This window comes from Streptomyces echinoruber (genome assembly GCF_014651135.1).
Taxonomy (GTDB): domain Bacteria; phylum Actinomycetota; class Actinomycetes; order Streptomycetales; family Streptomycetaceae; genus Streptomyces; species Streptomyces echinoruber.
In genome coordinates this window covers 1-115343 of sequence record NZ_BMWH01000004.1, presented here as the reverse complement: position 1 = coordinate 115343, position 115343 = coordinate 1, and the positions used below count along the sequence as shown (strand labels likewise).

Below are 115343 nucleotides of genomic sequence, written 5' to 3'. Positions count from 1 at the left end.
CAGCTCGCGGACGGCCTCGGCGCTGGTGTCCTTGACCGTGTCGGCCACCGCGAGCACCCCGCGCGCCACCCCGTCCCAGCCGGCCAGGACGGCCGTACGGCCGCTGCGCTCGGCCTCGTCGCGGGCCCGCGCCACCTCGGGCGGCACCGTGTCGAAGAGGCGCCCGGCGGCCACCTCACGGCCCTCCACGCGCCCGCGTGCGCCCCGCCCGGGCACGTTCGCGAAGTCCTCGACCGGCGGCAGCGCTCCGAGGCGCTCCTCGGCGCCCGCGGCGATCGCGCGGGCCACGGGGTGCTCGGAGGCGTGCTCCAGGGCGCCCGCGAGCCGCAGCAGCTCCTTGGCGTCGGTGCCCTCGGCGGCGTACACCTCCTGCAGGGTCATGCGGCCGGTGGTGACCGTGCCGGTCTTGTCCAGCACCACGGTGTCGACGCGGCGGGTGGACTCCAGCACCTCCGGGCCCTTGATGAGGATGCCGAGCTGCGCCCCGCGCCCGGTGCCGACCAGCAGCGCGGTCGGGGTGGCCAGGCCCAGCGCGCACGGGCAGGCGATGATCAGCACGGCGACGGCGGCCGTGAACGCGGCCGCCGTGTCCCCGGTGACGGCGAGCCAGGCGACGAACGTGCCGAGCGCGATGAGGAGGACGACCGGCACGAACACCGCCGAGATCCGGTCCGCGAGCCGCTGCACCCGCGCCTTGCCGCTCTGCGCCTCCTCCACCAGCTTCGCCATCCGCGCCAGTTGCGTGTCGGCGCCCACCCGGGTCGCCTCCACCACCAGCCGGCCGCCCGCGTTGACGGTCGCCCCGGTCACGGCGGACCCGGGGGAGACGTCCACCGGCACCGACTCGCCGGTCAGCAGGGACGCGTCGACGGCGGAGACGCCCTCGACGACCACACCGTCGGTGGCGATCTTCTCGCCGGGCCGTACGACGAACCGGTCGCCGACGGCGAGCCGCGCCACCGGCACCCGGATCTCCCGGCCGTCCCGCAGCACGGCCACGTCCTTGGCGCCCAGCTCCAGCAGCGCCCGCAGGGCCGCGCCCGCCCGGCGCTTGGAGCGGGCCTCCAGGTAGCGGCCCAGCAGGATCAGGGCGACGACGCCGGAGGCCACCTCCAGGTAGATCGTGGACGCGCCGTCCATGCGGGAGACGGTGAGGCGGAAGGAGTCCCGCATCCCCGGCCTGCCCGCGTCCCCGAAGAACAGCGCCCACAGCGACCAGCCGAACGCGGCCAGCGTGCCCACCGACACGAGGGTGTCCATGGTGGCCGCGCCGTGCCGGGCGTTGGTCAGCGCCGCCCGGTGGAAGGGCAGGCCGCCCCAGACGACGACGGGCGCGGCCAGCGTCAGCGACAGCCACTGCCAGTTGTCGAACTGCAGCGCCGGGACCATGGCGAGCAGCACGACGGGCGCGGCGAGCAGCGCCGAGACGGTGAACCGCTGCCGGAGCAGGGCCGGCTCGGCGTCCTGGGGCGCCTGCTCGGCGGCGGGTTGCCCGGCAGTGGGTTGTCCGGCGGCGGGTTCGGGCTGCGGCGGCGGGGGCTCCTCGGCGGTGTAGCCGAGCTTCTCCACGGTGGTGATCAGGTCGGCCACGCTTACCCCCTGGGGGTAGGTGACGCGGGCCTTTTCGGTGGCGAGGTTCACCGTCGCGGTGACGCCGTCGATGCGGTTCAGCCTGCGTTCGATGCGGGCCGCGCAGGAGGCGCAGGTCATCCCGCCGATGAGGAGCTCCGTCTGCGACGTCCCGGCGCCCGGTGCGGCGCCCGGCGCCTGGGTCTGTGCGGTGCTGGTCATGTCCGTACTCCAGAGAGCGGACCGGACCGTACGGAGCCAGTATGAGCTGGTCGGCACGGTCCGGTGCGGAGAAGGGGGGCGTCGGGTGCCGGCGCCGTCAGGCCCGGCCGGCGAGCTCGAAACCGGCCTCGTCGACGGCGGCCCGCACGGCCTCCTCGTCCAGCGGCGCCTCGGAGACGACGGTGACCTCGCCGGTGGCGGCGACGGCCCGCACCGACGTCACACCGGGGAGCCGGGTGAGTTCGGCGGAGACGGAGCCCTCGCAGTGTCCGCAGCTCATCCCGGTCACCTTGTAGACGGTGGTGACGGAACCCTGGGTGTCGGTCCGAGCGGTCATGTCGTTACTCCTCGTCGAGGCGTGTGGGGCCTGGGGGTCACGGGGGAATCCCCTCCACTTCAGACTATACCCCTAGGGGGTATGAGTTCAATGCCGGTCCGCCTCTCGTGGGCAAACCAGCCCCAAACCGGTGGAACTGGGGGGGGCGGCACGCCATAACTCCGGATGGTGCACCTCCGTTTTATGAGGTGCGGGTGAGTGCCCGCGAAGAAGTCAGGAAGGCAGGAAACCCATGAGACGGACTACCCGAAGCGGTGTGATCGCCATCGCCGCCGCGTCCGGCGCGATGGCCGTGGCGTTCCCGGTGTCCGCCGCCTTCGCGGCCGACGGGGCCGGCGCCGACGGTACGGCGACCGGCTCGCCCGGGGTGCTCTCCGGCAACTCCCTCCAGGTGCCGGTGAACGTGCCGGTGAACGTCTGCGGCAACACCGTCGACGTCGTGGGACTGCTCAACCCGGCCGTGGGCAACACCTGTGTGAACGGCGGCGCGGCCAAGGCCGGCGGCGCGAAGAAGAGCGGCGCGGCCAAGGCCGGCGGTGCGGAGAAGAGCGACGCGGCCAGGGCCGGGGACGCGGCCGGCGACGGCGGCGAGTCGAGTGCGTCCGGTGGTGCCTCGGCCCACGGTGTCACCGCCGACTCACCCGGGCTGCTGTCGGGAAACAACCTCCAGCTCCCGGTCGACCTGCCGGTGAACGTCTCCGGGAACAGCGCCAACGTGGTCGGCGCGGGCAACCCGGCCATCGGCAACGAGTCGGTCAACGGCTCCGGCGACCACGAGATCTCGCACACCTCGATCCCGAAGCCCCGGGCCTCCAAGCCCCCGACTTCCTCCGACCGGTCCCACGTCGCCCCGCACTCCCCGGAGGACCCGCAGTCCTCGGAGGACCCGCGCACGGTGGCGTCCTCGCTGGCCCACACCGGAGCGGACCTCACGGCCCCCGCGCTCGCGGGCAGCGTCGCGCTCATCCTCACGGGTGGGATCCTGTACCGCCGCTTCCATCCGGGCCGCGCCTGCTGACCGATCTCGAAGCCGCCGCGTGGACCGATCCGGCCGGATCGGTCCGGACGCGTCAAGGGCCCCAGAAGACGCCGCGATGTCTCCTGGGGCCCGATGTGTTGTCCGGGATGCGTTGTCCGGGGCCCGACGCGTTGTCTCCTCGTCCCCTCGGCTCGTCCCCTCGGCCCGGCGGCTGAGGGGAACGCCCCCTTGCCGGCTGCACGAAGGGAATCCCGACCGCACGAAGGGAAACGCGAAGGGCACGCACGGATCGAGGATGATCCGTGCGTGCCCTTCGGCCGAGGGCGGCGAGGCCGTCAGAACGCCCGGTTGCTGCAGCCCATTCCGGAACCGAGGTGGCTCTTCTGCGCACCCGGGTTGCCTTCACCGTTCAGCAGGTTGCCCGCCAGGCCGGTGAGGGCGCCGACGCTGCCGAGCACCTCGATGTTCATGTCGTGCGAACGGCACTCGACGCCCTGCGTGATGTCGACGTCATGGCCCGGCTCGCCGTGTGCGAAGGCGGTGTTGCCGCCGAGGGAGCCGACACTGCCGAGGATGGCGCCCACGAGGACAGCCTTGTGAAACGTGCGCATGGGTTCTCCGTTGGTTGAGTGGACTCGAGCCGCAACAGATCGAGTCGGGTGTGCGGAAATGCGGGAGGGGGAGGCTGTCAGCCGAGTCGGGGAAGTCCCAGCCGGCCGACAGGAGGCGCCGCGACCTGCCCGAGGCCGACCGGAGCCAGCTCCGGCACCCTCCCCGGGGTGACATGCGGGTTGAGAAGCGGGTTGACCTGCGGGTTCACCTGGGGGTTCACCTGCGGGGCGACGGACGCCGGGGGCTCCGGGGCGGGCGCCTGGGGCACGGCCACCTGCGGGGCGACCTGCGGCATGACCTGCGGCATGACCTGCGGCACCACCTGGGCCGGAGCGGCCTGCGCCGGAGCGGGCTGGGCAGGGGCGGCCTGCACGGGCTGTGCGGGGGCGGCCTGTACAGGCTGGGCGGAGGCGGCCTGTACAGGCTGGGCGGGCTGGATGGGGGCGGCCTGCTGCGGGTACGGCGAGGTGGAGGCCTGCGCCGTGCCCTGCGACGTGGCTGTGGCAGCGGCGTAGCCGGTCTGCTGCTGCGGTTGCGGGACTTGCTGGGGCTGCGGGGCTTGCAACGGCTGCGCGGGCTGCGCGGGCTGCGGGGCCGACTGAAGCTGCGGGGCTTGCTGGGGCTGCTGGGCCTGCAGCGGCTGCGCAGGCTGCGGGGCTTGCTGAGGCTGTGGGGCTTGCAACGGCTGGGGTGCCTGCTGCGGCTGCGGAACCTGTTGCGGCTGAACAGGCTGCGGGGCCTGCAGGGTCTGCTGAGGCTGTGCAGGCTGCGGGGCCGACTGAAGCTGTGCGGGCTGCGGGGCCGACTGAAGCTGTGCGGGCTGCGGGGCCGACTGGAACTGTGGGGCCTGTTGCGGCTGCGGGGCCGGCTGAGGAGCGGGCGCCGGGGGCGCGGCCTGGGGAGCCGGGTACTCGGGAGCCGGCGCCGGAGCTGGGCTGCCGGATCCGACGGGAGTGTCGGCATGGCTGACGCCGGCGCCCAGGGCGGACAGACCGCCGGCCGCCGCTACAAGGAGTGCGGCCTTGTGAAGCTTGCGCATGAAACCCTCGGCCCTTCGATACATGAAGTACTGCATTCAGTGCGGTCGCACGTGCGGCTGGTGCGTTAGTCGTACTGCACGGTCGGCAGCGGTAATCACCGAATTGCACGCGGACTCGTGTCGGAGGCGGCAGCGCATCCTTGTCCCGCTCCGGGTCAAAACGCCGCTGCCCTTTCCCCGTTGGAACGAGGAACCCCTCGCTCCAGTAACGGCCCTGAGGGGCCGTCACCCGTTTGCCGTCCGGCGCGGCGACTCCGCGCCTTCCCTGCCGTTGCGGCAAATGGGTGACCCCCGAACGGCGCCCGTATCTGCGCCCGCTTTCGTCTCGTTCTCCACGGAGCCGAGCGGCGATGCTCCATCGCCGCCGCATTTCCCCAGGTTCCGTCCACGGGTCAAGAAGGGCCGAGGATCCCATGCGCAAGCTCCAGCAAGTCGCGCTCGTCGTCGCAGCAGCCGGCGGTCTGTCCGCCGTCGGTGCCGGCCCCAGCTCCGCCGCCACACTCGCCGCTCCCAACGGGCCCGCGCCGGCTCCCGTTTCACAGCCGGACGCCCGGGCCGCCTCGGCCACCTCCTCTCAGGCGACCACGCAGACCTACGGCTCGATGGCTCCGCGGCAGGCAGCCCCGCAGCAGACGGCTCCGCAGCAGACGGCTCCGCAGCAGACGGCTCCGCAGCGGGGCACCCAGGTCGCCCCGCAGGTCAACCCGCAGCTGAACCCGCAGATCAGCCCTCAGATCACCCCTCAGGCCCCGCAGACGCAGCAGTCGCAGCAGGGCGGTTCGGTGTACCAGAACAACCTGTTCCGTCCGTACCAGGAGTGCAGCCCGCAGACCCTGCTCGACGCGAACGTCCCGATCGCGATCCTGGCCGCGTCCCAGACGCGAGGCGTCGAGTGCACCCAGGCCAACAGCCAGGCCAACTCCCTTGCCAGCGCGACCGGTTTGCACCAGTAGCGCTCCGCACGGCCGTCCCGCCGGCACCGCACACGGGCCCTCGGTCTCGCGACCGACGGGCCCGTGCGCATGTGGTGCGGCGTTCGGGTGGTTCCGCTTCGAGGCCACGGGACCGGCGTGCCGTCGTCCGTTTTGCGGCTCTTTTTACTAGTTTCCGTGACGGTAGATGTCGATCTGCCTCAGATCGCACCGACTCACTCCATCGGAGAAGAAATGCGTAAACTTCGCAACGTTGCCGTCCTCGTGGCCGCGCTCGGCACCATCGGCCTGGCGGGCGGCACGGCCCACGCGGACGGCGGCAAGCACGGGGGCGACACGTACAACGTCACGCAGACCTCTCAGTGCCGGTCGCACGACCTGAACCTGGACGTCCTCGGCCAGGTCAACCTCCTCGGCGGTGCGCTGGGCAACGCGGTGAACGGCGAGGGCAACCCGGGCGCTCAGTACACCCACATCGGCTCGACCCAGGGCTGCAACAACAGCGCCTTCTAAGAGCCTTTTCGGCACGCCGGCAGTAACAAAGCGAACGGTCTCGGCACCGGGCATTGGGCGGGTGCCGGGCCGTTCGCCTGCGCCGGCAGCGCGGTCTGCACGACTGCGTGAAGGGCGATCCTCGACAGATCGCATCCGCTCCACCTCACTTCACTGGAGAAGACATGCACAAGATCCGCAAGGCCGCCGTCCTCGTCGCCGCGCTCGGGACGGTCGGACTCCTGGGTGCCGGCACCGCCTACGCCGGCTCGGAGGGCGACACGTTCAACATCCAGCAGAGCAGCACCTGCCGGTCGCACGACGCCAACGTCGACATCCTCGGCCAGGTGGGCATCGCCAACGGTCTGGCCGGCAACCTGCTGAACGGCGAGGGCAACCCGGGCGCCCAGTACACCCACATCGGTTCGACCCAGGGCTGCAACAACAGCTTCCGGTAAGTCGAAACCCTTTCCCGGTGCCCGGCCGTCCGCCGGGTACCGGGATTTTGTTTTCTCCGACCGGCAGGGGTCCGCCTCGAGGGGAAAACAGCGATGCCGGGCCGGAATCGTTCCCGGCCCGGCATGTGCCGACAGCGCTCGGAAGCTCGGAAGCTCAGAAACCGATGCGCGGCTTCTTGAACCCCTTGGGCAGCTCCAGCGTGTTGGAGCAGTCCATCTTCTCCCCGGTGTTCGTGGACCCGCCTTCCGTCGGCCGGTCCTCCGGGAGCGTCACGTGCGGCTGGTCAGCCACCGTGCAGCTCTGCTCCTGCTTGATGGTGTGCGTGCCGTCCTTCTCGACGAACGTCTCGCTCTTGCGGACACAGACGGTGCCCCCTTGCGCGGTGGTCCGGCACTCGCCCTGGTTTCCGTCCGCGAACGCGTGGCCGGCGCCGACGCACATCACGGCGAGACTGCCGACGAGCCCCGAGACGGTGGCGATCTTCTGCAGAGTCAACATGTGCTGCTTCCTTTACGACGGAGGCCCGGGCGCCTGTGCCTTTGACCGGCGCGCGCCCGGGCCTGAGAAGGTCGGAACAGAGCATCCTGCGCCTGGCCCGCTGCGGGCGGAGGCGGGGACGGCGGCAGCCCGGACGCGCACGGGCCGATCGCCGCGCGTCCGGGCCGCCCTCGCGCCACGGGGCGTCGCGCGACACGCCTTCGGCGCCGAGGAACGAGCCCTCGGTGAGTCCTACGCGCCCTGCTGCTCGGCGTACCGCGGCTCCTCCGGCCGGGCGACCGGCTGGGCCTGCGAGTGGGCCTGCGAGTGGGCCTGCGAGTGGGCGTGCGAGTGGGCGTGGTAACCGCCGCCGACGGCAACGGCGACCGTCGCCGCTATGACCGCGGCGCGTTGGAACTTACGCATGTCTGAACCTTTCGCATCCAGGCTGACCGCCTGGTTCGACTGCCGAAAGTGAGCATACGCATGCGCTGAGTGGCCGCTTTGGGATCTGCGCCCCGGATGTCGCGACGGCCCCTCTTCTGCCGTACCGGCCGGTGCGGCGGGCCGGGCGGCTAGGGCGTGCCGCCGGCCGCCGCGGGTGCGCGCCCCGTCTCCGGGGAGCAGGTCACGCTGGGACCGAACTGCGTCGTGCCACTGCCCATGGCGGCGGGCTGTGTCGCGGGCTGTACCGGCCGGCAGGTCTCCTGGTGGGGAATGGCGCCACCTTCGGGGACCACGCCCGTGATCCGCTGGGTGCAGGTGATGTCGCCCAGGGCGTCGCGTGTGCAGGTTCCCGGGTCCTTGGCGTGCGCCTGGGTGATGCCGGTACAGGTCAGGACGAGGCCGCCGACGAGCCCCGAGATGGCGGCGGCCTTTCTCATGCTGAACATCTGATGCGTTCTCCCTCGGTGGGGGTGCCTGGGCCTTTGGGCACCGTGCGCCCGGTCGCCGGCCGCGCCGGGCTCTGTCGTGGGTGTGCGGCGACGGGCCGACGGAACGGGGCCCTTCGAGTCCGCCTCGAAGGGCCCCGTCGGGCCTCGCGCGACGACGCCGCGGTACTCAGCCGTTGAAGGCGTTGTTGTGCTGGCCGCAGGCGGTGTCCAGGGTGCCGGCGAGGCCGAGCACGCCGATCGGGAGGTTGTTCTCGGCCACCGTCTGCGGGCTGCACTCCTGGTAGGGGCGGAAGATGTTGGCCACCTGCAGCCCCTCGTCGGAGGTGGCGGCGGTGGCGGTGCCGGCGCCGATGGCCGACAGTCCGCCGGCGGCGGCCACTGCTGCGATCACGACCTGCTGAAGCTGCTTGCGCATGGAACCCTCGGTTCTTCACTCGTGAGACGAGGCTGATTGCCTAGCGTTACGCAACGAACACTAGCAGTGACAAACGGAGTTGTCTCAAGCCGGGCATCTGTGTCGCGAGAGGCGCAAGAGAGCGCAAACGCGTCAAGGAGCCGCCAATTGGCGCCGCACACGCGGAAGTCGCGGCCCGTGCCCGCCGCCGCGTGACATGGGGCGGCGCCGGATGCTCCGCGGCGCCGGCATCAACACGGAGGAAGCGGCGAACAGTTGTGCCGGTGCGTCAGGAGAAGACCGGCTCCGAGACCCGGAGGTGAGCACCGACCGGCGCGGAGGCGATCAGATCCCGCAGTCCCTCGACGTACCGCCGCACGTTCCGGTGGGCGACGTCGGTGTCCGGATAGCGGCAGGCCAGCCACAGGCCCTCGTGCAGCCGGTTGACCCAGACGCACACCTGGTCGCCGTACGACACCCGGATCAGCCCGTACGCCTTCTTCTCGGTCCAGCGGGCCGCGCCGGGGATGACGCGGGCGTCGACGTACGAGACGATCGAGTACAGGTCGGGTGAGGTCGGCCGGAAGTCCGAGCCGAGCAGGCGCAGTACGCGGGCCAGCGGGATGCGCGCCAGCGACCGGTTGGCCCGCAGCTCGGAGCGGACGGCGGTGAGCGCACTGCCGAAGTCCCGTGTCGCGGGCACCTCGATCGGCGCGCCGCCCACGTACCAGCCCACGGAGTCCGACCACGCGGACTTCAGCCGGGTGTGGAACGGCACGACCGTGCGGTAGCACGGCTGCCCGCCGAGCTCGTGGACGATCAGACTGGTCGCGGCCAGGATGCCCACCAGGCTGCCGCCGTAGGGCCGGCAGTGCTCCTCGAACGCGGCGGCCGCGTCCGCGTCGAGGAGCGGCTCGCACATCAGCTTCTGGGCGGGCAGTGCGCCGCCGGGTCGCAGACCGAGGTCGACGGGGAACGACGGAAGCCGCCCGTCGCACCGGCCGATGAACTCCCGCCAGCGCGCGACGATGGCGTGGGTGTCGTCGATCCTGTCCGCGTCCGCGCGTTCCCGGTCGCAGAAGTCGACGTAACTCCCCGCGGGCGGGCCGACGACGGGCCGTCCCGTGATACCCGCCGTGTAGAGGTCGTGGATCTCCTCCGGGATGCGCTGGAGGGAGTAGGCGTCGACGTTGCTGTGGTCGAAGACCATGTACACGCTGGTGGATTCGTCGCGGAGGACCGCCGTGTAGATGAGGTTCGGCCAGCCGAGCGCGTCCGCCGCGACGTCGAACCGATCCTGCAGGTACCGGATCAGCGTGTCCGCGTCGGTGAAGTCGCCGACCACCTCGCGCTGCAGGGCCACGTCCTTCTCGTCGAGCGTGAAGCGGTGCATGTCGTCGCCGGCCCACCGGAAGCCGCTGCGCAGCGTCTCGTGACGCAAGGTCCAGTCGCGCAGCGCCTGTTCCAGCGCGTCGAGGTCGGCGCGGCCCGGCAGGTCGAACGCCGTGCCCAGCCAGGTCGGTACGAACAGTCCGTCGTCACGCACCGATCGGGCCGTTCTGACGTGCGACTCCTGGATGTACGCGGGCGGCCGCGGGTCCGGTGGCAGTACCGCTGCCGCCGCGACGGTCGCCGGGCTGAACGTCCACTCGACGAGCCGTCCGGGCCGGACCTCGCAGCGCTGAATGTCAGAAATTCGCACAGTGGCGTCTCCTTCGCAGTAGGCACCAGCTTGATCAAGGGGGAGCCGTGCGCGATCGGTGGGCGCTGTGTCGCCGGTTTTTCAGCGGGACGTGTGACGCCTCGAACGACGAAGCGACCTGCCCCCGGCGGCGAATCGGGCGGCGTACGACCCGTGTTCGCCGCCGGGGTGTCGCACACGGCCGCAGGCGCGTCAACTGGTCCCGGGCGCCGCGGTGTTCGGCCGTCCGCCGGGCGCCTGCCGAAGGTCTCCGTCCCGGTGCCCCGGCGCGCCGGCGGCCCGTCGCGTCAACCCTCTCTGCGTCGCGTCAGCCGTCTCTGCGCCGCGTCAGCCGTCTCTGCGGCCGCGGTTGCCGGGCCGGGAGGCGACCCAGGCGAGGACGGTGTCGGCGTACCAGTAGGGCTTGCCCCTCTCCACGTGGTCCGGTGGGGGCAGCAGCCCGTGCTTGCGGTAGGACCGCACGGTGTCCGGCTGCACCCGGATGTGCGCCGCGATCTCCTTGTACGACCAGAGCCTTCGGTCGGTCATGACGTGCACCTCCTCGCGTGCGCCGCGGCGGCGGCCGGGGGTGGCCGTCGGGGGAGCCGGGCGCTGCGCTGGCGATCACCAAGCCTGTGCTTCGTGAACGATGCGAGGTGCGCACCGGCCAGGGGCTGTCGGCCGGGTGTGACCCAGGGTCCGCGGACATGCGACATGCGTGACACGCGGGTGGCGTTTGTGACACAGGTGCCGCACAGGCGCACGCCGGCTCACGGGCGTGGCGCGTTGACAGGCGGCGGCTTGGGTCCCCGTGCTCCGCCGTCCCGATCGGTCCGCGCCCCGCCGCGGGCGGTCGCCGTGGCCGCCGTGGCCGCCGTGGCCGAAAACCGCTGTCCCGGCGCGCCTCGGCCAAGATCTGGTCAGAATGTCCGGACAAAACATTGACAGGGCTTCCCGTGCGGGCTACAAACCGGGGAGAGCCCGAGGGAGGGAAGCCGATGGCGCACGACCTGATCGCCGCCGCGCCCCGCGCCGCCCGCCCGACGACATCGCCGGCGTCGCCGCCGCCGTGGCCCCGCTGTGAAGGCCGGGATGCCCCGTGACCGGCCGCCCGTCCCCCCTGAGCGCCTCCGGCGCGGGAGCCCACTTCGCCTTGGCAGGAGCGAAGTGCGAGCGTCGACTCCCCGCCCGCCGCGGCCCCGCGCCGGAGGTCCCCGCCGTCCATCCCGCGCGGCACGGGCGGCCGTGTCGAGACGGACGGCCCGCCGCAGCCGTATCCGAAGGAGGGATCTGCTTCCACCCGGGTCACCCGGACGAGACGGAGGGACACCGATGACCTCGACGGTGAGGTTGACGGTCGCGCAGGCGCTGGTGCGGTTCCTGGCCGCCCAGTACACCGAGCGGGACGGCGTGCGGCAGCGGCTCATCGGGGCCACCTGGGGCATCTTCGGCCACGGCAACGTCGCCGGGATCGGCCAGGCGCTGGTGGAGTACGCCGACGTGATGCCGTACCACCAGGGCCGCAACGAGCAGGCCATGGTGCACGCGGCCGTCGGCCACGCCCGGCACCGCAACCGGCTCTCCACGCACGCGGTGACCACCTCCATCGGGCCCGGCGCCACCAACCTGGTCACCGGTGCCGCCCTGGCCACCATCAACCACCTGCCGGTGCTGCTGCTGCCCGGCGACTGCTTCGCCACCCGCCCCGCCGACCCGGTGCTGCAGCAACTGGAGGTGCCCTACGCGGGCGACGTGTCCGTCAACGACTGCCTGCGCCCGGTCTCCCGGTACTTCGACCGGATCACCCGCCCGGAGGCGCTGATCCCGTCGGCGCTGCAGGCGATGCGGGTGCTCACCGACCCGGTCGAGACCGGCGCGGTCACCCTCGCCCTGCCGCAGGACGTGCAGGCCGAGGCGTACGACTGGCCGGAGGAGTTCCTCGCCGAGCGGACCTGGACGATACGGCGGCCCGAGCCCGACCCGGCCGAACTCGCCGCCGCCGTCCGCCTGGTCCGCGCCGCCCGCCGCCCCCCTGGTCGTCGCCGGCGGCGGCGTCCGCCACAGCCGCGCCGAGGCCGCCCTCGCCGAGTTCGCCGAGGCCACCGGCATCCCGGTGGCCTCCACCCAGGCCGGCAAGGGCTCCCTGCGTTTCGACCACCCGCAGGACGTGGGCGGCGTCGGCCACACCGGCACCGCCACCGCCGACGAACTCGCCCGCACCGCCGACCTGGTGATCGGCGTCGGCACCCGCTGCACCGACTTCACCACCGCCTCCGGCACCCTGTTCGAGCACCCGGAGGTGCGCTTCCTCAACCTCAACATCACCGCCTTCGACGCCCACAAGATGTCCGGCACCCCGCTCGTCGCCGACGCCCGCAGCGGCCTGCGCGCCCTGACCCGGAAGCTGCGGCGGACCGGCCACCGGGTCGCGGACTCCTACGTCACCGAGTACACCGAGGACAAGGAGCGCTGGGAGCAGCGCGTCGACGCCTGCTTCGCCGTGGACGAGCCCGACTTCCGGCCCACCCAGCCGCAGGTGCTGGGCGCCCTCGACGCGGTCGTCGACGACACGGACGTCGTCGTCAACGCGGCCGGCTCGCTCCCGGGCGACCTGCACAAGCTGTGGCGGACGCGGTCCCGCGACCAGTACCACGTGGAGTACGGCTACTCCTGCATGGGCTACGAGATCCCCGCGGCGATCGGCGTGAAGCTCGCGGCACCCGAGCGGCCGGTGTGGGCGCTGGTCGGCGACGGCACCTACCTGATGATGCCCACCGAGATCGTCACCGCCGTGCAGGAGGGCGTCGCGATCAAGGTCGTGGTCCTGCAGAACCACGGCTACGCCTCCATCGGCGGCCTGTCGGAGGCGACCGGCGGGGAGCGCTTCGGCACCGCCTACCGCCACCGGGCCGCCGACGGAACCTTCACCGGCGCCCCGCTGCCGGTCGACCTCGCCGCCAACGCGGCCGGCCTCGGGATGCGGGTGCTGCGCGTGCGGAGCGCCGGCCACCTGCGGGACGCGCTCGCCGAGGCCCGGGCCGCGGACACCCCCACATGTGTCTACGTCGAGACCGAAACCGCAGACACAGTGTCGGGCGCGCCCCCGGCGCAGGCCTGGTGGGATGTACCTGTGGCCGCCACCGCGACCCGGGCGGCCGCGGTCAAGGCGCGCGAGCTGTACGAACGGCACGTCTCCACCCGGCGCCGCCATCTGCGTAAGGAGTGACTGGAGCCATGACGAAGGTCGTCAACCACTGGATCGGCGGGAAGACCGTCGAGGGCACCTCGGGGACGTACGGGCCGGTCACCGACCCGGCGACCGGCGAGGTCACCGCCAAGGTCGCCTTCGCGTCGGTGGAGGAGGTGGACGCGGCGGTCGCGGCCGCCAAGGACGCCTTCGCCTCCTGGGGCCAGTCCTCGCTGGCCCAGCGCACGGCGATCCTGTTCAAGTTCCGGGCGCTGCTGGACGCGCACCGCGACGAGCTGGCCGAGCTGATCACCGCCGAGCACGGCAAGGTGCACTCCGACGCGCTCGGCGAGGTCGCCCGCGGCCTGGAGATCGTCGACCTGGCCTGCGGCATCCCCGTGCAGCTCAAGGGCGAGCTGTCCACGCAGGTCGCCAGCCGGGTCGACGTGGCCGCGATCCGCCAGCCGCTCGGCGTCGTCGCCGGCATCACGCCGTTCAACTTCCCGGCGATGGTGCCGATGTGGATGTTCCCCCTCGCCATCGCCTGCGGCAACACCTTCGTACTGAAGCCCAGCGAGAAGGACCCCTCGGCCTCCGTCCGCCTCGCCGAGCTGCTGGCCGAGGCCGGGCTGCCCGACGGCGTGTTCAACATCGTGCACGGCGACAAGGTGGCCGTCGACCGGCTCCTGGAGCACCCCGACGTCAAGGCCGTCTCCTTCGTCGGCTCCACCCCCATCGCGAAGTACATCCACGCCACCGCCGCCGCCCACGGCAAGCGCGTGCAGGCCCTGGGCGGCGCCAAGAACCACATGCTGGTGCTGCCCGACGCCGACCTCGACGCCGCCGCCGACGCCGCCGTGTCGGCCGCCTACGGCTCCGCGGGCGAGCGCTGCATGGCCATCTCCGCGGTGGTCGCCGTCGGCGCGATCGGCGACACGCTGGTGGAGAAGATCCGCGAACGCGCCGAGAAGATCAAGATCGGCCCCGGCAACGACCCGGCGAGCGAGATGGGCCCGCTGATCACCAAGGCGCACCGCGACAAGGTGGCCTCCTACGTGCGGGGCGCGGCGGCCGAGGGCTGCGAGGTCGTCCTGGACGGCACCGGCTACACCGTCGAGGGATACGAGAACGGCCACTGGATCGGCATCTCGCTGCTGGACAAGGTGCCGGTGACCGCGAAGGCCTACCGGGACGAGATCTTCGGCCCGGTGCTGTGCGTGCTGCGCGCCGAGACGTACGAGGAGGCCGTGGCGCTCATCAACGCCTCGCCCTTCGGCAACGGCACCGCGATCTTCACCCGGGACGGCGGCGCCGCCCGCCGCTTCCAGCTCGAGGTCGAGGCCGGCATGGTCGGCGTGAACGTGCCGATCCCGGTGCCGGTGGGCTACCACTCCTTCGGCGGCTGGAAGGACTCCCTCTTCGGCGACCACCACATCTACGGCAACGACGGCACCCACTTCTACACCCGCGGCAAGGTCATCACCTCCCGCTGGCCCGACCCGGCCGACGCCCCCGCGGGCGTGGACCTGGGCTTCCCGCGCAACCACTGAGGCCGCCCGCGGCCCCGAGGGGACCGTCGGGGGCCGAAGGGGCCGCCCGGGGATCCGAGGGCCCCGGGGCCCGAAGGGGCCGCCCGGGGCGCTGAGGGGCCGCCCGGAGCCGGCAGAGGCCGTCCGTCATGCGGACGGCCTCGTTTTTTTGCGGACGGGCGCTGCGGTTCCCGTACGGTGCGAACCAGGGCAACCGCTTGGACCTTGCTGCGATAAGCGGCAGCGAGAAGCCGGGTGACCCACTGAATCCGTAGGCAAGAACCCATTGACGCGCCGGTTTTCGTCGATGTTCCATGCTGCGCAATCCGCTGCACGAGTCGATCGGAACCGCCGCATGACCGATACGCTCCGCCCCGCCGACACCGGCGCCGCCCCGGCGCCGGACGGCACCGCCAGGCCCCAGACGCTCAAGCGCTCCATCGGCGTCGTGGGCGGCACCCTGCTGACGCTGTCCTGCGTGACCCCGGCCTCGACGCTGTTCGTGGTCGTGCCCGACCTGTTCGGCTCCCTGGGCACCGCCACCGCCCTGACCATCGCCCTCGGCTCCCTGCTGTGCGTCGCCGTGGCGTTCTGCTACGCGGAGCTGGGCACGCTCGTCCCGAGCGCGGGCGGCGAGTACGCCATGGTCTCCACACTGGCCGGGCGGCTGGCGGGCTGGCTGGTGTTCGTGCTGTCCCTGCTGGTCGTGATGATCGTCCCGCCGGTCATCGCCCTGGGCACGGCCGACTACCTCGCCCCCGTCGTCCACCTCGACGCGTCCTGGACCGGCGCCGGCGTGATGCTGCTCGCCACCCTGGCCGGCCTGCTCGACCTGCGCGCCAACGCCTGGATCACCGGCGTCTTCCTGGTCCTGGAGGTCGTCGCCGCGGCCGTGGTCGCCCTCCTCGGCTTCACCCACGGACACCGCGGCCTGGGCAGCCTGGTCTCGATGCGGGTCGCGGGCACGGACGGGCACCCGGACACCGTGACGGCCCTGCTGGTGGTCTCCGGGCTCGCCATCGCCCTCTTCGTCACCCAGGGCTTCTCCACCGCCGTCTACCTCTCCGAGGAGCTGGAGGACCCGCGCCGCAGCGTCGCCCGCACGGTCCTGGCCACCCTCGCCATCTCCACCGTGGTCATCCTCGTCCCGGTCGTCGCCATCACCCTGGGCGCCTCCGACCTGCAGCAGCTCACCGGCGGCGACATCGGCGGCATGGTCACCGCCTGGTCCGACTCCGCCGTCGGCACCTTCGTCAGCCTCTGCGTGGCCCTGGCCATCGTGAACGCGGGCATCGTCATGGTCATCCAGAACTCGCGCGTGCTGTTCGCCTCCGCCCGCGACAAGGCCTGGCCCCAGCCGGTGAACGATGTCTTCGCCAAGCTGGGCCGCTTCGGCTCCCCGTGGGTCTCCACGCTCGCGGTGGGCGTGCCCGGCGCGCTGCTGTGCTTCGTCAACCTGGACACCCTGTACGGCGTCACGGGCGTGTCCGTGACCGGCATGTACCTGCTCGTCGCCCTCGCCGCCCTGCTCGGCCGGCGCGGCGACCACCGCCACGCGCACGCGTGGCGGATGCCGCTGTGGCCCGTGGTGCCGGCGCTGCTCATCGCGGTCCTGGCGTACGTCCTCGTCCAGCAGGAGGCGGCTCACCTGCTGTGGACCGGCGGCATCACCGCCGCCGCCACCCTCTACTGGGTCCTCTACCTGCGCCCGCGCCGCGACACCCGCTGGCTGGTGACCCTCCCGGAGGACGCGCGCTCCTGACGCGCCTCACCCGGTGCGCTCCCGACGCGCCTCACCCGGTGAAATCCCACGTCACCACCGTGCACGTCCCCTCGCCCTCGCCGCCCGCACTCCGGTACGCGGCGAGGGCGACGTCGTTGCCGGTGTCCACCCCGACCCACATGCCGTAGCAGCCCCGCTCCCGCGCCAGCCGGGCCAGCCGCACCACCAGCGCCCGCCCGATGCCCCGGCGCCGGAACGGTTCGGCGACCCCCAGCTCGTACAGGAACATCTCGGTGCCCTTGTCGGGGTGGACCGTCTCCACGCCGCTGACGAACCCGACCGGCACGTCCCGGCCGTCGAGGCGGGCCAGGAGCAGGTGGTGGCCGGGCGCGGTGAGGAACCGTTCGGCCCACTCGGGGCGCACCGGATGGTCGAAGAGGTGCTCGGCGGCGGCGACCTCGGCGAGCGAGGCGGCCCGCCGGATCTCGATGCGTGCGTCCATGCGCCTTCGTACCACGCGGTACCACGGGTGTGCCTTCGTATGACGGGCGTACCGCGGGTGCGCCTTCGTATGGACGGCGTACCACGGGTGCACCGTCGTGTGACGGCGTACCACGGGCGCGGTACGCCGCGGCGGGTGCGGTACGCCCGGGAAGGTGCGCGGGCTTTGTCCACAGGCCGCCGCGGCTGTCGGCGGCGGCCCGTACCGTTGACGCATGGATCTTCGACTGCCCCGACCGCCGCGCGGGCCCCGGCGGCTGATCGCCGCCCTGGCCGCCGTGGTCGTGCTCGCCGTGGCCGGCGTGTGGACGACCGCCGCCTTCGGCGGCACACCCGCGGTGCGCCGCACCGACCGGGTCCTGTCCGCCGACGGGGTGCGCCTGGACACCTCCTACTTCGTCTCCACCGCCGCCGGCCGCCGCCCGGCCGTGCTGCTCGCCCACGGCTTCGGCGACAGCAAGGACGACGTGCGGCGGCAGGCCGAGGAGCTGGCGGGGGACGGGTACGCGGTCCTCACCTGGTCGGCGCGCGGTTTCGGCAGGTCGACCGGCAGGATCGGGCTGAACGACCCGCGGGGCGAGGTCGCCGACGTCTCGCAGCTGATCGACTGGCTGGCCCGGCAGCCGCAGGTCCGGCTCGACCGGCCCGGCGACCCGCGCGTCGGCGTCGCCGGCGCCTCCTACGGCGGCGCCCTCGCCCTGCTCGCCGCCGGGTACGACCACCGGGTGGACGCCGTCGCCCCGGCGGCCACCTACTGGAACCTGGCCGACGCCCTCTTCCCCGGCGGCGTCTTCAAGCGGCTGTGGACGAGCCTTTTCGTCACCTCCGGCGGCGGCTGCGCACGGTTCGAGCCCGAGCTGTGCCGCATGTACGAGCGGGTGGCCCGCTCCGGCGTCCCGGACGCCGCCGCCCGCCGGCTGCTCCGGGAGCGCTCGCCGTCCGCCGTCGCCGACCGCATCAAGGTGCCGGCCCTGCTGGTGCAGGGGCAGACCGACTCCCTCTTCCCCCTCGACCAGGCCGACCGCGCCGCCCGCGCGATCCGCGCGAACGGCGCCCCGGTCGACGTCGACTGGATCGCCGGCGGGCACGACGGCGGCGAGGTGGAGACCGGCCGCGTCCAGGCGCGCGTACGGGCCTGGTTCGACCGCTACCTCAAGGGCGAGACGGGCGCCGGCACCGGCCCCGCCTTCCGCGTCACCCGCACCGGAGGCGTCGACTCCACCGACGGGACCGCCCGGTTGCGCGGCGCGAGCGCGGACGCCTACCCCGGCCTGCGCAGCGGGCTCCGCACCGTCGCCCTCACCGGCGGCCCGCAGCACGTCGCCAACCCGGCCGGCGCCAGCCCGCCCGCCGTCTCCTCCCTGCCCGGCCTCGGCGGCGCCCAGGGCCTGGGAGAGCTGTCCGCCCTCGGCGTCGGCGTGTCGGTCGACTTCCCCGGCCAGTTCGCCGCCTTCGAGTCGGCACCCGTCCGCGGCGACCTGCAGATCACCGGCACCCCCACGGTCACCGTGCACGTCACGTCCACCGCCCCCGACGCCGTGCTCTTCGCCAAGCTCTACGACGTCGGCCCCGGCGACTCCCGCCCGGTGCTGCCCGCCCGGCTGGTCGCCCCGCTGCGTGTGCCGGGCGCCGCAGCCGGCCGGGACGTGACGGTCACCCTCCCGGCGATCGACCACGAGGTGCGCTCCGGTCACCGCCTCCGCCTGGTCCTCGCCTCCACCGACCTCGGCTACGCCTCCCCGACCGCCCCGGCCACCTACACCGTCTCCCTGAAAAGCGCCCTCACCGTGCCCACGGCCCCCGGCGTGAGAACCGCGGCCGCCCCGCTGCCGTCCTGGACGTGGTGGCTGCCCCTCGCCGGCGCCGCGACCGCGCTCGCCCTGCTGCTGACGGCGCGCCGGCGCACGGCGGCCCCCGCGCCCGACCCCGCCCTCGCCGACGTGCCGCTGCAGATCACCGGCCTGAGCAAGCGGTACGCCGGGGCCGCGGACCGGTACGCGGTCAGGAACCTGTCCTTCCGCGTCGACCAGGGCCAGGTGCTGGGCCTGCTCGGCCCCAACGGCGCGGGCAAGACCACCACCCTGCGCATGCTGATGGGCCTGATCACCCCGGACGACGGCGAGATCCGCGTCTTCGGCCACGCCGTCCGCCCGGGCGCGCCGGTGCTGTCCCGGGTCGGCGCCTTCGTCGAGGGCGCGGGCTTCCTGCCCCACCTGTCCGGCCGGGAGAACCTGGAGCTGTACTGGCGCGCCACCGGCCGCCCGCCCGAGGACGCCCACCTGGAGGAGGCCCTGGAGATCGCCGGGCTCGGCGGGGCTTCCCCGAGTTCCCGGCCGCGCTCGAACGGGGGAGACCCCATCGACCGCGCGGTGCGCACCTACTCGCAGGGCATGCGCCAGCGCCTGGCCCTCGCCCAGGCCATGCTGGGCCTGCCCGACCTGCTCATCCTCGACGAGCCCACCAACGGCCTGGACCCGCCGCAGATCCGCGAGATGCGCGAGGTGATGATCCGTTACGCGGCCGGCGGCCGCACGGTGATCGTCTCCAGCCACCTGCTGGCGGAGGTCGAGCAGACCTGCACCCACCTGGTGGTCATGGACCGCGGCCGCCTGGTCCGGGCCGGCCCGGTGCGCGAGATCATCGGCTCCGGCGACACGCTGCTGGTCGGCACCGCCGCACCCGTGGCGGAGCCGGTCGTGGAGAAGGTGGCCGCCCTGCCGGCCGTCGCCTCCGCCGTGCGCACCGACGACGGCCTGGTGGTCCGCCTGGCCCCCGGGGCGGGCGCCCACGACCTGGTCGCCGAACTGGTCCGGCTGGACGTGCCGGTGGCGTCGGTCGGCCCGCACCGCCGCCTCGAAGACGCCTTCCTCACCCTGATCGGAGGCTCCGCATGAGCACGCGCGCCGAGCACACCAGGCCCGCCGAGCACACCGGGCATGCCGAGCACACCGGGCGCACCGGGCCCGCCGGCGCCGCCCCCGGCTACCGGCCCGGCCGCACCCTGCCCCTGCGGGTGGAGCTGGTCCGGCAGGTGAAGCGGCGCCGCACCCTGGTCATGGGCGGCATCCTCGCCGCGCTGCCGTTCGTGCTCGTGGCCGCCTTCGCCCTCGGCGGCGACCCCGGCGCCCGCAACGGCCGGGTGACGCTGATGGACACCGCCACCGCGTCCGGCGCCAACTTCGCCGCGGTCACCCTGTTCGTCTCCGCGGGCTTTCTGCTGGTGATCCCGGTGGCGCTGTTCTGCGGCGACACCGTGGCCTCCGAGGCGAACTGGTCCTCCCTGCGCTACCTGCTCGCCGCCCCCGTGCCCCGCGCCCGCCTCCTCACCTCCAAGCTCGCCGTCGGCCTCGCCCTCGGCCTGGCCGCGATGGTCCTGCTCCCGCTCGTCGCCCTCGCCGTCGGCACCGCCGCCTACGGCTGGGGTCCGCTGCGGATACCCACCGGCGGCGAACTGGCGCCGGGCACGGCCGCCCAGCGCCTGGTGGTCGTCGTCGCCTACCTCTTCGTCTCCCAACTGGTCACCGCGGGGCTGGCGTTCTGGCTGTCGACGAAGACCGACGCGCCGCTGGGCGCGGTCGGCGGCGCGGTGGGCCTGACCATCGTCGGCAACGTCCTGGACGCGGTGACCGCCCTCGGCCACTGGCGCGACTTCCTGCCCGCGCACTGGCAGTTCGCCTGGGTGGACGCCGTCCAGCCCCGGCCCGAGTGGTCCGGGATGGTCCAGGGCGCCTCGGTGTCCGTCACCTACGCGCTGGTGCTGACGGCGCTGGCCTTCCGCGCCTTCGCCCGCAAGGACGTGGTGTCCTAGCGCCCGGACCGCCCGCCGGCGCCACCGTCGTACCGCCCCTCGTACCCCGCCCCGGCACGGTCGGCCGGCCCGTGCCCGGCACGGCGGTGCGCATCGCCGACGACGGCGAGGTGCTCGTCAGGGGCGGGGTGGTCTTCGCGTCGTACTGGAACGACCCGGCCGCGACCGAGGCGGTGCTGAGGGACGGCTGGTTCGCCACCGGCGACCTCGGCCGGCTCGACGAGGACGGCTACCTCACCCTCACCGGCCGCAAGAAGGACATCATCGTCACCTCCGGCGGCAAGAACGTCTCCCCCTCCGTCCTGGAGGACCGGCTGCGCAGCCGCCCGCCCGTGGGCCAGTGCGTGGCCGTCGGCGACAACCGCCCCTTCGTCGCCGCCCTCATCACCCTCGACCCCGACGCGGTCGCCCACTGGCTGGCCGTGCGCGGCCTGCCCGCCGACACCCCGGTGTCCGAGGTCGTGCGGGACCCGCGGATGCGCGACTACGTGCAAAAGGCCGTGGACCACGCCAACCAGGCCGTCTCCCGCGCCGAGTCCATCCGCGCCTTCCGGCTGGTCGAGGGCGAGTTCACCGAGGACAACGGCATGCTGACCCCGTCGCTGAAGGTGAAGCGGCACGCGGTGGCGCAGGCGTACGCCGCCGAGATCGAGGCCCTGTACGGCGGCTGACACGACGACGGTCCGCCGAGTTGCCGTACCACCGATCTTCCGGCGTCCGCGGACGCCGGCCGCCGACCGGGTGACCACCCGCAACCAAAACCCTCCCGCCGGGTTGATGAGGCCGTAGGAGCCGTGGGAAACGCCTCGCTGCGAGGAAAGGGCAGGGCTTTTCCGCAGAGCTTTCCGCAAGGCTTTTCCCGGCGGTGTCCTTGAGGGTGATCTTCGGGGGTGAACGTGTGGTGACACGGGGCAGCCGAGTGAATTGTCCTACGAGCCGCGTTCGTGACGTCCTCCTGCGTCTATCCCTCGTTCAGCGCGGCGGCTCGTTCGCGTCGTCGTGCTCACTCGGTTCCGGCCGTCCCAGAGGCATGACCCAGAGAAGGGAACACACATGAAGAAGAGCGCTGCTGTCGTTGCGGGCGCCATCCTGGTTCTCGGCGGTGCCGCCCCGGCGTTCGCGGACGCCGACGCCGACGCCGTCGCCGCCCATTCCCCCGGCGTCCTCTCCGGCAACGTGGTCCAGGTGCCGGTCAACCTCCAGGTCAACGCGTGCGGCAACACGGTCGACATCGTCGGCCTGCTGAACCCGGCGGCCGGCAACGTCTGCATCAACCGCTGACGAAATCAACCGCTGACGAACCGCACGGAACACAGCCCCCGGCTGTGCCCCGGCCGGCCTCGGAACGTGCCTGTTCCGTTCCCAGGCCGGCCCTTTCCCGCTTCCGCCCGCTTCCGGCGGGCTTTTCTCAGGAACAACTTCAGGAACAACCTCAGGAAGAACAACGAGAGTGCGACAGACCTTGAGCAGGGGAGTGTGCGCGGCCGCGGCCGCGACAAGCGTTCTGTCCCTGTACGGCAGCCCCGCCCTGGCCGACGCGCAGGCGGACGACTCCGCCCGGAACTCCGCCGGTGTCGCGGCCGGCAACGACGTACGGGTCCCCGTCGACCTGCGGGTCAACGCCTGCGGCAACACGGTCGACGTCGTCGGCCTGCTGAACCCGTCCTTCGGCGACTCCTGCGCCAACGCCCCCTTTGGCGGCCACGGTTCCCAGGACACGCCTCCCGCGCACGGCAGGCGCACGCCCCCGCCGAGGGACGGGCGGACGGTCCCGGCACCGCGCGGCGAGCAACCGGACCCGCGCCCCGCCTTCCTCGCCGACACCGGCAGCGGCGCCCTCCTCGGCGCCTCCGGCGGCAACGCCTTCCTCGGCGCCTCCGGCACCGGCGCAGCCCTCGTCGCGGCCGGGACGGTCCTGTACCGCCGTGCCCGGGCCGCGGCCCGCCGCTGACGCTTCCGCCGGCACCCCGCACCACCGCGGGAACGGGTGAGGCCGCCGGACGTCCGGCGGCCTCACCCGCATCCACGCCCCGCGCGACGGGCTCTCGCACGCGCGGGACTCTCTCCTACGGACGCGCTCCGGCCGGCGCCCCCGGCGTGACCGGCCGCACGTGACTTCCCGGCGCCGGGACCACCGTGCCGCCCGCCGTACCGCGCGGCAGCGCGCGCAGCCGGCGCCGTACGCCGCGCACCAGCGTCCCGGCCGTGAAGCCGGCGCCGTGGACGAAACGCATCGCGGGGCCGAAGCCGGAGGCGGTGACGAGGCCGGCCAGGAAGAGCCCGGGGTGGGAGGACTCGAAGGAGCGGCCCACGGCGGGGGCGCCGTCGGCGGCGGTGACCAGGCCGGCACGCAGGTCGGCGGAGAGCAGGCCGAGCCGGTCGGCGGTGGCGCGGAACCCGGTGGCCGCGATGACGTGACCGGTCTCCAGGGTGCGTGTCGCGCCGGAGGCGCCGGTGATCCGCAGGCGCAGACCGTCCCCGGCCGGATGCGCGGCCGTCACCTGGTGGCCGAGGAGCACCTCGACGTGCGGCTCGACCCGCTCCCGCACCCACCACGCGCCGGCCGGTCCGAGGGCCGTGGCGGCGATGCGCGCCCGGGTCGGTTCCGGCAGCCGGCGGAAGAGGCCGGGGCGCTCGGCGTAGAACCAGTTGCGCCAGCCGGGGCCGAGACCGCTGTGCGGGGAGCGCAGCGACTGCCACCAGGGGCGCTCCCAGGGCGGCGGCACGTCGTTCCAGTACAGCCGGTCGGCACGGGCCAGCACCCGCACCCGCGTGCCCTGCTCGGCCAGCAGCGCCGCCGTCTCCAGCGCCGCCTGGCCGCCGCCGATCACGGTGACGTCGCCGCCGCGGAAGCGGTCGAGGTCGCTGTGGTGGCTGCTGTGGGTGACGAGCGCCGGGTCCAGGTGGCGCAGCACGGCCGGGATCTCCACGAACGGCATGACACCGACGGCCAGGGCGACGGTGCGGGCGTGCAGCACCTCGCCGTCCTCGGTGACCACCTCGAAGCCCTCCGGCCGGGCCGACACCCGCGTCACCGTGCGTTCGTCGACCGCCGGCACGGCGTGGTGCGCGAACCACAGGCCGTAGGACGCGAACGTCTCCACCGGGATCGGCTTGGCGTGCCGGGCGGCCACGCCCTGGCCCGCGCAGTACGCTTCCAGGCTCCAACGGCCCTGGGGATCGGACAGGTTGGACGCCCACGGCTCCGACTTCAGGAACATGCCGCGCGGCATGTGGTCGCGCCAGGACGCCATGGGACGGCCGAAGACGCGCAGGTCGAGACCGGCGGCCGCGGCATGGGACGCGATGGACAGGCCGTACGGGCCGGCGCCCACCACCAACAGGTCGTACATCAGCAAGTGCTCGCTTTCTCATCGTCGGAGTCGTCGGAGACGTCGGAGACGTCGGACGCGGAGGAGACCGGGGGGACCGGTGAGCCCGCCGGCCCTGGGGAGGCCGACGGGACTGGAGAGACCGGCGGGGCTGGAGAGGCGGCGGAGACGCCGGTCGACGGGGCGGTGCCGGCCGGCGCGGTGCCGATCGGCGCGGTGCCGGTCGGCGCGGTGCCGGTCGGCGCGGTGCCGGCCGGGCCCGTGCCGCCGTCGGCGAGGCGGGCGAGCAGGCGGCGCGCGACATGGCCGCCCCACAAGGTCCACAGCGCGCGGCCGGGGGCGAGGTCGTCGCGGGCGTGCCAGGCCAGTTCCCGCCCGCCCGGCGCGGGCCGCAGCGCGGCCAGCGGCGCGTAGTTCTCCACCACGAACTCCCGCCCCGGCAGCGGCGCCCCGTCGGGCAGGGGACGGTCCGTCAGGTCCAGGTGCAGGGCCCGGACGACGTCGAGTCCGGCCGAGTCGGCGAACAGCCGGAACTGGGCGCCGGGGCGCGGGTTGAAGTCCAGCAGGTGGTAGCGGCCCGTGGCGGCGCAACGACGGAAGTCCAGGTCGAAGATGCCGCGGTAGCCGAGCGCGTCGGTGAGCCGCTCGGCGAGCGCCTGCACCTGCGGGTTGGGCGTCCAGCAGCCCACCGCGGTCAGACCGGCCCCGCGCGGCCAGGCCCGCCGCTTGCGGCCGGATCCGCCCGCCCGGACGGTGCCGGAGCGGTCGGCGTACCCGTGGACGAACCAGTCGCCGTTCGGCCCGGGCGGCAGGTGGGCCTGAAGCAGCAGCCGGCTGCCCGCCTCCGCGGACCGCAGGTACAGCTCGCGCGCCTCCCGCGCGGAGTGCAGCACCATCGTGCTGCGCAGCCCGCTGCCCGGCGGCAGCAGCCAGGGTCGGCTCCACTTGGCCACCAGCGGCAGCCCCAGCTCCCGGGCGGCGGCCGCCGCCCGAGCCGGGCTGTCGGGGACCAGGGTCACCGGGTGGGGCACGTCCGCCGCGGCGCACACCGCGGCGAGTTCGGCCTTGTCGGCGACGCGTTCGGGCAGCCCGGCCGGCACGTCCGGCAGCAGGTAGAGGGGGGAGAGGTCGTCGCGCATGCGGCCCACCGCGATGGCGCTCGCGTCGTCCATCGGGACCAGCACGGCGGGGCGCCGGACACGGCCGGCGACCCGGCGCAGCACGGCGGCGATGTCGTGGGCGGAGGCGCCGGGCGGTGGCGGCGGATGCATCCGGCGCACGAAACGCGAACCGCGCACGGGACTTCCCGCCGAATCGGCGACGAGGTGCACTTCCACGCCGGCGCGCCCGAGCGACCGTACGGCGCCCAGCGTTCCGTGGTGAAAGGGATTCCGGTCGATCCGCAGCAGCACGGCGGGGACCCGGATGTCGAACAGGGACACGTAATTCATTCCTTTGACGTCATTCACTCGTGTGGGCGAGCGGGGCACTCGAAAGCAGCAGGAATACGGCAGGGCCGGTGGCGTGGTGGCCCCTCATGTGACTGAGTGTCAAACAGGCCCCGGAAAGGCGGCCGGAAAGGCCGGGCGCGTCGGCCGGCGAGTACGCGGAAGGAGCAGGCAATGACCCCACAGCAGCGACGGGCCCCCACCCGGCGGCTGGCGGCCGTCGCGGCGGCCGCCGTCACGACGGCCGTCCTGGTCTCCGGACCGGGGTTCGCCGAGGGCGCGGAGCGGGTCGCCGTCCCTCCCGCTCCCGCCTCCGGCGGTCCGGCGCCCACCTACGCCCCGGGGCCCACCGAAGCTCCGCGGCTCACCGATGCTCCGGCGTCCGCCGTCCCTTCGGTCACCCCGTCGGTCACCCCTTTGGACACCCTGCCGGTCACCCCGTCGGCCGTCCCGCCGGTGCCGGACCTCCTGCTCCCGCCGTATCCGCCGGGCGTCACCCCGCCCGCGCCGCCGCAGCCGCCGGTCTCCCTGATGCCGCCCCAGCAGCTCCCGGCCTTCGGCGCCTTCCTCGACTCCGACGCCCGCGGCGTGGCCCGCCTCGCCGACCTCAGCAGCTGGCTGGGCGGCGCCGACCTGCGTGTCGGCCACACCTACCTGCCGGGCAACAGCTGGAGCGACATCGAGGGCTCCCCCGGCTTCCTCGAGGCGTGGGCGGCCTGGCGGCGCCGGCGGAACGACCGGATGCTCGTCCTCAACGTGCCCCTGCAGGAGCGCAACGAGGAGGGCGTCCCCGACGACGAGGTGCGCGCACTGCTGCGCCAGGGCGCGGCCGGCGCCTTCGATCACCACTTCCGGGCCCTCGCCCGGCGGCTGGTCGGCCTCGGGGTGCCGGACACGGTGCTCGTGCTGGGCTGGGAGATGAACGGCACCACGTACACCCATCGCTGCGGACCCGACCCGGAGGCCTGGAAGAAGTACTGGAACAGAATCGTCACCACCATGCGTTCGGTGTCGGGCCAGAAATTCCGGTTCGATTTCGCCCCGAGCCGGGGCCGGGACGCCGTTCCCTGGACGCAGTGCTATCCCGGGGACGACACGGTCGACATCATCGGCATGGACGCCTATGACCAACCGCGTGGACTGTCATTCGACGAGCAGGTGAAAGAGCCCTATGGGCTGCAGGCGCACGTGGACTTCGCCAAATCCCACGGCAAACCCATTTCCTATCCTGAATGGGGTCTTTTTCGCAATGGTGACAACGCCGAATACATGCGGCGCATGCTCGCCTGGATGGAGGAGCACAAACCCCTCTATCAGACGCTGACCGACTACTGCCCGCACGGCGTGTGGCAGTGCGGCGCGAACCCCAGGGCGGCCCAGGTCTACCGCTCCGTTCTCTTCGGCCGTACGACCGGAGTGGCCCTCCCGGTCCCGACCCCGACCCCCACCCCGACCCCGACCCCCACCCCCGGCGGGGCCGAGCCGTCGGCCGCCCGGCACCCGGCGCACTGCTCCCTGCCGGACCTCGGCGACTGGGTGGGGCACTGGGTCGGCGGCAGGCTGTGCCTGCGCTTCCACTGGTGAACCCGCGCCCGGCGACCGGGCCCTTGACGGCCGGGTACCTGACGGTCCGAAACCCGACAGCCGGGCACCCGACGACCGGGCCCTTGACGACCCCGCACGCGGCGGCCACGGACCCGGCGCCCGGTGCGCGGTGCCCCCGCACCCGCTAGCCATCGTCACGCTCCCGCATCCGGCGCAGCAGCGCCTTGCCCCGCCGCCGCACGGCCACGTCGCAGGCCACCGCCGACAGCAGCGGGGCGGTGCGGCGGCGGGCCAGCAGCAGCCGCTGGTTGACGACCCGCTCGGGACGCCAGTGGTGCTTGTAGGGCTCGTCGCCGCGCAGCAGGCTCAGCGTGCGGTGCCCGGTCGCGGCCGTGTGCTCCGCGCACGCGTCCAGCAGCATCACCGCCACGTCCGCCTTGTGCTCCCGCAGCCGCGGATGGGCGCCGTACAGGTAGCCGCCGGCCAGGCGGCCGCCCAGCAGGGTCAGGTTCACGGCCGCCACCTCGCCGTCCAGGCGGAACTCGGTGACCACCGCGTCCCCGGAGCGCGCCATGGCCACCGCGGAGCGCACCAGGTGCTCGCGGAACCGGGACCGCAGGTGCTCGGGGGTCACCCCGCGGCCCTGCCACTGCAGCCGGTGCAGCTCCAGCAGCCGGTGCAGGGCCGCGGCCACCGCCTCCGGGTCGCCGGCCGGCACGACGCGGTGCTGCACGCCGAGCGCGGCCAGCCGGCGCAGCTTGGCCCGCACCCGCTGGGCCGCCTTGGCCGACGGCAGCCGGGCGGCCAGCTCCGCCACCGGGACGGCGGGCAGCTCCAGGCACGGCGAGTCGGCCAGGCGGCGGCGCGGGCCGCGCCAGCAGGCGTACACTCGCTCCGCCGCGCCGCCCGGCCGCACCTCGCGCAGGTCGACCAGCGCGGTGCGGGCCGCGGGCCACAGGGCCGCGGCGAGCGCGGCGGCCGCCCCGTCCGCCCGCTCGTCGTCCAGCAGCACGTCGCCGTAGTCGGAGATCGCCCCGCCCAGCGGCACCAGCGCGGGCACCGGGCCGCGGCGCAGCATCAGCGGCGCCGCGGCGACCAGTGCGCCGTCCGCGCCGGCGTCGCGCACCAGCACCAGCCGCAGCCGGCCCGGCCGGCCGTACGACCGCCACCACGAGTGCAGCCAGGCGTGGCTCTGGAACGGGGTCGCCGTACCGCACCGCCGGTACAGCCGCTCCCACTCCGGGGCCAGGCCGGCGAAGACGGCCGGGTCGGTGACGACCTCGGTGGCGACCTCGGTGGCGCTCTTGGTGACACGGACCAGCCCCCGGGGACGGACGGGGGGCGGCGCCGGAGCGGCCCTCACGACCGGCCGTGCACGTCGGCGGCGTGGGCCGGGCCCGGCACCGCGGCGGAGCGTGCCGCCTCCTGCGGCGCGGACCGCCGGGGCCGTACCAGCAGGCCCAGGCCGCCGAGCAGCCCGCCCGCGCTCGCGCCGACCAGGCCGGTCACGGAGGCCGGCGCCGAGGACGGCTCGGTGGGCTTCACCGCGCGGGAGAACGGCACCAGGGTGACGTGGGTGTCCTTCTTGCTGTCGGCGGCGTGCCGGACCAGGGAGCGGGTGACGGCGTTGGCCATGTCGACGGCGAGGTCGGGGCGCGAGGAGGTGGCCGACACGGCGACCATCGGCGCGTCCGGCGAGGTCGCCGTGCGCACGCCGGCCTCCAGCGTGCGCAGCGGCACCCCGGCCCACACCTGGGCGTCCCCGAGCACCGCGAGCTGGGTGGCGACCCGGCCGTAGGCCTGTGCGAAGCCGGACGCCGCGGCCGGGTCGGACTTGTCCTCCGGCACGGCGATGACGTAGCCGGTGGCCGTGTAGGTGGGCGTCTTCAGCGCGCCGTAGGCGCCGCCGAGCAGTCCGCCGGTGACGGCGCCGGCCGCGAGCAGGGTCCACGACGGCAGGGCGGCCAGGCGGGCCAGCCGGCGGGGGAGGCGGGAGGGTGTGTCGGTCATGCGGAACGGGCTCCCAGGAGTGACGGGGACGGTGCGGACGGGCGGGGCGCGCCGGCCAGCGCGGCCGCGTACACCTCGCGCAGGCGGGCGGCGCTGCGGGTGACGGCGTAGTGCTCGGCGGCCGGCGGGACCGTGCGGGGCGCGGGGCCGGCCGCGCGCAGACCGGCGAGCGCGGCGGCGAACGCCTCGGGACCGCCGGTGACCCGGCGGGCGCCGGGCGCGCTGTGCGGCGGCAGGTCCTCCAGCGCCGGGCAGGCCGCGTACAGCACGGGCAGGCCGGCCGCGAGCCCCTCCACGACGGCCAGCCCGAAGGACTCCTCCGGGCTGGGCGAGGCCAGCACGTCCATCGCGGAGGCGAGGGCGGGCAGGTCGGGGCCGGGGGTGCCGTCGGGCACGCAGGGGCGCTCGCCGGCGAACAGCACGCGGTCGGCGACGCCCGCGCGGTGGGCGGCGCGGCGCAGCACGGTCTCCTGCGGGCCGCCGCCCACCAGCAGCAGCCGGCAGTCGGCGGGCAGGCGGGCCAGGGCGTGGATCAGGACGTCGAAGCGCTTGCCGGGGGCCAGGCGGCCGATGCCGCCGACGACGTACGCGTCGTCGGACAGGCCGAGGCGGCGTCGGGCGGTGCGGCGGCGCTCCGGATCGAAGCGGAAGCGGTCGATGTCAACGCCGTTGGGGACGACCACGATGCGCGGCGCGGGCACGCCCCAGCGGCGCAGGCGCTCGGCGACGGTGGGGGAGACGGCGACGGTGGTGCGGCCCAGGCGTTCGGTGGCCAGGTACAGGGCGCGCACGCCCGCGCCGAGGGGCCGGCCCTCCATCTGGGAGGCGCCCAGGGAGTGTTCGGTGGTGACGACGGCCCGCACCCCCGCCAGGCGCGCGGCGAGCCGGCCGTAGACGCAGGCGCGGTACAGGTGGGTGTGGACCAGGTCGTAGCCGCCCGCGCGGATGACGCGGACCAGGCGGGGCAGGGCCGTCAGGTCGCGGTTGCCGCCCATGCCGAGGTGCACCACGCGCACCCCGTCGGAGGCGAGCCCGTCGGCGACCGGGCCGGGGTTGGTGAGCGTCACGACGTCGGCGCGCACGTCCGGCAGGTGCCGCAGCAGCAGCCGCAGCTGCTGCTCGGCGCCGCCGACGCCGAGGCCGGTGATGACGTGCAGGACCCGCATCACACGCCCTCCACCGGGCGGCGGCGCAGCCGGTGCAGCCGGTACTTCAGGGCCAGGCGCCAGGCGGTGTCGCGCTGCCCGACGTGCAGCCGCGGCAGGGCGTGCACACCGGTGAGCGGGCCGGGGTCGATGGCGCAGGCGTAGGCGTACCCGGCGTCCCGCACGGCGGCGACGGCGCGCGCGTCGAGCGTGCCGTAGGGGTAGCAGAAGCCGTCCACGGGCGCGTCGAGGAGCTCGGCGAGGAGCTTGCGGCTGTGCGCGGTCTCGGCGGCCAGCGTGGTGTCGTCGGCCCGGGTGAGGTCGACGTGGGTCAGGCCGTGCGAGCCGATCTCGACGCCGGCCGCGGCGGCGCGCCGGACGCCGTCGGCGGTCAGCAGCGGCTTGCGCGGGCCGAGCGGGTCCCAGGCGTTGTCGCCGCCGAACCGGCCCGGCAGCACGAACAGGGTGGCGTTGCACTCCCAGCGGCGCAGCACCGGCAGCGCGTGGTCGAGGAAGTCGGCGTACCCGTCGTCGAAGGTCAGGCCCACCAGGCGGCGGCCCTCGCCGCGGGCGCGGGCGGCCAGCAGCTCGGCGACGGACACGCCGCGCAGACCGCGCCGGCGCAGCCGGCGCAGCTGCTCGTCGAGGCGGTCGGGGGTGACGGTGATGCGGTAGGGGTCGTCGGTGCAGTCGCCCACGGAGTGGTACATCGCCACCCACGGGACGGGGCCGGTGCCGGCCGGATCAGCGTGAACCATGCGGGAGCCTTCGGGTGAGGGAACGGAGGATGCTCAGGGCGCGCGGCGGGATCCGCGAGGAATTGAGGGAGGAACCGAGGGAGGAACCGAGGACGGAGACGAGGCCGTGGGCGCCCAGGACACGGCCGAGCGGCAGCAGGACGGCGGTGACGGTCAGCACGCCGGCGGCGAGGGACGGCAGGGGCGCCCGCACGAGGTGCGCGGCGTACGCCCCGGCCGCCGTCGCGCCCGCCGCCGCGGCCAGTTGCCGGGCCAGCTCGCCCGGCACGCGCCGGGCGCGCAGCGGCACGCCGCGCCGGCCGGTGCCGGCCAGCAGCAGGACCGCGGTGAAGGTGATGCCGGCGGCGTTGGCGGCGGCGATCCCCAGCACGCCCCAGGTGCCCACGGCCGCGGCGCCCAGAAGCGCGGTGGCGGCCAGGCCGGCGCCCATCGCGGCTGCCGGGTACCAGGTGGGCCGGCCCGCCGAGAAGTAGGAGCGCGCCAGCACGCCCACCAGCGTCTGGCCGAGCAGCCCGAGGGCGTACACGCGCATCACGCCCGCCGTCGCCGCCGTGTCCTGCGGCCCGAACGCGCCGCGCTGGAAGAGGACCTCGATGATCTGCGGGGCGCACGCGATCACCGCGGCCGCGCCGTACAGCACCAGGCTCGCCGCCAGCGCGAGGTCCCGCTCGACGCGGTCGCGGGCCCGCTGCAGGTCGCCGTCGGCCAGCGCCCGCGCCACCACCGGGAAGGTGACCGTGCACACCATCAGCGACAGCACCATCGGCATCTGCGCCACCTTCTGGGCGTAGTTGAGGTGCGAGATCGCCCCGGCGGGCAGACCGGAGGCGAGGAACCGCTCCACCAGCACCTGCGACTGGCGGCTCAGCGCGAACAGCAGCACGCTCCCCATCAGGGCCAGCCCCATCGGCCGCCCGTCGGCGCCCCCCGGCGCCGTGCCGGCGGTCGTACGACGCCGCAACTCCCTCAGCAGGGACGGCAGTTGTACGAGGACCATGAGGCACCCGCCGGCCGCGACCCCGGCCGCCGCCGCGCGCACCCCCCAACGGCCGCCGAGCAGCAGCATCCCGGCGACGATGCCGGTGTTGTACGCGACGTAGATCGCCGCGGGGGCGAGGAAGCGGCGGTGCGCCCGCAGCGCCGCGCTGCAGTACCCGGCCAGGCCGAAGGTGAGCACGCAGGTCGCCGTCAGCCGGGTGCAGTCCACGGCGAGCGCGGGGTCGGGCAGGCCCGGGGCGAGGACCGCCACGAGCTGCGGGGCCGCGCCGGCGGCCAGCGCGGCCACCGCGACGAACGCCAGCGTCAGCCGGGGCAGGGTGGTGGCGACCAGCGCGCGCACCGGGTCCCCGGCCGTGTCCCGCGCCCGCCGCGCCAGCGCCAGGCTGAACGCCGGGATCAGCGCGAACGCCAGCCCGTCCTCGATCAGCAGCGTGGCCGCGAACTCCGGCACCGTCCACGCGACCAGAAAGGCGTCGGTCGCGCTGTCGGCGCCGAACAGGCGTGCCAGCGCCTGGTCGCGCACCAGCCCGAGCAGTGCGCCGGCGAGCGACAGGACGGCGGTGACGAGGGCGGCCCGGGCGAGGAAGCGACGGGAGGGCCTGGGGTCTCCGGGGTGGTCGGGGGCGGTGCCGGAAGCAGCCGGGTGGCCGGGGGCGGTGCCGGAAGGGGTGGGGCGGTCCGGTGCCGGGGGGTCCGGGCGGGCGGCGCCCTGGGGGGCCGGCGCGGCCGGCCGGGCGGGCGCCGGCGGTGCCGCCACCGCGGCCGCCACCGCGGCCGCCTGGGACGCCTGGGATGACTGGGATGACTGGGAGAGCGGGGGCACCGGGGGCACCGGGGGCACCGGGGCCGCCGACGCCGACGCCGTCGTCGCCGGTTCGGCGGAACGGGGCGGACGGGACGGACGGGACGGGGCCGGATTCATCGCACCCCGGCTTCCTCGGCGCCCCGGCGGACCGGACCGGACCCGCGGGCGCCGGAGTCGTCCGCCCGGCCGGGCCGCTCGCCGCCGACCAGCGCCCACCAGGCCACCAGCCCGAGGCACACCGCGCTCAGCACGGTGGAGGGCCCGCCGATGTCGGAGTAGAAGAAGTCGACCAGTTGCCACACCAGCAGCCCGCAGGCCAGCAGCGCGCAGTCCAGGCCGGCGGCGGCCCGGCGGCGCACGCGGACCAGGCCGCGCAGGGCGCACACCAGCAGCGCCAGCCAGCTCCCGGCCAGCGCGAGCAGCCCGAGGACGCCCTGCTCGCTCAGGACGAGCAGGTACATGTTGTGCGGGGACAGCAGCGGCTGCCTGCGGAAGGCGGCGCCCGCGCCCCCGGTGTCGCTGCCGGAGGACAGCGCGAGGGAGGCGTACCCGTCGCGGTACTGCGGGAAGTTCTTCAGTCCGACGCCGGTCAGCGGGTGGGTGTGCCACATGCCGGTGGCGGCCGCCCACAGGGTGTACCGGTCGGTGACGGACTGGTCGGGCGCGGCGGTGACCTGCGTGATGCTGGTGAAGCGCTGCTGCAGCAGGGCGCTGCCCACGCCGAGGCCGCCCACCAGCACCACGGCCGCGGCCGTCACCGCCGCGGCCACGGTCAGGGCCCGCCGCAGCCCGGCCAGCACCAGCTGCACGGTGCACGTCACGGCGGTCGCGATCCACGCGCCGCGGCTGAAGGACACCGCCAGCGGCGGCAGCAGCAGCAGCGCGCAGCCGGCGGCGATCCAGCGCGCGCGTCCGGCCGTACGGCCCAGCGCCAGCCCGACCGCGCACACCAGCCCGAACGACACCGTCGTCGCCATGCCCATCACGTCACCGGGCCCGAAGGTGCCCACGGCCCGGATGTCCTCGCCCTGGTAGGAGGCGCCGGTGCCGGTGGCGTACTGCTGCACGCCGATCGCGCCCTGCCACAGCGCGAGCCCGACCATCGACCAGGCCAGCAGCCGCGCGTCGGACCGGTTGCGCACCAGCAGCACGACGGCGGCCGGGACGAGGACGAAGACCTGCAGGTAGCGGACGAGCCCGGCGAGCCCGGTGGGCGGGGTGGCGCCCGCGGCGGCCAGCGCCACCCCGGCCACCGGCAGCCCCAGCACCACGGCCGCCTCGCAGGTCAGCGGGCGCCGTCGGGCGCGTACCAGCAGCAGCGCGCAGAACAGCACCACCAGCCCGGAGGCCAGGTCGGCCGGTCCGGCCCCGCCCGCGCCGTCCGGGGCGGCCGGCAGGCCCAGCAGGGCGACCACGGCCACCACGGCCAGGACCGGGGGCGGCGCCGTGACCCGGAAGGGACGCATCGGCTCAGCTCCCCGTCGGGCGCACCAGCGCCGCCGCGGTGCGCAGCAGGATGCACACGTCCTGCCACAGCGACCAGGTGTCGATGTAGGAGTTGTCGAAGCGGGCGCGGTCCTCGATCGAGGTGTCGCCGCGCAACCCGTGGACCTGCGCCAGCCCGGTGATCCCGACGCGCATCCGGTGGCGGGCCGCGTAGCCGGGGTAGGTCTGGCTGAACTGGGTGACGAAGTACGGCCGTTCGGGCCGCGGGCCGACCAGGCTCATGTCGCCGCGCAGCACGTTCCACAGTTGCAGCAGCTCGTCCAGCGAGGTGCGGCGCAAAAAGCGGCAGAAGCCGCGCATCCGGTGCTCGTCGGCCACGCTCCACCGGGTCGCCGACTCGTGCGGGTCGGCCGGGCGGTGGGTGCGGAACTTCAGCAGCGTGAAGGGCCGTCCGTCCTTGCCGACGCGCTCCTGCCGGAAGACGACGCCCGGCCCGTCCGCCGCCCGCAGCGCCACCGCGCACACCAGCAGCAGCGGGCTGACCACCAGCAGCAGCGTCCCGGACACCAGCACGTCCAGCACCCGTTTGCCGACGCTGCCGCGCCGCCCGGGAACCATCGCCAGCCGCCGCGCGGAGAACCCGGCGAGCTGCTCCCGCCGCTCCCGCGGCCGGCCGTCCTCGTACGACGGGTGGTCCGCGTCCACCTCCCACACCGCGCAGCCGGACTCGGCCAGGGCCCGCAGCAGCGGGCCCTGCTCGGTGCGCACGGCGGGGTGGACGGCGAGCACCACGCGCACCGCGTTCTGGATGAGCGCCCGCTCCACCTCCTCGCCGCTGGTGAGCACCGGCAGCCCGCCGGCCTCCCCGGGCTGCTCGGCGACCACGCCGACCGGGCGGATCCCGCAGCGCGGGTGGCGCAGCACCGCCGCGGCCACCCGCTGCGCGGTCGCCTCCGGTCCGATGACGAGAGCGGTGTGCGGCCGGCGCCGCAGGACCGTACGGCGCCGCCAGTGCACCAGGCCGCGCAGCAGGCAGCCGGCCGCCGCCTGTGCGGCGCAGCCCGTCAGCAGGGCGGTCGCGCCGAGCGCCGCCTCGGGGCGGTACGCGGCGAGGGCGGCGGCCAACGCGGTCCAGACGACGGCGATCCGGGCGCACACGGCGGGCAGCTCGTCCAGCACGGCGGGCACGGCGGCGCTGCGGTACAGGCGGCCCTGCGCGTTCAGCAGCAGCACGCCGACGAGCAGCGCGACGGCCGGCAGCGGGTCGGGCGCGGCACCGCCCGGGGCGAGCGCGCCGACCACCGCGGCGGTGCCGTCCGCGGCCAGCAGCGGCACCGGTGAGGGGGGCCGCAGCGGGGCGCGGCGCCCGGCGGGGAACCGGAAACCGGCGGCGCCGCCGCGCGGCGGCAGGACCGAGACGGACGAAAGCCCCGGGAGGGTGTGGTCGCGTGGCTGGGTGCCGGGGGAGGGGACGGGACTTTCCATGCGTTCCGCAGTCACGAGTGGATGAACTCCCTGTACTCGGTGGGCACCACGTGCTGGTGACTGAGGAGTTCGCGGTACAGGGCCGCGACCCGCTCGGCGGTGTGCCGCACGTCGTGCGTGGACTTCACGTGCCGGTGCCCCAGGGCACCGAGGGACGCGCGCAGCGGCGCGTCCAGCAGCAGGCCGACGAGGGCTTCGGCCAGGGCCCCGGGGTCCTCGGGCGGGACCAGGCAGTGCGCCGCCGCGCCGGGCGGCAGGCTCTCGCGCGCGCCGCCGGTGTCCGTCACGACGACGGGCCGCGCGCAGGCCATCGCCTCCAGCGGGGCCAGCGCCATGCCCTCCCACCGGGACGGCAGCACCACCAGGTCGGCGGCCCGGTACCAGGGCACGGGATCGGCGACGGCGCCGGCGAACAGCACCGACCCGGGGGCGCGGGCCGACAGCGCGTCGCCGTCCGGCCCGTCGCCGACCAGCACCAGCCGCGCCCCGGGCACCCGCGCCGCGACCCGCTCCCAGGCGGTGAGCAGGACGTCCTGTCCCTTCTGCCGGCACAACCGGCCCACGCACACCACCAGCGGCGCGTCCGGGCCGATGCCGTCGAGCTGCGGCAGCCCGGCGCGGACGGCGCCGGCGGCTCCGATGGCGCCGACGGCTTCGGCGGCTCCTGCGGCGCCGGTGGGACCCGGCGCGAAACGCCCGAGGTCGACACCGTTGGGGATGACGCTCCACCGCCCGCGGATCCCGGCGCGCACGCCCCGCGCGCGCTCCGCCTCGCTCACGCACACCACGCGCGCCGTCCACCGCGTCGCCCACCGCTCCCAGCGCAGCGCGAGCGCGGCGGTGGCCCCGCCGACCGCCTCGAAGGACCAGGCGTGCGGCTGGAAGACGGTGGGGATCCGCCCGCGCACCGCCAGCCGCCCGGCGAGCCCGGCCTTCGCGCTGTGCGCGTGCACCAGGCCGGGCCGTACGGCGGCCACGACCCGGGCCAGGCCGCGCACCTCCGCGGGCAGCGCGGGCCCCGGTGCCCTGCCCGCCCGCCAGTGCCACACGTCGGCGCCCGACTCCCGCAGGCGCCGGGCGAGTTCACTGCGCGGGCAGGCGACCGAGACGTGCAGGCCGGCCGCGAGCTGGGCCCGCACCAGGTCGGTCACGACACGGGCGACACCGCCGTCCACGGGCTGCGCGAGGTGCAGAACCCGCGGCCGGAGGGCGGGAGTTGACTGGTGCATGCGCGGTTTCCTCGCTCACGGGGTGCTCGGGCACGGACGGTGCACGGCAGGGGCGGTGTGCGGCAGGGAAGGCGTGTTCTTCACCGCCGTGCGTCGACGGCGGTGAAGAACACGCCGCTCCACACCACGTCCCGCCGGGAGACGAGCCGGAGGGCGGGCCGGGCGCCGCCGCGCCGCAGGGCCGGGGTCAGGTCGAACACGTCGGAGTCGTAACCGAGCGTGGTGGCGTACGCCGGCTCGCGCCGCGCCGGGCGCGAGCCGGGCTCGCTGATCGTGGAGTTCAGGACGTCGTCGCCCGGGTTGGCCGGGCCGCGGAGGGGGACGGACGACGGGCGGTGCGCCGAACGGGAGCGCCCGTCGTGGTGTTTCGACCCGCCGGCCGGGGCCCGGGTGAATGGCGTGAACGTCAGCGCGTCGCCGCGCGTGGCGCGGTCCCCGTCGTAGGCGACCAGACCGGCCAGGCCACGCGCGCCGCGCGGCACGGTCAGGTCGCGCAGCCGGATCTCGCGGCTCCGGCCGCCGTACAGCGCCTCGAAACCGTCCCACAGCGACAGGTGCCGCAGCGGCTCCGCCCGTTTCTCGTACGCCACCACCAGCGTCCAGCCGCCCCACGCGCCCGCCGCCGACCGGCCCATGGCCGCGTTGACCTGCGCCACCGTGTACATCCCGGGGCCGCTGACGCGCACCAGCCGGGTGACGTCGGCCGAGGCCTGGAAGGCGTCCGCGCCGAGCGCCGTGCGGTGCCCGACGACGGTGTCGGCGAGGACCTGCCGGTAGGCGCCGCTGGGTTCGGCGATCAGCACCCGGCGGTTGTCCCTGGGGGGTTTCTGCTCACCGACCCGCAGGTTGCCGCCCCAGTACAGGCGGGCGTAGGTCACCCGGGAGCCGGCGGGCAGGCGGAGCTCGGCACGGGAGGAGTTGTAGGTGTTCGGGTCGTGGTCGACGTCGACGTAGAACATGTCCAGGGCGCCGTTGACCGCCTGCGCGCCCGCCCGGACGGCCGGGCAGGACGGCCGCACGGCCGCCGCCTGCACGGTGCGGCAGCTGACGGTGGTGTTGGCGGCGCGGACGACACCGCCGTGCTGCAGGGCGTGGTACCGCTGGGTCAACGGGACGCTCCCGGACTTCACGGCGGGCGCCGGCGCGGCGGCCCGGGCGCCGACGGGTGCCCAGAGCACGGCGGGGACGAGGGCGCCCGCTGCCGCACGGCGCAGCAGCGGACCGGGGGATGTGCGCATGAGCGGCGGTGCCCTTTCGTCGATCCGTGAGGCCGCACAGGGATGCGTGACCGCGCCGGGCCACCTCGCGCGGCCCCGGGGGCGTCCTGCGCGCCGGGTGCTTGCGAGGGGTGCGTCGGACGGTGCGTCACTCTAGCCACAAAACGAATGAATCGGACGAAACCTGACAAGCGTGTCGGCGAGGTCAAAGACGGACTCTGCCGACATCACTCCATCGGTGCCGCAACCCCGGCGCGCGCCACGCGTTGGCACAGCGCCGGGCATCCCCGCCCGAATGTCTGTATCGAATCCCAGTCGATCCCAGTCGATCCCAGTCGATCCCAAGGAGCGCCTTTCCATGTCGCGTATCGCGAAGGGCCTGGTCCTGACCTCCGCCGCCGTCGCGGCCGTCGCCGGCGGTGCCGGCGTGGCCACCGCCGACGCCGGCGCGCGTGCCGTCGCCGCCCACTCCCCCGGCGTGCTGTCGGGCAACGCCGTGCAGGTCCCGGTCAACGTGCCGATCAACATCTGCGGGAACACGGTCAACATCGGCGCCCTGCTGAACCCGGCGTTCGGCAACGTCTGCGTCAACCGCTGACGCCGACGAGGATCAACCGCTGACGTCGACGCGGATCCTCACCTGTTCGGCCGTCCTCGCCGGGGCCAGTCCCGGCGAGAACGGCCGCTGCGTGTTTCCCCGAAGGCGGGCGGGTGTCATTGGCTCGCCCGCGGTATCCGGCCGCCCCCGCGCCGGGCGCGGTGCCGGGGCGGGCGGGCTCCGGTGAGCGCGGTGCCGGGACGGGTGGGCTCCGGCGGACGCGGGCCGAAAGCCTCGGAGCGCACGGCGGCGGCACGCTCACTCCGGTCACCGACCGGCTCACCGCCGTGCTGCGGGCCGGCGACGGTCGGCTCCTCGGGGCCGCCACCTCCGGCGACGCCGCCCAGGTCGCCCAGGTCGCCCAAGTCGTCACCGGCGTGGTGGACGACCTCGTCGCCCTCCTGGCCGGGGATGGAGCTGCCGGCCTCCTGATCCGGCCGTACGAGTTCCTCGTCCGGGGGTTTCCCCGGGACGAGGAGATCGTTGGACACGGCGTCAGATTCCCCGAGGCTCTGTCGAGTCTCCCGATGCTTTCCCGAGGCGGCCGACGTCGCCGAAGAAAGGACCACGATGAAGCCCCTGAAGGCTGCCGCCGTCGTCGCCGGAACCATCGTCCTCGTCGGCGCCGCCGCGCCCGCGTTCGCGTACGACACCCCCGACGAGGCGCCCACCAGCCTCAACGGCGCCGTGAACTCGCTCACCAAGGGCCGCATCCAAGTGACGCCGCTGCAGCACCAGTCGGACGCCCTCGACACCGAGAACAAGAACTCGGTGCTCAGCCACGTCAAGGACGTCACCACCGCGCTCAACCAGAACGAGAACCTGCTCGGCGGTCTGCCGCTGCGCGGCTGAGCGTTCCGGGCGTGGCGAGGGCCGGTCCCGCAACACCGCGGGGCCGGCCCTCGCCGCCGTCCCGGTCTGTCCGCGGCCTGTCCGCGGTCCGTCCCCGGCCGCCGAGACCGTCGCGCGGTGACCCCGCCCCGAGCGAAACCCGCGTCCCCCGTCCGGCCGACCCGGGCACGATCGGCATCACCGCCTGGAGCGGTCCGGCCCCCGACGGCAGGGAGCTGCCGTACCCGCCCCTCTCACCGCCCCCGACGCCGGCCGCTTCGGCCTCCCCTGCCTCAAGCCGCCGCAGGCCGGCGTCCTCACGCCGGAGCTGCGGACCGGGCCGACGGCCGACGGCCGACATGGGCGTGGGACCGGGTCTGTAGCCGGGGCCCGTGGTCCGGGCTCGCGGCCCGGGCTCGTCGTCCGGGTTCGTCATCCGGGCTCGTGGTCCGGGTCCACGATTCGGGTCCACGATTCGAGTCCACGGTCCGGGTCCACGGTCCAGGTCCACGGTCCGGGCTGTCGTTCCGTCCTCCCTCGCCTGCCTTCACCCGTTCCGACGGTGACCTCGTGCCCCGCCGGCCGGTTACCGCTGTGGGTCCCTGCCCGTCGCGTGCCGCGCGGGCCGGAAAAGGGGCGCCGGACGCGGCACCGGTCGAGCACTGGTTGAGGTGCAGGTCGAGGTGCAGGGCGAGGTGTCGGGCGAGGAGAGGAGTGAGCCGAATGAGTGTCGGGGTCGGCGGAACCGGGCAGCCGGAGCCGCAGGGCGCGGCCGGGGCGGCGGCGGGCCGCGAGGGCCGTACCCGGCGGGCCGCGGTGCGCAGGCTGCTGGCGTGCGCCGCCGCGCTCGCCGCGGCACCGGCCGTCGCCGCGTCGCGGCCCGTGCGTCCGGCGCGGGGCGTGGGCTTCGACGAGGTGCACCTGGGCCGTCGTATCCGCGGCGTGCCGCCGTCCGCCGCGACCGGCGGCCGCTGGCGGGTGACCGTGGACGGACGGCCGCTGCACCTGATGCGCCGCGCCGACGGCACCTGGCTCAGCATGGTCGACCACTACTGCTCGTACCCCACACCCCTGGAGGCGGCCCGCGCCGCGGTCGCCGAACTGGGCCCCGGGGAGCGGCTGCGCGAGGACAGACGCACCGCACGCGCGGGACGCACCGCACCCGCGGGGCGCACGGGAGACACGGGGCGCACGGGAGACACGGGGTGTAGGGGAGACACGGGGCACAGGGGGCATTCGGGGAGCCGGCGTGGTGTACACGCGTAAGGACGTCGGCACGCTGACCAGCAGCGAGCGGCGCCGGTTCGTCGACGCGCTGCTGGAGGTCAAGCGGCGCGGAGAGTACGACGAGTTCGTGCGCACGCACATCGAGCACTTCGTCCCCGACGGCGAGAACGGCCTGCGCACCGCCCACATGGCGCCGTCCTTCCTGCCCTGGCACCGCATGTTCCTGCTGGAGCTGGAGCGCGCCCTGCAACGGGTGGACGCGTCGGTGACCGTGCCGTACTGGGACTGGACGCGCGACCGCAGCCCCACCGCCGCGCCGTGGACCGAGGACCTGCTCGGCGGCAACGGGCGCCGCTTCGACCACCAGGTGATGACCGGGCCGTTCGCCCACCGGAACGGCCGCTGGCCCATCCGGGAAGGGGTGACGGACGCCGGGTTCCTCACCCGGGACCTCGGCCGTGCCCGCGACCCCGTCGACCTGCCCACGTGGCGCGAACTGGAGTGGGCGCTGTCCGACCCGGTGTACGACACCGACCCCTGGGACTCGACGGTCACCGGGGGCTTCCGCGGCAAGCTGGAGGGATGGGGCGCCGGGCAGGGCGAGGCGTCCTGGCGCAACCACAACCGGGTGCACCGCTGGGTCGGCGGGGCCATGGTGGGCGGGGCGTCCGTCAACGACCCGGTCTTCTGGCTGCACCACGCCTTCGTCGACCTGCAGTGGTCCCGCTGGCAGCGCCGCCACGGCGACGCCCGCTACCTGCCCGAGCAGCCGCCTCCGCCGGCCGACGGGCAGCACGGCCGGATCGTGTCCCGGCACGAGAAGCTGCCGCCGTGGGACGTGACGCCCGCCGAGCTGGAGGACCACAGCCACCTCTACCAGTACGCCTGACTCCGCCACGCCCGACCCCGCCACGCCCGGTTCCGACGCCGGTCGGCGGTCAGCGGTCAAGCGGTCGGCGGCAACGGGAGAGCCCCGGCGCTCGAGTGCCGGGGCTCTCCGTGCGGGGCGCGTGTACGCAGGGGACGCACGCCCGCGGGGGTGACGCGGGCGGTGACGTCAGTGGCCGTAACCGCCGTGGCGGCCACCGTTCTTGCCCTCGTCCTTGCTCTCGTGCTCGCCCTTGTGCTTGTCGTCGTGCTTCTTCCCGCCGTCGTTGACGCAGGTGTTGCCGAAGGCCGGGTTGAGCAGGGCAAGGGCGTCGACCGTGTTCCCGCACAGGTTGATCGGCACGTTGATCGGAACCTGGACGACGTTGCCGGACAGGACGCCGGGCGAGCCGACGGCCGCGGCCCCGGCGTTGGCGTCGGCCGAGGCCAGGCCGGCTCCGCTGAGGACGACGGCACCCGTGCCGAGCGCGACGGCGGCCGCCTTCGCGATGCGCGACATCACGTACTCCTTCTTCTCTCGGTGAGTGCGGCGGCAGGAGCGCGGCCGCACTCACCCTTCAACGCGGCGGATGATCGGCGGTCACGGAACCCGGCCGCGGATCACCCTTCCCGGAGACGGCGTTGGCCCAGTGGGCGCACTGTGGTGACGGGCGGCGCGGAACGGGGCGCCGTGCCGTGCCACCCGGGCGCGCGGGATCAGGGCAGCACCCGTACGGGTGAGCCCGCCAGATAGGCCCGGATGTCCTCCACCGCCTGGCCGTAGTACGTCTCGTAGTTGGCCCGCGACACGTAGCCGAGGTGGGGCGTGGCCAGCAGACGCGGAGCGGTGCGCATCGGGTGACCGGAGGGCAGCGGCTCGCCGTCGAAGACGTCGACGGCGGCGCCGGCGATGCGGCCCTCGTACAGGGCGGCCAGCAGCGCGTCCTGGTCGACGATCGCCGCGCGCGAGGTGTTGACGAGGTAGGCGGTCGGTTTGAGCAGCGCGAGTTCGGCCGCGCCGAGCAGGCCGCGGGTGCGGTCGCTCAGGGCGAGGTGGACGGAGACGAAGTCGCTGCCGGCCAGCAGCTCCTCCTTGGACGGGGCGAGCTCGACACCGACCTCGTCGGCACGCTCCGCGGTGAGGTTCTGGCTCCAGGCGCTCACCCGCATGCCGAAGGCGAGCCCGACCCGGGCGACCCGGCTGCCGATCCGGCCGAGGCCGAGCAGGCCGAGCCGGCGGCCGTGCAGGTCGGCGCCGACGGTGGACTGCCAGGGGCCGCCGGTGCGCAGGGCGTGGCTCTCCTGGACGATGCCGCGGGCCAGGCCGAGCAGCAGCGCCCAGGTCAGTTCGACGGGCGGGGTGGAGGAGCTGGCCGTGCCGCACACCGTGACGCCGTGCGCGCGGGCGGCATCGTAGTCGATGACGCTGTTGCGCATCCCGGAGGCGACGAGCAGCTTCAGCCGGGGCAGGCGGGCGATCAGCGAGCCGGGGAAGGGCACCCGCTCCCGCAGCGTCACCACGATGTCGGCGTCCGCGAGGGCGGCGGCCAGCGCGTCCTCCCCGTCCAGGTGCTCCCGCAGGGCGATCACCTCGACCCGGTCCTCGATCACCGACCAGTCGGCGCACTCGGTCGCCACACCCTGATAGTCGTCCAGCACCACACAACGAAGCCGCACGTCGACGCCCTCCCCTCCCGGCGGAGCAGCACCCTATCGAGTGCCTCGCCGGGGCATCCGGGGGAACCGAGACCACCGCTGGTAAGCGGGCGTTTGCGCCCCGGCAGTGTGCTCGCTCAGTGTGCTCGCTCAGTGTGCTCACTCAGGACTCGAACCTGCGGCCAAGCGCTTGGCCTTGTGCCCGCAACCGTGGACAGCCAAGGCGCTTGCTGTCAGAACGATGTGCATCCGGACGCGAAAGAACCTCTGCCGCGTTTTCGCTGGCCAGAAGTGGTGGGCGCCCCCGGCAGGACTCGAACCTGCGGCCAAGCGCTTAGAAGGCGCCTGCTCTATCCACTGAGCTACGGGGGCCGGCTGTGACGGTGCCGGGACAAGGATAGGGCTCCCCGCTCCCCGCCCCTGATGCTTCGCCTCCGTGGCCTGATGTGGAGGTTCGGTGAAGCGGTCCCGATAATCGCAGGCAGGTGCGAATCGCGCATCGCTTTTGGGCGCCTCACGCGTCGGGTGTTGTGTACTCGTTATGCCTCGACTGCGACCCTGTCCCGGTTGTCGCTTCCGCCCCTTGTGTTCCGACGGCGCGCAGACATGCCTATATGCTTCAGAATTCCCCTAAAGTTGGGCATTCTTCGCCTGTGGTGACCTTGGACGTACGGCCTCAGCTGCTCGACGCACTCTCCGTCCTGCGCGACCGCGTCGCCGCCGCACGCTTCCCGCTGCCCCTGGCGGGCGCTCCACGGGCGCGTGCAGACCGCGACGAACTCCTGGCGCAGCTCGACGACTACCTGGTCCCCCGGCTGAGAGAGCCCGATGCGCCGCTGCTGGCCGTGGTCGGGGGCTCCACCGGTGCCGGGAAGTCGACCCTGGTCAACTCCCTCGTCGGCAGGCGGGTCAGCGAGGCGGGCGTGCTGCGGCCGACGACGCGCGTGCCGGTGCTGGTGTGCCACCCGGAGGACCATCACTGGTTCAGCGGGGCGCGCGTGCTGCCCGACCTCACGCGTGTGTGGGTGCCCCGGCCGGAACCGGGGGAGGACCTGCTGCTCTCCGACGAGGAACCGGGGCGGGTGCTGCGCGTGGAGACCGTCGACACGCTGCCGCGCGGCCTCGCCCTCCTCGACGCGCCCGACATCGACTCCCTCGCCGCCGACAGCCGGGTCCTGGCCGCCGAGCTCATCTGCGCGGCCGACATCTGGATCATGGTCACCACGGCGGCCCGCTACGCGGACGCGGTGCCCTGGCACCTGCTGCGCACCGCCAAGGAGTACGACGTCACCCTCGTCACCGTCCTGGACCGCGTCCCGCACCAGGTGGTCGCCGAGGTGTCCCGGCAGTACGGCGCGCTGCTCGCCAAGGCCGACCTCGGCGACGTACCGCGCTTCACCGTGCCCGAACTGCCCGAGTCCGCCTGGGGCGGCGGACTGCTGCCCGCCACCGCGGTGGCCGCGCTGCGCACCTGGCTCGTCCACCACGCCCAGGATCCGGCGGCCCGCCGGCACGCCATGGCCCGCACCGTCCGGGGCATCCTCGATTCGCTCAAGCCCCGGCTGGTGGAGCTGGCGAGCGCCGCCGCCGCCCAGCACTCGGCCGCGCTGCGACTGACGGCCGCGGTGGAGAGCGCGTACGACACGGAGTACGCGCGTGTGCGGGGGCGGCTGCAGTCCGGCTACGTGCTCGCCGGTGACGCCCTCAAGCGCTGGCGGGCCTTCCCCCTCGACTGCACCGCGGGCGAGCTGCTCGACGCGCTGGTGGAGAGCCTCGGCACGCTGCTGCTGTGCTCCGTCACCGCCGCCGACGAGCGCGTGGACGCGGCCTGGCGGAACGAACCGGCCGCCGCCGGCCCGGAGCTGGTCGGCCGCGACCCGGCTCCGGAGAGCGTCGAGCATCGCATCGGGATGGCGGTACGGCGCTGGCGCCGGGAGATCGAGGAGTACGCCGAGGAGGAGGTGCGCATCCTCGACCGCAGCGTCGCACCCGACCCCGAGGTCGTCGCCGCGCTCGTCGCCACCGCGCTGCTCGGCGGGCGCCGCGCGCGCAATGCGGGCGAGGGGCTCGCCGAGCGGATCGGCGCGCATGGGGCGCTGCGGCTGCGCGACCGCGCCGTACGGCTCCTCAACGACTGTGTGGACCGGGTCCTGCACACCGAACGCGAACGCCGCCTCGCCCCGCTCGACGCCCTGGCGGTCACGCCGGAGCCCCAGGCCGAACTCATCGCCGCGCTGTCCGTACTGCAGAAGGAGAGGTGACCCGTGACCGCCGTCACGGACCACGACCACGATCAGGACCGCGCCCAGGCCCGTGATCACGCCCATGACCGTTCCCAAGTACTGGATGGTTCCCAAGTACCGGATGCTTCCCAGGGGACGGAGCATCCTCAGACCGCGGATCGTTCCCAGGTTCCGGACCGTCCTCAGGGGCAGGATCATCCTCGGATTCCGGATCGTCCTCAGGTCCCTGACCACCGCCAGGGTCCTGGGCACTCCCATGACCGGGGCCACGACCAGCAGCGCGCCCAGGGACACGACCACGACCGTTCCGCGCCGGGACGCGACGCGGGCGCCTCCGCCGGCGGCGACGCCGGGAAGCAGACCGGGACGGACACCGGAGAGGACGCCGTGCAGAACGCCGTACAGGACACCGCGCAGGGCGGGACGCAGGACATCGCGCAGGACGGGGACGAGACGCAGGACACCGCGCAGGGCAGGACGCCGGGCAGGACGCCGGGCGGGGCGCAGGACGTGGCCGCGCGTGAGGAGGCCGTCCGGCCCGTCGGCGCGGAGCGCCCGCCCAGGCCCAGCGAGCCGGCGGGCGACAGCCACGCGCGCGTGCCGGACGGCAAGGGCACCGCGCGCCGTACGGAGGCCCCCGCGCCTGGCGGACATACGGAGGCCCCCGTGCCCGGCGGACGCGGCGAACCGGCCGCCGCCCCCGCGGACGCGGATGCCTGGGACGACGGGCTGATCGCCCGCCGCGTGACCGGGACCGGCAACGGGACCGGCGGCGCGGAGCCGCCCGCCCTGGTGGAGACCCGGGTGTCCGCCGCGCGGACCGTGGCGCCGCTGGTGTACGACGGGCCGCTGCGCTCCCGGCTGGACGCGCTGCGTGAGCTGGTGGGGCTCTCCCGGGCCCGTCTCGACGGCCGCACCCTCGCCGAGGCCGGCCGGGTGCTGGACGAGGCGGCGGCACGGCGCCGGCTGTCCGGGCAGCACACCGTCGTCGCCCTCGCGGGTGCCACCGGCAGCGGCAAGTCGCAGCTGTTCAACGCGCTGGCCGGGGTGGCCATCTCGGAGACGGGCGTACGGCGCCCGACCACCGCCGCGCCCATCGTGTGCAGTTGGAGCGACGGCGCGGCCACCCTCATCGACCGGCTCGGCATCCCGGGGCGGCTGCGGCGGCGGCCGGTGCACAACGGCGAGGGCGACCCGCGGCTGCGCGGGCTCGTCCTGGTCGACCTGCCCGACCACGACTCGGTGGCCGTCGAGCACCGCGAGCAGGTCGACCGCATCCTCGCCCTCGTCGACGCCGTCGTCTGGGTCGTCGACCCGGAGAAGTACGCCGACGCCCTGCTGCACGAGCGCTACCTGCGCCCGATGGCGAGCCACGCCGAGGTCATGTTCGTCGTCCTGAACCAGGTCGACCGGCTGCCCGGCGAGGCCGCCGAACAGGTCCTGGACGACCTGCGGCGGCTTCTCGACGAGGACGGGATCGCGCTGGGGGAGTACGGCGAGCCGGGCGCCACCGTGCTCGCGCTGTCCGCGCTCACCGGTGACGGCGTGGGCGATCTGCGGGAGGCGCTGGCCGAGTTCGTGGCCGAGCGCAAGGCCGCCGCGCGCCGGATCGCGGCGGACGTGGACGTGGCCGCGGCCCGGCTGCGACCCGTGTACACCACGGGGCGGCGGGCCGGGCTGAGCGAGCAGGCGCGCGAGGAGTTCGCCGCGCGGCTCGCCGACGCGGTGGGCGCCACCGCCGCGGGCGAGGCCGCGGAGCGGGCCTGGCTGCGGCACGCCAACCGCGCGTGCGGCACGCCGTGGCTGCGGCTGTGGCGGTGGGTCCAGGACCGGCGCGAACCTCCCACCGGGCGGCTGCCGTTGCGCGCCCAGGCGGACGAGGAGGCCACCGCGCGGCAGCGCGTCGAGCAGGCGGTGCGCACCGTCGCCGACCGGGCTTCGGCCGGGCTGCCGACGCCCTGGGCGCAGGCGGTGCGGGAGGCCGCGGCCCGTGGCGCCCAGGGGCTGCCCGAGGCGCTGGACGAGCTCGCGGCCCGGGCCGGCCTGCCGCCGGGGCGGCCGCCGCGGCCCGGCTGGTGGCCCGCCGCCGTACTGGCACAGGCGTCGATGACGCTCCTGCAGGTCGTCGGCGGCCTGTGGCTGGTCGGGCAGATCGTCGGCGTCATGGCGCCCAACCTCGGTGTGCCGGTGCTGCTGATGGTGTGCGGGATCGTGGGCGGGCCGCTCGTGGAGTGGGGGTGCCGCATGGCGGCCCGTGGCCCGGCCCGGCGGTACGGGCAGGACGCGGAACGCCGGCTACGGGAGGCGGCGGCCGGGTGCGGGCGGGCCCGGGTGCTCGATCCGATCGCGGCGGAACTGCTGCGGTACCGGGAGGTGCGGGAGCAGTTCGCGCGGGTGGCGGGGGTGGGGGTGGGGGTCGGGAAGCGGTGACGGAGGCGACGGAGGCAAAGGGGCGGTGACAGGGGTGGGGGGCGGAAGGCGACGGGGGCCATCCGCCGGGGCGACCGGGGACGCGGGCCCACCCGTGGGCGGGCAACGGCCGTTGCCCGGGCGGCCGGTGGGCCGGCGGCCCCTCGTGAGGACCGGTGGCCCCTCGTGCGGCGGCCCCTCGTGCGGGCGGCCCTTTGTGAGGACGGGCGGGTCCCCATGAGGACGGGCGGGTCCCCATGAGGGCGGGCGGGTCCCCGTGAGGGCGGGCGGGTCCCCATGAGGGCGGGCGGGTCCCCGTGAGGGCGGGCGGGGCCCCGTTCGGGTGAGGGAGTTGTCCACAGGCGAGCGGTGGTCCACAGGGCGCAGCGGGCTCGGGCCGATGGAGGCAGTCTGATCGGGCGGCGGTCGCAAGGACGCGACGGCCGCGGCAGACACCGCCGTACGGGACGGGCCCGTATGCGCGTCCGCCCGGCGCGAGTGCCCGGGCGGGGAAGAGGGAGGGGAACGCGATGAACGAGACCATGGTCTGCGCGGTGGGCAACGTGGCGACCCAGCCGGTCTACCGGGAGACGGCGTCGGGCGCCTCCGCCCGGTTCCGGCTGGCGGTGACCGCGCGGTACTGGGACCGCGAGAAGAACGCCTGGGCCGACGGCCACACCAACTTCTTCACGGTCTGGGCCAACCGTCAGCTCGCCACCAACGCGGCGGCCTCCCTGGGCGTCGGCGACCCCGTCGTCGTGCAGGGCCGGCTGAGGGTGCGTTCGGAAACGCGCGAGGGGCAGAACTGGACCTCGGCGGACATCGACGCGGTGGCCATCGGCCACGACCTGGCCCGGGGCACCTCGGCCTTCCGCCGCCCGGGCAAGCCGGAGGACGCGGCGACGGGAACGGGGACGGTGACGGGAACGGGGATGGGAACAGCGACGGGAACGGGGACGGCGACGGGAGCGCGGCGGCCGGAGCCGTCGTGGGAGACGCCGTCGGCCGGGTCCTCCCAACCGGGTCCACAGGCGGCGGCGGTGACCTGACGTCAGGGGAGGCCGGCGACCGGTGGGGGCGTGGCCCGTGGGGCAACGGCCCCGTGCCGGCCGGGACTTGCGCCAGGGGATGTGCAGAGAATCTGTCGACGAGCCGTGGCGGCAAGCGATCTTGGCGATAACGATTCCGAGTCGGATCGGTCATCCGACCATATGACCGTGAGGCCGGGTGCCCAGTGATCCCTAGGATGCCGGGCATGGCTCTCGGGGCTCCCGTGGCTTCCGAGGCCCGTGATTCTGCTGGTGGGACCGTGCCCCCCACGCCGACGGGTCCTGCTTGAAGGGGAATTCTGTGCTTGCTCCGTTCTCTGCGCCCCCGGCGTCCCCGGCGCCGCCCGTGCACAGGCGAGGGGCGGTCCGCCGGGCCGCCGCGACCCTCCTGACCGGACTCCTCACCGCCGGTGTCCTGGGCACCGGGGTCCTGACCGCCGCACCGGCGGCCGCCGAGGAGGACGGCGCCCCGCAGGTCCAGGGCGGGGCGGCCGCCACCCTGGGCGGCCTGAAGATCTACGGCACCGCCGTCGTGCACGCCGACGGCGGGGACCAGGAGGTGGCGGCCGGCCTGTTCGAGATGTCCGTCGACGGCGGCGGCACCCTGCAGACCTACGGCGTCGACCTGCACGCCCCCACGCAGCGCGACGCCCGGTACCACGAGATGCCCTGGAGCGGCACCAGCCTCGGCGCCAACAAGGACGCCGGCCGGATCCGCTGGATCCTGCAGCACTCCTACCCGCAGGTCAACGACCTCGCGGCGCTCGCCCGCCAGGCCGGCGCGCAGGGCCTCACCGAGCAGGACGCCGCGGCCGGCACGCAGGTGGCCGTCTGGCGGTTCTCCGACCACGCCGACGTCGAGGCCGCCGACCCGCAGGCCGAGAAGCTCGCGGACTACCTGGTCGGCAGCGCGCGAAAGATGCCGGAGCCGCAGGCCTCGCTCGTCCTGGACCCGCCCGCCGTCTCCGGGCACCCCGGCGAGCGGATCGGCCCGGTCACCGTGCACACCAACGCCGGCGGTGTCACGGTGACCCCGCCGGTGGACGCCGCCATCAGCGGGGTGCGGATCGTGGACGCCGCCGGCCGGGCCGTCACGTCCGCGGCGGACGGCAGCCGCCTCTACGTCGAGGTGCCCGCGGACGCCGCCGACGGGAGCGCGGAGCTGACCGTGCAGGCTTCCACCACGGTGCCGGTGGGCCGCGCCCTGGTCTCCGACAGCCGCAGCCAGACCCAGATCCTGGCCGGTTCCAGCGAGTCGACGGTGTCGGCGGCGGCGAGCGCCGCCTGGGCGGAGCAGGGGGCGATACCGGCGCTGTCCGCGGCGCGGAACTGCACCGAGGGCGCCCTTGAGATCACCGCGGTCAACAGGGGCGACGAGGAGTTCGTCTTCGAGCTGATGGGCGTGCGCCACAGCATCGCCGCGGGCGCCTCGCGGGCGGTGACGGTCCCCCTGCAGGAGGACCAGCCCTACGACTTCTCCGTCAGCGGGCCGCACGGCTTCCGGCAGCGCTTCGCCGGCGTCCTGGACTGCCGGACGCAGAGCAGTGACAGCGGCCTGACCGCCCAGACCCTCAGCGAGCCGAGCCCCGCCACCGCGGGACTGGCCTCCGACGGCACCGACCTCGCCGAGACCGGGGGCTCCGCCGTGACCCCGCTGATCGCCGGCGTGGCCATCGGCCTGGTGCTGATCGGCGGCACGGTCCTGCTGCTGCTCCGCGGCAGGAGCACGGCCAGCCGGGGCTGAGCCGACCGGGGCCGAGCCGACCGGGACCGGGCCGACCGGGGCCGAGCCGGCCGGGGCCGAACCCACGGGACCGGGCCGACCGGGGCCGAACCCACGGGACCGGGCCGGCCGGGACGGCGGCACCTCGCCGGCTCGGCGCACCTTGTCAACTCAACAGCGAGTGGCCGGCCGGCGACTCCCCGTACCGCGGCTCCGGTGCGCCCCGTCCGGCGCCTGGGGCCGCTGCACACCCCGCGGACAGGCCCTCATCAGGCGGTTTCCCCCGGTGCCCGGCGATACGGCAAGATGGGTGTGTCTGCCCACTGCCAGATTTCAAGCTGCCGGACGGTTTCTCTTGGCTGAGTTCATTTACACCATGCGCAAGGCGCGCAAGGCGCACGGCGACAAGGTGATCCTCGACGACGTCACCCTGAACTTCCTCCCGGGTGCCAAGATCGGCGTCGTCGGCCCGAACGGTGCCGGTAAGTCGACCGTCCTGAAGATCATGGCCGGTCTCGAGCAGCCGTCCAACGGCGACGCCTTCCTCTCCCCCGGCTACAGCGTCGGCATCCTGCTGCAGGAGCCCCCGCTGAACGAGGAGAAGACCGTCCTGGAGAACGTCCAGGAGGGTGTCGCCGAGATCAAGGGCAAGCTCGACCGGTTCAACGAGATCGCCGAGCAGATGGCGACCGAGTACACCGACGAGCTGATGGAGGAGATGGGCAAGCTCCAGGAGGAGCTGGACCACGCCCAGGCGTGGGACCTCGACTCCCAGCTGGAGCAGGCCATGGACGCCCTGGGCTGCCCGCCCGGCGACTGGCCCGTCACCAACCTCTCCGGCGGTGAGCGCCGCCGCGTCGCCCTGTGCAAGCTGCTGCTGCAGCAGCCCGACCTGCTGCTGCTGGACGAGCCCACCAACCACCTGGACGCCGAGTCCGTGCAGTGGCTGGAGCAGCACCTAGCCAAGTACCAGGGCACCGTCGTGGCCATCACCCACGACCGGTACTTCCTGGACAACGTCGCCGAGTGGATCCTCGAACTGGACCGCGGCCGCGCCTACCCCTACGAGGGCAACTACTCCACCTACCTGGAGACCAAGGCCGCCCGCCTCAAGGTCGAGGGCCAGAAGGACGCCAAGCGGCAGAAGCGCCTGAAGGAAGAGCTGGAGTGGGTCCGCTCCAACGCCAAGGGCCGTCAGGCGAAGTCCAAGGCGCGTCTGCAGCGCTACGAGGAGATGGCCGCCGAGGCCGAGAAGATGCGGAAGCTGGACTTCGAGGAGATCCAGATCCCGCCGGGCCCGCGCCTGGGCAACGTGGTGGTCGAGGTGGAGCACCTCCACAAGGCCTTCGGCGACAAGGTCCTCGTCGACGACCTCAGCTTCAGCCTCCCGCGCAACGGCATCGTCGGTGTCATCGGCCCCAACGGCGCCGGCAAGACCACCCTGTTCAAGATGATCCAGGGCCTCGAGCAGCCCGACTCCGGCACGATCAAGGTCGGCGACACCGTCAAGATCTCCTACGTCGACCAGGCCCGCGAGAACATCGACCCGAAGAAGACCCTGTGGGAGGTCGTCTCCGACGGGCTCGACTACATCAACGTCGGCCAGGTGGAGATGCCTTCGCGCGCCTACGTCTCGGCGTTCGGCTTCAAGGGCCCGGACCAGCAGAAGCCGGCCGGGGTGCTCTCCGGCGGCGAGCGCAACCGCCTCAACCTCGCGCTCACCCTCAAGCAGGGCGGCAACCTGCTGCTCCTGGACGAGCCGACCAACGACCTGGACGTGGAGACCCTGTCGTCCCTGGAGAACGCCCTGCTGGAGTTCCCCGGGTGCGCCGTGGTCGTCTCGCACGACCGGTGGTTCCTCGACCGCGTGGCCACGCACATCCTCGCCTACGAGGGCAACTCCAAGTGGTTCTGGTTCGAGGGCAACTTCGAGGCGTACGAGAAGAACAAGATCGAGCGGCTCGGCCCGGACGCGGCGCGTCCGCACCGCGCCACCTACCGCAAGCTCACTCGGGGCTGATCTTGCGCCACCTCTACCGCTGCCCGCTGCGCTGGTCGGACATGGACGTGTACGGCCACGTCAACAACGTGGTCTTCCTCCGCTACCTGGAGGAGGCGCGCATCGACTTCCTGTTCCGGCCGGACCAGCAGTTCCAGCGGGGCTCGGTGGTGGCCCGTCACGAGATCGACTACAAGCGGCAGCTCGTCCACCGGCACGAGCCGGTGGACGTGGAGCTGTGGGTCACCGAGATCAGGGCGGCCTCCTTCACCCTCGCCTACGAGGTGAAGGACGGCGAGACGGTCTACGCCCGGGCCTCGACGGTGATCGTGCCGTTCGACTTCGACGCCCAGCGGCCGCGCCGACTCACGCCCGACGAGCGGGAGTTCCTGGAGAAGTTCCAGGACGACGCGGCCCACGGCGAGGGCGGGGCCGTCGCCGCATGACCGTCCTGCACCTCGCCGACGAGCGGGAGGCGGCCGACCTCGCCGCCTTCCTCTCCCGGCTGCTCCACTACGACCGCGGAGCGGCAGTGCGCCTGCAGGCGGTCGGCACGGCGCTCGCCGTGTTCGGCCGCCCGCCCTCCTTCGAGGTCCTGGCGATTCGCCCGGTGCGGCTGGCCAAGCCGTACGAGAACGGGCTCGACGTCACCCTGGACGTCACCGTCTCCGCCGGTGAACTGCTGGAGGCCGTGGACGAGTCCGCGGCCACCGCCGGGATCCCGGCCGCGGTCACCGGGCCGCCGTGGGCGGGCGTGCTGCCGCCGCGCGGCGGCTGGCGGCCGGAGCCGGGGCTGCCGACGGCCCAGGCGCTGTGCGCGACGGTCGCCGCCGCGGTCGCCGAGTTCCGCTCCCGCACCGGGGAACTGCCGCCCGAGCGGCGCACCCGGGGCGAACTCGACCGCCTGGGGCGGGAGATCTGGTCCCGGACGGTCGGCGACACCCCGCTGCCCGTGCGGGCCGTGCACGCGGCCCAGGCGCTGGGTTTCCTCAGGCCCCCGGCCGCTTGCGGCGACGACGAGCCCGCGCTGCTGTCGTCCGGGCCGTGGCTGCGGCTGCGCACCCCCTACGGATCGGTCGCCGTGCGCCGCTCGGGCATGCCCGCCCTGGACGTCAGCGTCCGCCGGGCCGCGCACTGACCGCTCGTCCGTCTCCCCGGCGCACTGACCGCCCGTCCGCCTTCCCGGCGCACCGGCCGCCAGCCCCTCCCGCCCTCCCGGCACCCTGACCACCCTTGCGGTCCGCGGCGCCGGCGGGGTGTCAGCCGGGGGTGTTCACCATCGAGGCGGCCGCGTACGTCAGGTAGTTCCACAGCGTCCGCTCGTGTTCCTCGGGCAGGCCGAGTTCTTCCACGGCGACCCGCATGTGCTTCAGCCAGGCGTCGTGGGCGGCCCGGTCGACGGCGAAGGGGGCGTGCCGCATCCGCAGGCGGGGGTGGCCGCGCCGTTCGCTGTAGGTGGTGGGGCCGCCCCAGTACTGGATCAGGAACAGCCGCAGACGCTCCTCGGCCGGACCGAGGTCCTCCTCCGGGTACATGGGCCGCAGGAGCGGGTCCTCGGCGACCCCCTGGTAGAAGCGGTGGACGAGCCGGCGGAAGGTCTCCTCGCCGCCGACCTGCTCGTAGAAGGTCTGCTCCTGAAGCGTGCCGCGCCGAATCTCTTTCACCCGTCCATGGTCTCAGACGGCCCGGCGGAGGACTCCGGGCGTAGGACCGCCGCCCGGTGCTCGCTTCGCGCCGCCGGGCGCCGCACAGTGGAGACATGGGCGCGGACCTCGACGACATCGCCGCCGCGGCGCGGGCGGAGCTGGTGCGGCAGCTCGGGCGCAGCGGGGTGTGGCGGGGCGACGCGCGCTGGCGGGAGGCGTTCGAGGCGGTGCCGCGGCACCTGTTCGTGCCGTACTACTACGTCGCCGGGAAGGGCGGCTACCGGCGGCTGTGGGGCGAGAGCCCCGACCCCGGGGCGCGCGAGGAGTGGGTGCGCGGGGCGTACGCCGACGCTCCGCTGGCCACCCGGCTGCGCGACGGCGAGCTGGTGTCCTCCAGCAGCCAGCCCTCCCTCATGGCGGTGATGCTGGCCGCGCTGGAGGTGGCGGACGGCCATCGCGTCCTGGAGATCGGCACCGGCACCGGCTACCACGCGGCGCTGCTCGCCCACCGGCTCGGCGACGACCACGTCACCACCGTCGACCTGGACCCGGAGATCACCGAGTCGGCCCGCCGGCACCTGGCGGCCGCCGGGTACCGCCCGCGCGTCGTCACCGGCGACGGCGCCCGCGGCGTGCCCGAGCACGCCCCCTACGACCGGATCGTCGCCACCTGTGCGCTGCCGTCGATCCCGCGCCCCTGGCTCGCCCAGTGCCGCCCGGGTGGGCGCGTCCTCACCCCGCTCGCCACCGGCCTGGTCCTGCTGGCCGTCCGCGACGCGGACCACGCCGAGGGCCGCTTCCTGCCCACGCCCGCCTACTTCGTGCCCCTGCGCGGCGTACCGCGCGGCCCGGAGCCGGCGGTGCCGGACCTGGGCGGGCTGCCGCCCCGGGCCCGGGAGAGCGAACTGTTCCGCTTCCTGCTGGCCCTCACCCGCGGCCGCCTCGGCCCGCGGGAGGCGTACGACCTGTGGGAGCGGGAGGGGCAGCCGGTCCGCGAGCGGTACGGGGTCGCGGTGCGCGGCGAGCGGGAGTGGGCCTGGCTGGACGACCCCGAGGGGCCGTACGCCTGGCCCCTGCCGGAGTAGGGACCGGGCGTACGGCCCGCCGAGGCGCTACTGCGGCGGCCGGCGGCGGATGGTGATCGTCGTCCAGGCGCCCACGTGGACCCGGTCGCCGTCCTGCAGCGGGACCGGCACGAAGGGCTGGATGGGCTCCTCGGAGCCGTTGACGGTGGTGCCGTTGGTCGAGTTCTGGTCGACGACGGCCCAGCTTCCGTCGGGCTGCTGCACCAGCACTGCGTGCTGGTGGGAGACGCCCGGGTCCTCCGGCGGCACCGACAGGTCGATGTCGGGGGTGTCACCGGTGGAGTGACGGCGGCGGCCGATGGTGACCTGGTTGCCGGTGAGGGTGCGCTGCTGCTCGGGCGAGTACGCGGGCAGGTTCAGGCCCGCCGCCTCGGGGCCGGAGCGCTGCATCATCGACAGGAAGTACTCGCGGTCCGGCGCGATGGTGGCGGTCCACACGGCCGGCTGCTGCGGCTGCGCGGGGCCGGGCGGCGGCGGGGCGTGGCCGGTGCCGGGCTGCGGGTAGCCGTAGCCCCCGCCGGGACCTCCCGGCCCGCCCGGTCCGCCGGGCCCGCCCGGTCCCGCGTGGCCGCCGGGGCCCGCGGGATGCGGGGAGGCCGGGCCGGGAGCCGACGGCGGGGAGAGCACCCAGTCGTCATCACCGCCGTAGGAGGACCCGCCGCCGGGCTGCGGGCGGTCGGTCTCCTGCGGGAACGCGGGCGGCGCCGGCGGGCCGGAGCGCTGGTAGGCCTGCGCGGCGCCCCCGGGACCGCCCGGGCCTCCCTGCCCACCGGGACCTCCCTGCCCACCGGGCGCGCCGGGCCCGCCCGGACCACCGGCGCTGCCGGGGCCGAATGGGCCGGAGCCGGAGGACGGGGCGTTCGGGCCGGGCGGCGGCGAGAACGGGCGCGGACCCTCCCCGCCGAAGCCGGAGGAGGGACCCTCCCCGCCGAAGCCGGAGGAGCCCGTGGGCCCGGCGGGCCCGTCGCCGTAGGGCGGGCTCGGCGGTATGGGCTCGGCGGGCCGGTTCACCTGCGACGGGCGCGAACCCCGGTACTCGTACGCCTCGGCGCCGCCGTAGGACGGGCCGGGCGGCTGCGGGAAGCGCGGGCCGGGGGCCGGCGGCGGGGCGGCCGGGGTGTACGAGGTGGCCGTGTTGGTCAGGAAGTTCCAGCGGCACTCCTCGCAGAACGGGGCACCGCCCTCGCGCGGGGTGCGGCACTGCGGGCACAGTTCCGGCTCCGGGTCCGGCGCGGCGGACGGGTGCGGGCGGCCACCCGGCCGGCCGTCGGGCGGGCCGCCGGCCTGGGTGCCGGGACCGCCGCCGTATCCGCCGCCCGCGCCCGGCGCGGGCGGGAAGCCGTATCCGCCGGCCGGAGGCGGCGGAGGCGGAGGCACGGCACCGGCCATGCGGTGACCGCAGACCTCGCACCAGTCGTCGGAACCCGACTGGTGTCCGTTCGGGCAGGTCGGCATGTCGGCGCTTCCCCCTCTCCTTTCCGGTCCTTCCGACCGGATTTCTCCAACCCCAAGGGGGTCAGGCTCGCTCATTCCCTGGCGGTTGCCACGTCACTTCTTTACACGAACAGTCTTGGTCGACCGAGTCTCGAGTGTCATCTCGTCGGCCTCCTCGACCTTCGCTTTCAGTCGCACAGTACCTGCCGCGGCGTCCACGACGTCCACCACCTTCGCAAGGAGTTTCGCAGTGTCCGCGTGCCCGGAGGCGTGGGCGAGCTGGACGGCCCGGCCCAGTTTGGCCGTCGCTCCGTCGATGTCTCCCGCTTTGCGAAGATCGAGCCCTTGCTGTACGACCTGGGCGAGTTCCGCCTGGCCCGTGTAGTGGGCGACCTGGGGGTTGATCGCGGTGGAGGCGGCCACGTCGTCCGTCCCCACGGCCTTGATCAGGCCCTGCGCGCCCAGGTCCCGGACGCCGCCGTCAGGCTGCGGAACGACCAGACGGACGCGGGCGGCGAGCATGTCCAGGCCGACGGAGGCGGGCGGCACCTCGATGCGGACGTGGTAGTCGCGGGACTCGTCGCCCCAGGAACCGGTGGGGTAGTCCCCGAAGCGGGGGCCCGCCTCGGTGCGCCGGCCGGTGAGGTCCTCGACGGCGGGCGCGACCTGCTTGACGAACCGGACGGTCGCGCCGACCGGGGTCCACAGCCGCAGGGAGACGTCTGCGACTTCCTTGCCCATCGCCGTCTCCATCATCCGGGTGAAGTCGGCGGCCAGGCCGGCCGGGTCGGCGACGATGTCGGCGGTGCCGAGCAGGGCGGAGGCGATCCCTGTGACCTCTTTCACCTCCCAGTCGGTGCCCACGCCGCGCGCATCACAGGTGAACCGCCCCGCGCAGGTCTCCAGGGTGGCCCGCAGGTCCTCGGGCGACTCGTGCTCGTTGCGGCCGTCGGTGAGCAGGATGCCGTGCCGGATGTCCGCGTCCGACGAGGACAGCAGGCGGTCGGCGAGCCGCAGCCAGGTGCCGATGGCGGTGCCGCCGCCCGCGCCCAGCCGGCGCAGCGCCTGCTTGGCCTGGTCCCGGGTGACGGGGCCGGCGACGGCCAGCCGCCCGTTGCCCGGGTAGACCTCCTGCGCCTGGTGGGTGCCGGCGACCACCGCGAACCGCACGCCGTCGCGCAGCACGTCGATTGCGGCGGCCGTGGCCTCGCGCGCGTGGCGCATCTTCGCCGGCGGGTAGTCCATCGAACCCGAGCAGTCGACCATGATCACCACGGCGGCGGAGGGGGCCCGGCCGGGCGCGTGGAGGCGGGGCGTGGTGACCGCGCTCCCGGTCGTGCCGCCGCCGGTCGCGGTCACCGTGACGATGGCGTCGACTGTGCGGCCGCCCTCCGGCAGGAACTCGTTCTGGTACACGTCCACCGAGAACTGCGGCACGTTCGACTTCGAGAAATTGGCCATGCCTTCGGATCCCCCTCGTGCCCCCCGCGCCGTGCCAGGGGCGATGTCGGTGCGCCGGACCGGTCCCCTCCGGTCCGGCGCCGCTTCCCCGTGGTGCTTCCCCGTGAGGGTGATGCTCCGGCGCGCCCCGTGATACGCCCCGCACCCGTCCTCAGGCGGATCCTGCCCCCGGCGGCGGAGCGGGGAACGGCAGGACGGCCACTGTTACGTTGTCGTGGCCGCCGCCGTCCAGGGCGTGGCCGACCAGCACCCGGGCGGCGTGCAGGGGCCGCACGGCGGCGTCGGGCGGCACGGCCTCGGCCATCTCCTCGGCCGCCTCCGCGTAGTTCCACAGCCCGTCGGTGCACACCACCACCACGCCCGGCCGGTCCGGCTTGTAGGCGGCGGTGTGCGGCTCCAGCTCGTAGGCGTCGGCGCCGAGCCAGCCGGTGATGGCGTGGGCGCGCTCGTCGGCGTAGGCCTCGGCCTCGTTCATCAGCCCGGCGGCGACCATCTGCGCGGCCCAGGAGTCGTCCTCGGTGAGCCGGGCCGGCGGCGCGGTGCGGTCGGCGGGCACCCAGTAGGCGCGGCTGTCGCCGACCCAGCCCACCACCAGCAGGCTCGGGGTGACGACCGCGGCGACCAGGGTGCAGGCCGGCGCGTTCTGGTGCGGGGCGTGCTCGCGGGCCGTGGCGGGCTCGTCGGCGAGGGAGTTGACGGCGTGCGCGGCGGCGACGATCGCCTCGTGCAGGGCCTGCTGCGGATGCGTGCCCCGGGGCAGGGCGGCCAGCAGCGACTCCAGGGCCGCGCGGGAGGCGGCGAGCGAGGCGTCGTCGGGGCGGGTCGCCGAGGAGACCCCGTCGCAGACGACGGCGACGGCGGCGGCGCTGCCGTCGGGCAGCGCGCTGTGGCCGACGGCGAACGCGTCCTCGTTGCGGTGGTGGCGCAGGCCCCGGTCGCTGACCGCGGCGACCGGGCCGGACTCCTGCTCCAGGTGGTCACGCTCGCGCGGCTGGGCGTGCCCGCAGTGCTCGCAGTAGCCGTCCCCGTCCACCCGGCCCACGCGGCACGCCACGCACACCTGTGCCGCGTCGCCGGGCGCGCCCCCGGCCCAGGCCGCGAGGTCGGCGGCCACGCGCGGGTCCGGCGGCGCGAGCGGGTACTCCTCCGGCTCCGGCGGCCGGTCGAACCGCACGCCGGAGGCGTCCGTCGCCGGCCCGGCGGGGTGCGGCCCGGCGGGCCGGCCGTCGGGGGCCGGTGCGCCATTCATCGGTGCGCCGTCCACCGGTGCGCCATTCATCGGTACGCCACCTGCCGATGCGTCACCCGCCGGTGCGTCGGGCGCCGGGGGACGCGGCGCGTCCGGCGGGGGAGGAGAGCCGTCGCCGAAGTCCGTGCGCGGCAGGTCCGCCGGCAGGTGCACCGGGGGCCGGCCCCCCGAGCCGTCCGTCTGCGGCGCCGCCGGCCACACCTGTCCGGCGGCGCCCGCGGGTCCGGCGGAGCTGACGGGGCCCGCGGCACCGCCCGCACCCGCGGGGCCGCCCGGCGCGGGCGGGTGCGGTGCCGTGCCGCCGGTGCCGGGCACGGGGTGGTGCATGGTGAGCGTCGGGGTGTCCTGCGGCGGTGCGGGCGCGGCGGACAGGTCGTATCCGCACGCGCCGCAGAAACGGTCACCCGACTCGAGCGGCTCCGCGCAGCTCGGGCACCTCGACAGGGCGGCCTGCTGGGGCATCTGCGACATCAACTACACCCACGTCCGGGGGCGGTAACGGTTGGCACGTTCCACCAGGTCGATCCTCTCCTCGCCGCCGGGCGCGAGCCGGGCCAGCGTGCGGTACGAGCGCTCCAGAGCGAAGCGCAGCCCCCGCTCGTCCAGGTCGCTGCCGAGCAGTGTCCGGCGGGCGGGCGGCGACGACCCGTCCGGCGCGGCCCGGCCCCCGGAGAGTACCCAGTCCAGCGCCGCGCCGAGCACCTCCGCCGCCAGCCGCCAGCGCCGCGCCGGGTCCAGACCGTACGCGTCCAGGGCCTCGACCTGCGCGGCCGCGGCGGTCAGGTCGTCCAGGAACGGCGGGTCGCAGGCGGCGGCGGTGCGTTGACGCAGCCGGGAGCGCACCGCCGCCACGCGGGCGGCGGTGTAGTGGATGGAGGACTCCGGCACGGACTCCAGCGTGCGCACGGCCGCCCGCCGGTCGCCGGCGGCGAGCCGGACGCGGGCCAGGCCGAAGGCGGCGCCGACGTGACTGGGGTCGGTGGACCACACCAGGCGGTAGTACTCGGCGGCGTTGTCCGGCCGGCCCAGCACCTCCGCGCACAGGCCGAGCGCCAGCTTGGGCGCGATCTCGCCGGGGAAGGCGTCGTAGACCGCGTCGAAGGACACGGCGGCCTCCTCGTGATCGCCCGTCACCAGCGCGGCCACGCCCCGGTACCACACGACCCGCCAGTCGTCGGGCGCCGCCGACTGAAGCGCGCGCAGCGTCTCCAGCGCGGCGGACGCCTCCCCGTTCTCCAGGCGGGCGCGCACCTCGCGCAGCCGGGTCTCCGTCGACGGGGCCGGGACCGTCGCGAGCGCGCCCGGCAGCTCGGCCGGGGCGAGGGCCGCGAGGCCGGCCAGGAACCCGGCGTTGGGGTCGGCGGGGTCCACCCGGGGCACCGGCAGCGCGAGCGCCGCCGCGGCCGCGTCGACCGGTTTCACCAGCGGCCGGGACCGCGCGGACGCGGGCGCCGCGGCGGCCCCCGGCGGGGGAATCGCCGCACCGCCCGGCGCGGGGGCGCGGCGCCGGGCGCGCCGCTCCCGCGCGCCCAGCCGCGACACCTCCCCCTCCAGCGGCGGGAACAGCTCCGTGTCCGTCACCCGCACCTCGGGTCCGAACAGCGTCGACAGCGCCGGCCGCGGCCGCCCCGTCTGCAGGGAGACGACCTCCCGCAGCACACCGGTGAGCTGTTCCTGCATCTCCTGCGCGGAGGCGAACCGGCGGGCCGGGTCGGGGTCGGTGGCGCGCACCAGCAGCCGGTGGAAGGACTCGTAGCGGCGGAGGATCTCGACGCCGTCGGGGTCGGGCAGCGAGGCGGCGTGGACCGTGGTGCAGCCCTGGAAGTCGAACGTCAGCACGGCCAGCGTACGGCCCACCGTGTACAGGTCGGACGCGACCGACGGGCCCGCCTCGGCGACCTCGGGCGCCTGGTAGCCGACCGTGCCGTAGACCGGGGACTCGTCGTCGTCCATGCGGCGCACCGCGCCCAGGTCGATCAGCTTGAGCTGGTCCTCGGTCTGGAGGGCGTTGTCGACCTTGAAGTCGCAGTACAGCAGGTTGCGGCTGTGCAGGTGGCCGAGCGCGTCGAGGGCCTCGATGCCGTAGGCGCAGGCTTGCTCCACCGGCAGCGGGTCGCGCCGGCCGTCGGGCGTGCGGCGCGCGTTGGCTATCTCCTTCAGGGACTTGCCGCCGACGTACTCCATGACGATGTAGCCGTCGAGGGAGCCGGTGCGCTGGTCGAGGTGCTCGACGAAGTTGTAGATCCGCACGATGGTGGCGTGCTCGATCTCCGCGAGGAAGCGCCGCTCGGAGATCGCGGCGGCCATCGCGTCCTGGTCGCCGGTGTCGAGCAGGCCCTTGAGCACCACCCAGCGGTCGGAGACCGCGCGGTCGACGGCGAGGTAGATCCAGCCCTGCCCGCCGTGCGCGAGGCAGCCGGCCACCTCGTACTGGCCGTGCACCACGTCACCGGGCCGCAGCTTCGGCACGAACGAGTACGGGTGACCGCACGTGGTGCAGAAGCCCTCCGTACGGCCCGGCCGGTCGCCGCGCGAACGGCCCACCGGCGCCCCGCAGTCGGCACGCGAGCAGAACCGTCTGCGTTCGGGCACCTCCGGGTCGGCCAGCACCATCGCGCGCGGGTCGGGCCGCGGGATCGGCGGCACCTCCACCAGCCCCGCCCCGAGCCGGCCCCGGCCGGCCGGGCCGGCCGCGGAGCCGGAGCTGCGCACGGACACCGAACGCCCGCCGGACCCGCCGGACACCGAGCGCGACAGGCGGCCGGAGACCGACCGGCGGGACCTCGACGACCGGGACGACCGAGAGGACCGGGACGACTGAGACGACTGAGACGACTGCGAGGACGGGCCGGAGGCGCTCCCGCCGCGGGCACCGGGCTGCGAACCGCCGCCGGAGGCGGCCGCCGCGGGGGAGGCCGCCGGGGCCGGGGAGGGGGCCAGCCCGCAGGTGTCGCAGTACAGCCGGCCGCCGCCGACGTCCTCGTACGTGCCCCCGCAGCCGGGCCGCCGGCAGGTCTGCGGCGCCCGGCCCGCGGGGCCGCGGCCCGGTGCTTCCCCCGGCGCCCGGCCCGATGGCCCGCCCGATGTCCCGCCCGGTGCCTGGGCCGGTGCTCCGCCCGGTGCCTGACTCATGATCCCTCCCCCTGGTCGCCCGCCCGCCGGGTGTCGCCGAGCAGCTCGGCGGCGGCCCGCTGGTAGCGCAGCACGGCCTGCTCCGCCACCCGCAGGTCGCAGGGCGCGCTCCACAGCATGCGGCGCGCCGCGTCGTACCGCTCGATCAGCAGCGGGTCCTCCGCCAGGCCGTGCCGGGCCACCTTCGCCCGATACGCGTCCAGCCGGCCGCGCAGCTCGGCGCGCACCGCCAGCGGCGCGGTGACCGCCGTCAACTGCTCGCGCGCCCGCTTCAGTTCGTCCTCCGCCTGCTGCTCCAGCCGGTCCAGCAGCGGGGACAGGCGGTGCCACCGGCCCTGCCGGCGGTACTCGGCGGCCAGCGTCAGCTGCTCCTGCAGCGCCGTCGGCGGGCCGCTGACCACGGGCACCTCCGTCGCGGCGATCTTCGCCAGGACCTCGCCGCGCGCGGTGCGGGCCTCCGCCAGCGTGCGGTCGGCGCGCGAGAGCACGTCCCGCAGCTTCACGATCCGCTGCTCGGCGTCCTTGCGGACGGCGAGCACCGCGTCGATCTCCCGGCGCACCTCCTCCAGCGCCCGCGCCTCGCGGTCGTAGACCGTGGTGTCCGGCCGGCCGCCGCCCGGCGCGGAGGAGCCCCGGGCGGGGGTCCAGAAGGCCAGCGGGTCGGAGACGACCTGCTCGCGCAGCCGCGTCAGCGCGCGCGTGATGCGCTCCAGGTCGTCGCCGGCCGGGTGCTCGCCGGGGCGCACGCCCACGGAGTGCGCGAGCTGCCGGGTGCGCTGCAGTTCCGCGGCGAGTAAGTCGACGCGGGCGGGCAGCGCCGACCACACGGCGTCGGCGGCGACCACCATGTCCAGCGACGACGCGTACAGCTCGTTCATCCGCTCCACCAGCTCCGCGAGGGTGAAGCGTTCGCTGAGGCGGGCGGCCGGGCCGGCCGGCGCCCCCGCCCCGGCCGCTGCCGCGGCGCCGCCGGCGACGGTCACGGACTCGCCGCGCAGCAGCTCGGTCAGCTCCGCCAGGTCCTCGCGGCTGGACCAGCGGCGGCGGGAGCGCACCTCCCGGGCGGTGCGCAGCGTGTCGGAGTAGGCGTCGAAGTACGCCCACAGCAGCGCGATCGCCGCCTCAGTGGCCGCCCAGCGCTCCTTGGTGACGCCGGTCAGCTCGGCGCCCTCCAGCAGACGGCGGCCCGCGTGGTCCTGCAGGGCGAGGAGAGAGGTCTCGATCGCCTCGTGCTCCGCGCCGAGCCGCGCCAGCGCACGGTCCACCTCGTCCCGGTCCATCACCGACCCGGGGGGTCCCGCGACGCCCATCGATCACCCCTCGCTGCTGTGGTCTTCCGTCGGTCCTGTGCCGGCCGCCCGCACCCGGGTGCCGCCACGCACCGGGTGACGGACCGTCACCGGTACCGGACGGCGGGCGGAGTGGCCGACTCCGACGTCCTACCCAGCGTCGGCGCGAGCCACTTGTCGTACGACGCCTTCCACCCGCCGTCCCTGCGGTAGTCCTCCAGTATGAGGTTGACCCGGCGCACCAGGTCCGTCGCCTTCCGGTTCATCGCCACGCCGTAGTAGTCCGTGGTGAAGCGGCGTCCCTTCAGCCCCACCGTCGGGTCCTGCGCGGCCTGGCCGGCGGCCAGCGCGCCGTCGGTGACCACCGCGTCGACCTCGCCGAGCTGGAGCCGCACCAGGCAGTCCAGCTGGTTGGGGACGACGGTGGAGATGTCGGCGGTGGCCGGCAGCCGGTGCTCCCTGCGGTCCCGGACGAGCCTGTCGTGCGCGGTGGAGCCGTCCGCGGAGCAGATCCTGCGGCCGGCGAGGCTCGGGCCGTAGCCGTGGACGGGCGAGGTCTTCGGGGCCAGCACCTGCTGGCCGGTGAGGAAGTACGGCGCGGAGAACGCGACCTTCTCGAGCCGTTCGCAGGTGATGGTCATGGTGCGCACCACCATGTCGACGCGGCCGTCCTCGACCGCGGTGATGCGCTCGTTGGTGGGGATGGCCCGGAACTGCACCAGCTTCTCGTCGTGCAGGAGGTCCTTCGCGATGGCGTGGGCCAGGTCGATGTCGAAGCCCTCCAGTTCGCCGGAGGCGTCGTTGGGGTTGCGGTAGCCCCACCGGTAGCTGTTCTGGTCGACGCCCACCACGAGGTAGCCGCGGGCCTTGATGGCCCTGATGGCGGCGCCCTCGGTGTCCGCCGGCGACGGGCTCCGGTCCTGCGGGTGGTCGCACCGCCCGGCCCGGGCCTGCGTGCCCCGGGCCGGGCCCGGCCAGCCCTGCCCGCCTTGTTCGCTCTGCCCGCCCGGTCCGCTCTGCCCGCTCTGCCCGGGCGGGCCGCCGGCGGAACCGTCCGCGCGGGAGCCGAGGAGCGGCAGCAGCAGCGCGAACGCGAGCGCCAGGGCGCACACGAGAGCCATCGCGCCCACTCCGCCCCAGCCCCGCAGTCCGGTCCGCAGCCGTCGCGCCCACAGCATCACGCCCCCTTTCCCGGCCTTCCCTCCCATGGCCACCCCTCCCATGGCCGTCCCTCCCATGGCCGTCCCTCCCATGGCCGTCCCTCCCATGGCCACCCCTTCTCCGGGTGTGCCCCGGCCGTCCCCGCCGTTCACCGGTACTCCGACAGCCTGCGCCCGATGCCCAGCAGGGCGCTCGCGGTGCCGAGCAGCGCCAGCACCACGGAGCCGGCGGGCAGGCCGGTCAGGGCGTCCCGGCCGTCGCGGGCGGCCGCGCGGAACTGGTCGGTCTCGTGCACCAGCGCCGCGGCGAGGGAGGCGTCGACGTTGTCGAAGCACACGGTCGTCGACGTCTTCGCGTCCGTGCCGACCACCAGGTCGCGGGCGCCCTGGTAGTCGCCCGCGTCGTTCTTCGCGCGCGCCTTCTCGTGGCGGGAGCGCCACTCCCGCATCGAACTGTCCGCCGTGTGCACCGGCCGCCGGCCCGCGGCGTCGTCGGCGAGCACGGACGCGCGGCGCAGCTTGCCGCCCAGGCGGGCGATCTCCCGGTCCCAGGCCCAGGCGTAGGCGTCCTCGGCGGTGCCGTCGGTGAGCCGCTTGGTCTCCGCGCCGCGGCTGACCAGGGTCAAGTTCTCGTCGCTGCGGGCCTTCAGGGAGGCGACGCGGGCGTCGTACAGCACCGCGAGGGAGCGCACGCCCCGGTCGTAGGAGTGCTTCAGGTCCGCGCGGGCGACGCCGTGGCCGGCCACGAGCCACAGCAGGACCACGGCGGTGGCGGCCGTGGCGGCGACCAGGCCGGGGTTGAGGACGCGGTGGGTGCGCAGGTAGTGGCGGCGCTGCGCCCACGCCAGCGCGCCGAGCGCGAGCACGCCGAGGCCGATCGCGGCCCACGGGTACGGTGTCGCGTCGCCGTAGTCGGCGAGCAGGCGCTGGTTCTCCTTGGCGTACAGGGCCTCGGCCGCGGGCAGCATCCGGTGCTGCATCGTGTCGTTGGCCTCGCGCAGGTAGGCGCCGCCGACCGGGAAGCCCTGCCGGTTGTTGGCGCGGGCCGCCTCCACCAGGCCCTTGTAGCGGGGCAGCAGCGTGTTCAGCTCCGCGATCGTCGTCGCGGCCGGGGAGCCGGGGTCGGAGTTGGCGGCGGCGGTGACGAGTTTCGCGGCGGCCGTGCGGATGTCCTTCTCGTACGCGGCGCGGGTCCGCCGCGTCTCGTTCGGGCCCGCCAGGTAGCCGCTGGTGGCCTTGGTGTTGGCGTCGGCGAGGGAGCGGTAGATGTCGGCGGCGTCCGAACTGAGCGGCTGACTGCTCGTCAGTACGTCGTCGGCGGCGGTCGCGCGGCCGGTGGTCTGCCAGGCGGTGACGGCGCCGAACGCGACGACGAGGAGGGCGAGGACGGCGCCGATGGTGCGCAGCCGGCCGGGTTCGGTGACGGCCGCCGCGCGCAGGCGGTCGACGCCCTCCGCGAAGGCCGTGCGGCGCGGGGGAGCCGGGGCGGGGGACGTGCGGGGGCCCGGCGGCGCCGCGGCGGTCGTCGGCGGGTGTGTCACTGCGACCTCCCCCCTGGTCCTGTGTCGCCCGCAAGTATCGCTGGCGGGACGGACATGCGCACCCTGCCTGTTGATACGCCGCGGGAGGGGGATCGGTTCCCCGCCAGGGGCGGCGCCGGCGGGCCGCCGCGGGGCGGGGCACCCGCACCCACGGGTTACGGGACACCTGCGCGCCTACGGGGCTCCGGGGCTCCGCGCCCACGGTGCTACGGGACACCTGCTCGCCCACAGGACTCCGCGCCCACGGCGCCACGGGGCACCCGCGTGCCTACGGTGCGCCGTCCGCGAAGCGGGCCCGCACCCTGTCCCGCGCCTCCGCGCCCGCCCCCACCCGGTCCAGCCCCAGCAGCGCGGCCCCCAGCACCGGTCGCGCCCGCACCACCCGCGGCACCGCCTTCGGGGCGCGGGCCGCCAACCGCTCCTCGATACGGGACGTCAGGCGGGCGTGCCCGGCGGCGAGGACGCCGCCGCCGAGCACGACGGGGGTCTCCTCGGCGAGGAGGTCCAGGCGGGTGAGGGCGACGACGGCCAGGGTGACCACCTCGTCGGCCAGCCGGTCGACGAGGGAGCGGGCGACCGGGTCGCCGGCGGCGGCGGTCGTGAAGAGGACCGGGACCAGCTCGTGGCGGCGGGCGGCGGGGATGCGGCCCAGGTGCAGCGCCTCGACGAGGTCGTCCATGGCGGGCAGGCCGAAGTGGGCGGGGAGGGTGCGGGCCAGGGCGGTGGGGGCGCCGCGGCCGTCGGCGGCGCGGGCCGCGTGCCACAGGGCCTCCTCGGCGAGGACCCAGCCGCCGCCCCAGTCGCCGGAGAGGCGGCCGAGGGCGGGGAAGCGGGCGGTGCGTCCGTCGGGCCGCAGGCCGGCGCAGTTGATGCCGGCGCCGCAGACGACCGCGACGCCCCTGGGTTCGTCGAGCCCGGCGCGCAGCAGGGCGAAGGTGTCGTTGCGGACCTCGGTCGTCGCGCCCCACGCGCGCGCGTGCAGCGCGGCCGTCAACTGCTCCTCCTCCACCGGCAGGTCGGCGTTGGCGAGGCAGGCGGAGACGTGGGTGACGCGGGTGACGCCCCCGGCCGTGAAGGCTTCCCGCACCGCCTTCGCCAACGTGTCGACCGCCGCCTCGGTGCCGACCGCCGGGGGCCGGAAGCCGCCGCCGCGCGCGGTGGCCAGGATCTCCCCGTCCGCCGTGACCACCGCGACGTCGGTCTTGCTGTTGCCCGCGTCGATCGCCAGGACGCTCACGCCCACGGCAGGTACTCCCGGTTGTGGGCGAGCAGCCGGTCGGTGAGCGCCTCGGCGGTGGCGTACCGGCCGACGAGGGGGTGGGCGAGCAGTGCGCGGAAGACCCGGTTCCGGCCGCCGTGCAGGGCGGCCCGCAGCGCCAGTTCCTCGTACGCCGCCACGTGCGCGATCAGCCCGGCGTGCAGCGGGTCCACGGCGGGCACGGGCAGCGGGGCCGGCCCCTTGGGGCCCACGGCCGCGGGCACCTCGATCACCGCGTCGTCGTCCAGGAAGGGCAGCGTGCCGTTGTTGTACGTGTTCACCACCTGGTACGGGCCGGCCCGCTCGCCGCCGAGCAGCGCCGCGGTGAGGTCCACGGCCGCCTCCGAGTAGTACGCGCCGCCCCGCTTGGCCAGCAGCGCGGGCTTCTCGTCGAGCGCCGGGTCGCCGTACATCGCCAGCAGCTCCCGCTCCATGCGGGCCACTTCGGCGGCCCGGGACGGCTCGCCGCGCTGCTGCGCGACCACCTCGTCGTGCGCGTAGTAGTACCGCAGGTAGTACGACGGCACGACACCGAGGCGCTCCAGCAGCTCGGGCGGCAGCCGCAGGCCGGCGGCGATCGCGGCGCCGTGCTCGGCCAGCAGCCGGGGCAGGACGTCGGCGCCGTCGGGGCCGCCGAGGCGGACGCCGGTCTCCCAGGTGAGGTGATTGAGGCCGACGTGGTCGAGGTGGACGTCGGCGGGGGCGACCTCCAGCAGGGCGGCGAACTTGCGCTGCAGGCCGATGGCGACGTTGCACAGCCCGACGGCCCGGTGCCCGGCCCGCAGCAGGGCGCGGGTGACGATGCCGACGGGGTTGGTGAAGTCGACGATCCAGGCGCGCGGGTTGGTGCGGCGCACCCGCTCGGCGATGTCGAGGACGACCGGCACGGTCCGCAGCGCCTTGGCCAGGCCGCCCGCGCCGGTGGTCTCCTGGCCGACGCACCCGCACTCCAGCGGCCAGGTCTCGTCCCGCTCGCGGGCGGCCTGTCCGCCGACGCGCAGTTGGAGCAGCACGGCGTCGGCTCCGTCGGCGCCCGCTTCCAGGTCGTCCGTCGTGACGACCCGTGCGCCGTGCCCCCGCCGGGCGAGGATGCGCCGGGCGAGGCCGCCGACGAGCTCCAGCCGGTCGGCCGCCGGGTCGACGAGCACCAGCTCCGTCACAGGCAGGGTGTCGCGCAACCGCGCGAAGCCGTCGACGAGTTCCGGGGTGTAGGTCGAGCCTCCGCCGACCACGGCGAGTTTCACGGGCGGTTCCTCCGGTGAGCCTGGTGAGCCCGGCGGGCCGGCCCGTGCACGGGGCGCGGTCGGACGGACGGGACGCTCCTGTGGACGTCAGTCCCCAAGGTCGCCGAGGAACGGGGCCGTGTCCAGGGCGGGGTACGGGTCCGGGAGGGGCAGCGGCTCACCGAGGCCGACCTCGGTCTCGTCGTCGTAATGAGCCTTGGTGGGGTCGTCGCCGGGGAGGATCGGCGTCGTGCAGCAGTGGGCCGTCTTGGTGGTGCGGTTGACGAGCACGTGGACAGGGACGCTGGCGGCGTAGGTGCGGAGTTTGGGACCGGTGTCCGCCCAGTGGTTGGTCGAGGTGACCTCCCCGACCAGAGCGATCATGTCGACGGGATACCAGCCCTTGTGCGCCCTGCGGTAGGACTCGTCGAGTGCGGAGGCCTTGCGGCGGCGGACGTAGAAGTCGGGGACGAGCAGGGCCATGGTGGTGCCGTCCTTGTTGGCGGCCCGATAGCCGTTACCGAAGCCGACGAGGCGGAATCCGGCCGCGCGGAACTGGAAGGACAGCTCGCCGGCGCCGTCGTTGTGGTGGTCGTCAGGTCGCGGCGGCACGATGACCGTCCCCTCGACGTACTCGGGTCGAATCGGCGTCGGAGACGCCTCTTCGATCGCGCTCAACAGGTCGATGGGGTCCACCTGCGTCATCACCGCTCCAGGACCGGTTCGGCGCTCATCGCTGGTCTCCTCTTCGCACTGGTGCCGGGCCGCGTCCGCGCGGGCTGCCCCGGCAGCCCTGGCAGAACGATGGAGCCGACGACCGGTCCCGGCGGCGGAACGCGGCCCACCTTCACTCGAACGGGTGTGCCGAATCGTTTCGACCCGTCGGAGAGCCCCCGCCGCGGAGAACGCCGCGGAACAAGGAGGAACGAACAAGGAAAGGCGGCCCGGGTCTCCCCGGACCGCCTCCGCCTTTCTCCCGTCTCCCGCAGGGCCGGCCGCTACTTCGCCGCCTGCCGCTGCGGGGTGATCGGTGCGGCCGCCTGGGCCTGCGGGGACTCCGGGTCGGCGTGGGCCGAGGGGGGTGTCACCGCGGCCGTCGGGTCCGGCGCCGGCGCCGGGTCCTCCTCGGCGGTGGCGGTGGCGCCGCCGACGATGCGGATGTCGGCGGCGTCGAAGGCGCGCTTGATGCGCCAGCGCAGCTCGCGTTCGACGGAAAGGGACTTGCCGGGCATCGTCTTGGCGGAGACGCGGACCACCATGGAGTCGAGCAGCACGCTGTCCAGGCCGAGGACCTCCACCGGACCCCACAGCAGCTCGTTCCAGGGCTCTTCCTTGCTCATCTTCTCGGCGACCTGGTCGAGCGTGGCCTTGAGCCGGTCCAGGTCCTCGTCGGCGCGGACGGTGACGTCGACGTTCGCCACCGACCAGCCCTGCGACATGTTGCCGATGCGCTTGACCTCGCCGTTGCGGACGTACCAGATCTCGCCGCCGTCGCCGCGCAGCTTGGTCACGCGCAGGCCGACCTCGATGACCTCGCCGGTGGCCACGCCCGCGTCGATGGTGTCGCCGACGCCGTACTGGTCCTCCAGGATCATGAACACGCCGGAGAGGAAGTCCGTCACCAGGTTGCGCGCGCCGAAACCGATCGCCACACCGGCGACACCGGCGGACGCCAGCAGCGGCGCGAGGTTGATCTCGAACGCGGAGAGGATCATCAGGGCGGCCGTGCCCATGATCAGGAAGCTGGCCACCGAGCGCAGCACCGAGCCGATGGCCGCCGCGCGCTGCCGACGCCGCTCGGCGTTGACCAGCAGGCCGGCCAGCCCGGTGCCGTCCACCGTCTGCACGGTGCGGTTCATGCGCTCTATGAGCTTGGTGATCGCCCGCCGCACCACCGCGCGCAGCACGGCCGCGACGACGAGGATCAGCAGCACCCGCAGGCCGATGGCCAGCCAGGTGGACCAGTTCTGCTCCACCCAGCTCGCGGCGTTCGTGGCGCTCTGCTGGGCGTCCTGGAGCGTGGCGACCGCCGGATCCGTCGTCGGGGACGGCGACGGCGACGGTAGCGGCGACGGCGCGGAACCGGCGGCCGGCAGGACGTCGGGCAGGGACACGGCAGGTACCTCCAGGTGCGGCGGCTGCCCCCGGTGCGGATGCGCTTCGGGTGTCGATCAGGTCACGGAAAGGTCACCGGTCGGGCAGAACCACCACATTAGCGGGGGACCGTGTGGGGATCGTCGGGAAGTCGCGGGGAGGACCGCGGGAGAGACCGAACTCACGCGGGCTTGAACCGGCCGCGAAGCGGGGGACACATCAGGTGTGGTCGAAAACACTCCCAGCCCGTTACCGGGACATGGTGGCGCGTTCACCAGGCCGGAGGGGAGACTGACTGCAGATCGTCCCGGCGCGAGCCACGCGCCGCCGGCGTACAAGGAGGCACCGTGCCGCATGTCCTGGTCCTCAACGCGTCGTACGAGCCGCTCGGCGTCGTACCGCTCCGCCGCGCGCTCGTCCTCGTCCTCGAGAACAAGGCCGTCTGCCTCGAGGAGTCCGGCGCCTACCTGCACAGCGCGACCGTCACCGTCCCCGCACCCAGCGTGGTCCGGCTCAAGCGTTTCGTGCGGGTTCCCTACCGGGGGCCCGTTCCTCTGACCCGCCGGGCGCTCTTCGCCCGCGACGGGGGCCGCTGCATGTACTGCGGCGGCGTCGCCACCAGCGTCGACCACGTCGTCCCGCGCTCCCGCGGCGGCAAGCACGTCTGGGACAACGTGGTGGCCTCCTGCCGCCGCTGCAACCACCTCAAGGCCGACCGCCACCTCGTGGAACTCGGCTGGCGCCTGCGCCACAAACCGGCCCCGCCGACCGGTCTGGCCTGGCGCATCATCGGCACCGGCCATAGGGACCCGCGCTGGCTGCCCTACCTGCAGCCGTACGGCGCGGACGACGTCCTGGCCCGGATCGACGGCATATCGGCCTGAGATCCGGGCCTTCGCATGCCGGCGGCCGGCCCCGGGGTCCCCCGTGCCCCGGGGCCGGCCGCTCACGCGTGGCGCAACGGCGTGGCGCAGCTCGTCCGGCCGCTCACGCGTGGCGCAGTTCGCCCGGCCGTACCGAGCGCCGCAGCAGCGGCAGGGAGGCCGCCGCGGCCAGCAGGCAGCAGCCGAACACCCCGAAGGGCACGAGCAGCGCCGCGTACGGCATCGTGCGGGTGCCGTTGACGGCCGCGTACCAGACGCCGATCGCCAGGCCCCCGCAGCCCGCCACCAGCAGCGCGGGCGCCAGCGGCAGGGCGGTCTCCAGCAGCAGGGCCCGGGCCAGCACCGCGCGGGGCACCCCGGCGGCGGCCTGCGCGGCCAGCTCCCGGCGCCGGGTGGCGAGGGACTCGGCGGTGCCGACGGCGAGCGCGGCCAGGGCGAGGACCAGGGCGACGAGGATCGCGGCGGCGGTGAGGTCCAGTCCCGTGGTGTAGAAGGACAGGTCCGTCGTGAGCGTTTCCGGCTTGCCGCGCAGGTCGGCCAGGAACGCCTGGCGCACGCCGACGAAGCCCGTCCCCACGACCGTCACCAGCAGCACGGCCGCGTGGGTGCGGGCCGCCGCCCACGGATCCTGGCGCAGCCGCTCCGCCGCGATCAGCACCGCGGGCCGCCCGGTGCGGGCCGCGAGCAGCCGGCCGGTCAGCCGCGCGGCGGCGCCGGTCAGCCACAGCGCGCCCGCGCCCGTGGCGACCACGGCCCCGGTCACCAGGAGCGGCGCGGTCAGGACGCCGCGGAACGCCTCCGGAGTCACCAGCAGGCCCACGGCCACCAGCAGTACCGCCGCCACCGGGAACGCCGCGGACGGCCCCCGCTCCGGGCGCACCCGCCGCACCGTTCCCAGCGGAGAGGCCGCGACCCGCCGCAGCGCGACCACGCTCACCAGCGCGCCGAGCACCGGCACCGCCGCGGCGACCAGCGCCGCGCCCGCCCACACCCGGGCCGGCGGGTGCCAGGCCGCGAGCAGCAGCGGTACGGCTCCGGCCGTGGCCAGGGCCGAGCCCAGCAGGCAGACCAGGCCCGTCTCCAGTGCCGCGATCCGCCGCACCCGCGCCGGGGACGCTCCCGCCAGCCGCAGCCCGGCCAGCCGCCGGTCGCGGTGCACGGCGCCGACGCGGGCGCCCTGGCCGAGGAGACCGAGCACCGGGATCAGCAGGAGCAGCAGCGCGAGCACCACTCCGGAGCGCTCGCCGGGCCGGTCGAGCAGGCCGCCGCCGATGGGCGCGTTCACCTGCCCTTGGACCGACGCGACCGCGACCGCCGCGAGCGTGAAACCGGTCGCCAGGGCCGCGCCCAGCGCCGTGAGCCCGGCCCGCCACCACTCCCGCCGGTCCGAGCCGCGGCTCAGCAGCCACGCCAGCCGCAGATCCGCCCCGAGGTTCCCGTCGCTCACGACGTCACCTCCGCGCCGGCCACCGCGCCGTCGCGCATCCGGACCTCGCGGTCGGCGTACGCGGCGACCTGGGCGTCGTGGGTGACCAGCAGCACCGCGGTGCCGTCCGCGCGGGCCGTGCGGACCAGGGCGGACATCACCTGCTCGCCCGCCAGGGAGTCCAGCGCTCCGGTCGGCTCGTCCGCGAAGACCACCCGCGGGCCGGTGACCAGCGCCCGCGCCAGCGCCACCCGCTGGGCCTGGCCGCCGCTCAGCTCCCCCGGCCGCAGGTCCTGCTGCCCGCGCACCCCGAACCGCTCCAGCCAGGCCCCGGCCCGCTCGTGGGCCCGTGCCCGCGCCGTCCCGGCCAGCAGCAGCGGCAGCGCCACGTTGTCGAGCGCGGTCAGCTCCGGAAGCAGCTGGCCGAACTGGAACACCACCCCGAACTCGGTGCGGCGCAGCTCGCTCAGCCGCTCCTCCGGCAGGCGGTCCAGGCGTTCCCGGCCGTAGGTCACCTCACCCCCGTCGGGACGCACGATCCCCGCCAGGCAGTGCAGCAGCGTGGACTTGCCGCTGCCGCTCGGGCCGGTGACGGCGAGGATCTCCCCGGCCGCCAGTTCGATGCCGGCGCCGCGCAGCGCGTGCGTTCTGCCGTAGGTCTTGGTCAGGTTCCGGGCCGCCAGCAGCGGTCTGCCGGAATCCGTGGCCGCCTGCGGCGGCCCCCCGATGTCCGTCATGCGGTGTCGACCTCCGCGGTCAAAGTGGTGAGCCGGGCCGCGGTGGTGGTCATCCAGCGCAGGTCGGCGTCGAGGTGGTTGAGGGCGTAGTCCGCCGAGAGCACGGTGGCCAGGTCCGCGCCCGGGTCGGTCTTGAGCGCCGTGAGCTCCCGCATCCGCGCCATGTGGGCGGCGCGCTGCGCCCGCAGGTAGGCGGCCGGGTCCCCGCCGGTGAGGATCGCGACGACCACCTTGGCGAAGATCTCGTTGGTCACGAACGGCGCGGGCGGGGTGGGCTGCGCGGTCCAGCGGGCCAGTTCGCGCACGCCGTCGTCGGTGGCGCGGTACCGGGTCCGCTCCGGGCCGCCGTCCGCGTCGGTGCCCTCCACCCGGGCGAGGCCGTCGCGGACCAGGCGCTGCAGGGTCGTGTAGACCTGCCCGTAGGCGAGGGGGCGGGCCTGCGGGAAGCGCTCGTCGTGCCGCCGCTTGAGGTCGTAGCCATGGCTCGGCCCGGCGGCGAGCAGCCCCAGCAGGATGTGGCGGGTGCTCATGATGATCAGTATGTACTCAGTACATGTACTGAGTGAATAGTGGGACGGGAAAACTTCCGGCCGTCTTCCCGAAGGGGCCGGCCGGACGCGTCTCCGCGAAGGGGCCGGTCAGGTCCGTCTCCCGAAGGGGCCAGCCCGACGCGCCCCTCCGGAGAAGCCCTGGAAAGGACCGTTCAGTGCCGGGCGGGCCGGTCCGTCACCGCGTACGCCTCCACCGACCACAGCGAGTACCCGTACGCCGTCGCCCGCTTCTCGCCCTGCACGCGCAGGTGGCGCACGTCCCGCTCGTCCATGCGCAGCACCTCGCGGCCGCCCCGGGAGGAGCGGACGGAGACGGCGGTGCGCCAGTGGCGGCCGTCGGGGGAGACCTGGACCCGGTAGGCGGCGGGGTGGGCGTCCTGCCAGTGCAGGACGACCTGGCCGAGGCGGGCCGGGCGGGGCAGCTCCACCTGCCACCAGGCGCCGTCGTCCACCGGGGAGGACCAGCGCGTCGACGGGTTGCCGTCGATGGCCGCCGACGCGGGGAAGTCGGGGGTCTCGTCACCGGAGGAACGCGCGGTGCCGGTACGGGCCAGGTCGGGGCCGCCGGTGGGCGGGAAGGCGCGGACGGTGACGGTGCGGGTGACACCGGCGAAGGACAGCCGCAGGGTGTACGAGCGCGCCGACGCGCCGTGCGGGACCGTCACCTCGACGGGGACGTCGAGCGTCGTGCCGCGCGGAACCGTGAGGGGGCCCCGCGGCACGTGGACCCGGATGTCCCGCGGCGCCTCGACGGTGAGCCTGCCGTGGGCGTCGGCCGGGCGCAGCGAGGTCAGGCGGGCGGTGGCCACCCGGGCGGTGGTGCCGGCCGGCAGGTCCGCCTCGGTCCGCGACAGCTCCAGGGCGGCGGGCGCCGAGTCGGCGTACCACGGCACCAGGTGGTGGACGCGGGACGGGGAGGGGCCGGTGACGCGGACGGCGTCCGCACGCGCGCGTGCGGCGACGTTCGTGGCGCCCGTGGCGGACAGGGCGCCGACCCGGTGCCAGCCCTCGCCGGGCACGTGCACCTCCACGTCGCCCGTGGTGCCGGGGTCGGTCAGGACCGTCACCGCCTCCAGGGCACGGGCCCGCGGCAGGCGGACGGTCCGGCCGTCGCCCGCGCCGCCCCGGGACGCGGCCGGCTCGCGCTCCAGGCCCGCCCAGGAGGCGTACGCCCGCGCGGCCCGGGCCAGGAACGGGTCCAGCACGCCCTGGCCCACCGTGACGCGGCCGCGCCCCAGCTCCGCGCGCAGCCGGCCGAGGTCGCGGTAGGCCGCCCAGGCCGCGCCCGGATCGCCGGTGCGCTGGGCGCGCAGCATGTCCAGTGCGGCCGTGCCCGCCGCGCCGTAGCGCGCCAGTTGCTCGGCCCACGGGGCGACCTCCCGGCCCAGGCCGTCGTCACCGAGGCGCTCGGGCAGCTCGCGCAGCACCGTGAAGGCGTGGCGCAGCCGCCGCTCGGCGGCCTCGTTCGCCGCCGGGTCGTTCGTCGCCCGCGCCCGCCACAGGTCCTCGATCGGCGGGCGCAGGTACGCCGACTCGGTGCCGCCGAGGACGGAGGAGGCGTCGTTGCCGGCCAGCGCCGCCAGGGCCTCGGCGCGCCGGGCGTCGCCGTCGGCGAGGTCGGCGATCGCCGCCCGCCACGACTCCTGCGGGCGGTAGGCGCGCGGGTTCCAGGCGAAGTCGGCGGCCGTGAACAGCGGGATGCGGGACGCCTCGGCCTGCTGCATCGCGGTGGCGAGCAGGGCGGCCGAACCGGCGGCGACGGCCGGTTCGCGGCCGGTGTACGGGCCGAGGAAGAGGCGGTCGGCGGCGTAGTCGTTGACCGGGTAGTTGTCCGCGGTGACCAGCCGGTGCCCGCCGAACGCCGCCCGCGCCCCGGCCAGTTCGCGTCCGGTGATGGTCCGCGGGACGACGCCGACGCCGGTCCACGCCACCTCCACGTCCGCGTCCAGCGCGCCGGCCAGCGCCGTGCGGTAGGGGGTGGCGCCGTCCTCGTAGAACTCGGTCGGCAGCACCGTCAGCGGCGCCGCGCCCGGGTGGCGCTCGGCCAGGTGCCGGGCGAGCGCGTTCGCCACGCGCGCCTGCGCGCGCGCCGCCGCCTCGGGGCCGGAGCCGAACCGGTCGGCGTCCGCGCCGCAGTGCCACTCGGTGTAGCTGATGTCCGGGAACTGCAGCTGGAACGCCCGGAAGCCCAGCGCCCACATCGCGTCCAGCTTGCGCGCCAGCGCCCGCAGGTCCGCGTCCGAGGCGAAGCACAGCGACTGGCCGGGGGCCACCGCCCAGGCGAGCGTGACGTGGTTGCGCCGGGCCCGCTCGGCCAGCTCCCGGAACGCCGCCCGCTGCGCCGCCGGGTACGGCTCGCGCCAGCGCGCCTGGCGGTACAGGTCGTCGCCGGGGGCGTACAGGTAGCGGTTCTGCTTGGTGCGGCCCAGGAAGTCCAGTTGCGCCAGCCGCTGCCGCTGCGTCCACGGGGTGCCGTAGAAGCCCTCCGCGACGCCGCGCACCGCCGTCCCCGGCCAGTCGCGGACCGTCGCCCCCGCGATCGTGCCGTCGGCGCGGACCAGTTGCCGCAGGGTCTGCACGGCGTGGAACAGGCCGTCCTCGCCGACCCCGGTGAGGGTGACGGCCTCGGCGCCGACGGTGAGCAGGTAGCCGCCGGAGGGCAGGTCCCGTACGTCGGGGGCCTGCGCGTCGGTGCGCGCCCGCACCACCAGGGCGCCGGCCGGGACGGGGGCACCGGGGTCGAGGGTGGTGACGGTGTGCGCGCCGGCGCGGCGCAGGAGCGCGCGCAGCGCGTCCAGGGCGTACGGGTCCGCGTGCGCGTCCGCGACCACGGCGGCGTGCCGCGTCACCACCGCCGGGGTGCCGGTGACGCGCAGCGACTGCGGGCGCGGCCAGACCGCGACGTCCGGCGCGGCCGACTGCTCCGGAAAGGCGCCGGACGCGTCGCCCGGCGACGGGGCCGCGACGGCGGCCGGGGCCGTGCCGAGGGCGCCGGCGACGACCGCGAACGCCAGGGCGGCCGCCCCCGCGCCGCGCCGGACCGGGGCGCCTGCGCGCGTAGCCCGCGCGTCCCCGCGCGCGGCCTGCGCACTCCCGCGCCCGGCCGGCGCGCCTTCACTCCCCGTCCGCGCATCTCCGCGCGCCGGCTGGGCGCCTTCACGTCCGGCTCGTGCATCCCCGCGCACATCCCCGAGCGCATCCCCGCGCGCCGGCTGCGCGCCCGCGCGCCCGATCCACGCCTGCGCACGCCGTACGCCACCACGCCGAAGCCGCACCGAGCGACCCCCCTCCTCGCTGCTCGCCCCTGATCCGCGGAGGCGCCCCGGGTGTCCGGCGTCCTCCCCACAGGATCATCGAGCCCACCATCCACGCGGCGCGGGTGTCAACGACGGTGGGTCGTTGCGCCGCCTTTGCCCCGGACTGGGGACCGGACGCCGGAACACGATGTGACCAGGGACACGTTGTGAGATCGTGGACGTCTGCCGTCGCGCCCATTGGGTAGGGCTGCGGTAAGCCGCCTGATGCCGTACTCGACAAGGAGGCCCCCGTGCCCGCACCGGCCTGTTCCGCCGCCCTCCCCGCCCCCGCCCGGCCCGAACCCGACCCCTGCGGCAAACCCGCGCACGATCCCTGCGGCAAATCCGCGCCCGACCCGTACGTCCGCGCGCTCAACTCCGAGGGCACCTGCGCCGAGGCCCCGCTGACCAGCGAACCGCCGCTGCCCGACGCCGAGCCCCTCACCAGCGAACCCCCGCTCGCCGACGCCTCCCCCCTGACCAGCGAGTCCGACGCCGACGCCGACCACTACGGCCCGGGGCTGTAGATGACCGCCCCCCGGCCCGCCGGGCCGCCCGCCCAGGAACCGCCGCGGGAACTACCCCGGGACCTGTCCCGGCTCGCCGGGCTGCACGGCGTGGCCACCTCCTACCGCCCCTCGCCCGACCGCACCGTCACGGCCTGCGAGGACGCCGTTGTCGCCGCCCTGGCCGCGCTCGGCGTGGACGCGGCCACCCCCGAGGCCACCCGTGCCGCGCTCGCCGCCCGGGAGGCGGAGCTGCGCGAGCGGCTGCTGCCGCCCACCGTGGTGTGCTGGGGCGGCGGCACCCCCGAGGCGCTGGCCGCGCTGCCCGCCGGCACCCGCCTGCGCATCCGGACCGAGCAGGGCGAGACCCGGGCCGCCGCCGACCTGCTCCCGCCCGGCGTGCACCGGCTCACCGCCACCGCCCCCGACGGCCGCACCCAGCACGCCCACCTGGTGGTCGCCCCGGACCGGCTGCCCACGCCCGCCGCCCGCTCCTGGGGCTTCCTCGTCCAGCTGTACTCCTTGCTGTCCACCCGCTCCTGGGGCATGGGCGACCTGGGCGACCTCGCCGAACTGGCCGGCTGGGCCGGGCGGGCGCTCGGCGCCGGGTTCGTGCAGGTCAACCCGCTGCACGCGGCCGTGCCCGGCACCCCCACCGACCCCTCCCCCTACCGCCCCTCCTCACGCCGCTTCCCCGACCCCGTCCACCTGCGGATCGAGGACGTCCCCGAGTTCGCCCACATCGAGGACCGCGACCGGCTGCGCTCGCTGCTGGAGCGGGCCGCCCGGCAGCGCGCCGACGTCCTCGACAAGGGCCGGCTCATCGACCGGGACGCCGTATGGGAACTGAAACGGGAGGCGCTGGAACTCCTCCGCGAAGTGCCGCTCGGACCGGGCCGCCGCGCCGCCTACTGCGACTTCCTCGCCGCCCAGGGACAGGCCCTGAAGGACCACGCCACCTGGTGCGCGCTCGCCGAGGTCCACGGCCCCGACTGGCACACCTGGCCCACGGGCCTGCGCGACCCGCGCTCGCCGGAGACCGCCCGCGCCCGCGCCGAGCTGATGGACCGCGTCGACTTCCACAGCCACCTCGCCTGGCTCACCGACAGCCAGCTCACCGCCGCCCAGCGCACCGCCCGCGAGGCCGGCATGCCCGTCGGGATCGTGCACGACCTCGCCGTCGGCGTGCACCCCGGCGGCGCCGACGCCTGGGCCCAGCAGGACCACTTCGCCGCCGCCATGTCCATCGGCGCCCCGCCGGACGCCTTCAACGCCCGCGGCCAGGACTGGGGCCTGCCGCCCTGGCGCCCCGACCGCCTCGCCGCCTCCGGCTACGCCCCCTACCGCGACCTGCTGCGCGGCCTGTTCCGCTACACCGGCGCCCTGCGCATCGACCACGTCATGGGCCTGTTCCGCCTGTGGTGGATCCCGCACGGCAAGCCGCCCACCGAGGGCACCTACGTCCGCTACGACGCCGAGGCCATGCTCGCCGTCCTGGTCCTGGAGGCCTCCCGCGCCGGGGCCGTGGTGATCGGCGAGGACCTGGGGACCGTCGAGCCGGGCGTGCGGGAGGCCCTGGACCGGCGGGGCGTGCTCGGCACCTCCGTGCTGTGGTTCGAGAGGGACTGGGAGGGCGACGGCCGGCCGCTGCCGCCCGAACGCTGGCGCGCCGACTGCCTCGCCACCGCGACCACCCACGACCTGCCGCCCACCGCCGCCCGCCTCACCGGCGAGCACGTCGACCTCCGCCACCGCCTCGGCCTGCTCACCCGCCCCCTGGAACACGAACGCGCCGAGGCCGCCGCCGACACCGGCGAGTGGCTGGAGGTGCTGGCCGGCCTCGGCCTGCTGCGGGACACCGGCGGCGGGCACTGCGCCGCCGAGGAGGAGGCCGAGATCCAGGCCGTCCACCGCTTCCTGCTGCGCACCCCCGCCCGCATGGTCGGCGTCTGGCTCCCCGACACCGTCGGCGACCGCCGGCCGCAGAACCTCCCCGGCACCTGGGACCAGTACCCCAACTGGCGCCTGCCCATCGCCGACGCCGACGCCCGCCCGGTCACCCTGGAGGACCTCGCCGCCTCCCCGCGCCTGCACGCCCTCGTCGACGTGCTGCGCGAGGGGAGACGGGCGGAGCGGGACCGCGGGGGCGGGCCGCAGGAGGGCGCGGGGGCGCCGTAGGGATGCGGGGCGCCGTGGGGGCGCGGGGCCGCGGGACGGAAGGCGTACGGCGGCGCCGCGGTCGCGACCGCGGGCAGGCGCCGAGGGGGCCGGCCGTGTGAGGTGCGGCGGCCGATACGGCACCCCGGCCGCGTGTCCGCTTCGGGCGTTCGCTACTTTTGCCCCGTGGACAAGAAGAACGCCCTGCGCGCCGGCGCCCTGGCGGCCGGTACGACGCTGATGATGCTGCTCATGTCGTCCCCCGCGCTCGCGCTCACCCGCGACGACGGCGACGACCCCGGCAAGGGCCTGAGCGTCATCCAGACGCTGGGCCTCTACGTCGCTCTCCCGGCGCTGATCTTCGCCGTGATCACCGGGCTGGTCGTCCTCCTCGACAAGTCGCACAAGAAGCAGGACGTCACCAGCTCCAACATCAGCACCAAGGCCGACGCGAAGGCCTGAGGGGCCTTCGCTCCACGGGTCGCCGCGCACCCACCCGCGCACACCCATCCGCCCGGGGCGGCGGCCACGGGGAACCGGCCTGCACCGGACCCCGTCTCCACCCGCCCTCGGCCCGCTCCGGCGGACGCCCGCCTCCCGGCCCTGCCGCGCCGGGCCCGCCGTGGGCCCGGCTCGGAGGCCGTGCCCGTGCATTGCATGACGTGCCGGAGGCTCAGGGGCTGGGCGCGGTGAGGTAGCGCTGGAGGGTGGGACCCATCCAGGCCACCACCTCCTCCCGGCTGAGCGCCACCGCGGGCGGGAACCGCAGCACGTAACGGGTGAGCGCCAGCCCCAGCACCTGCGCGGCGCACAGCGCGGCCCGTGCCGGGACCTGCTCCGGGTCGGGGCAGACCTGCCGGACGGCCGGCAGCAACTGGTCCCGGAAGATCTCCTGCATCCGCTCGGCGCCGCCCTGGTTGGTGGCGCCGACCCGCAGCATCGCCGTGAGCTCCCCGTTCTCCTCCCACATGTCCACGAAGTGGCCCGCGAGCGTACGGCCGGCCTCCTCGCGCGGCACCGCGCCCAGGTCGGGCAGCCGCAGGTCGAAGGAGACGGCGGCGGCGAACAGGCCGTCCTTGGAGCCGAAGTACCGCATCACCATCGACGGGTCGATGCGCGCGTCCCGGGCGATGGCCCGGATGGTGGCCCGCTCGTAGCCGTCGGCGGCGAAGCGTTCCCGGGCGGCGTGCAGGATCGCGGCGCGCGTCGCGTCGGAACGGCGGGCGGGGCCGCTGGTGGCGTGGGTACCGGCAGTCATGCCAACAAACGTAGGCCAACAACCGTTGACTCGTCCAGAGTCGCGGGCGTACGGTTGTCGACATCTGTTGGTCAACAGCCGTTGGCGAACGAGTGTTGGCCGGCAGGCGTTGACCGGCAGGGTGTTGCCCAGCGGATGTTGGCCAATAAGCGTCGGCCAACAATCGTTGGCCAACAAGTGTTCGTCAACAAATGTTGGCCAACGAGCGTGGTCCAACGGATGACGGCAAACCAGTGTGGGCGAACAGACGTTGGCAAGCGGCACCCGGCACCCGGCACCCGGTACTCAGCACTCAGCACTCAGCACTCAGCACCCGGCCCCCGGTCCCGGCACTCAGGAGGCTCGTCATGAGCGGCACCACTGACCCCGGCAGCACCGCAGGCGACTACCGCACCGACAGCACCGCCCCCCTCACGCCTCCCGCGTCCCCCACCTCCCGTGTGATCGTCGTCGGCTCCGGCCCCACCGGCCTGCTCCTGGCCGGCGACCTCGCCACCGCCGGTGTCCCCGTGACCGTCCTGGAGAAGCGCCCCCACCACATCAGCAACCTCTCCCGCGCCTTCACCCTGCACGCCCGCACCCTCGAACAGCTCGACGCCCGGGGCCTGGCCGACGAACTGGAGGCGGTCGGCCGCCCCCTCGACCGGCTCCGCCTCTACGAGCGCCTCACCCTCGACCTGACCACCCTCCGCTCCCGCTTCCGTCACGTCCTCGTCCTGCCGCAGTACGAGGTGGAGAAGGTCCTGCGGCGGTGGGCGGCGAAGGCCGGCGCGGAGTTCCGGTACGAGAGCGAGGTCACCGGGCTGACCCAGGACGCGGACGGCGTGACCGTCGAGGTGCGCGCCGCGAGCGGCGCCACGGAGACACTGCGCGCCGCGTACGCCGTCGGCGCCGACGGCATGCGCAGCACCGTGCGCGACGCCGTCGGCCTGCCCTTCCCCGGCCGCTCGGTGATCCGCTCCGTGGTGCTGGCGGACGTGCGGCTGGCCGAGCCGCCCGGGACGCTGCTGACCGTCGACGCGACCGGAGACGCCTTCGCGTTCCTCGCCCCCTTCGGCGACGGCTACCACCGCGTCATCTGCTGGCACCGCCGTCGCGACGTTCCCGACCACACCCCCGTCGACCTGGCGGAGGTCAAGGAGATCACCCGGCTGGCGCTCGGCCGCGACTACGGCATGCACGACGCGCGCTGGACGTCGCGGTTCCACAGCGACGAGCGCCAGGCGCCCGCCTACCGCGTCGGCCGGGTCTTCCTCGCCGGGGACGCCGCGCACGTGCACAGCCCGGCCGGCGGCCAGGGCATGAACACCGGCCTGCAGGACGCGGCCAACCTCGGCTGGAAGCTGGCCGCCGTGCTCAAGGGCCACGCGGACGAGGCGCTCCTGGACACCTACCAGGCCGAGCGCCACCCCGTCGGCCGCTCGGTCCTGCGCAGCAGCGGCGCCATCGTCCGCCTGTCCATGGCCAAGCGCCCCTGGACCCTGGCGCTGCGCGCCGCGCTCGCCACCGCCCTGACCACGGTCGCCCCCGTCCGGCGCAGGGCCGTCGGCCAGATCACCGGCGTCGGTTACCGCTACCGCGCCCCGCGCGGCGCCCACCGCGCGGTCGGCCTGCGCGCCCCCGACCTCGCCCTGGCGGGCGGCACCCGCCTGTACGAGGCCCTGCGCGGCGGCCGTTTCGTCCTCGTCACCCCCAGGTCGCCGGACGCCCCCGGGGAGGGGGCCGGCCGCGCGGACCGGCTGGCGGTACGGCACTGGGCGAGCGACCGCCGTACGACCGTGCTGGTGCGCCCCGACGGTTACGTGGCCTGGGCGGCGGAGGACGCCGCCCCGGGGGCCGTCGAGGAGGCGCTGACCGCGCACGTGGGCCGCTGAGGAGACGCCGGTCGCGCGAACATGGGCGCCGTGGGCCGCTGAGGAGAGACGGCCGCGCAAACGTGGGCCGGGGCCGTCGGGCGCCCCGCTCACGCGCCGTCCGGGCCGCCCTCCGTCGCCAGCAGCAGTTCCCGCAGCAGATCGGCCGGCCGGCCGGCCTGTTCGGCGTCGAGCACGGACAGGACCGCGGTCTGCTCGGCGAGCCCGGCACCGACCGCCTCGTCGACCAGCCGCAGCCCCTCCTCGGCCCGCTCTCCCCGCTGACCGCCGCCGCGGTCGGCTGGGCCGCGCTCGGGCAGGCGCTCACGCCGCTGCAACTGGCGGGCATGGCCCTGGCGTTCGCCGCGACGGTGGCGGGCCGGCTGCCGTCGCGGCCCCCGTCCGTCGGCGGCCCGCCCACCGGCGGCCCGGACACCGGCCGCACGCCGGCACCGAACCGTACGGAGAACTCGGCCTCGCGGCGGCACCGGACCGCACGACGGCACCGGACCGTACGACAGCACAGAGCCGCACGACGGAAGGAGGGCGCCCGGTTCCGCACCGGGCGCCCTCCTCGCCGTAGACCGGGCGCCCTCCGCGCCGTAGGACCCGTAGGACCCGTGGGAGTCGTAGGAGCCGTAGGAGTCGTGGGAGCCGTAAGGCCGCGAGACCCGCCCCCGCTACGCCCCGGACCCGGCCGCGCCCGCCGCCGCGTCCGCCGCCTGCGCCCGCAGGGCGCGCTCGACGCCCGCGCGGGACTCCAGGACCAGGCGGCGCAGGGCCGGGCTGGGCTCGGCGGACTCCAGCCAGGCGTCGGTGCGGCGCAGCGTGTCCTCGTCGACCTGGATCGCCGGGTACAGGCCGACGGCGATCTGCTGGGCCATCTCGTGCGAGCGGGACTCCCAGATGTCCTTGACGACCTCGAAGTACCGCTCGGTGTACGGCGCGAGCAGGTCCCGCTGGTCGGTCTGGACGAAGCCGGAGATGACGGCCTCCTGCACGGCGTTGGGCAGCTTGTCGGACTCCACGACCGACGCCCACGCCTCCGCCTTGGCCTCGGGCGTCGGGCGGGCCGCCCGCGCGGTGGCCGCGTGCCGCTCACCGGCGGCGGTCTTGTCCCGCTCGTACTCGGCGGCGATCTCCGCCTCGCCGAACCGGCCCATGGCCGCCAGCCGCTGCACGAACGCCCAGCGCAGCTCGGTGTCCACCACCAGGCCCTCGATGCTCTGCGACCCGTCCAGCAGCCCCTGGAGCAGATCCAGCTGCTCCGGGGTGCGGGCCGTCGCCGCGAACGCCCGCGCCCACGCGAGCTGGTGGTCGCCGCCCGGCTCGGCGGCCCGCAGGTGGGCCAGCGTGGCCTCCGTCCACCGCGCGAGCAGCGCCTCGCGGGCGGCCGGGTCGGCGTACAGGTCGATCGCCAGCTTCACCTGGCGGTGCAGCGACTGCACGACACCGATGTCGGACTCCTTGCCGATGCCGGACAGCACCAGCGACAGGTAGGCGCGGGCCGGCATCTCCGCGTCCCGCGTCATGTCCCACGCCGACGCCCAGCACAGGGCGCGCGGCAGCGACTCCTCGAAGTCGCCCAGGTGCTCGGTGACCACCGCGAGGGACTTCTCGTCCAGGCGGACCTTGGCGTACGACAGGTCGTCGTCGTTGAGCAGTACGACGTCCGGGCGGGTACGGCCGGTGAGCTGCGGCACGGCGGTCAGTTCGCCGTCGACGTCCAGCTCGATCCGGTCGGTGCGCACCAGCTTGCCGGAGGCGTCGTCGAGGTCGTACAGGCCGATCGCGATGCGGTGCGGCCGCAGCACCGGCTCGCCCTTGGCGCCGGCCGGCAGCGCCGGGGCCTCCTGGCGGATGGCGAAGGAGGTGATGACGCCCGTGCCGTCCTCCCGGTCGGTCTCGATCTCGGGGCGCAGGACGTTGATGCCCGCCGTCTCCAGCCACTTGCGCGACCAGGTCCGCAGGTCGCGGCCGGAGGTCTCCTCCAGGGCGGTCAGCAGGTCGGACAGGCGGGTGTTGCCGTAGGCGTGGCGCTTGAAGTACGCCTGCACGCCGCGGAAGAACGCGTCCTCGCCGACGTAGGAGACGAGCTGCTTGAGGACGCTGGCGCCCTTGGCGTAGGTGATGCCGTCGAAGTTGACGAGCACGTCGTCCAGGTCGCGGATGTCCGCCATGATCGGGTGGGTGGAGGGCAGCTGGTCCTGCCGGTAGGCCCAGGTCTTCATCGAGTTGGCGAACGTGGTCCACGAGTGCGGCCACCTCGAGCCGGGCGCGGCGGCCTGGCAGGCGATGGAGGTGTATGTGGCGAACGACTCGTTCAGCCACAGGTCGTTCCACCACTCCATGGTGACCAGGTCGCCGAACCACATGTGGGCCAGCTCGTGCAGGATGGTCTCCGCGCGCACCTCGTACGCCGCGTCGGTCACCTTGGACCGGAAGACGTACTGGTCGCGGATGGTGACCGCGCCCGCGTTCTCCATCGCGCCCGCGTTGAACTCCGGCACGAACAGCTGGTCGTACTTCTTGAACGGGTACGGGTAGTCGAACTTCTCCTGGAACCAGTCGAAGCCCTGCCGGGTCACCTCGAAGATCGCGTCGGAGTCGAGGTGCTCGGCGAGCGAGGGGCGGCAGTAGATGCCGAGCGGCACGCTCTGCCCGTCCTTCTCGTACACGCTGTGCACGGAGTGGTACGGGCCGGCGATGAGGGCCGTGACGTACGTCGAGATCCGCGGGGTGGGCTCGAAGACCCAGACGTTGTCCTGCGGCTCCGGTGTGGGGGAGTTGGAGACGACCGTCCACCCCTGCGGCGCCTTCACGGTGAACTGGAAGGTGGCCTTCAGGTCCGGCTGCTCGAACGAGGCGAAGACGCGGCGGGCGTCCGGCACCTCGAACTGGGTGTACAGGTACACCTGGTCGTCGACCGGGTCGACGAAGCGGTGCAGGCCCTCGCCGGTGTTGGTGTACGCGCAGTCGGCGACGACCCGCAGGACGTTGCGGCCCTCCAGCAGCCCCGGAAGGGCGATCCGGGAGTCCCGGAAGACCTCGGCCGGATCCAGCTCGTCGCCGTTGAGCCGCACCTCGTGCACCGTCGGCGCCACCAGGTCGATGAAGCTCTCGGCCCCCTTCTCGGCCACGTCGAAGCGCACCGTGGTCACGGACCGGTAGGTACCGCCCTCCTGCGCGCCGGAGAGGTCGAGTTCGATCTCGTACGAGTCAACGGTGAGCAGCTTGGCCCGCTGCTGCGCCTCTTCGCGAGTCAGGTTTGTGCCAGGCACGCGGTCATCTCCTCGTGATGTGTCGGTCGCGCCATCCTTCCACGGGACGTCTCCGCCGGACGACGATCAGGGCCCTGCCGTGGGGATACCCCTGCATCGTGGCACGGCCGGCCGGTGGTAACCGTGGTCATACTCGAGCAGCATCGAAGGTGTGAAGATCAGCGTGAGCCTGCCGCAGGAGGACGTCGCCTTCGTGGACGAGTACGCCATGAGGACCGGCGCCGCATCCCGGTCCGCCGTGATACACGCCGCCGTCGGCCTTCTGCGGGCCGCCCGGCTGGAGCAGGAGTACACCGAGGCGTTCGCCGAGTGGGACACGAGTGAGGACGCCGCCCTGTGGGACCGGACGGCCGGTGACGGGATCGCCGATGAGGCGCGGTGACATCTGCCTGATCGACCTGGAGCCGGCCCGGGGCGGCGAGGCCGACGAGGCCGGGCCCGCGGTGATCGTGTCCAACGACGGTGCCCACAGGTCCGCAACAGGTCCGCGGAGCACCACGGCCGGGGTGTCGTGACCGGGGTGTCGTGACCGTGGTGCCGTGACCGTGGTGCCACTGACCTCGAACACCGCGCGGGTTCTCACGTTCCAGGTCTTCCTGAGCGCCGAGGAGAGCCGTCTTCCCAAGGACTCCAAGGCGCAGTGCGAGCAGGTCCGGGCCGTCGCCCCGGAGCGTGTGCTCCAGCGGGTCGGCAGGGTGCCCCGGCAGCGGATGACGGAGATCGACGCCGCCCTGAGACGGCACCTGGCGCTGTGAACGCGCGGACGCGGTGGGCGGTCACCGGCCCCGGTGGCCGCCCGCCGCGTCCCGGACGGCTACTTGTTCAGCTCCGCCGCCACCAGCTCCGCGATCTGGACGGCGTTGAGGGCCGCGCCCTTGCGGAGGTTGTCGTTGGAGATGAAGAGGGCCAGGCCGTGCTCGACGGTCTCGTCGCGGCGGATGCGGCCGACGAAGGAGGGGTCCTTGCCGGCGGCCTGGAGCGGGGTGGGGATGTCGGTCAGGGCGACGCCGGGCGCGCCGGCGAGGAGCTCGGTGGCGCGCTCCGGGGTGATCGGGCGGGCGAAGCGGGCGTTGACCTGGAGGGAGTGGCCGGTGAAGACGGGCACGCGCACGCAGGTGCCGGAGACCTTCAGCCCGGGGATCTCCAGGATCTTGCGGGACTCGTGCCGCAGCTTCTGCTCCTCGTCGGTCTCGTTGAGGCCGTCGTCGACGAGATTGCCGGCGAAGGGCAGCACGTTGAAGGCGATCGGGCGCTTGTAGACGGCCGGCTCGGGGAAGTCGACGGCCTCCCCGTCGTGGGTGAGCTTGTCGGCCTCGGCGACCACCTTCTGCGTCTGCCCGTGCAGCTCGGCCACGCCCGCCAGACCGGAACCGGACACCGCCTGGTAGGAGGCGACGACCAGCGCCTCCAGGCCGGCCTCCTCGTGCAGCGGCTTCAGCACCGGCATCGCGGCCATGGTGGTGCAGTTCGGGTTGGCGATGATGCCCTTGGGGCGCCGCGCCACGGCGTGCGGGTTCACCTCGGACACCACCAGCGGCACCTCGGGGTCGCGCCGCCAGGCGGAGGAGTTGTCGATCACGACGGCGCCCTGGGCGGCCACCTTCGGCGCAAGGGCCCTGGAGGTGGCGCCGCCCGCGGAGAACAGCACGATGTCCAGGCCGGAGTAGTCGGCGCTCGCCGCGTCCTCCACGGTCACGCCGTCCAGGACGCGCCCGGCCGAACGGGCGGAGGCGAACAGGCGCAGCTCGTCGACGGGGAAGTTCCGCTCCGTGAGGATCCTGCGCATGACCGTGCCGACCTGACCGGTGGCTCCGACGATTCCGACCCTCACGGCGACTCCCTCTGCGTTGGTGCTGGGTTGGTACTGCGTTGTGCTGCGTTGTTGTGCTGCGTACGTGCGTGTGTGCCTGGCGGCGGCCCGTCCATGATGCGTCCGACCCCGGCCCGGCTGTCCACTTCATTGGCCCGCCGGCTCGGGGAATGGGACGCCGGGGGGACGGGACACGGCCGCGGTCCTGCCGCCGCAGCCCCGAGGGAGCTGCAGAAATTCCCCCAAAAGGGGACCGACGCCGCAAGCCGTGCTGCCGCGCACCTGCCCCGGCGCCCTCCGGCCCATTCGGAGTGTCATGCGGAGTGTGACGTACGCCTCGCCGCCGCCGTGGCGCCGCGCCGAACGTTTCCGCCCGCCCCGGCGTCGTAGGGGAAACGCGGTGAGGGGGTGGCGTGTGCTGCGCGGAGGAGCGCGCCCCGGCCGGCGGGCGGACCGCCGCCGGGAGCACCGGGACGATGCGCCCGGGGCGGCCGGGGAGCGGCGGGGCGATGCAGCCGGGGAGCACCAGGGCGATCCGCTGGACACGGCCCTGGAACGCCGGGTGCGGGCGGTGCTCGCCCTGGGCGGGGTGCCGCAGGCGGACCTGCTGGACGGGGTGCAGCAGGTCCGCCTACGGCTGCTGGAGCGGGCCGCGAGCGGGCGGGAGGCGCCGCGCGACGTCGCGGCGTGGGCGGCGGTCGTGGCGTCGAACCTCGCCATGGACTGGCACCGGGCCCGCCGCCGCCAGGAACGGCTCGGGGAGCGCCTGTCCGCGCTGGGCCCGGTGGACCACCAGCCCTCCGGCGAGGACGGCCGGCTGCTCTCCCTGGCCGTCGCCCGCGGCCTGGACGCCCTGCCCGACGCGCAGCGGCAGGTGATCGTGCTGCGCTTCTACGCCGACCTGCCGGTGCGCGCCATCGCCGAGCAGCTCGGCGTCCCGGAGGGCACCGTCAAGAGCAGGCTGCACACGGCGGTCCGCGCGCTGCGCGACCGGCTGCACGAGGACGAGGTGGTGTGACGTGGCCGGGAACGGAACCGGTGCGGGGGACGCCCCCCGGGACGCGCTGATGGCCGCGATCACGGGCGAGCCGCTGCCGGAGGAGGCCCGCGCCGACCCCGCCGTCCTGGCCGAGTACCGGGCCGCCGCGGCCGACGTGGCCGTCCTGCGCGAGCAGCTCGCCCTCCTCGGCGACGCGCTCGCGCCACCCGCCCCCGCCGCCCCCGGGCCCGGGCCCGCCCCGGCGCCCGCGTCGCCCGCATCCGGGCCGGCCCCGGCGTCCGCGTCGCCCGCTTCCGGGTCGGCCCCGGTGTCCGCGTCGCCCGCCTCCGGGCCCGAGCCCGCCCCGGCGCCCGCGTCGCCCGCATCCGGACAGGCCCCGGCGTCCGCGTCGCCCGCCCCTGGGCCCGGGCTCGCCCCGGCGCCTGCGCTGCCCGCCCCCGGATCCGGGCCCGTCCCGGCGCCCGCACCCTCGCGTCCGCCCGTCCGTCCGCTGGTCCGCCCGCCCGCGCGCCGGCGCGTCCACCCCGGTGTGCGCGCCCTCGCCGTGGGCACCCTGGCCGCCGCCGCGGCCTGCGCGGTCGTGCTCGGCCTGGGCCGGCTCGCCGTCCGGGGCGGAGCGGACACGGCGGCCGGCGGCAGCGCGGACAAGGCGGCCTCCGCGGCCAAGGGGACCGGGCCGGAGCACTACCTGGCCTGCGCCCGCCTCGTCGCCGAGGGCACGGTCGCCGCCGTCGCCCCCGTCCCCGGCACCGACCGGGTCCGGGTCACCGTCCGGGTGACCCGCTCCTACCGGCCGGAGCGGAGCGGGCCCGAGGCCGAGGTCGTCCTCGGCCCGGACGCCGAGCCCCGGCCGCGCGGCGGGCAGCACGTCCTCGTCGGCGTCCCGCGCCGCGGCGCGCCGCTGTGGGCGGTCGGCGACGCGGCGGTGGCCCGCGAACGCGCCTGGATCACCCGCGCCCTGCCCGCCGCCCGCACTCTCGGCTGCCCCGACGGATGACCCGCACCTTCGATTGCCCCGGCGGATGCCCCGCACCCTCAACCGCCCCGGCGGATGAGGAGGAACGGGCGCCGGCGACCGGAGGGGCGGGCGCCGATGACTGGAGGGACGGGCGCCGGCGACCGAAGGGACGGGCGCCTGCGACCGAACGGACGGGCGCCGGCGGCGAAAGGGAGCGGGCGCCCGCTCCCGGACCCCCGTCCCTCACGCCGGCCGCCGCCGCAGTGCTCACCGCCCGGCCCGCCCGTGCCGTAACGTCGTGGCATGCGACGGACACTGAGGGTGGGCGCCTACGCGGTGTGCGTCCGCGAGGGGGAACTGCTGCTGGCCCGCTGGGTGGCGCGCGACGGCACCCGGCGCTGGACCCTGCCCGGCGGCGGCATGGAACACGGCGAGCACCCTCACGACACCGTGCTGCGCGAGGTCGAGGAGGAGACCGGGTACCTCGCCGAGGTCACCGGTCTCCTCGGCGTGGACGCCCACCGCCGCACGACGCGCCGCCGCCTGCGCCGTACGGTCGACCACCACGCCGTGCAGGTCCTCTACGAGGTCCGTCTCCTCGGCGGCGCTCTGCGCGCCGAGACCGGCGGCTCCACCGACCTCGCCGCCTGGCACCCCCTCGACGCGGTGCCCGCGCTGGCCCGCACCGGCATGGTCGACGCCGGGCTCGCCCTGTGGCGGCAGCGCCCGGACACCGGTCGGGTACCCCGCAAGATGAACACGGAGTGACCGTCTTCCTGCCGCCCGCCGAGCGGACGTGAACGCGCAGGGTAGGACAAGATCCACGTACGGTGATCGGCGCTGCGCGTTGCCGCCGCGTTCACGCGCAGGTCATCCCCGATGCCAAGCATCCGGAGCGAGCGGGATGCGCGGCAGGGGTCGCGCCCCGCGACCCCTGCCGACGCGTTCGCACTCCGGGAGGCCGCGCCATGTCGCGCATACACACCGTGACCGGCTCCGTGCCGGGGGTCCACCGCCGTTCCGTCCTCGCCGCCGCCGGAGCCGTGTCCCTCTCCGCGGGAGTCGGCTACGCCCTGCGCCCCACCGACGGCACGCCGGTGCCGCGGCAGCGCACCGCCGGCGACGGCGAAGCCCCCGCCGCCTCTTCCCGAAAGGCCCCTCCCGCCCCCCTCGCCCCCTACACCAAGGGCACCACGCTCGCCACCGTCGCCGCGCCGCGCACCTCCACCGGCTACCGGCGCCTCGGCGACGGCCCCGGCTGGAAGCGCGTCGTGCGCGGCGAACCGGCCGCGCCCGCCTCCCGCCGCGCCGACCGCCGCACCGTCCTGGCGGCCTTCGTGCAGTTCACCGACCTGCACCTGGCGGACGTGCAGCACCCGCTGCGCCTGGAGTACCTGCGCGCCCACGACGTCCGCGCCTGGCGGCCGCACGAGGCGCTCACCGTGCACGGCGCGATCTCGCTCGTGGAGCGGATCAACGCGCTGCGCGGCGCGCCCGCCACCGGCGCCCCGCTGCACTTCGTCATGACCACCGGCGACAACACGGACAACAACGCCCGGTCCGAGCTGGAATGGTTCATGAAGGTCATGAGCGGCGGCCGCATCACCCCCAACTCCGGCGACCCGCGCCACTACGAGGGCGTCCAGAACAGCGGCCTGAAGCTGTACTGGCAGGCCGACGCGAGCCTGCGCGACGCCGACAAGCAGCTCGGCTTCCCGCACCTGCACGGCTTCCTCGCCGCCGCGATCCGCGAGGTGCGCAGCCCCGGCCTCAACCTGCCCTGGTACTCCACCGTCGGCAACCACGACGCCCTGCCGCTCGGCTGCTACGGCTCCCACGGTGACCCCTACCTCGCCGAGGCCGCCATCGGCGGCCGGAAGCTGATGAGCGTCTCCGCCACCGAGGCCAAGAAGCTGCAGGACGCCATCAAGAACGCCAAGGACCCCGAGGGCGTGCGGTTCCACGACTTCCTCAAGGCCCACGCGCGCGCCGCGCGCCCCGTCACCCCGGACGAGAAGCGGGCGCCGTACACCCCGGCCGACTACCTCAAGGCCCACCTCGACCCGGCCCACGCCGGCCTCGGCCCGGTCGGCCACGGCTACTCCTCCGCCAACCTCGACGCCGGCACCCAGTACTACAGCTTCCGCATCGCCGACGATGTCATCGGCATCAGCCTCGACACCACCGACCCCGGCGGCCACTACGCGGGCTCCATCGGCACCGCCCAGCTCAAGTGGCTGGACCGGACGCTGCGCGACAACCGGGACTCCTACGCCGTCGTCTTCAGCCACCACACCAGCGAGACGATGACCAACACCCGCCCCGACCCGGCCCGCCCCGGCGAGCGCCGCCACCACGGCGCCGAGGTGATCGCCCTGCTCGGCAGCCACCCCAACGTCCTGGCCTGGGTCAACGGGCACATCCACCGGAACGTCATCACCCCCCGCTCCGCCCCCGACGGCCGCTCCTTCTGGGAGATCTCCACTGCCTCCCACGTCGACCACCCCCACCTCGCCCGCATCATCGAGATCGCCGACAACAAGGACGGCACCCTCTCCCTGTTCACCACCCTCGTGGAGTCCGCGGCCCCGCACCGCACCGACTTCGCCGACCTCACCCAGACCGGCCTCGCCGCCCTCTACCGCGAGCTGGCCTTCAACGCCCCCGGCGCCAACCGGGCCCTGGCGGGCGACCCGGAGGACCGCAACACCGAGCTGCTGCTGAAGAAGGGCTGACGCGACTGAAGAAGGGCCGACGCGACGCCACCCGCGCACGCGGGAGGGCCGCCGGCGCCCCGGCGGCCCTCCCGGGGATCCGGGGACGCCCCTTCCCCGGGGCTTCCCGGCGCCTTCCCGGGTCCCTACCGGGGCAGCACCACGACGTACGCGGCCGGGTCGCGGTCCGTCGCGGCCATCAGCGCCGTCCGCACGACGACGGCCTGCTGCTCCGGCGACTCGCGCAGCCCGCGGGGCGAGAGGCGCACGACGGTGACGCCCAGGCGCTCCAGGTGCTCCCGCCTGCGGGCGTACTCCGCTTCCAGGGCCTCGTCGTCGTGGCGGGAGACGCGGGTGTCCAGCTCGACGGCGACCGCGTGCTCGGGCCAGTAGGCGTCGGCACCGCCGAGGTGGGGGCCGCCGGGCAGGCGCAGGTCGACGTTCCACATCGGCTCGGGCAGGCCGTACTCGCGCACCATCCGGTACAGCCGCTCCTCGGCGATCGCGCGGCTCTCCGTGAGCAGCGCGCTCACCGCGTCCACCACGTGCGGTCGGGTCAGCAGCCGTGCCCGGGTCAACTCCCTCACCACCGCCGCCGGTTCGCAGTGACCGCCGCGCACCGCCTCGGTGAGCAGGCGGCCGACCACGACGGCGTCCGTCAGGTCGGCCACCGCGTCGGCCAGCGCCCGCGGCACCGGCGCCACCGGCACGAGGATGTTCTCCGCCCGATCGGAGCCGGGAGCCGGGGGGACGGCGACCTGCTCGGGGACCGGCAGGTCGGCGGTGCGCAGGACACGCGCGCAGCCCGTCGAGCGCAGCCGGCGCGGGCGCGGCACCAGCACGTCGATACGGTGCAGCGACGGCAGCGGCGGGGCCGAGCCGAAACCGTGCAGCGCGAGCGCCGCCGGCCCCGTGACCATCGCCTCCGCCGGCTTCGGGCGGGGCGCCTTGCGCGCCTCCGGCTGGGCCGGGATGCCCGGTGCCGGCCCGGCCGAAGGCGGCCGGCTCGCGTACAGCAGCACCGCGTGCACCCGTTCCTCGCCGGTCGGGGGCCCCGGGTGGAGCAGCACCACACCGGGCAGCAACTGCTGCCAGGGGCCGCCGGGACGGCACTGCGCGCTCGTCTCGGCGGCGGAGATCCCGTGCGCGCGCAACCGCGCGGCGGTCGTCAACCGGAGCCGGCCGTCGCAGAGGTGGCTCGACGGGTGGGGGGAGAGCGGGGTGTCGTGGTTCATGCCCGGGAGCCTGCCGCGCCCGCCCCGGCCCGTAACCGCTGTTACACGCTCGTCGACAATCCCGGACAACTCCGCTGTGCGGGACGGGTGTTCGGGTGCCGAAAGGGGCAGGTCCGGGCCGGGTCCCGGCCGGGTCACGGCTGCGATGTCCGTGATTTCGTAACGGTCACGGAACCCCCGAGCCCTGGTCAACGGTCAAGCGGCTGTTGACGACCGGGTCCGGTCCCCGGCGCCGGCCCGCCCCGTCACCCCCGCGTCCGCGTCGCGGGCCCGCCCTGTCGTCTTCGCGGACCCCGGCGCCCGCGTCATCCCCGCGCGCCCGCGTCGCACGCCTGCCCCGTCACCCCTGCGCGCCCGCGTCGCACGCCTGCCCCGTCACCCCTGCGCACCCGCGTCGCACGCCTGCCCCGTCATCCCCGCGCACCCGCGTCGCACGCCCGCCCCGTCACCCCCGCGCGCCCGCGTCGCACGCCTGCCCCCGCAGTGCCCGCGCCAGGTCGTCCCGGGCCTCCAGGACCAGGCGGCGCAGCGCCGGGGCCGCGTCCCGGTGCGACTCCAGCCAGGCGTCCGCCGCCGCCAGCGTCTCGGGCGTGGACTGCAGGGACGGGAACAGGCCCCGGACCACGTCCATGCCGATCTGGATGGACCGCTCGGCCCACACCCGCTCGATGGCCGCGAAGTACTTCTCCGTGTACGGCGCGAGCAGCTCCCGCTGCGCGGGCTGCGCGAAGCCCGCGATGGTCGCCTCCACCAGGGCGTTGGACAGCGCGTCGGACTCCACCACCTGCGCCCACGCCTGCGCCTTGACCTCGGGCAGCGGCCGGGCGGCCAGGCAGCGCACCTGGTGGCGCCGGCCGGAGGCGGTGTCGTCCCGGGCCAGCTCCTCGGCCAGCGCCTTCTCGTCCGCGACCCCGTGCGCGGCCAGCGGCTCCAGGAACACCCACCGCAGCTCCTGGTCGACGTCCAGGCCGTCCACCGACTCCGTGCCGTCCAGCAGGCCCCGCAGCAGCGCGAAGTCCTCCTCGCTCACGGCCGTGCGCGCGAAGAACCGCGCCCACGCGAGCTGGTGCTCGCTGCCCGGCGCCGCCGCCCGCAGCTCGCGCAGCGCGCCCTCGGCGAGCAGCCGCGCCCCCGTCTCGCGCCACTGGGGCGCCGCGTAGTGCACGAGCGCCGACTCGGCCCAGGCGTGCACCATCTGCAGCACGCCGATCTCCGACTCCCGCCCCGCGAACCGCAGCACCAGGTCCACGAAGTCCCGCGCGGGCAGCAGCGCGTCCCGGGTCAGGTTCCACACCGCCGACCAGCACAGGGCGCGGGCCAGCGGGTCGGTCAGGTCGCCCAGGCCCGCGCGCAGGGTCGCCAGGGACGTGTCGTCGAAGCGGGTCTTGCAGTACGTCAGGTCCTCGTCGTTGACCAGCACCAGCTCCGGCGCCTCGGCCCCGGCCAGTTCGGCCACCACCGTGCGCGCGCCCGCCACGTCCGTCTCGGCGCGCGCGTACCGCTCCAGCGCCCCGTCCCGCGTGCGCCGGTACAGGCCCACCGCGACCCGGTGCGGGCGCAGCTCGGGGTGCGCCTCGGGCGCCTCCTGCAGCACCGCCAGCTCCGCGACGCGGCCGTCCTCGCCCAGCAGCACCTGCGGGGTGAGGGAGTTGACCCCGGCGGTCTGCAGCCAGGCGCGCGCCCAGGCCGTCATGTCCCGGCCGCTGGTCTCCTCCAGCACCGACAGCAGGTCGCCCAGGCGCGTGTTGCCGTAGGCGTGGCGCTTGAAGTACCGGCGGGCGCCTTCCAGGAACGCCTCCTGCCCGGCGTAGGCCACCAGCTGCTTGAGCACCGAGGCGCCCTTGGCGTAGGTGATGCCGTCGAAGTTGAGCTTGGCGTCCTGCAGGTCGCGGATGTCGGCGGTGATCGGGTGCGTGGAGGGCAGCTGGTCGGCGCGGTAGGCCCACGCCTTGCGGCGGTTGGCGAAGGTGATCCAGCCGCCCGTGAAGCGGGTGGCGCCGACCAGCGCGAAGGCGCCCATGAAGTCGGCGAAGGACTCCTTCAGCCACAGGTCGTCCCACCACTCCATGGTGACCAGGTCGCCGAACCACATGTGCGCCATCTCGTGCAGGATCACGTTGGCCCGGCTCTCGTAGGAGGCCTGGGTCACCTTCCCGCGGAAGATGTACTCCTCGCGGAAGGTCACCAGGCCCGGGTTCTCCATCGCGCCCAGGTTGTACTCGGGCACGAACGCCTGGTCGTACTTGCCGAACGGGTACGGGTAGTCGAAGCGGTCGTGGAAGAAGTCCAGGCCCTGCTTGGTGATCAGGAAGACGTCCTCGGCGTCGAAGTGCGGCGCCAGCCCCTTGCGGCACAGCGCGCCGAGCGGGATGCGCAGCCGGGTGCCGTCGGGCAGCTCGCGCTCGTAGGTGTCGGTCACGTAGTGGTACGGGCCGGCGACCACGCACGTGATGTACGTCGAGATCGGCTTGGTCTCCGCGAACCGCCACACCCCGTCGTGCAGTTCGCCGGTGCCGTTGCTCCACACCGTCCAGCCCTCCGGCGCCCGCACCTCGAAACGGAACGGCGCCTTCAGATCGGGCTGCTCGAAGGTGGCGAAGACACGGCGGGCGTCGGCCGGCTCGTACTGCGTGTAGAGGTAGACCTCGCCGTCCTGCGGGTCGACGAAGCGGTGCAGGCCCTCACCGGTGCGGGAGTAGGCGCACTGCGCGTCCACCACCAGCTCGTTCTCGGCGGCCAGGTCCTCGAGCTGGATGCGGGAGCCGTCGAACACCTCGCCCGGGTCCAGGTCGCGGCCGTTGAGGGAGACCGCGGTGACGCGCGGCGCGATCAGGTCGGCGAAGGTCCCGGCGCCCGGCTCGGCGCAGCGGAAGCGGATCGTGGTCACCGAGCGGAACGTGCGCGGGCCGGCCCCGGCGTCCTCACCCCCGGGCGAGTCGCCCACCGCGGACCGCACGTCGAGGAACACCTCGTAGCCGTCGACGGACAGCAGGGCGGCCCGCTCCCGGGCCTCGTCGCGGGACAGGTTCTCACCGGGCACGGGCAGACTCCCTCGGGCGTCACGAGTACGGCTGAACAGCACCGATCCTGCCACGAGCCCCCGATGCGGCACAGCGGGGAATCACCGCACCATTCCCCGCGGGAATCACCGTGGGAATCACCGCGGGAATCACCGCGGGGAATGGTGCGGCGACCGGGTGTGTTGCCGTCGAGGGAAAGTTTTCAGCCGCCGTTCCGCACCCTTGAGGGAGAACCATGTCCGAGAGCGCGTCCGCCTCCGCCAAGACCCCCGTCGACTTCTGGTTCGACCCGCTGTGCCCGTGGGCGTGGATGACGTCCCGGTGGGTGCTCGAGGTGGAGAAGCTCCGCGACATCGAGGTCCGCTGGCACGTGATGAGCCTGGCGGTGCTCAACGAGAACAAGCTGGACGAGCTGCCCGCGGAGTACCGGGAGATGCTCGCCACCAAGGCCTGGCAGCCGGTGCGCGTGGTCACCGCGGCCTGGCGGAAGCACGGCGACGACGTCCTCGGCCCGCTGTACACCGCGCTCGGCACCCGCATCCACAACAACGGCGAGGGCCCCACCCTGGAGGCCATCGCCGGCGCCCTCGCCGACGTCGGCCTGCCCGCCGGCCTCATCGACTACGCCGAGCAGGAGGACTTCGAGTTCGAGGCCGAGCTGCGCGCCTCCCACAAGGAGGGCATCGACAAGGTCGGCCAGGACGTGGGCACCCCCGTCATCGCCGTCCCCGGCCCCGACGGGCAGGAGGTCGCCTTCTTCGGCCCGGTCGTCACCCCCGCCCCCAAGGGCGAGGAGGCCGCCCGCCTGTGGGACGGCACCCTCGCGGTGGCGTCGGTGCCGGGCTTCTACGAGATCAAGAGGACCCGCGTCAAGGGGCCGGACTTCAGCAACCTGTGAGACGCGCGGGCGGCACCCGCCGGCGGGGGCGCCGTCAGAACTCCGGCGGCAGGTAGGCGCCGACGCGCCAGTTGGTCTTCTTCTGCACCCGGCGGCAGCCGTCGCCCTGGCAGCGGTGGTACGCCGTCGGGGCGAAGAACGCGTCCCCCAGCACCGGGCGCAGGGCCGCCTCGGCCGCGGCGATCTCCGCCTCGCCCCGCAGGTCCCGGAAGTCCTGCAACGTGTCGTGGCAGGTGGGACTCGGACACCGTACGTGCGCCATGAGCGCCTCCTCGTGGACGGACCGCGTGGACGGACCGCGTGGACGGACCGCGTGGACGGACCGCGTGGACGGACCGCGTGGACGGACCGCGTGGACGGACCGCGGTGGCCGCGCGGGCCGCGCCGCGACCCGGCCGGTGCGGGCGCCGGCGGTGTGGGAACAGCGTAGGCGCCGGCGGCGTGGTGGGCAGCGTGGGCACCGGCGGCGTGGTGGGCAGCGTGGGCACCGGCGGTGTGTGGGCAGCGTAGGCGCCGGCGGTGGGCGGGCGGCAGCCCGGAATCGGTCCCGCCGCGTCGCCCGCCGGGGACCCGCCCGCGCCCGCCCGCGGTTCACCCCCGCACCCGCTCCCGCGCCTCCCCCAGCCGCCGCAGGTGTTCCTCGTGTTCCCCGGCGTAGTACGCCGCCCGCGCCGGGTCCGGCTCGACGATCGCCGCCGGCCGGGTCCAGGCGGCCGCGTCGAGGTCCACGCCGTGCCGGCCGGCCGCCGCCAGGACCGCGCCGCGCGCGCCGACCTCGCCCTCGACGATGCGCAGCGGGCGGCCGAGGACGTCGGCGAGCAGGCGCATCCAGGCGGGGCTGCGGGTGCCGCCGCCGCACACCGCGAGGGAGCCGGTCAGGCCCGCGGCCCGCAGGCAGTGCCGGGCGGCGTGGCCGATGCCCTCGCAGGTGGCGCGGACCAGGTCGGCGGGGGTCGTCTCCAGGGACACGCCGGTCAGCTCGGCGCGCAGCCGCGGCTCCACGAACGGGGCGCGCTCCCCGGAGGACGCGAAGTACGGCAGGACGCGCACCCCGTGCGCGCCGGGCGGCGTTTGGGCCAGCAGCCCGTCGACGTCCGCGAGGGGCACGCCCGTCGTTTTGAGCACCCAGTCCAGCGCGGCCGTGCCGACCATCGCGGGCATGGCGCGCAGCCAGTGGCCGGGGCGGTCGGTGGAGATGTACAGCCCGGCCGGCTCCCCGGTGAGGTCCAGCTCGGTGGTGGCGACCAGGCTCGCCAGGCAGGTGCCGACGATCAGCAGCCCGTCGCCGGGCGCGGTGACCCCGGCGCCCAGCGCGCAGGCGGGCAGGTCGTAGGGGCCGTCGGCGATCGGCGTCCCGGCGGGCAGGCCCTCGCCGCGGGTCTTCGCCACCGCCGCCGGGTCGCTGACCGGCGGCAGCAGGCGGCGGCGGTGGGTGAGGCCGAGGAGCTCCACGACCCGGTTGTCGTACGTGCGGGTGCGCGGGTCGAGGAACGGCATCGACGCGTCCGACACGTCCGTCGCCCGCACCCCCGTCAGCCGCTGGAACACCATGTCCTTGCAGTACAGGGCACTCGCCGCGGCGTCGAGCGCGGCCGGCTCGTGCCGGTCGAGCCAGGCCAGCAGCGGCCCCGGGCAGCCGGGGAACAGGGCGCTGCCGGTGCGCCGGAACACCGCCTCGAAGGTGCCGTCCGCCAGCCACTGGCCGACCAGCGCGTGCGCCCGGCCGTCCATCCAGGACAGCGCCCGCCGCACCGGCCGCCCGGCCGCGTCGACCAGCCACACCCCGTCGCCCTGCCCGGTCAGCCCGGCCAGCTCCACCGGCTCCGGCACGCGCGCGGTGAGCGCGTCGAGCACGGCGACGACCGCGCCGTACACCTCGTCCATGTCCTGCTCGGCCCGCCCGCCGTCCAGGGCGAGGCCCACCGGGCGGGCCTCGACGGCGAGCTGCCGCCCGCCGACGTCGAACGCGGCGGCCTTCACCACGGACGTGCCCACATCGATCCCGACGTACATGCGGCTCCTCCGGCTCGGGGCCCGTCCCGGGCCCGGGGCTCAGGTCAGGCAGTGCGCGAGCGGCTCGCCGCGCACCCAGCGGCCCACCTCCTCGGCCGCGATACGGGCCGCCTTCTCGGCGACCGCGCGGCTGGCGCCGCCCAGGTGCGGGGTGAGGACCAGCCGGTCGGCGTGGGCGAACAGCGGCGAGTCGGGCGGCGGCGGCTCGTGCGCGTAGGTGTCGAGCGCGGCCCCCGCCAGGTGCCCGCTTCCCAGCGCGGCGCACAGCGCGGCCTCGTCCACCAGCGCTCCGCGCGCCGCGTTCACCAGCACCGCGCCCTGCGGCAGCAGCGCCAGCTCGCGCGCCCCGATCAGGCCCCGGGTCTGCGCGGTCAGCCGGGCGTGCAGGGTGACGACGCGGGAGCGGCGCAGCAGCTCGTCGAGCGAGCCCAGGCGCAGTCCGTGCACCTCGCCGCGCACGTACGGGTCGTACACCATCACCTGCGCCCCGAACGCGCACAGCACCCGCGCCACCCGGCTGCCGACCGCGCCGTGGCCGACCAGTCCGACGGGCAGGTCCTCCAGCTCCACTCCGCTGTGCTCGTAGGTGTAGTACGCGGCGCCCTCCCAGCCGCGCCGCCGGGCGAGGAGCTCGTGGGCCTGGGGGATGCGGCGCAGCACGGCCAGCATCAGGCCGAGGGTGAACTCGGCGGTGGCGGCGGCGTTGCGGCCGGGCGCGTAGCAGACGCGGACGTCGCGCCGCTTGGCGGCGTCGAGGTTGACGTTGACCGGGCCGCCCCGGCAGACGACGACGAGCTTCAGGCCGGGGCAGGCGTCCAGGACACGTTCGGTGACCGGGCCCATCTGGGTGACCAGCACCTGCGCCCCCGCCAGTGCCTCGATCAGTTCGTCCTCGGCGTCGCTCGCCTCCGCCACCTCGGCGACCGGGCCGAACGGCTCCAGCGGCCAGCCGAGCATCACCTCGCGGGTTTCGTGGGGGCGTTCGTCGGAGAGTTCCTTGCCGACCGCCTGCGCGATCAGGCCCGGCAGGACGAAGTGGTCGCCGGCGGCCACCACCCGCACGGGTTCGCTCATGGGCACCTCCGTTTCACGGACATGATGTGCTCTGCCGGCGTTCCGCGTAACCGCTCGTGCACACCGCGTGGGAGAGGAAGGGCCCGAATGGCCGATGAGGGTGAGGCGTGGCTGGGAATCGACCTCGGCACGCAGGGCGCGCGTGCGCTGCTGGTCACCGCGGACGGCACGGTGCTCGGCGCCGGCTCGGCCCCGCTGGCCGGGCGGCGCGCGGGGGAGCGGCACGAGCAGGACCCGCGGGAGTGGTGGACGGCGGTGTGCGCGGCGGCCCGGACGGCCGTGCGGGGGGTGCGGGCGCGCATCGGGGGACTGGCGGTGTGCGGCACCTCGGGGACCGTGCTGCTGACCGACCGCGCCGGCCGGCCGCTCACCCCGGCGCTCATGTACGACGACGCCCGCGCGGCCGGTGAGGCGGCGCGGGCGCGGGCGGCCGGGCTCGCGGTGCAGGACACCTGGGCGCTGCCGAAGGCGCGGTGGCTGCTGCGGGCGTACCGGGCGTACGGGGAGGGCCGGATCACCCACCAGCCGGACGTGATCACCGCCCGGCTGGTGGGCCGCCGGGTGCCGGCCGACTCCAGCCACGCCCTGAAGACCGCCTACGACGTGGAGCGCGAGGCGTGGCCCGACGCGCTGGGCGTGCCGGAGCACGCGCTGCCCGAGGTGGTGCGCCCCGGCACGCGGCTCGGGGAGGTCTGCCCGGCCGCCGCCGAGGCCACCGGCGTCCCCGCCGGCACGCCCGTCGTCGCCGGGATGACCGACGGCTGCGCCGCGCAGCTCGCCTCCGGCACGCTCACCGAGGGCGCCTGGAACTCGGTGCTGGGCACCACGCTGGTCCTCAAGGGCGTCGCCCGCGAGCCCGTGCGGGATGCGTCCGGCGTGCTCTACCACCACCGCGCGCCGGACGGCAGGTGGCTGCCGGGCGGCGCGTCGGGGGTGGGCGCGGGGGCGCTGGCCGCCCGGTTCCCGGACGCCGACCCGGGGGAGATGGACCGGCGGGCGGCGGCGTACGAGCCGTCCGGGGCGCTGGCCTATCCGCTGGTGTCGCGGGGCGAGCGCTTCCCGTTCCTGGCGCCGGACGCCACCGCGTTCCTGCTCGGCGAGCCCGCCGGGGACGCCGAGGAGTGGGCCGCGCTGCTGCAGGGCGTCGCCTTCGCCGAGCGCCTCTGCCTGGACTGCCTCGACCTCCTCGGCGCCCCCCTCGACGGGCCCCTCACCTTCACCGGCGGCGGCGCCCGCAGCGCCTACTGGAACCAGCTGCGCGCCGACGTCCTCGGCCGCCCCGCCCGCGTCCCCGAGCGGACGGAGGCGGCGCTGGGCATGGCGGTGCTGGCGGCGTACGCGACGGGAGCGGCGCCGACCCTGGCGGAGGCGGCCGGCGCCATGGTGCGCCTCCGCACGGTCGTCGAGCCGCGGTCCGGGCACAGCGCCCGGTTCCTGGAGCCGTACGCCCGCCTCGTGCGTGAGCTGCGGGGGCGCGGCTGGCTGCCGGAGGCGCTCGCGCGGCACGCCCTGCGCCGGGCGGGTGGATAGAACGCCCGGCCTGGTCCGGCACGGCCTGGTCCGGCACGGTCCGGCCCGGCCTGGTCCGGCACGGTCCGGCCCGGCCCGGTCCGGTCCGGCTCAGGTGGGGATACTGCCGTCCATGGCCACCACCTTGTTCCTCGCCCGGCACGGGCAGACCATCTGGCACGCCGAGAACCGCTACGCCGGAGTCAGCGACGTCGCGCTCACCGGCACCGGGCGGGCCCAGGCCGAGGCGCTGGGGCGGTGGGCGGCCGCCCACCCCGTGGCCGCGGTCTGGACGTCCCCGCTGTCCCGGGCCGTGGCGACCGCCGAGCCGGCCTGCCGGGCCCTCGGGCTCGTCCCGCGGCGCGAACCGGACCTGCGGGAGTGCGACTTCGGGGTGGTGGAGGGGCGGACGCTGGCCGAGTTCGCGGCCGAGGAGCCGGAGCGGGCGGCGGCGTTCCGGGCCGATCCGGTGGCGCATCCCTTCCCCGGCGCGGAGGATCCCCGGGCCGCCGCCGAGCGCGGGGCGGCCGCCCTGCGCCGCGTCGCCGGCGCGCACCCCGGCGCACGGGTTCTGGTCGTCGCGCACAACACCCTGCTGCGCCTGGTGCTGTGCCGGCTGCTGTCGATCCCGCTCGGCGACTACCGCCGCGTCTTCCCGCGCCTGCGCAACGCGGACCTCACCGAACTGCGCCTCGACGGGGACACCGCGTCCCTGCTCTCCCTCAACGTGCCCGTCGGCGTGTTCCCCGGCGTGCCCCTCGACGTGCCCGGTACGTGAGCGGGGCGGTCCCGCGCATCCGTCCGCGCGGGACCGCCCCGCTCCCTGCGGCCCTGCCCGCGTGACGGGTGAGAAGACGATCACGAGGCAGGACGGGCGGGGGCGCCGTTACGGCGCGAGCAGCAGCGCGTTGCCGCGGGACGTGGCGTCCTCGTAACGCCGGGCCACGTCCTGCCAGTTGACGACCTGCCACATCGCCTCGACGAAGTCGGCCTTCTGGTTCCGGTACTGCAGGTAGAAGGCGTGCTCCCAGGCGTCGAAGACCAGGATCGGCGTCGAGCCCTGGCCGACGTTGCCCTGGTGGTCGTAGACCTGCTCGACGATCAGGCGCCCGCTGAGCGGCTCGTACGCCAGGACGCCCCAGCCGGAGCCCTGAGTGGTGGCGGCGGCCCTGGACAACTGCGCCTTGAAGGCGGCGAAGGAGCCGAACGACTCCCGGATGGCCTCGGCGAGCTCGCCGACCCTGTCCTTCTCGTCCGGCTCGCCGCCGCCGTCGCCGGACATGTTGGTCCAGTAGATGGAGTGCAGGATGTGGCCGGAGAGGTGGAAGGCGAGGTCCTTCTCCAGGCCGTTGATGGCCCCCCACTGCTCCTTGTCCCGCGCCTCGGCCAGTTGCTCCAGCGTGTCGTTGGCGCCCTTGACGTACGCCGCGTGGTGCTTGTCGTGGTGCAGCTCGATGATCTCGGGGCTGATCACGGGAGCCAGCGCGGCGTAGTCGTACGGCAGGTCGGGCAGCGTGTAGACGGGCATGCGGGTCCCCTCGGGCCTCTTATTGCAACTGACTTGCAGGTGCAAGTTATCAGCATGCGGCTCGTCGGGGGCAACAGTCGCACGACGGAAACGCGAAGGGCCTCCGCGCACCGATGTGCGCGGAGGCCCTTCGCGTGCCGGCCGGGGTCAGCTCCTGCCGCGCGCCCGCTGCCACAGGAGGCCGGCCGCCGCCAGGACCAGCGTCATCCCGCCGGTCGAGTAGAGCTGCACCCGCGTCTCCGGCTGCCGCGCCATGAGGACCAGGACGCCCGCCATGCCGGCCAGCGCCACCCAGGTGAGGTACGGGTACGCCCGCATCCGCACCGTCAGCCGCTCGGGCGCCTCGCGCTCCAGGCGGCGGCGCAGGCGGAGCTGGGAGACGGCGATGATGATCCACACGACGAGGATGACGGCGCCGATCATGTTCAGCAGCCAGGGGAAGACGTCGTCGGGCCGCCAGTAGCTCAGCACCACGCACAGGAAGCCGAAGACGCACGAGGCCAGCACCGCGCGCCGCGGCACCCCGCCGGACACCCGGCCCAGTGCCTTCGGGCCGTGCCCGCGCTCCACGAGCGAGTACGCGATGCGCGAGGAGCCGTAGATGTTGGCGTTCATGGCGCTCAGCAGCGCCACCAGGACCACGACGTTCATCAACTGACCGGCGCCGGGGATGCCGAGGCGGTCCAGGGCGGCCACGTACGGGCCGCGGGTGACGACCTCGGGCGCGTTCCACGGCACGAGGGTGACGACGACGGCCATGGAGCCGATGTAGAACACGGCGATGCGCCACATCGCCGTGCGGACCGCGCGCGCCACGCCCTGCACCGGGTTCTCGGACTCGGCCGCGGCGATGGTGACGGTCTCCAGGCCGCCGTAGGCGAAGACGGAGGCGAGCAGCCCGACGACCAGGCCCTGGCCGCCGTGGGGCAGGAAGTCGGTCAGGTGGCTGGTGCCGGGGGAGTCGGTGCCGGGCAGCACGCCCGCGACCGCCAGCACGCCCAGTACCAGGAACAGGGTGATCGCCCCGACCTTGAGCGCGGCGAACCAGAACTCGAACTCGCCGAAGTTGCGCACCGCGGCCAGGTTCGCGCCGCAGAAGACCACCATGAACAGCGCCACCCACACCCACTCGGGGGTGCCCGGCAGCCAGCCGGTGACGATCTTCGCGGCGCCGATGCCCTCCAGGCCGACCGCCGTGCACAGCAGCACCCAGAACGACCAGCCCGCGGTGAAGCCCGCCCACGGGCCGATCGCCCGCTCGGCGTGCGCGGAGAAGGAGCCCGACGACGGGTACGCGGCCGACATCTCGCCCAGCATCCGCATCACCAGCATCACCAGGACACCGGAGAGGGCGTAGGCGAGGACGATCGACGGGCCGGCGGCGGCGATACCCGCCCCGGAGCCGACGAACAGGCCGGCGCCGATGACCCCGCCCAGCGCGATCATCGACAGGTGGCGCTGCTTCAGGCCGTGGGAGAGGGCGGCGTCCGGCTGGGGCGGAGCCTTGACGTTGGTGCTGGGCATGATGCGAGTTCGTCCAGTACGGCAGCGGGTAAAAGCGCCCACAGTCTGGGCGGTCGCCCCGCAGGCGCGGGGAAACCGCCCACGATGCGGACGACGGGCATACGGAGGGTGAAACTCCGGTTACGGGCGGCGCGGCCGGCGGGGCTCCCCCTCCCGGGGAAGGACTCCGCGGACCGGGCGCGACCCGTTTGGCGAAACCCTACAGATGCCGCACGGCCGCTCCGCGTGGCAGTGCCCACGCCACCTCCGTGACCGGCGTCACGCCCCGTCAGGTGTACTGACCGCCCTTTGTGCGAAGGACACGAAGGCCCCGTTCCGTCCTTTGTCGAGCGCCGACGGTGATCGGAACTCGGGCGCCGGTATAGCGTCACCGTGTCCCACTCTGCCGACACCACCCCGGGGAGTCCCCATGAGCACCGCCGCCCCCGCCGCCCGTCCCGGGCAGGTCCTCGCCGACCTCCTTCCGGCCCCCAAGCTCTCGGCTCCGCTCGAGCAGGGCGGTGCCCGCGTCCGCGACGCCGCCCTCGTCGTCGGCGGCGCCGTGCTGACCGGTCTGGCCGCGCAGCTCTCCGTGCCGGTGCCGGGCTCGCCGGTGCCGGTGACCGGGCAGACCTTCGCCGCGCTGCTGGTCGGCACCGCGCTCGGCACCGGCCGCGGCTTCCTCTCCCTGGCCCTGTACGCGCTGGCCGGCGTCGCCGGCGTGCCGTGGTTCGCCGACGGCGGCTCCGGCGCCGGCGCCCCGTCCTTCGGCTACATCCTCGGCATGCTGCTCGCCTCCGCCCTGGTGGGCGCCCTGGCCCGGCGCGGCGCCGACCGCTCGGCCTGGCGCACGGCGGGCGCGATGCTGCTGGGCGAGGCGGTCATCTACGCCGTCGGCGTGCCGTACCTGGCCCTCGCCACCGGCATGACCGCCTCCCAGGCGATCGCCGCCGGCCTCACCCCGTTCCTGATCGGCGACGCGCTGAAGGCGGCCCTGGCGATGGGCCTGCTGCCCACCGCCTGGCGGCTCGTCAAGCGCTGAAAACGTCATCAGTAATTCCCGCACAAGAGGTTCGCCGGGCCGTACGCGGCCTTCAGCCCGGCGAGCCTCTTCGTCGTCTCCGGCTCGTATGCGCCGTCTCCGGCTCGTACCGCCTCGTACGGCTCGTACAGCTCGTACAGCCTCGTACCGCCGCTCGCCGCGGTCCCCGGCGCCGAAGGTGAAGTTCGGCGACCGCCCGGGCGGCATCGGGGCGAGCAGGGCGAGGGCCGGGCCGACCACCGCGCGGGCCGTGTCCCGGCCGCCCACGGCGAGCAGCCGCACCAGGAACCGCCCGGCTGGGGGTACCCCCACGCCGTTCGGGCAGTAGTGGGGGAGCCAGGAACCGCGTTCGGGGCGGGCCACCGGGCCGGCGCCCCGCCCAGGTGGTTGACCCGCACGACGCACCTCGTGCCCGCGTCCGGCCCGGCGCGTACCGGCAGTTCGGCGGCCGCCCCGGTGTCCAGGTCGCGCAGGACCGCGCTGTCGCCGTAGTAGGCGTGCGGGACGTCCGGGTCGCTGTGGATGGTGTGGCTCTCGGCGTACGGCATCACGCGCAGCGAGTCGGGGAGCACCGGCCCCAGCGAGCGCAACGGCGCGACGAGTTCCGCGCCGTCGGCGCCGGTGTACGTCACGCGCCTGCCGGGCGGGCACCACGACACCCGGCCTCCGGCCGAATCCGGTCCGGAAGCCGGCGAGTTCACCGGCGTACCCGGCGCTGCCGGGGCGGAGCAGGGGGAAGCCGGGGGAGTCCTGCGGGAGGGGTCCGCGCCGGAGGTCCTCGTGCCGTTCACGGGGCCCGGACCGGCGCCGTCACCTGACACCGGCCGTCATGTTTTCCGCGACCGCAGCCTGATGGCCGGCCCGGCTTGGCCCGGCCCGTGCCGCGACATGCGTGAGGGAGCCCCGCGCGGCGCGGGACTCCCTCACAGCGATGCGAGGACCGGGACGGTCAGCGTGCGGCGACCTCGTCCGCCGCGGCCTGCGACTCCACGGCCGGGGCCGACTGCGCCCGCCCGCCGCGGACCTTCTCCTTCACGAAGGCGATGGCCAGCACGACCGCCGCGACCAGCAGCGACAGCAGCACGGTCTCCCGGCCGTCGTGCTCGGTGTCGGTGAGCATGTATCCGAGCACCAGGACGATCAGCGCGGCCGTCGCCCAGGTCAGGTACGGGTACAGCCACATCTTCACGAGGAGCTTCTCGGGCGCCTCGCGCTGGATGATCCGCCGCATGCGCAGCTGGGAGAAGCAGATCACCAGCCACACGAACAGGGCGACGGCGCCGGAGGAGTTGACCAGGAAGAGGAAGATGGTGTCCGGGAACTTGTAGTTGAAGAACACGGCGACGAAGCCGAAGACCACCGAGGCGAGGATCGCCGTCCGCGGCACACCGCTGGCCGTGGTCCGCGCGAACGCCTTGGGCGCGTCCCCGCGCTCGCCGAGCGAGAAGGCCATGCGGGAGGCGGTGTAGAGCCCGGAGTTCAGGCAGGACAGCACCGACGTCAGGATGATCACGTTCATGATCTGCCCGGCGTTCGGGATGCCGAGGGAGTCCAGGGCGGCGACGTAGGAGCCCTTCTCGGTGATCGACTTGTCGTTCCAGGGCAGCAGGGAGACGACGACGAGGATCGAGCCGAGGTAGAAGACGGCGATCCGCCAGATCACGCTGTTGGTCGCCTTGGTCACCGCCTGCTGCGGGTTGGCGGACTCGCCGGCGGCGAGCGTGACGATCTCGCTGCCCATGAAGGAGAACACGACCAGCAGCACGCCGGTGAGGATGGCGCCGGGGCCGTGCGGCAGGAAGCCGCCGTGGGCGGTGAGGTTGCCCAGCCCCGCCTTGTCGCTGTGCACGCCGGGCAGCACGCCGAAGACCGCGAGGCCGCCGATGACGATGAACGCGGCGATCGCGACGACCTTGATGCCGGCGAACCAGAACTCGAACTCGCCGTAGGAGCCGACCGAGACCAGGTTGGTCGCGGTCAGCACGATCATGACGATCAGCGCCCATCCCCACTGGGGAACGGCCGGGACCCAGCCGTTGAGGATCTTGGCGCCGGCGGTGGCCTCCACGGCGAGGACGACCACCCAGAAGAACCAGTACAGCCAGCCGATCGTGAACCCGGCCCAGGGGCCGAGGGCGCGGTCGGCGTGCGCGGAGAACGACCCGGAGGTCGGGTTGGCGGCGGACATCTCGCCGAGCATGCGCATCACGAGCACGACGAGGGCGCCGACGAGGGCGTACGACAAAAGGATGCCGGGGCCGGCCGCGTTGATGCCGGAGCTGGAACCGACGAACAGGCCCGCACCGATCACGCCGCCGATGGCGATCATCGACAGGTGGCGGTTCTTGAGCCCGGCCTTGAGTCCGGATCCGCCGGGGTTTCCGTGGCCGCCGGGGCCGGGTGCGGCCTTCGACTGGGTCGGCTGCGACGTCATGAAACGGGTTTCCTTTGCGCCGGGTAGCTGTCCTTCCGTACCGCGGGAGCACGCCGTTGTGCGACTTCGGCCCTCTTCGGGTACGGGGTGTCTCGTACACGGGGGTACGAGCCGGTCCAGTGAATCCAAGGTGTACGGATTCCGGAACCTCTGAATCCGTATCGTTACGCGACGTTTTCTTGATCGCTCATGTTAGCTTCGTCACATTCCCGACCGGGTTGCGGCGAAATGGGAGGTCACCGGGGTTATGACGGCCCGTCGACCCGCGACGACGGGCGGGAAGGACGCGTGTCACACTCGGAGCCATGCGCGTGTACCTCGGCTCCGACCATGCCGGCTTCGAACTGAAGAACCACCTCGTCGAGTGGCTGAAGGCGGCGGGTCACGACCCCGTCGACTGCGGCCCCCACATCTACGACGCCCAGGACGACTACCCGCCCTTCTGCCTCCGCGCCGCCGAACGCACCGCCGCCGACCCCGACTCCCTCGGCATCGTCATCGGCGGTTCCGGCAACGGCGAGCAGATCGCCGCCAACAAGGTCAAGGGCGTACGCGCCGCCCTCGCCTGGAGCGAGGAGACCGCCGCCCTCGGCCGCCAGCACAACAACGCCAACGTCGTCGCCGTGGGCGCGCGCATGCACACCACGGAGGAGGCCACCAAGTTCGTCGAGGTCTTCCTCAACACGCCGTTCTCGGGCGACGAGCGGCACGTGCGGCGCATCGGCATGCTGTCCGCGTACGAGACGGACGGGGAGCTGCCGCCGATCCCGGCGCACCACCCGCAGGGAGACTGAGGCCGCCGGCCCTCCCGCGGCCCGGCGCCGCCCGCGCCGGGCCGCGCACGCACGTGCACGAAAGGAACCAGCCACCGTGCCGGAAGGGCACACCATCCACCGCCTGGCGCGGGAGTACGCCCGCTTCACCGGCTCGGCCGTCCGCGTCAGCAGCCCCCAGGGCAAGTTCTCCGACGCCGCCGCCCTGCTCGACGGCACGACGCTGCACACCACCGACGCCCACGGCAAACACCTCTTCCTCGGCTTCCGGCCCGGCGACTGGATCCACATCCACCTCGGCCTCTTCGGCAAGGTCGCCTTCGGCGACGCCCCCGCGCCCCCGCCCACGGACACCGTCCGGCTCCGCCTGGCCGACGACACCTCCTACGCCGACCTGCGCGGCCCGACCACCTGCGCCCTGATCACGGACGCCGAGAAGGACGCCCTGCACGCCCGCCTCGGCCCGGACCCGCTGCGCCCGGACGCCGACCCGGCGGCGGCCTACGCCCGCATCCGCCGCAGCCGTATACCGATCGCCGCCCTCCTCATGGACCAGAAGGTCGTCGCCGGCGTCGGCAACGTCTACCGCGCCGAGGTCCTCTTCCGGCACCGCATCGACCCCTACCGGCCCGGCCGGGACATCACCCCCGCCGAGTGGGACGCGCTCTGGACGGACCTGGTGGAGCTGATGCGCGCGGGCGTGCGCGCCAACCGCATCGACACCGTCCGCCCCGAGCACACCCCGGAGGCGATGGGCCGCCCGCCCCGCGTCGACGACCACGGCGGCGAGGTGTACGTCTACCGCCGGGCCGACCGGCCCTGCCACGTCTGCGGCACCGGCATCCGCACGGCCGGCCTCGCCGCCCGCAACCTCTTCTGGTGCCCCACCTGCCAGAAACACTGACCTGGAAGGCGCCGACGGGAGAAGCGCGGACGGGAGAGGCGCCGACGGGAGAAGCACGGACGGGAGAGGCGCCGACGGGAGAAGCGCGGACGGGAGAGGCGGAGAGGCACCGGCAACAGAGGCGCCGGCGAAGGAAAACGCCGACGCGGGAGGCACCGGCGGAACACCGCCCGGGCGGTCACCCCCGCCGCGGCCTCGGAACCCCCGGCCTCGGAACCCCGGCCTCGGAACCCCGGTCTCGGAACCCCCGGTCTCGGAACCCTCTGCCTCAGAACCCGTGCGGCAGCCACGGCGCCACCTCGGACCCGAACGCCACCGACGCCTCCGCCAGCGCGCCCGCCCGCACCTCCGCCACCCGCCCGGCGGCGGCCAGGGCCGTCAGGGACACGCCGCCCAGGTACGCCGCCCCCAGCTCCCGCACCGACAGCACGAGGTCGGCCGCGTCCCCGGTCCGCTCGCAGGACGCCCCCTTCGCGTCCCCGGTGAGCCGCCAACGCCCCGCGTTCCACGGGCAGAAGGGGTCGGCCACCTCGAACACGACGTCCACCGGCGCCCGATACGTCCGCGCCGCGAGCGCCGCCCCCACGTCCACGAGCCGTACGAACAACGCGTCCCGCAGCCGCACCCGGCAGCGCCGTATGTCGGAGACCAGGTACTGCCAGGCGTCGCCGACGGGCCGCCTGCGCACGGTGAGCGTCGAGGTGAGGTCGATAGAGAACAGGAACCGCCACAGCGCCGCCTCCGTCACCGGGTCCAGCGCGTCCAGGGCCTTCAGGACCACCGTGCCGTCGTGTCCGTCGTCGTTCCAGCCCAGCTTCACGTGGAAGCGCGCGTATCCGGTGACCTCGCCGTCCCGCTCGGCGACCACGCACTGCAGCGGGGAGGCCCCGTCCCGCTCGCTCTCCGGGTCGAAGATCTGCGCCCGCGCCCAGCCGGGCCGCCGGGCCGGCATGCCCGGGCGCCGGGGCACCAGCCGCGCGTACACCGCCTCGCACTCCTCCAGCACGTCGGCGGGCGCCGCGTAGCGCAGCCGTACGCCGTCCGTGCCGGCCGGCACGTCGAGCGCGATCCGGCCGGTGTCGATGTCGGCGCCCAGCCAGGAGGTGGCCGCGCCGTAACCGAACCGGCCGTAGATGCCGGGCTCGGAGGCGGTGAGGACCGCCAGCGGCTCGCCCCAGGAGCGCACGTCGTCCAACTGGCGCCGCATCATCGCCGTCAGCAGCCCGCGCCGCCGGTGCGTGGCCGCCACGCTGACCATGCTCACGCCGGCCGCCGGCACCGACGCGCCCCCGGGCACGGTCACACGGAAGGTGAACGCCCCCGCCGTACCCACGCAGGCGTCCCCGTCCCAGGCGCCGAGGAAGCGCCCGAACTCGGTGAGGGAACGGTCCAGCTCCCGTTCCTCCGGCGCGACGACGCCGCCGAAGGCCCGCACCAGGGTGTCGTAGAAGGCGTCCCACTCCTCTGGCCGCAGCACCCGCAGCCGCGCCCCGGACCCTGTCACCGCGCCCGTCACCGCGCCCGTCATTCCGCCCGTCACCGCGCCGGTCGCCGTGCCGCTCGCCGTGCCGGTCGTACCGTCAGTCCCCATGGGCCATGCCTACCAGGGCAATGCGGGACGAGCCATCGAATTTCCCCCGCCGCCGGGCCCCGCCGAAGCGAGAGGTTCGTGCAATTTACCGCGGGGTGGCAGCGTTCCGGCCGCGCGTCAAGTTCACTGAATACCAGAGGAGTCGGGCCCGGGCGGGGGACAAGTGGGACCTCCCGTGCCAAGCGACCGGTCCGATGGATAGGGTCCCGAACCAATGACAGCAGGACAGCAGCGACGCGAGCGGCGCTCGGAGACAGAGACGCTCACGGCCCGGTTGAAGAGACAGTGGCACCGGGCCCGCACCGGCGTGCGCCGGACCGCGGTCGACTACTTCCGCGGCGACGCCTCCGACTGGGTCGCCCTGACCGGCCTGCTGCTGACCGTCCCGCTGATCGCGGCGGTGACCCTCGCCAACCCGGTGTGGTGCTCCCCGGCCGCCCTGATCCTGCCCATCGTCGTCGGCGGCCTGCTGCTGCGCCCGGCGAGCCTGCTCGGCCTGTACGCGGCCGCGGCCACCGCGCTGATCGTCGAGTCGGTCCGCCTCGGCCCCTACACCGAGGGCCCCTCCCGCGTCACACCCGGCGTGGTCCTCGTCGTCGCCGCCTCCGGCTTCTTCGGCCTCCTGCTCGCCCAGTTCCGCAGCCGTGTCGGCGTGCCCTGGCGGCGCGGCGGCACCATGCTCTTCGACCTGCGCGAACGCATCCGCGTCCAGAGCAAGCTGCCCAGCCTCCCCGAGGGCTGGCACCGCGAGATGGCGCTGCGCCCGGCCGGCGGCCAGTCCTTCTCCGGCGACTTCGTCGTCGCCGCCCGCACCAACGGCGGCCGCACCCTGGAGGTCGTCCTCACGGACGTCTCCGGCAAGGGCATGGACGCCGGCTCGCGCGCCCTGCTCCTCTCCGGCGCCTTCGGCGGCCTCCTCGGCAGCCTGCCCCCGCACGCCTTCCTGCCGGCCGCCAACGGCTACCTGCTCCGCCAGGAGTGGGAAGAGGGCTTCGCCACCTCCATCCACCTCGTGCTCGACCTCGACTCCGGCGACTACGAGCTGTACTCCGCCGGCCACCCGCCCGGGCTCCAGCTCAGCGCCGGCAGCGGCCGCTGGGAGCAGAAGACCGCCGAGGGGCCCCTCCTCGGCGTCTACGACGGCGCCCAGTTCGACCCCGTCAAGGGCACCCTGCGCCCCGGCGACGTCCTGATGCTCTTCACCGACGGCCTCGTCGAGACCGCCGACCGCGACATCGCCGAGGGCATCGACCGCCTCACCGGCGAGGCCGACCGCTACGTCGCCGGCGGCTTCCACGGCGCCGCCTGGCACCTCATCGAGGCCGTCGCCAAGGACGTCAACGACGACCGGGCCCTGCTGCTGATCTGCCGGGAGGGGCCGACGGCGGCAGCGGCACGGTGACGGAGCGGTGAGCCGCGACCGGCGTGGCTTTGTAACACCTCCGTGAGAGTCGGGGCCCCGGAGCACGGCGGGGAACGCGGCGCTGATAGAGATAACAGGGCACTGAACGGAGGGAGTTCGGACGTGAAGTTCGACATGGGTGCACAGACGCTGTCGAACCTGGTGCGGGACACGCGGGGTTCGTCGGACGACCTGGGGTCGCTGGTGCGCCAACTGGTGCAGGCGGCGCAGCCGTTGGAGGGGAAGTTCAACGGCACGGGCCGGGCGATGTTCGACCAGTTCAAGGCGCGGGCGGACCAGATCGCCAGTGAGCTGAACTCCTCGCTGTCGGCGATCCTGGGCGGTCAGTCCGGCATGGACAGCGCGTTCGGCACGGGTGACCAGGAGCAGGGCGACAACGCGCGCCAGCAGATGGCGGCGGCCAACTTCGACGCGGCACGGTTCCGCTGACGACCGGGCCTGCAACAGGAATCAGACGGAGGGGAGTTGACATGGCGGGTGCGGGTGCGGACCGGCGGTCGTACGACACGGGTGCGTCGGCGGATGCGCAGGGCAA

General features: G+C 74.8%; 96 protein-coding genes, 1 tRNA gene and 4 pseudogenes (1 of these 101 running past the window's edge). 45 read left to right on the top strand and 56 right to left on the bottom strand.

The genetic code is table 11. From position 1 onward, the window contains the following. Positions 1 to 1791, bottom strand: partial view of a heavy metal translocating P-type ATPase gene (locus IE225_RS07515; RefSeq protein ID WP_190056570.1) — the 5' portion only. It extends 489 nt beyond the left edge of the window; only the first 1791 of its 2280 coding nucleotides appear in the window; the start codon lies at positions 1789 to 1791; the stop codon falls past the left edge of the window. A 97-nt stretch (positions 1792 to 1888) separates the two neighbouring features. Beyond that, entirely contained in the window at positions 1889 to 2128 is a 240-nt protein-coding gene (locus IE225_RS07510; protein ID WP_190056569.1) for a heavy-metal-associated domain-containing protein, read from the bottom strand. 232 nt (positions 2129 to 2360) lie between these two features. Between IE225_RS07510 and IE225_RS33880 the strand changes: the two genes are divergently transcribed. Further along, positions 2361 to 3146, top strand: a complete 786-nt coding sequence (locus IE225_RS33880) for a chaplin (protein ID WP_190056568.1) — start codon at positions 2361 to 2363, stop codon at positions 3144 to 3146. A 296-nt stretch (positions 3147 to 3442) separates the two neighbouring features. On the opposite strand, the gene IE225_RS07500 is transcribed toward IE225_RS33880, so the two are convergent. Both IE225_RS07500 and IE225_RS32910 read right to left on the bottom strand, forming a co-directional pair. Further along, positions 3443 to 3718 carry a hypothetical protein gene (locus IE225_RS07500; RefSeq protein ID WP_190056567.1) on the bottom strand — a complete coding sequence of 92 codons (276 nt, stop codon included), beginning with the start codon at positions 3716 to 3718 and terminating at the stop codon, positions 3443 to 3445. A 77-nt stretch (positions 3719 to 3795) separates the two neighbouring features. Further along, positions 3796 to 4401, bottom strand: coding sequence for a hypothetical protein (locus IE225_RS32910; protein ID WP_229879314.1), 606 nt, complete (start codon positions 4399 to 4401; stop codon positions 3796 to 3798). Between the two features lie 770 nt (positions 4402 to 5171). Between IE225_RS32910 and IE225_RS07490 the strand changes: the two genes are divergently transcribed. The 3 genes from IE225_RS07490 (at position 5172) to IE225_RS07480 (ending at position 6640) form a co-directional block, all read left to right on the top strand. Then, a complete protein-coding gene (locus IE225_RS07490; protein ID WP_190056566.1) occupies positions 5172 to 5711 on the top strand; it encodes a hypothetical protein in 540 nt (179 codons plus the stop codon). A 213-nt stretch (positions 5712 to 5924) separates the two neighbouring features. Further along, positions 5925 to 6203, top strand: a complete 279-nt coding sequence (locus IE225_RS07485) for a hypothetical protein (RefSeq protein WP_190056565.1) — start codon at positions 5925 to 5927, stop codon at positions 6201 to 6203. Between the two features lie 164 nt (positions 6204 to 6367). After that, positions 6368 to 6640, top strand: a complete 273-nt coding sequence (locus tag IE225_RS07480; protein ID WP_190056564.1) for a hypothetical protein — start codon at positions 6368 to 6370, stop codon at positions 6638 to 6640. 154 nt (positions 6641 to 6794) lie between these two features. Here the strand turns inward: IE225_RS07480 and IE225_RS07475 are convergent, their stop codons facing one another. The 6 genes from IE225_RS07475 to IE225_RS07450 form a co-directional block, all read right to left on the bottom strand. Next, positions 6795 to 7139 carry a hypothetical protein gene (locus tag IE225_RS07475; RefSeq protein ID WP_190056563.1) on the bottom strand — a complete coding sequence of 115 codons (345 nt, stop codon included), beginning with the start codon at positions 7137 to 7139 and terminating at the stop codon, positions 6795 to 6797. A gap of 231 nt (positions 7140 to 7370) precedes the next feature. Next, positions 7371 to 7544, bottom strand: a complete 174-nt coding sequence (locus IE225_RS07470; RefSeq protein ID WP_190056562.1) for a hypothetical protein — start codon at positions 7542 to 7544, stop codon at positions 7371 to 7373. Positions 7545 to 7693: 149 nt separating this feature from the next. Continuing rightward, complete coding sequence (locus tag IE225_RS07465) at positions 7694 to 8011, bottom strand: hypothetical protein (protein WP_190056561.1); 318 nt, start codon at positions 8009 to 8011, stop codon at positions 7694 to 7696. A 169-nt stretch (positions 8012 to 8180) separates the two neighbouring features. Continuing rightward, positions 8181 to 8429 (bottom strand): hypothetical protein, encoded by a 249-nt coding sequence (locus IE225_RS07460; protein ID WP_190056560.1) that lies wholly within the window; start codon positions 8427 to 8429, stop codon positions 8181 to 8183. Between the two features lie 268 nt (positions 8430 to 8697). Further along, positions 8698 to 10110 carry a condensation domain-containing protein gene (locus IE225_RS07455; protein WP_190056559.1) on the bottom strand — a complete coding sequence of 471 codons (1413 nt, stop codon included), beginning with the start codon at positions 10108 to 10110 and terminating at the stop codon, positions 8698 to 8700. A gap of 327 nt (positions 10111 to 10437) precedes the next feature. After that, positions 10438 to 10638 carry a helix-turn-helix transcriptional regulator gene (locus IE225_RS07450; RefSeq protein ID WP_190056558.1) on the bottom strand — a complete coding sequence of 67 codons (201 nt, stop codon included), beginning with the start codon at positions 10636 to 10638 and terminating at the stop codon, positions 10438 to 10440. 577 nt (positions 10639 to 11215) lie between these two features. Here IE225_RS07450 and IE225_RS32905 point away from each other — a divergent pair. From IE225_RS32905 to IE225_RS07435, 4 genes and pseudogenes are all read left to right on the top strand, one after another. Next, positions 11216 to 11305: pseudogene (locus IE225_RS32905) on the top strand (5-deoxy-glucuronate isomerase); the annotation flags it as partial. Positions 11306 to 11421: 116 nt separating this feature from the next. Beyond that, a pseudogene (gene iolD / locus IE225_RS07445) lies at positions 11422 to 13315 on the top strand (3D-(3,5/4)-trihydroxycyclohexane-1,2-dione acylhydrolase (decyclizing)). 8 nt (positions 13316 to 13323) lie between these two features. Beyond that, on the top strand, positions 13324 to 14826 hold the full coding sequence (gene mmsA / locus IE225_RS07440; RefSeq protein WP_190056557.1) for a CoA-acylating methylmalonate-semialdehyde dehydrogenase: 1503 nt from the start codon (positions 13324 to 13326) through the stop codon (positions 14824 to 14826). Positions 14827 to 15160: 334 nt separating this feature from the next. Beyond that, a complete protein-coding gene (locus IE225_RS07435) occupies positions 15161 to 16567 on the top strand; it encodes an APC family permease (RefSeq protein WP_190056556.1) in 1407 nt (468 codons plus the stop codon). A 31-nt stretch (positions 16568 to 16598) separates the two neighbouring features. On the opposite strand, the gene IE225_RS07430 is transcribed toward IE225_RS07435, so the two are convergent. Then, positions 16599 to 17030, bottom strand: coding sequence for a GNAT family N-acetyltransferase (locus IE225_RS07430; protein ID WP_190056555.1), 432 nt, complete (start codon positions 17028 to 17030; stop codon positions 16599 to 16601). 214 nt (positions 17031 to 17244) lie between these two features. Here IE225_RS07430 and IE225_RS07425 point away from each other — a divergent pair, with 214 nt between their 5' ends. The 5 genes and pseudogenes from IE225_RS07425 to IE225_RS07405 all read left to right on the top strand — a co-directional run bounded on the left by IE225_RS07425 (position 17245) and on the right by IE225_RS07405 (position 22788). Continuing rightward, positions 17245 to 19923: a CocE/NonD family hydrolase gene (locus IE225_RS07425; protein WP_190056554.1), complete on the top strand. Its 2679-nt coding sequence runs from the start codon at positions 17245 to 17247 to the stop codon at positions 19921 to 19923. Then, the gene (locus tag IE225_RS07420) at positions 19920 to 20837 is read left to right on the top strand and encodes an ABC transporter permease (protein WP_190056553.1); all 918 of its coding nucleotides are present in this window, start codon (positions 19920 to 19922) and stop codon (positions 20835 to 20837) included. Before IE225_RS07425 ends, IE225_RS07420 begins: the two co-directional genes overlap by 4 nt. 14 nt (positions 20838 to 20851) lie before the next feature. Beyond that, positions 20852 to 21508 (top strand): annotated as a pseudogene (locus IE225_RS07415) (long-chain fatty acid--CoA ligase); the annotation flags it as partial. A 382-nt stretch (positions 21509 to 21890) separates the two neighbouring features. Continuing rightward, on the top strand, positions 21891 to 22118 hold the full coding sequence (locus IE225_RS07410; protein WP_190056552.1) for a chaplin: 228 nt from the start codon (positions 21891 to 21893) through the stop codon (positions 22116 to 22118). Between the two features lie 169 nt (positions 22119 to 22287). Continuing rightward, the gene (locus IE225_RS07405; RefSeq protein ID WP_229879312.1) at positions 22288 to 22788 is read left to right on the top strand and encodes a chaplin; all 501 of its coding nucleotides are present in this window, start codon (positions 22288 to 22290) and stop codon (positions 22786 to 22788) included. Between the two features lie 115 nt (positions 22789 to 22903). On the opposite strand, the gene IE225_RS07400 is transcribed toward IE225_RS07405, so the two are convergent. Further along, the gene (locus IE225_RS07400; protein WP_190056551.1) at positions 22904 to 24190 is read right to left on the bottom strand and encodes an NAD(P)-binding domain-containing protein; all 1287 of its coding nucleotides are present in this window, start codon (positions 24188 to 24190) and stop codon (positions 22904 to 22906) included. Then, positions 24190 to 25611, bottom strand: coding sequence for a carboxylate--amine ligase (locus IE225_RS07395; protein ID WP_190056550.1), 1422 nt, complete (start codon positions 25609 to 25611; stop codon positions 24190 to 24192). Before IE225_RS07395 ends, IE225_RS07400 begins: the two co-directional genes overlap by 1 nt. 180 nt (positions 25612 to 25791) lie before the next feature. Between IE225_RS07395 and IE225_RS07390 the strand changes: the two genes are divergently transcribed. Continuing rightward, on the top strand, positions 25792 to 27201 hold the full coding sequence (locus IE225_RS07390; protein ID WP_190056549.1) for a glycoside hydrolase family 26 protein: 1410 nt from the start codon (positions 25792 to 25794) through the stop codon (positions 27199 to 27201). A gap of 145 nt (positions 27202 to 27346) precedes the next feature. On the opposite strand, the gene IE225_RS07385 is transcribed toward IE225_RS07390, so the two are convergent. The 9 genes from IE225_RS07385 to IE225_RS07345 form a co-directional block, all read right to left on the bottom strand. After that, positions 27347 to 28483, bottom strand: coding sequence for a GNAT family N-acetyltransferase (locus IE225_RS07385; RefSeq protein WP_190056829.1), 1137 nt, complete (start codon positions 28481 to 28483; stop codon positions 27347 to 27349). 38 nt (positions 28484 to 28521) lie between these two features. Beyond that, positions 28522 to 29172 (bottom strand): YveK family protein, encoded by a 651-nt coding sequence (locus tag IE225_RS07380; protein ID WP_190056548.1) that lies wholly within the window; start codon positions 29170 to 29172, stop codon positions 28522 to 28524. Further along, complete coding sequence (locus tag IE225_RS07375) at positions 29169 to 30338, bottom strand: glycosyltransferase (protein ID WP_190056547.1); 1170 nt, start codon at positions 30336 to 30338, stop codon at positions 29169 to 29171. Before IE225_RS07375 ends, IE225_RS07380 begins: the two co-directional genes overlap by 4 nt. Further along, complete coding sequence (locus IE225_RS07370) at positions 30338 to 31075, bottom strand: polysaccharide deacetylase family protein (protein WP_229879310.1); 738 nt, start codon at positions 31073 to 31075, stop codon at positions 30338 to 30340. Before IE225_RS07370 ends, IE225_RS07375 begins: the two co-directional genes overlap by 1 nt. Next, the gene (murJ, locus tag IE225_RS07365; RefSeq protein WP_229879309.1) at positions 31062 to 32831 is read right to left on the bottom strand and encodes a murein biosynthesis integral membrane protein MurJ; all 1770 of its coding nucleotides are present in this window, start codon (positions 32829 to 32831) and stop codon (positions 31062 to 31064) included. The genes IE225_RS07370 and murJ overlap by 14 nt, the downstream gene beginning before the upstream one ends. Before the next feature lie 161 nt (positions 32832 to 32992). Next, positions 32993 to 34345 carry an O-antigen ligase family protein gene (locus IE225_RS07360; protein ID WP_190056545.1) on the bottom strand — a complete coding sequence of 451 codons (1353 nt, stop codon included), beginning with the start codon at positions 34343 to 34345 and terminating at the stop codon, positions 32993 to 32995. 4 nt (positions 34346 to 34349) lie between these two features. Beyond that, complete coding sequence (locus tag IE225_RS07355; RefSeq protein ID WP_373303143.1) at positions 34350 to 35810, bottom strand: exopolysaccharide biosynthesis polyprenyl glycosylphosphotransferase; 1461 nt, start codon at positions 35808 to 35810, stop codon at positions 34350 to 34352. 11 nt (positions 35811 to 35821) lie between these two features. Then, complete coding sequence (locus tag IE225_RS07350; RefSeq protein ID WP_190056543.1) at positions 35822 to 37039, bottom strand: glycosyltransferase; 1218 nt, start codon at positions 37037 to 37039, stop codon at positions 35822 to 35824. 80 nt (positions 37040 to 37119) lie between these two features. Further along, on the bottom strand, positions 37120 to 38277 hold the full coding sequence (locus IE225_RS07345; RefSeq protein WP_190056542.1) for a DUF3344 domain-containing protein: 1158 nt from the start codon (positions 38275 to 38277) through the stop codon (positions 37120 to 37122). Positions 38278 to 38614: 337 nt separating this feature from the next. On the opposite strand from IE225_RS07345, the gene IE225_RS07340 reads away from it, so the two are divergent. Next, a complete protein-coding gene (locus IE225_RS07340) occupies positions 38615 to 38854 on the top strand; it encodes a chaplin (RefSeq protein WP_190056541.1) in 240 nt (79 codons plus the stop codon). Between the two features lie 116 nt (positions 38855 to 38970). On the opposite strand, the gene IE225_RS07335 is transcribed toward IE225_RS07340, so the two are convergent. Continuing rightward, the gene (locus IE225_RS07335) at positions 38971 to 39345 is read right to left on the bottom strand and encodes a hypothetical protein (RefSeq protein WP_190056540.1); all 375 of its coding nucleotides are present in this window, start codon (positions 39343 to 39345) and stop codon (positions 38971 to 38973) included. Positions 39346 to 39424: 79 nt separating this feature from the next. Between IE225_RS07335 and IE225_RS07330 the strand changes: the two genes are divergently transcribed. From IE225_RS07330 to IE225_RS07320, 3 genes are all read left to right on the top strand, one after another. Further along, positions 39425 to 39706: a hypothetical protein gene (locus IE225_RS07330; protein WP_190056539.1), complete on the top strand. Its 282-nt coding sequence runs from the start codon at positions 39425 to 39427 to the stop codon at positions 39704 to 39706. A 702-nt stretch (positions 39707 to 40408) separates the two neighbouring features. After that, positions 40409 to 40951 (top strand): tyrosinase family oxidase copper chaperone, encoded by a 543-nt coding sequence (locus IE225_RS07325; protein ID WP_190056538.1) that lies wholly within the window; start codon positions 40409 to 40411, stop codon positions 40949 to 40951. Next, entirely contained in the window at positions 40935 to 41801 is an 867-nt protein-coding gene (locus IE225_RS07320; RefSeq protein WP_190056537.1) for a tyrosinase family protein, read from the top strand. The genes IE225_RS07325 and IE225_RS07320 overlap by 17 nt, the downstream gene beginning before the upstream one ends. 168 nt (positions 41802 to 41969) lie before the next feature. Here IE225_RS07320 and IE225_RS07315 read toward each other — a convergent pair whose 3' ends face one another. The 3 genes from IE225_RS07315 to IE225_RS07305 all read right to left on the bottom strand — a co-directional run bounded on the left by IE225_RS07315 (position 41970) and on the right by IE225_RS07305 (position 43807). Next, positions 41970 to 42299 (bottom strand): chaplin, encoded by a 330-nt coding sequence (locus IE225_RS07315; RefSeq protein ID WP_190056536.1) that lies wholly within the window; start codon positions 42297 to 42299, stop codon positions 41970 to 41972. A gap of 197 nt (positions 42300 to 42496) precedes the next feature. Further along, complete coding sequence (locus IE225_RS07310; RefSeq protein ID WP_190056535.1) at positions 42497 to 43456, bottom strand: D-2-hydroxyacid dehydrogenase family protein; 960 nt, start codon at positions 43454 to 43456, stop codon at positions 42497 to 42499. A 278-nt stretch (positions 43457 to 43734) separates the two neighbouring features. Further along, positions 43735 to 43807: transfer RNA gene (locus tag IE225_RS07305), tRNA-Arg, on the bottom strand. 281 nt (positions 43808 to 44088) lie between these two features. On the opposite strand from IE225_RS07305, the gene IE225_RS07300 reads away from it, so the two are divergent. The 7 genes from IE225_RS07300 to IE225_RS07270 all read left to right on the top strand — a co-directional run bounded on the left by IE225_RS07300 (position 44089) and on the right by IE225_RS07270 (position 53996). Beyond that, positions 44089 to 45696 (top strand): dynamin family protein, encoded by a 1608-nt coding sequence (locus IE225_RS07300; protein WP_190056534.1) that lies wholly within the window; start codon positions 44089 to 44091, stop codon positions 45694 to 45696. A gap of 369 nt (positions 45697 to 46065) precedes the next feature. Next, a complete protein-coding gene (locus tag IE225_RS07295; protein WP_229879307.1) occupies positions 46066 to 48108 on the top strand; it encodes a YfjP family GTPase in 2043 nt (680 codons plus the stop codon). A 509-nt stretch (positions 48109 to 48617) separates the two neighbouring features. Next, positions 48618 to 49136, top strand: a complete 519-nt coding sequence (locus IE225_RS07290; protein WP_190056533.1) for a single-stranded DNA-binding protein — start codon at positions 48618 to 48620, stop codon at positions 49134 to 49136. A 346-nt stretch (positions 49137 to 49482) separates the two neighbouring features. Next, a complete protein-coding gene (locus IE225_RS07285) occupies positions 49483 to 50880 on the top strand; it encodes a Cys-Gln thioester bond-forming surface protein (RefSeq protein WP_190056532.1) in 1398 nt (465 codons plus the stop codon). A gap of 334 nt (positions 50881 to 51214) precedes the next feature. Further along, positions 51215 to 52879, top strand: a complete 1665-nt coding sequence (ettA, locus tag IE225_RS07280) for an energy-dependent translational throttle protein EttA (protein ID WP_190056531.1) — start codon at positions 51215 to 51217, stop codon at positions 52877 to 52879. A 2-nt stretch (positions 52880 to 52881) separates the two neighbouring features. Further along, positions 52882 to 53304: an acyl-CoA thioesterase gene (locus IE225_RS07275; RefSeq protein ID WP_190056530.1), complete on the top strand. Its 423-nt coding sequence runs from the start codon at positions 52882 to 52884 to the stop codon at positions 53302 to 53304. Continuing rightward, the gene (locus tag IE225_RS07270; protein WP_190056529.1) at positions 53301 to 53996 is read left to right on the top strand and encodes a DUF8185 domain-containing protein; all 696 of its coding nucleotides are present in this window, start codon (positions 53301 to 53303) and stop codon (positions 53994 to 53996) included. The genes IE225_RS07275 and IE225_RS07270 overlap by 4 nt, the downstream gene beginning before the upstream one ends. Positions 53997 to 54117: 121 nt before the next feature. Here the strand turns inward: IE225_RS07270 and IE225_RS07265 are convergent, their stop codons facing one another. Further along, positions 54118 to 54522: a globin gene (locus IE225_RS07265; protein WP_190056528.1), complete on the bottom strand. Its 405-nt coding sequence runs from the start codon at positions 54520 to 54522 to the stop codon at positions 54118 to 54120. A 95-nt stretch (positions 54523 to 54617) separates the two neighbouring features. On the opposite strand from IE225_RS07265, the gene IE225_RS07260 reads away from it, so the two are divergent. Beyond that, positions 54618 to 55589, top strand: a complete 972-nt coding sequence (locus IE225_RS07260) for a methyltransferase domain-containing protein (protein WP_190056527.1) — start codon at positions 54618 to 54620, stop codon at positions 55587 to 55589. A 27-nt stretch (positions 55590 to 55616) separates the two neighbouring features. On the opposite strand, the gene IE225_RS07255 is transcribed toward IE225_RS07260, so the two are convergent. From IE225_RS07255 to IE225_RS07205, 11 genes are all read right to left on the bottom strand, one after another. Next, the gene (locus tag IE225_RS07255) at positions 55617 to 57044 is read right to left on the bottom strand and encodes an FHA domain-containing protein (RefSeq protein ID WP_190056526.1); all 1428 of its coding nucleotides are present in this window, start codon (positions 57042 to 57044) and stop codon (positions 55617 to 55619) included. A gap of 93 nt (positions 57045 to 57137) precedes the next feature. Continuing rightward, the gene (locus IE225_RS07250; protein WP_190056525.1) at positions 57138 to 58484 is read right to left on the bottom strand and encodes a vWA domain-containing protein; all 1347 of its coding nucleotides are present in this window, start codon (positions 58482 to 58484) and stop codon (positions 57138 to 57140) included. 151 nt (positions 58485 to 58635) lie between these two features. Further along, positions 58636 to 60204 carry a PP2C family protein-serine/threonine phosphatase gene (locus tag IE225_RS07245; RefSeq protein WP_190056524.1) on the bottom strand — a complete coding sequence of 523 codons (1569 nt, stop codon included), beginning with the start codon at positions 60202 to 60204 and terminating at the stop codon, positions 58636 to 58638. A gap of 3 nt (positions 60205 to 60207) precedes the next feature. Continuing rightward, entirely contained in the window at positions 60208 to 62865 is a 2658-nt protein-coding gene (locus IE225_RS07240; protein ID WP_190056523.1) for a serine/threonine-protein kinase, read from the bottom strand. Then, positions 62862 to 64175, bottom strand: a complete 1314-nt coding sequence (locus IE225_RS07235; protein WP_190056522.1) for a hypothetical protein — start codon at positions 64173 to 64175, stop codon at positions 62862 to 62864. The genes IE225_RS07240 and IE225_RS07235 overlap by 4 nt, the downstream gene beginning before the upstream one ends. Positions 64176 to 64261: 86 nt before the next feature. Continuing rightward, a complete protein-coding gene (locus IE225_RS07230) occupies positions 64262 to 65332 on the bottom strand; it encodes a glutamate ABC transporter substrate-binding protein (RefSeq protein WP_229879305.1) in 1071 nt (356 codons plus the stop codon). A gap of 131 nt (positions 65333 to 65463) precedes the next feature. Continuing rightward, the gene (locus IE225_RS07225; RefSeq protein ID WP_190056520.1) at positions 65464 to 66855 is read right to left on the bottom strand and encodes a GlnX family signal transduction membrane protein; all 1392 of its coding nucleotides are present in this window, start codon (positions 66853 to 66855) and stop codon (positions 65464 to 65466) included. A gap of 268 nt (positions 66856 to 67123) precedes the next feature. Then, on the bottom strand, positions 67124 to 68098 hold the full coding sequence (locus IE225_RS07220) for an N-acetylglucosamine kinase (protein ID WP_190056519.1): 975 nt from the start codon (positions 68096 to 68098) through the stop codon (positions 67124 to 67126). After that, positions 68089 to 69357: a 6-phospho-beta-glucosidase gene (locus tag IE225_RS07215; protein ID WP_190056518.1), complete on the bottom strand. Its 1269-nt coding sequence runs from the start codon at positions 69355 to 69357 to the stop codon at positions 68089 to 68091. The genes IE225_RS07220 and IE225_RS07215 overlap by 10 nt, the downstream gene beginning before the upstream one ends. 87 nt (positions 69358 to 69444) lie before the next feature. Next, positions 69445 to 70041 carry a Uma2 family endonuclease gene (locus IE225_RS07210; RefSeq protein WP_190056517.1) on the bottom strand — a complete coding sequence of 199 codons (597 nt, stop codon included), beginning with the start codon at positions 70039 to 70041 and terminating at the stop codon, positions 69445 to 69447. A gap of 293 nt (positions 70042 to 70334) precedes the next feature. Next, the gene (locus IE225_RS07205) at positions 70335 to 71450 is read right to left on the bottom strand and encodes a mechanosensitive ion channel family protein (protein WP_190056516.1); all 1116 of its coding nucleotides are present in this window, start codon (positions 71448 to 71450) and stop codon (positions 70335 to 70337) included. 327 nt (positions 71451 to 71777) lie between these two features. Between IE225_RS07205 and IE225_RS07200 the strand changes: the two genes are divergently transcribed. Continuing rightward, on the top strand, positions 71778 to 72314 hold the full coding sequence (locus IE225_RS07200; protein WP_190056515.1) for an HNH endonuclease: 537 nt from the start codon (positions 71778 to 71780) through the stop codon (positions 72312 to 72314). Between the two features lie 103 nt (positions 72315 to 72417). Here IE225_RS07200 and IE225_RS07195 read toward each other — a convergent pair whose 3' ends face one another. From IE225_RS07195 to IE225_RS07180, 4 genes are all read right to left on the bottom strand, one after another. Beyond that, positions 72418 to 73761 (bottom strand): FtsX-like permease family protein, encoded by a 1344-nt coding sequence (locus tag IE225_RS07195; protein ID WP_190056514.1) that lies wholly within the window; start codon positions 73759 to 73761, stop codon positions 72418 to 72420. After that, positions 73758 to 74477, bottom strand: a complete 720-nt coding sequence (locus IE225_RS07190; protein ID WP_190056513.1) for an ABC transporter ATP-binding protein — start codon at positions 74475 to 74477, stop codon at positions 73758 to 73760. The genes IE225_RS07195 and IE225_RS07190 overlap by 4 nt, the downstream gene beginning before the upstream one ends. Next, positions 74474 to 75007: a PadR family transcriptional regulator gene (locus IE225_RS07185; protein WP_190056512.1), complete on the bottom strand. Its 534-nt coding sequence runs from the start codon at positions 75005 to 75007 to the stop codon at positions 74474 to 74476. The genes IE225_RS07190 and IE225_RS07185 overlap by 4 nt, the downstream gene beginning before the upstream one ends. A 173-nt stretch (positions 75008 to 75180) precedes the next feature. Then, on the bottom strand, positions 75181 to 78042 hold the full coding sequence (locus IE225_RS07180) for a beta-N-acetylglucosaminidase domain-containing protein (RefSeq protein ID WP_190056826.1): 2862 nt from the start codon (positions 78040 to 78042) through the stop codon (positions 75181 to 75183). A gap of 533 nt (positions 78043 to 78575) precedes the next feature. On the opposite strand from IE225_RS07180, the gene IE225_RS07175 reads away from it, so the two are divergent. The 3 genes from IE225_RS07175 to IE225_RS07165 all read left to right on the top strand — a co-directional run bounded on the left by IE225_RS07175 (position 78576) and on the right by IE225_RS07165 (position 81449). After that, entirely contained in the window at positions 78576 to 78851 is a 276-nt protein-coding gene (locus IE225_RS07175) for a hypothetical protein (RefSeq protein ID WP_190056511.1), read from the top strand. Continuing rightward, positions 78852 to 81008, top strand: coding sequence for a 4-alpha-glucanotransferase (malQ, locus tag IE225_RS07170; RefSeq protein WP_190056510.1), 2157 nt, complete (start codon positions 78852 to 78854; stop codon positions 81006 to 81008). Between the two features lie 165 nt (positions 81009 to 81173). Then, positions 81174 to 81449 carry a hypothetical protein gene (locus IE225_RS07165; protein ID WP_190056509.1) on the top strand — a complete coding sequence of 92 codons (276 nt, stop codon included), beginning with the start codon at positions 81174 to 81176 and terminating at the stop codon, positions 81447 to 81449. Between the two features lie 211 nt (positions 81450 to 81660). Here the strand turns inward: IE225_RS07165 and IE225_RS07160 are convergent, their stop codons facing one another. Further along, positions 81661 to 82245 carry a TetR/AcrR family transcriptional regulator gene (locus tag IE225_RS07160; protein WP_190056508.1) on the bottom strand — a complete coding sequence of 195 codons (585 nt, stop codon included), beginning with the start codon at positions 82243 to 82245 and terminating at the stop codon, positions 81661 to 81663. Between the two features lie 347 nt (positions 82246 to 82592). Here IE225_RS07160 and IE225_RS07155 point away from each other — a divergent pair, with 347 nt between their 5' ends. Then, entirely contained in the window at positions 82593 to 84119 is a 1527-nt protein-coding gene (locus tag IE225_RS07155; protein ID WP_190056507.1) for an FAD-dependent monooxygenase, read from the top strand. Between the two features lie 89 nt (positions 84120 to 84208). Here IE225_RS07155 and IE225_RS07150 read toward each other — a convergent pair whose 3' ends face one another. Together IE225_RS07150 and pepN (IE225_RS07145) are read right to left on the bottom strand one after the other, a co-directional pair. Continuing rightward, complete coding sequence (locus tag IE225_RS07150) at positions 84209 to 84436, bottom strand: hypothetical protein (protein ID WP_373303141.1); 228 nt, start codon at positions 84434 to 84436, stop codon at positions 84209 to 84211. Between the two features lie 342 nt (positions 84437 to 84778). After that, complete coding sequence (gene pepN / locus IE225_RS07145; protein ID WP_190056506.1) at positions 84779 to 87379, bottom strand: aminopeptidase N; 2601 nt, start codon at positions 87377 to 87379, stop codon at positions 84779 to 84781. 151 nt (positions 87380 to 87530) lie between these two features. Here pepN (IE225_RS07145) and IE225_RS07140 point away from each other — a divergent pair, with 151 nt between their 5' ends. Both IE225_RS07140 and IE225_RS07135 read left to right on the top strand, forming a co-directional pair. Continuing rightward, the gene (locus IE225_RS07140) at positions 87531 to 87761 is read left to right on the top strand and encodes a ribbon-helix-helix domain-containing protein (RefSeq protein WP_190056505.1); all 231 of its coding nucleotides are present in this window, start codon (positions 87531 to 87533) and stop codon (positions 87759 to 87761) included. Continuing rightward, positions 87748 to 88134 (top strand): annotated as a pseudogene (locus tag IE225_RS07135) (type II toxin-antitoxin system PemK/MazF family toxin). Before IE225_RS07140 ends, IE225_RS07135 begins: the two are co-directional and overlap by 14 nt. Before the next feature lie 59 nt (positions 88135 to 88193). Here IE225_RS07135 and IE225_RS07130 read toward each other — a convergent pair. Then, positions 88194 to 89210, bottom strand: coding sequence for an aspartate-semialdehyde dehydrogenase (locus IE225_RS07130; protein ID WP_190056504.1), 1017 nt, complete (start codon positions 89208 to 89210; stop codon positions 88194 to 88196). A 517-nt stretch (positions 89211 to 89727) separates the two neighbouring features. On the opposite strand from IE225_RS07130, the gene IE225_RS07125 reads away from it, so the two are divergent. The 4 genes from IE225_RS07125 to IE225_RS07110 all read left to right on the top strand — a co-directional run bounded on the left by IE225_RS07125 (position 89728) and on the right by IE225_RS07110 (position 93882). Next, complete coding sequence (locus tag IE225_RS07125) at positions 89728 to 90207, top strand: RNA polymerase sigma factor (protein WP_229879336.1); 480 nt, start codon at positions 89728 to 89730, stop codon at positions 90205 to 90207. A 1-nt stretch (position 90208) separates the two neighbouring features. Then, the gene (locus tag IE225_RS07120) at positions 90209 to 91186 is read left to right on the top strand and encodes a hypothetical protein (protein WP_190056503.1); all 978 of its coding nucleotides are present in this window, start codon (positions 90209 to 90211) and stop codon (positions 91184 to 91186) included. A gap of 264 nt (positions 91187 to 91450) precedes the next feature. Beyond that, positions 91451 to 91915, top strand: a complete 465-nt coding sequence (locus IE225_RS07115) for an NUDIX hydrolase (protein ID WP_190056502.1) — start codon at positions 91451 to 91453, stop codon at positions 91913 to 91915. Positions 91916 to 92115: 200 nt separating this feature from the next. Then, entirely contained in the window at positions 92116 to 93882 is a 1767-nt protein-coding gene (locus IE225_RS07110; protein ID WP_190056501.1) for a TIGR03767 family metallophosphoesterase, read from the top strand. Between the two features lie 125 nt (positions 93883 to 94007). On the opposite strand, the gene IE225_RS07105 is transcribed toward IE225_RS07110, so the two are convergent. Next, positions 94008 to 95096, bottom strand: coding sequence for a putative endonuclease domain-containing protein (locus IE225_RS07105; protein ID WP_190056500.1), 1089 nt, complete (start codon positions 95094 to 95096; stop codon positions 94008 to 94010). Positions 95097 to 95541: 445 nt separating this feature from the next. Further along, positions 95542 to 98136, bottom strand: coding sequence for an aminopeptidase N (gene pepN / locus IE225_RS07100; protein WP_190056499.1), 2595 nt, complete (start codon positions 98134 to 98136; stop codon positions 95542 to 95544). Between the two features lie 215 nt (positions 98137 to 98351). Here pepN (IE225_RS07100) and IE225_RS07095 point away from each other — a divergent pair, with 215 nt between their 5' ends. Next, on the top strand, positions 98352 to 99014 hold the full coding sequence (locus tag IE225_RS07095) for a mycothiol-dependent nitroreductase Rv2466c family protein (RefSeq protein WP_190056498.1): 663 nt from the start codon (positions 98352 to 98354) through the stop codon (positions 99012 to 99014). A 34-nt stretch (positions 99015 to 99048) separates the two neighbouring features. On the opposite strand, the gene IE225_RS07090 is transcribed toward IE225_RS07095, so the two are convergent. From IE225_RS07090 to IE225_RS07080, 3 genes are all read right to left on the bottom strand, one after another. Next, the gene (locus IE225_RS07090) at positions 99049 to 99276 is read right to left on the bottom strand and encodes a hypothetical protein (protein ID WP_190056497.1); all 228 of its coding nucleotides are present in this window, start codon (positions 99274 to 99276) and stop codon (positions 99049 to 99051) included. A 329-nt stretch (positions 99277 to 99605) separates the two neighbouring features. Further along, the gene (locus tag IE225_RS07085; RefSeq protein ID WP_190056496.1) at positions 99606 to 101027 is read right to left on the bottom strand and encodes an FGGY-family carbohydrate kinase; all 1422 of its coding nucleotides are present in this window, start codon (positions 101025 to 101027) and stop codon (positions 99606 to 99608) included. A gap of 39 nt (positions 101028 to 101066) precedes the next feature. Continuing rightward, positions 101067 to 102101 carry a 2-hydroxyacid dehydrogenase gene (locus IE225_RS07080; protein ID WP_190056495.1) on the bottom strand — a complete coding sequence of 345 codons (1035 nt, stop codon included), beginning with the start codon at positions 102099 to 102101 and terminating at the stop codon, positions 101067 to 101069. A gap of 87 nt (positions 102102 to 102188) precedes the next feature. On the opposite strand from IE225_RS07080, the gene IE225_RS07075 reads away from it, so the two are divergent. Further along, the gene (locus IE225_RS07075; protein ID WP_190056494.1) at positions 102189 to 103631 is read left to right on the top strand and encodes an FGGY-family carbohydrate kinase; all 1443 of its coding nucleotides are present in this window, start codon (positions 102189 to 102191) and stop codon (positions 103629 to 103631) included. Positions 103632 to 103743: 112 nt separating this feature from the next. After that, entirely contained in the window at positions 103744 to 104388 is a 645-nt protein-coding gene (locus IE225_RS07070; protein ID WP_190056493.1) for a histidine phosphatase family protein, read from the top strand. 108 nt (positions 104389 to 104496) lie between these two features. On the opposite strand, the gene IE225_RS07065 is transcribed toward IE225_RS07070, so the two are convergent. After that, positions 104497 to 105138, bottom strand: a complete 642-nt coding sequence (locus IE225_RS07065) for a superoxide dismutase (RefSeq protein ID WP_190056492.1) — start codon at positions 105136 to 105138, stop codon at positions 104497 to 104499. A 147-nt stretch (positions 105139 to 105285) separates the two neighbouring features. Continuing rightward, the gene (locus tag IE225_RS07060) at positions 105286 to 106662 is read right to left on the bottom strand and encodes an amino acid permease (RefSeq protein ID WP_190056491.1); all 1377 of its coding nucleotides are present in this window, start codon (positions 106660 to 106662) and stop codon (positions 105286 to 105288) included. A 409-nt stretch (positions 106663 to 107071) separates the two neighbouring features. Between IE225_RS07060 and IE225_RS07055 the strand changes: the two genes are divergently transcribed. Further along, positions 107072 to 107683, top strand: coding sequence for a biotin transporter BioY (locus IE225_RS07055; protein ID WP_190056490.1), 612 nt, complete (start codon positions 107072 to 107074; stop codon positions 107681 to 107683). A gap of 8 nt (positions 107684 to 107691) precedes the next feature. On the opposite strand, the gene IE225_RS07050 is transcribed toward IE225_RS07055, so the two are convergent. Together IE225_RS07050 and IE225_RS07045 are read right to left on the bottom strand one after the other, a co-directional pair. Continuing rightward, positions 107692 to 108315: a hypothetical protein gene (locus IE225_RS07050; protein ID WP_190056489.1), complete on the bottom strand. Its 624-nt coding sequence runs from the start codon at positions 108313 to 108315 to the stop codon at positions 107692 to 107694. A 317-nt stretch (positions 108316 to 108632) separates the two neighbouring features. Next, entirely contained in the window at positions 108633 to 110117 is a 1485-nt protein-coding gene (locus IE225_RS07045) for an amino acid permease (protein WP_190056488.1), read from the bottom strand. Positions 110118 to 110422: 305 nt separating this feature from the next. On the opposite strand from IE225_RS07045, the gene IE225_RS07040 reads away from it, so the two are divergent. Then, positions 110423 to 110911 (top strand): ribose-5-phosphate isomerase, encoded by a 489-nt coding sequence (locus IE225_RS07040; protein WP_190056487.1) that lies wholly within the window; start codon positions 110423 to 110425, stop codon positions 110909 to 110911. A 76-nt stretch (positions 110912 to 110987) separates the two neighbouring features. Next, positions 110988 to 111794, top strand: coding sequence for an Fpg/Nei family DNA glycosylase (locus IE225_RS07035; RefSeq protein ID WP_190056486.1), 807 nt, complete (start codon positions 110988 to 110990; stop codon positions 111792 to 111794). 268 nt (positions 111795 to 112062) lie between these two features. Here the strand turns inward: IE225_RS07035 and IE225_RS07030 are convergent, their stop codons facing one another. After that, positions 112063 to 113322, bottom strand: coding sequence for a GNAT family N-acetyltransferase (locus IE225_RS07030; protein ID WP_190056824.1), 1260 nt, complete (start codon positions 113320 to 113322; stop codon positions 112063 to 112065). 277 nt (positions 113323 to 113599) lie between these two features. Here IE225_RS07030 and IE225_RS07025 point away from each other — a divergent pair, with 277 nt between their 5' ends. Together IE225_RS07025 and IE225_RS07020 are read left to right on the top strand one after the other, a co-directional pair. Then, the gene (locus IE225_RS07025; protein ID WP_190056485.1) at positions 113600 to 114787 is read left to right on the top strand and encodes a PP2C family protein-serine/threonine phosphatase; all 1188 of its coding nucleotides are present in this window, start codon (positions 113600 to 113602) and stop codon (positions 114785 to 114787) included. Positions 114788 to 114910: 123 nt separating this feature from the next. Then, positions 114911 to 115237, top strand: a complete 327-nt coding sequence (locus tag IE225_RS07020; RefSeq protein ID WP_190056484.1) for a hypothetical protein — start codon at positions 114911 to 114913, stop codon at positions 115235 to 115237. The last annotated feature ends 106 nt before the right edge of the window (positions 115238 to 115343 follow it).

Bases quoted from the DNA above. Each gene is read 5' to 3' on its own strand.
- IE225_RS07510 (WP_190056569.1), bottom strand. From the start codon at position 2,128: ATGACCGCTCGGACCGACACCCAGGGTTCCGTCACCACCGTCTACAAG.
- IE225_RS33880 (WP_190056568.1), top strand. From the start codon at position 2,361: ATGAGACGGACTACCCGAAGCGGTGTGATCGCCATCGCCGCCGCGTCC.
- IE225_RS07500 (WP_190056567.1), bottom strand. From the start codon at position 3,718: ATGCGCACGTTTCACAAGGCTGTCCTCGTGGGCGCCATCCTCGGCAGT.
- IE225_RS07490 (WP_190056566.1), top strand. From the start codon at position 5,172: ATGCGCAAGCTCCAGCAAGTCGCGCTCGTCGTCGCAGCAGCCGGCGGT.
- IE225_RS07485 (WP_190056565.1), top strand. From the start codon at position 5,925: ATGCGTAAACTTCGCAACGTTGCCGTCCTCGTGGCCGCGCTCGGCACC.
- IE225_RS07480 (WP_190056564.1), top strand. From the start codon at position 6,368: ATGCACAAGATCCGCAAGGCCGCCGTCCTCGTCGCCGCGCTCGGGACG.
- IE225_RS07475 (WP_190056563.1), bottom strand. From the start codon at position 7,139: ATGTTGACTCTGCAGAAGATCGCCACCGTCTCGGGGCTCGTCGGCAGT.
- IE225_RS07470 (WP_190056562.1), bottom strand. From the start codon at position 7,544: ATGCGTAAGTTCCAACGCGCCGCGGTCATAGCGGCGACGGTCGCCGTT.
- IE225_RS07465 (WP_190056561.1), bottom strand. From the start codon at position 8,011: ATGTTCAGCATGAGAAAGGCCGCCGCCATCTCGGGGCTCGTCGGCGGC.
- IE225_RS07460 (WP_190056560.1), bottom strand. From the start codon at position 8,429: ATGCGCAAGCAGCTTCAGCAGGTCGTGATCGCAGCAGTGGCCGCCGCC.
- IE225_RS07450 (WP_190056558.1), bottom strand. From the start codon at position 10,638: ATGACCGACCGAAGGCTCTGGTCGTACAAGGAGATCGCGGCGCACATC.
- mmsA (WP_190056557.1), top strand. From the start codon at position 13,324: ATGACGAAGGTCGTCAACCACTGGATCGGCGGGAAGACCGTCGAGGGC.
- IE225_RS07435 (WP_190056556.1), top strand. From the start codon at position 15,161: ATGACCGATACGCTCCGCCCCGCCGACACCGGCGCCGCCCCGGCGCCG.
- IE225_RS07430 (WP_190056555.1), bottom strand. From the start codon at position 17,030: ATGGACGCACGCATCGAGATCCGGCGGGCCGCCTCGCTCGCCGAGGTC.
- IE225_RS07425 (WP_190056554.1), top strand. From the start codon at position 17,245: ATGGATCTTCGACTGCCCCGACCGCCGCGCGGGCCCCGGCGGCTGATC.
- IE225_RS07420 (WP_190056553.1), top strand. From the start codon at position 19,920: ATGAGCACGCGCGCCGAGCACACCAGGCCCGCCGAGCACACCGGGCAT.
- IE225_RS07410 (WP_190056552.1), top strand. From the start codon at position 21,891: ATGAAGAAGAGCGCTGCTGTCGTTGCGGGCGCCATCCTGGTTCTCGGC.
- IE225_RS07400 (WP_190056551.1), bottom strand. From the start codon at position 24,190: ATGTACGACCTGTTGGTGGTGGGCGCCGGCCCGTACGGCCTGTCCATC.
- IE225_RS07390 (WP_190056549.1), top strand. From the start codon at position 25,792: ATGACCCCACAGCAGCGACGGGCCCCCACCCGGCGGCTGGCGGCCGTC.
- IE225_RS07380 (WP_190056548.1), bottom strand. From the start codon at position 29,172: ATGACCGACACACCCTCCCGCCTCCCCCGCCGGCTGGCCCGCCTGGCC.
- IE225_RS07375 (WP_190056547.1), bottom strand. From the start codon at position 30,338: ATGCGGGTCCTGCACGTCATCACCGGCCTCGGCGTCGGCGGCGCCGAG.
- IE225_RS07370 (WP_229879310.1), bottom strand. From the start codon at position 31,075: ATGGTTCACGCTGATCCGGCCGGCACCGGCCCCGTCCCGTGGGTGGCG.
- IE225_RS07360 (WP_190056545.1), bottom strand. From the start codon at position 34,345: ATGCGTCCCTTCCGGGTCACGGCGCCGCCCCCGGTCCTGGCCGTGGTG.
- IE225_RS07355 (WP_373303143.1), bottom strand. From the start codon at position 35,810: ATGGAAAGTCCCGTCCCCTCCCCCGGCACCCAGCCACGCGACCACACC.
- IE225_RS07350 (WP_190056543.1), bottom strand. From the start codon at position 37,039: ATGCACCAGTCAACTCCCGCCCTCCGGCCGCGGGTTCTGCACCTCGCG.
- IE225_RS07345 (WP_190056542.1), bottom strand. From the start codon at position 38,277: ATGCGCACATCCCCCGGTCCGCTGCTGCGCCGTGCGGCAGCGGGCGCC.
- IE225_RS07340 (WP_190056541.1), top strand. From the start codon at position 38,615: ATGTCGCGTATCGCGAAGGGCCTGGTCCTGACCTCCGCCGCCGTCGCG.
- IE225_RS07330 (WP_190056539.1), top strand. From the start codon at position 39,425: ATGAAGCCCCTGAAGGCTGCCGCCGTCGTCGCCGGAACCATCGTCCTC.
- IE225_RS07325 (WP_190056538.1), top strand. From the start codon at position 40,409: ATGAGTGTCGGGGTCGGCGGAACCGGGCAGCCGGAGCCGCAGGGCGCG.
- IE225_RS07315 (WP_190056536.1), bottom strand. From the start codon at position 42,299: ATGTCGCGCATCGCGAAGGCGGCCGCCGTCGCGCTCGGCACGGGTGCC.
- IE225_RS07290 (WP_190056533.1), top strand. From the start codon at position 48,618: ATGAACGAGACCATGGTCTGCGCGGTGGGCAACGTGGCGACCCAGCCG.
- IE225_RS07270 (WP_190056529.1), top strand. From the start codon at position 53,301: ATGACCGTCCTGCACCTCGCCGACGAGCGGGAGGCGGCCGACCTCGCC.
- IE225_RS07260 (WP_190056527.1), top strand. From the start codon at position 54,618: ATGGGCGCGGACCTCGACGACATCGCCGCCGCGGCGCGGGCGGAGCTG.
- IE225_RS07255 (WP_190056526.1), bottom strand. From the start codon at position 57,044: ATGCCGACCTGCCCGAACGGACACCAGTCGGGTTCCGACGACTGGTGC.
- IE225_RS07250 (WP_190056525.1), bottom strand. From the start codon at position 58,484: ATGGCCAATTTCTCGAAGTCGAACGTGCCGCAGTTCTCGGTGGACGTG.
- IE225_RS07245 (WP_190056524.1), bottom strand. From the start codon at position 60,204: ATGTCGCAGATGCCCCAGCAGGCCGCCCTGTCGAGGTGCCCGAGCTGC.
- IE225_RS07240 (WP_190056523.1), bottom strand. From the start codon at position 62,865: ATGAGTCAGGCACCGGGCGGAGCACCGGCCCAGGCACCGGGCGGGACA.
- IE225_RS07235 (WP_190056522.1), bottom strand. From the start codon at position 64,175: ATGGGCGTCGCGGGACCCCCCGGGTCGGTGATGGACCGGGACGAGGTG.
- IE225_RS07230 (WP_229879305.1), bottom strand. From the start codon at position 65,332: ATGCTGTGGGCGCGACGGCTGCGGACCGGACTGCGGGGCTGGGGCGGA.
- IE225_RS07210 (WP_190056517.1), bottom strand. From the start codon at position 70,041: ATGACGCAGGTGGACCCCATCGACCTGTTGAGCGCGATCGAAGAGGCG.
- IE225_RS07190 (WP_190056513.1), bottom strand. From the start codon at position 74,477: ATGACGGACATCGGGGGGCCGCCGCAGGCGGCCACGGATTCCGGCAGA.
- IE225_RS07185 (WP_190056512.1), bottom strand. From the start codon at position 75,007: ATGAGCACCCGCCACATCCTGCTGGGGCTGCTCGCCGCCGGGCCGAGC.
- malQ (WP_190056510.1), top strand. From the start codon at position 78,852: ATGACCGCCCCCCGGCCCGCCGGGCCGCCCGCCCAGGAACCGCCGCGG.
- IE225_RS07160 (WP_190056508.1), bottom strand. From the start codon at position 82,245: ATGACTGCCGGTACCCACGCCACCAGCGGCCCCGCCCGCCGTTCCGAC.
- IE225_RS07155 (WP_190056507.1), top strand. From the start codon at position 82,593: ATGAGCGGCACCACTGACCCCGGCAGCACCGCAGGCGACTACCGCACC.
- IE225_RS07115 (WP_190056502.1), top strand. From the start codon at position 91,451: ATGCGACGGACACTGAGGGTGGGCGCCTACGCGGTGTGCGTCCGCGAG.
- IE225_RS07110 (WP_190056501.1), top strand. From the start codon at position 92,116: ATGTCGCGCATACACACCGTGACCGGCTCCGTGCCGGGGGTCCACCGC.
- IE225_RS07105 (WP_190056500.1), bottom strand. From the start codon at position 95,096: ATGAACCACGACACCCCGCTCTCCCCCCACCCGTCGAGCCACCTCTGC.
- IE225_RS07095 (WP_190056498.1), top strand. From the start codon at position 98,352: ATGTCCGAGAGCGCGTCCGCCTCCGCCAAGACCCCCGTCGACTTCTGG.
- IE225_RS07090 (WP_190056497.1), bottom strand. From the start codon at position 99,276: ATGGCGCACGTACGGTGTCCGAGTCCCACCTGCCACGACACGTTGCAG.
- IE225_RS07085 (WP_190056496.1), bottom strand. From the start codon at position 101,027: ATGTACGTCGGGATCGATGTGGGCACGTCCGTGGTGAAGGCCGCCGCG.
- IE225_RS07080 (WP_190056495.1), bottom strand. From the start codon at position 102,101: ATGAGCGAACCCGTGCGGGTGGTGGCCGCCGGCGACCACTTCGTCCTG.
- IE225_RS07075 (WP_190056494.1), top strand. From the start codon at position 102,189: ATGGCCGATGAGGGTGAGGCGTGGCTGGGAATCGACCTCGGCACGCAG.
- IE225_RS07070 (WP_190056493.1), top strand. From the start codon at position 103,744: ATGGCCACCACCTTGTTCCTCGCCCGGCACGGGCAGACCATCTGGCAC.
- IE225_RS07065 (WP_190056492.1), bottom strand. From the start codon at position 105,138: ATGCCCGTCTACACGCTGCCCGACCTGCCGTACGACTACGCCGCGCTG.
- IE225_RS07060 (WP_190056491.1), bottom strand. From the start codon at position 106,662: ATGCCCAGCACCAACGTCAAGGCTCCGCCCCAGCCGGACGCCGCCCTC.
- IE225_RS07055 (WP_190056490.1), top strand. From the start codon at position 107,072: ATGAGCACCGCCGCCCCCGCCGCCCGTCCCGGGCAGGTCCTCGCCGAC.
- IE225_RS07045 (WP_190056488.1), bottom strand. From the start codon at position 110,117: ATGACGTCGCAGCCGACCCAGTCGAAGGCCGCACCCGGCCCCGGCGGC.
- IE225_RS07040 (WP_190056487.1), top strand. From the start codon at position 110,423: ATGCGCGTGTACCTCGGCTCCGACCATGCCGGCTTCGAACTGAAGAAC.
- IE225_RS07030 (WP_190056824.1), bottom strand. From the start codon at position 113,322: ATGACGGGCGCGGTGACGGGCGCGGTGACAGGGTCCGGGGCGCGGCTG.
- IE225_RS07025 (WP_190056485.1), top strand. From the start codon at position 113,600: ATGACAGCAGGACAGCAGCGACGCGAGCGGCGCTCGGAGACAGAGACG.